Below are 114,651 nucleotides of genomic sequence, written 5' to 3' on the forward strand. Positions count from 1 at the left end.
TGCGGCATCACGTAGCGGTAGCCGAACGCGTTGTAGACGCCCTTGCGCCCGCCGATCGCCCGGTCGTCGTCGCCGTTGACCTCGAAGATCTGCCGGGTATCGAAGACCCGGAGGCCCCGGACGGTGTCGGCGACGTAGAGCAGGTGGCCGTACCAGGCGACGCCCCCGGCGTGGATGTCGATCGGGACGATGTCCCCGTCCGCGCGGGCCTCGACGAGCAGGACGTGCCGGTAGCGCAGGGTGGCGGCGTTCAGGAAGGACAGCCGCACGCCCCGCTCCCCCGCCTCCGGCCTGTAGTACCAGCTCACCACGAACACGTTCCCCGCGACGCCCGCGTCCGAGGCGCAGGTCAGCCCCTGCGGGTACCAGTCGGGGAAGGCGTTGTCGGCGGCGTCGAAGCAGTACCAGTCCACCGGCCGGGGCCGCATCGCGCCGAAGGCCCCCGCCCCGGTGGGGCCCCGCCGGGTGGCGGCCCGGTTGGCCTTGGCCAGCACGGCCTCCAGCGTCACCCGCTCCAGCTCCCGCTCCAGCACCTGGATTCCGGCGCTGAAGCGGTCGCCCTCGCGCTTCAGTTCGAACGGTCCCGCGGGCACGGCCTTCATCGCGCTCATGACAGTCCTCCCGTCCCGCCCAGTCTGGCGGATCAAGGTACGGAATTCATGAGTATGCCGGTGTGCTCCCCTCAACGATCATCCGGGCCGGACCGTCCGGGGAGGGCCGCGCGGAAGACGCGTGCGGGACGACGCGTGCGGGAAGGACCGCGCCGGTCGCGGTCAGACGGGCCAGGTGTGCACGGGTTCGCCGGTCAGCGCCAGCTCCCGGTAGCGGGTCACCATCCGGGCCCGGTCGCCGCCCAGCGCCTCCAGCGCCTCGCGCTGCCAGGCCGATCCGGTACGGCGCCGCGTGACCCGCTCCCGGATGACGTCCAGCATCCGCTCGGCCTCGCCCGGCTCGACGCCCACCCGGTCGAGCCCGGCCGCGGCCAGCGGCAGCAGGTCCAGGGCGAGCCGGGCCGCCGGAACCTCCTCCCGCCTGCCGGGCCAGGCCAGCGAGGCGTCCAGGCCCTCGATCGCCGACCGGTAGAAGTTGCGGTAGGCGGAGGCGAAGGCGGACTCCTCGACCGGCTCGACGGCCAGGGCGGAGGTGAGGCCGAGCAGGAAGGCCGTGTTGGCCGCCATGTCGGCGGGGGTCGGTCCGGCGGGCAGCGCGCGCATCTCCACCCGCAGGTGGCCGCCGTCCGCGGGGTCGTAGACCGGCCGGTTCCACTGCCAGACCGTGCCCTGGTGGAGCCGGAGCTCGGCCAGGGCCGGGGCCCCGTCCGGCCGCCGGTCCCGCTCGGGCGTGAGCATCGGCAGGATCGGCTCGTAGTCGCGCACGCACGCCTCGAACAGCTCCTCGGCGCTCGTGACCCAGCCGGAGCCGAAGGCCACCCGCCGGTCCCGGCGCCCGAGCCGCTCCAGGTCGCGGTCGTCGGCCGACTCCTCGAACAGCGCGATGCGGGTCTCCTCCCACAGCCGCCGGCCCAGGAAGCCCGGGGAGTTGCCGCTGACCGCCAGGACCGGCCCCATCGCCAGCTGGGCGGCGTTGTAGACGCGGGCGAAGTCGGCGGGCGCGGTGCGCAGGTGGACCTGCCAGGAGGTGTTGGCGCTCTCCAGGATCACGCCCTCGACCTCCAGTTCCAGCTGCTCCACGCCGTGGATGCGGACCCGGAACGGCTCGGTCCGCAGCCGCCGCATGCCCCGGCTCATCGCCCGGTAGCGGCTCTCGTCGCTCATCGCCCCGTGGGTGAAGTCGAACTCGTGCAGGGTCGGCAGGATCCCGATCGCCACCGACCGCCCGCCGTGCCGCGCCGCCGCCGAGTCCACCACCGCGATGGTCTCGTGCAGCTCCTTCTCCAGCGCGGCGAACGGCCGGCCCGCCAGCGGGAGCGGGGTCAGGTTGACCTCCAGGTTGAACCGGCCGAGCTCCAGGGTGAGCCGGTCGTCGCCGGCGGTGTCGCGCACCTCGCGGTTGCGCGGGAGCGGGCGGCCGTCCGGCGTGGTCAGGAACAGTTCCAGTTCGGCCCCGATGGTCATGGGCCCCGTCCCGAACCCCGGCCGGGCGAGCAGCTCGCGGAGCTCCGCCAGCTGCTCGGCCAGCCGCTCCCCGAAGCGGGCGAACTCCGCCTCCGAGAAGCGGTCCTTGTCGAGTTGCTGCCCCATCGCACCGTCCGATCAGTCAGGTGGTCTCCACCGCGAACCGCGATTCGCGTCGCCTCACCTCATCTGTCCCGTGCGCCGCCGTCTAATCCGCCGGTGAGGTAGATCACCAGGGGACGACGCCGTCCTCGTCCTGATGGGACCCGGTGGGGCCGCCGGCGTCCAGCAGCGCCAGCCGTACGGCGGCGGCGGCGCCCTGCGCGGGGGTGCGGACGCTCCGGCTCCAGGACGCCTGACGCTCCTCAGCCCTCGTGCTTGGGCAGGCGGCGGACCTTCAGGCCGCCGCCCCAGCGGTCGATCGCCTCGTCGTCGGCGAAGGCCAGCGCGCGCAGCATGTTGCCGCCGTCGGACGCCTCGACCGTGCGGCGGAGCCGCCGCCGCAGCGGCTCGGAGAGCTTGGTGGTGCCCGCCTCGACGGTGTCGCCGTAGAAGGGGGCGAAGGCCACCCCGGCGAACCCGGTACGGCGCAGCAGCGTCGGCATGGTCGCGGCCGAGTAGAACATCAGGTGGTTCTTGGTGAACCCGTTCCATCCGGCGCCGCGGGCCTTCAGCTGCAGCGAGGCGGCGTTGACGGTCAGGATCATCAGCACCCCGCCCGGCGCGAGCAGGCTGCGGAAGCTCCGGAAGTCGTCCAGCGGGCGCGGCAGGTGGGCCAGGACCGACCAGAGGGTGATCACGTCGAAGCCGCCCATGGCGATCTCCGGGACGTCCTCCGGGGCGCCGTGGTGGGCCCGCGCCCGGGCGAGCCGCCGGTTGGCCTCGGCCACCGAGTCCGGCGACAGGTCCACCCCGGCCGCGTCGAACCCGCGCTGCTCGGCGAGCTCCAGGAAGAGCCCGGCCCCGCAGCCGAAGTCCAGCAGCCGCCGCCCCGCCCCCTCGGCGAAGACCGGGTGGAAGGCGTCCATGGTCAGCCGGTAGCGGCGCCGCCGGTCCGCGGCGTACTTGCCGGTGAGGAAGGCGCTGTAGCCGCAGGCGTACAGGTCGCCGAGGCGTTCGGGCCGGATGTTGGGGTTGCGGTAGAGGAACCCGCACCCCGGGCAGCGCACCACCTGGTAGCCCCACCGGTCCTTGGGCCCGGTGGGGCGGAACAGCGGCTGCTGGCGGCTGTCGCCGCACAGGTGGCAGACGACGAACTCCTCGATCTCCCCCAGGTCCGTCCGCTCGCGGTACTCCTCCAGCGTGAGCACCTCGGCCCGGCGCAGCCGCAGCCGCCATCCGGCCTCCCGGGCCAGCCGCTCGCCCGGCCGGACGTAGATCCGCTGCTCCCAGGGCACGCGGTCGTAGCGGGAGCCGTACAGGGCTCGGTAGAGCGCGCGTTTCAGCGCGGCCGTGGCACGTCCGTTCACCGGCATCCATCCCCACCCGTCACGATTCGTTCGGTCGACCGACCGGTACCCGACGGATGATCCGGACAGACTCGGCACCCGGTATAGCGTTCTTCATCGGGTGATAACGTCCCAGGTCATGCGTCCAGAAGACCTCGCCCTGCTGCACGTCCCCGGCAGCGTCACCCTCCACGACGACCTCCTCCTGGCCGACGTGGCCCACCCCGACCCGGAGGCGGACGCCTACCGGGGAGGCCTGTGGCGGATCCCGCCGCAGGGCCCGCCGGTCCCCTTCACCCACGGCGACCTCGACACCGCGCCGTGCATCTCCCCGGACGGCGCCTGGGTGGCCTTCCTGCGGGCCACCGCGGGCGGCAGGCCCCAGCTGTACGTGATGCCGACCGCGGGGGGCGAGCCCCGCCCGGTCACCGACCTGCCGCTGGGCGCGGGCGAGCCGGTCTGGGCGCCCGACTCGCGGCGGATCGCGTTCGTCGCCCGGACCCCGGAGGCGGGCCGCTACGGCACCGCGGAGGGGGTGGGCGCCGCGGCCGAGGCCCCCCGCCGCATCACCGGCTTCCGCTACCGCAGCGACGACGTGGGATTCGTCCAGGACCGCCGCAAAGTCCTGTACGTGGTCAACGCGCTGGCCGACATCCCCCAGCCGGTGCCGCTGACCGGCGACCGCTACGACGTCGGCGACCCCTGCTGGCACGGCGACGAGCACCTGCTGGTCTCGGCCCCGCGCGACCTGGACCCCGAGAGCCTGCACACCGACCTGTACGCGGTGCCCGCGCTCGGCGGCGAGCCGGTCCCGGTGGTGCGCGGCCCCGGATCGGCGGTCCGCCCGGCCGTGCTCCCCGGCGGCGACGTGGTCTACCTCGGCACGGAGTTCTCCGGGATCGACGCGGTGGCCCGCAACACCGGCCTGTACCGCGCGCCCGTGCGGATCGGCGCCGCGGCCGTACCCACCGGCGCCGGGTCCGCGCCTGTACCCACCGGCGCCGGGTCCGCGGCCGTACCCACCGGCGCCGGGTCCGCGCCCGTGACCGGCGTCCGGCTGACCGAGGAGGAGTCGGTGGACTGCGAGTCCCTCACCCCGCTCCCGGTGGAGGGCGGCGTCCTGGTCGCGGTGCGGGTGCGCGGCGCGATCGAGCTGCGCCTGGTGCCGCTGGACTCCTCCTCCGGCGTCCCGCTGGGCAAGCTCCCGGTCGTGCTGGGCGAGCGGTCGGCCGTCAAGGCGTTCGCCTCCTGGCGCGGACGCACCGTGGCCGTGCTGTCCACGCCCGAGCACCCCGGCCTGGTCGCCGACGCGGACGGGACGCTCGCCGACTTCTGCGGGCCGCTGCCCGCCGCCCGCCCGCTCCGGGAGATCACCGCCGTCGCCCCCGACGGCTACCCGGTGCACGGCTGGGTGGCGCTGCCCGAGGGCGAGGGCCCGCACCCGGTCCTGCTGAACGTGCACGGCGGACCGTTCCACCAGCACGGCTGGGGATTCCTCGACGAGACCCAGGTCTACGCCGCCGCGGGCTACGCGGTCGTGCTGCCCAACCCCCGGGGCTCGGCCGGGTACGGCCAGGCGCACGGCCGGGCGGTGGTCGGCGCGCTCGGCACCGTCGACGCCGACGACGTGCTGGCCCTGCTGGACGCGGCGCTGGCCCTGCCGGAGTGCGACGCCGGCCGGGTGGGCGTGATGGGCGGCTCCTACGGCGGGTTCATGACCAGCTGGCTGGCCGCCCACCACGGGGAGCGGTTCCGCGCGGCCTGGAGCGAGCGCGCGGTCAACGCCTGGGACTCCTTCACCGGCTCCTCCGACATCGGCTGGTACTTCGCCGAGGCCTACTGCGGCCCCGACCCCGAGACCCAGCGCGCGATGAGCCCGCTCTACCACGCCGACCGGATCACCCTGCCGTTCGCCGTGGTCCACTCCGAGGAGGACTGGCGCTGCCCGGTCGAGCAGGCCCAGCGGATGTACGTCGCGCTGCGCAGGAACGGCGTGCCCGCCGAGTTCCTGCTCTTCCCCGGCGAGGGCCACGAGCTGACCCGGAGCGGACGGCCCCGGCACCGCCTCCAGCGCTTCGAGGCCGTGCTCGAGTGGTGGTCGCGCCACCTGACCGCGTAGTCCGGCCCCGCGACGGGTCCGCTCACGGGCCGGACCCCTCACAGGCCGGACCCCTCACGGGCCGGACCGCGCCCCCGGCGGGCCCGTCGCGGGCCGGACCGCACCCCGCGGCGGGCCCGTCGCGGGGTGCGGCCTCAGTCCGGGACCCGGAGCACGAGGACGGCGATGTCGTCGATCGGCAGCCCGGACTGGAAGGCCACCACCTCGTCCACGAGGTGTTCGGCCACGCCCCGCGCGTCCGCGCCGTGGACCGCCTCCAGGGACCGCAGCAGCCGCTCCTCCCCGAACATCGCGTCGCCGGGGCCCCGTCCCTCGGTGATCCCGTCGGTGTAGAAGAGCAGCACGTCCCCGGGGGAGAGCCCCACCTCGGTCTCGCGCAGCTTCGGGTCGCCGAAGACGCCCAGCAGATCCCCCGGGTCGCCCACCGGCCCGGACGGGTGCTCCCGGGAGACCCGGACGGGGGGCGGGTGCCCGCCGAGGGACAGCGTCAGGCGCGGCCGGCCCGCGTCGTCGTGCTGGATGCGGGCGTAGGCCGCGGTCAGGAAGCGGTCCGTGCGCTCACGCAGGAGCGCCTGGTTGAGCAGGGAGAGCACCTCCGCGGGCCGGGCGTCCTGGATGCCCGCGGCGCGCAGGGTGTACCGGGCCAGGCCGGTGACGACCGCCGCCCGCGCGCCCTTGCCGCACACGTCCCCGAGGGACAGCCCCCAGCCGTGCCCGGTCTCGAAGAGGTCGTAGAAGTCGCCGCCCACCTCGTCGCCGCTGCCGGCGGGCCGGTACACCCCGGCCACGTCCAGGCCCGGCACCCCGGGCAGCGCCGCCGGCACGAAGCTCGCCTGCAGGATCTGGGCGAGGTGGCGGGCCTCGGCCTCGGAGCGTTCGGCCCGCCGGCGTTCGCGCAGGAGCTCGCGCTCGTACCGTCTGCGGTCGACGGCCGCCACGGCGGACAGCCGGATGACCGCCGGCCTTCCCCCGGCGGAGGGCTTGACCACCGCGTTGACCAGGACCGGCAGCCGCGTGCCGTCGGGGCGCTTCAGCTCGACCGCGATCTCCCTGACCTCTCCCTGCATCGCGAGCAGGGGGGCGAAGTGCGTGTCGTAGAAGATGCGGTCGCCCACCGGCAGGAGGGCGGGGAAGCGGACCCGGCCGACCAGGTCCGCGGGGGTGCGCCCCACCATGGCGAGGAACGTGGCGTTGGCCCTGACGACCGTCCCGTCCATGAGGGTGGACAGGTAGCCGAACGGCGCGTGCTCGTACAGGTCGCCGAGGTCGTCCTCGACGGCCTCGGTCGGCGAAGGCTCACACATCCCCGTGGCGGTCTCGTCCGGCCGGGCCACAGGCGCCCTCCCGTCCCGTCGGTCCCGTCCCCTCTCAGCTCCGCAGGAACGCGCGGATCGCGGCCACGGTCTCCTCGGGGGCGCTCAGGTTGGGGCAGTGCCCGGTCGCCTCCATCAGGACCAGCTCGCTGCCGGGGATCATCCGGTGGACGTACTCCCCCACCTGCGTCGGGGCGATCACGTCCGCGGAGCACTGCAGGACGAGCGTGCGCGCCCGCACCCGCGGCAGGTCGGCCCGGTTGTCCGACAGGAAGGTCGCCCTGGCGAACTGCCGGGCGATCGCGGGATCGGTACGGCAGAAGCTGTTGGTCAGCTCCTCGCCCAGCTCGGGCCGGTCCGGATTTCCCATGATCACCGGAGCCATCGCGCCGGACCAGCCGAGGTAGTTGCCGTCGAGCGACTCGAGCAGCTCGTCGATGTCCGCCCGACTGAACCCGCCGACGTAGTCGGCGTCGTCGATGTAGCGGGGCGACGGGCCCACCAGCACCAGCCGCTCGAACCGCTCCGGCTCCTCGATCTCGGCCAGGACGCCGATCATCGCGGCGACCGAGTGGCCGACGAAGACGGCCCGCTCCAGATCGAGCTCCCGGCAGATCTCCAGCAGGTCGCGGGCGTAGCCGTCCAGCGTGGAGTGGCGCTCGGCGGAGAAACCCGCCAGGTCCGACCCGCCGTAGCCCACGTGGTCGAAGAGCACGACCCGGTGGTCCTCCTCGAAGGCCGGCGCGACGAACCGCCACATGTTCTGGTCGCAGCCGAATCCGTGGGCGAATATCATCGGCGTTCCCGAAGGATTCCCCGATATGTGGACGTTGTTACGGGCAATCACGTCCATTACCGTGTGACACCTTTCTCGGAGAATCAATGCTTCGGGCCGTCTTCGGATGATATCCCGCTGCGGAAAGCCCTTGACCGCGGGCCGCCACGGCGTCGGCCCCTGCCCCTGACAGACCCGGGCGAACCAACCGGTGCGATCCCGGCCAGGATCGCACCGCGGCCGGAACCGGCGAGGAGGCCATCATGATCGAGGTTGTGCTCCAGGACCTCGTGTCGACCGCGTACGGCGCCTGCACGCCGGAGGACGGGTGCCCCCGCGCCGAGATCGAGGCGGCCGAGGAGCGCCTGGGGTTCGCGCTGCCCGACGCCCTGCGCGACTACTACGCCGTGGCGGGCCGGCACCCGGAGCTGACGGGGACCGCCGGTCGTGAGCACACCCTCTGGCTGAGCGCCCCCGGACGGCTGGACGTCGAGGCCGGGTCGCTGATCTTCTGCGGGGAGAACCGGTGGCCCGCCCAGTGGAGCGTGTCCCCGGGCGACCACGGCTGGCCCGATCCCCGGGTCCTCGGTCGCTCCGGTCCGGGCGAGCGGTGGTACAGCGAGTTCAGAAGGCTCTCGGCCTTCCTGGTCAACCTCGCCTGCCGGCAGGCGGTGCGGTCGCTGCCGCACCAGGCCGCCTGCCGGCTCCGCAAGGGGGACCTGGAGGTCGTCGAGGCGCTGCTCGGCTACGTCGGCTCCCGCGACGTCTGCAAGGGCGGCGGCTGGCTGAGCTTCGCCGACCGGTCGGACCGGGTGCTGGCCGACTACTGCCGCAACACCTCGACACTGCGCGTCGGGACGGCGGTGCCGGGCGCGCTCGACTCCTTCCGCGAGCGCTCAGGCCTGCGCCTCGGCCCTGTCTGAGGAGGTCCGTCGCAAGGGATCCGGCGGAGCCCTTCCCCGGATCCCACTCCCCGATCACCCCGGACCGCCTCCGGAGCCGCCCGGCCGCCTCGCGTCCCGGGACGGCCGCGTGACCGATGCGGATCCCGGGACGGCCGCGTGACCGACGCGGATCCCGGGACGGCCGTGTGACCGATGCGGATCCTGCTCGAATCGGCCGAACGGCCGAGGAGCCCGCCGCCGTCCGGCCGATTCCGGGCGGCCGGCCCTCCGGCCATGATCGGGACATGTCGATCCGCACCGTGCTGGCCGCCGCCTGCGCCGGCTCCGCCGTACTGACCGCCCTCGTCGCCCTCCCGGCCGCCGCCTCCACCTCATCGCCCCCGTGCTCCGCCGTACGCGCCCGGTTGCAGCACGAGCTGGACGCCGCCGTCGGGCAGCAGGCCGCACCCGGCTTCGCCGCCTCGGTCACCAGTCCCCGCTGCGGCACCTGGCGGTTGGCCGCCGGCACGGCCAGGCGGGAGACCGGCGCGCGGATGCGCGGGGACGAGCGCTTCCGCATCGGCAGCGTCAGCAAGACCTTCACCGCGGTCGTGGTGCTCCAGCTCGCCGCGGAGGGCAGGCTCGACCTCGACGCGCCCCTCACCGACTACCTGCCCCGGTTCGAGCTGGAGCCGGAGATCACCCTGCGCAGGGTGCTCCGCCACGACAGCCGCCTGGGCGACTACGCCGAGACCATCGACCAGCTCGCGCTGCGCTTCACCACCGTCGAGCCGGAGAAGCTGGTCGCCGCCGGGCTCGCGATGCCCCGGACCGAGGGCTGGGCCTACTCCTCCACCGGCACCGTGCTGGCCGCCCTGGCCGCGGAGGAGGTGACCGGCCAGGACATCGGACGGCTGATCACCCGGCGGATCATCAAGCCGCTCAAGCTGACCGGCACCTACTGGCCCGGCACGGCGGTCGACGTGGCGGGCAGGCACGCCGACGGCTACGTCCTCGACGAGGGCGCCTACCACAACGCCACCCGCTTCACCCCCTCCATCGGCCACGCGGCGGGCGCCCTCATCTCCACCCCGCAGGACCTCGACCGCTTCTACGGCGCCCTGCTCGGCGGCAGACTGCTCCCGGCCGGGCGGCTGGCCGAGATGCGCGCCACGATCCCGGCCGACCCCGAGCGGATGTGGCCGGGCGCGCAGGCGGGGCTCGGCCTGTTCCGCACCGCGCTGCCCTGCGGCGGCGACTGGTGGGGCCACGGCGGCGGCTTCGTCGGCTACCGCACCCTGGCGGGCGCCACCGACGACGGCCGCCGCGTCGCCCTGGCCGCCAACCAGCATCCGGGCGACGCCAAGACCGTCCAACTGGAGGTGCTGCCCCGGCTGCTGTGCGCCTTGAAGTAGGCCCTGCGCGCCCGGGGCCGGAAACCGTCCGGCGCCTCCGGCGGGGCGGTCGCCCGCTCCGCCGGAGGTCTCGGTCCGGTGACCGCACTCATCCCGGCTCTCCCGGCCGCGACGAGCACCGGGAAACGAGCAGACGGGGCCCGGGGCGGTTCAGAGGAGCGGGTTCAGGGACAGCGTGTAGTGGATCTCCTCCACGGGCGGGAAGGGCTCGGGCAGGGACTTGGTGCGACCGGACGGGACGAAGCCGAAGCACTCGTAGAAACGCCGGGCCCGGGTGTTTCCCGACGCGACCCACAGCCCGGCCTCCTCATGCCCGTCGGCGCGGAGCCGTTCCACGGCCGCCGTCAGGAGCGCGCGGCCGAGGCCGCCGGACTGCGACTCGGGCAGCACGTAGAGGGCGAACACCTCTCCGCCGCCGATCTCCTCATCGTGGCAGCGTCCGAAGTTGGCGAACCCGGCGACCCCGCCTCCGGCCTCGCCGACCAGAAGCGGGACCCGCCCTTCGTCCAGGGCGGCGGCGAGCCCCGCCTCCATGCCCGAGACCGCATCCGGCTCGACCGCGAGCGCGTCCAGGTAGTCGTCGGGCATGATCCCGCGGTAGGCGCTCTTCCAGGTGGTCACACGCACGTGCTCCACGGCTCCGACATCTCCGGGCGCTCCCGGACGGACTTCATACGTCATGCGGACATGATGCCCGCCCGCCGGTTCACGATCATCCGGATATCGGAGCCGGAGCCTCGGGACGCAGCCCGGCCGCGGTGCCGGTGCGGATGGGGCGGGGAGGCCGGCCTGCGAGCGGTGATCACCCGGTCGTAGGCTGGGACCGGTTGCCAAGATCGGGAGGGGTCGCATGGAATACGTACGCCTGGGAGCGACCGGGTTGAAGGTCTCCAGGGTCTGCCTGGGCATGATGAGCTACGGCGATCCCGCCCGGTGGGGCGGGTGGGTGCTGGACGAGACCGCCGCCGAGCCGATCGTGCGGCGGGCCGTCGAGGCCGGCGTGACGTTCTTCGACACCGCCGACGTCTACTCCCGGGGCGCCAGCGAGGAGGTCACCGGCCGACTGCTGGCGCGGCTGTTCCCCCGCCGCGACGACTACGTCCTGGCCACCAAGGTCTTCTTCCCCGTGGGCGAGGGGGCCAACGACCGCGGCCTGTCGCGCAAGCACGTCCACGCCGCCATCGACGACTCCCTGCGCCGCCTGGGCACCGACCACGTCGACCTCTACCAGATCCACCGCTGGGACGACGAGACGCCCATCGAGGAGACCATGCAGGCCCTGCACGAGGTCGTGCAGGCGGGCAAGGCCCGCTACCTGGGCGCCTCCAGCATGGCCGCCTGGCAGTTCGCCAAGGCCCAGCACGTCGCCGAGGCCAACGGCTGGACAAAATTCGCATCAATGCAGAATCACTACAATCTTCTCTATCGTGAGGAGGAGCGGGAGATGATCCCGCTCTGCGCCGACCAGGGCGTGGGGGTCATCCCGTGGAGCCCGCTGGCCCGCGGCCTGCTCGCCCGCGCGGGTTCCGCGGAGAGCACCGTGCGCGCCGGGAGCGACCCGCGCATCGACGCCCTCTACACCGACGAGGAGGACAACCGGCCGATCCTCGACCGGGTCGCCCGGGTCGCCCGGGAGCGGGAGGTCCCCGCGGCGCAGGTGGCGCTTGCCTGGCTGCTCCACCAGCCCGCGGTGACCGCCCCGATCGTCGGCGCGACCAAGGACCGGCACGTGGACGACGCCGTCGCCGCGGTGGACCTGGCGCTGACCGACGAGGAGACCGCCTTCCTCGCCGAGCCGTACCGCCCCCGGCGCGTCGCCCTCTGAAGGGAAACGTCCTCCCGTGCGCATGTGGCCGCGGGCGTCGGCGGCGGCCGTAGCCGGCCGGCGGCATCGCGGCGTGCGGTCGCGTCGGCGTCCTGCCGCCACGATCACATGGCGGGCCGAGGCCGGACTGCGTGGCGAACACCGCCGGTTGCGCCCGGTCACCGGCTTTCAGCGTCCGAAGGGGAGCCCTCTCAGCCTCCCCGAAGACCCGGTGTGCGATGCCACGCGGCGCGGAGGGCGTGGATCTCTTCGGGAGTGCTCTCGCGGGCGATGTACGGGATGTCGAGGATGTGACGGCTGCCCGGAAGTTCGGCGCGGACCACGGCCGCGTCCCGGAGGACCTGCGCGTAGACGGAGGCGCCGTCCATGCAGAACACGTCGATGACCACCACCCGCCCGTCGAGGGCTCGGCGCAGGTTGCCGGCGTTCAGGTCGATCCCGTCCCACCAGGGCGTCCGGGCCCGGAACTCGGCGTCGATCGCGGCGGCGGCCTGCCGTACCTCGGCCAGGGCCGCATCGCCGGTGCCGTCCCGCCACCGGCGGGCGACCTCCTCGGCCCGCGCAGCCTCGAGCGGCGCCAGGAATTCCAGCACGGCCAGGGTGCCGCCGCCTTCCAGCGGCGTGTCGAAGGCGACGCCCGGCAGGTACGGGTTGCCGGATCTGCGGCGGCACAGCTCCAGGAAGGCCGCGTAGGCCGGGTCGAACGGGCACACCCTGGCCGCCCACAACCCGTCGGGAGAGCGCAGGCCGATCGCCCAGTCACCGACGCCGCAGGTCGTCCAGCCCGCCAGCACCAGCTCGGCCGTGGCCTCGCGGTGCGTCATCGAAGGCCACGGTAGATCGGGGAGCATGGGCGCAGCCTACGGGGCCCACCCGTCCGAACGCACGCGGGTTTCGGCTCGGCCCGGATCAGGCCGCCTCATGTCGCCCGGCCCCCGGCGACTCCCCCCGCCCGCCGTCGGGCTCGCCCCTGGGGCGTCCGGCGCGCGCCCGAGGCGAGCGGTGGCGGCCCCGGCTGAAGTTTTCCCCCGGAACGCCCCCGGCGCCGTGTCGTGGTGCGCGTTCCCGGTGCGGAGAAGGCCATGGTGGGGGACCCGGATCGCGGGCACGCGTCCGGACGACCGTTCACCGGAAAGGACCTGACCATGTCCCATCCCGACACCACCGCCGCGGACGCGCAGACGGGCCGCGGGTGGCCGGACCCCGCCTCGCTGGACGTCGACTCCGAGCGGCTGGACGCGCTGCTGGGCAGGGCGATCGTCGACGCCGGGGCCACGACCTCCGCGGGCCTCGTCGTGCTGGGCATGCGGCTCGGCCTCTACGAGGCGCTGGCCGGCGGTCCGCTGACGACCGCCGAGCTCGCCGCGCGCACCGGTACGGCCGAGCGCTACGTGCGGGAGTGGGCCAGGTCCCAGGCCGCCGGGGGCTATCTCACCCACGACCCGGACGGCGACCGGTACGGCATGGCGGCCGAGCACGCGCTGGCGTTCAACCCGCGGGGGCCGCTGAACCTCGCGACGATGTTCCGCTTCGCCGTGCGCGCGCTGACCGGGCTCGACCGGCTGGAGGCGGCCATGCGCAGCGGCGAGGGCATCGGCTGGCACGAGCAGGACGACGAGCTCGTCGCATCGGTCGCGGACTTCTTCCGGAGCGGGTACGCCGCGCACCTGGTGACCGAGTGGATCCCGGCCCTGGACGGCGTGCACGAGCGGCTCACCGCGGGCGCCCGGGTGGCCGACGTGGGCTGCGGGTACGGGGTCACCACGATCCTGATGGCCCAGGCCTACCCGGCGTCGGCGTTCGAGGGCTACGACTACCACGACGTCTCGATCGAGCGGGCGCGCAGGGCCGCCGAGGCCGCGGGCGTCTCCGGCCGGGCGCGGTTCACCGTCTGCGCGGCCACCGAGATCCCGGCGGGCGGGTACGACCTGGTCTGCACCTTCGACGCCCTGCACGACTACGGCGACCCGGTCGGCGCGGCCCGGCGCATACGCGAGGCGCTGGGCGGGGGCGGGACCTGGCTGCTGGTGGAGCCGGCCGCCGGAGACCGGGTCCAGGACAACCTCCACCCGGTGGGGCGCATGTTCTACGCGGCCTCGACCTACATGTGCGTGCCCAACGCCGTCTCCCAGGGCGGTTCGGCGATGGGCGCGCAGGCGGGCGGGCGGGCGGTGCGCGCGGTGCTGGAGGAGGCGGGCTTCACCGACGTGCGCCTGGTGGCCTCCACCCCGGTCAACCACGTCTACCAGGTGCGCCCCTGACGCGGAGCCGTGCGTCCCGGCCGGGGGACGGTCCGCCGCCCGCGGGGAACGGCGGCGCGGGCGGGGAATCGTCGGTGCGGTCTCCTAGGGTGGGCGCGTGACACGAGCGAATGACGATGTGGCCGCCGCCCTGGAGGAGTACGCCGAGCTGTTCGCGATGACGGGCGGTGACGCGTTCCGGGTCCGCAGCTACCAGAAGGCCGCCAAGGCCATCGCGGGCTTCCCCGAGGACATCGCGACCGTGGCCGTGCGCAGTGTGCCGGGCGTGGGCGAGGCGATCGCGAAGAAGGTCGAGGAGTACCTCGGCCGGGGCGGGTTCCGGCAGCTCGACGAGTTGCGGAGCCGGGTCCCCGAGGGGGTGCGCCGGCTGACCCGGGTGCCCTCGCTCGGGCCGAAGAAGGCGGTCTTCCTCTACCAGGAGCTCGGCGTCGACTCCCCCGAGGCGCTGGCCGAGGCGATCAGGGCGGGGCGGCTCAAGGGGGTGAAGGGGTTCGGTCCCACGACCGAGGCGAACCTCCTGCGGGGCGTCGAGCAGCTCGCGCGGACCGGCGCGCGGGTGCACGTCGGTGTGGCCATGGAGCTGGCCGAGCGGGTCGTCGCCTCGCTGCGGGACGGGGCCGAGCGCATCGCCTGCGCCGGGTCGCTGCGCCGGATGCGCGACACCGCCGGCGACGTCGACGTGCTGGCCGTCGCGCCCGAGTCGCTGATGGCCGACTTCACGGCCAAGCCGTACGTCGCGGAGGTCATCGCCTCGGGTGCGAAGAAGACCTCGATCCGCACCCACCAGGGCGTGCAGGTGGACCTGCGGCTGATCCCGGCCGGGTCGTGGGGCGCCGGCCTGCTGTACTTCACGGGGTCGCAGGCGCACAACGTGCGCCTGCGGGAGATCGCCGTGAAGAAGGGCTGGAAGCTCTCCGAGTACGGCCTCTTCGACGGCGACCGGGTGATCGCGGCGGCCGAGGAGGAGGACGTCTACCGGGCGCTCGGCATGGAGTGGATCCCGCCGGCGCTGCGCGAGGACGGCGGGGAGATCGCCGCCGCGCTGGAGGGCGGGCTGCCGCGGCTGGTCACCCTGGAGGATCTCCGGGGCGATCTGCACACCCACACCGACCTGACCGACGGCATCGCCTCGCTGGAGGACATGGCGGCCGCCGCCGCGGCGCGCGGCCACTCCTACTACGCGGTCACCGACCACGCTCCGGACCTGGCCATGCACCGGATGACGCTGGACAAGGCGCTGGCGCAGCGCGAGCGGATCACCCGCCTTCAGGGTAGGTATCCGGACATGCGGCTCCTGCACGGCACCGAGCTGAACATCGGCCCGGACGGCTCGGTCGACTGGCCGGCCGAGATCCTGGCGGGCTTCGACGTGTGCGTGGCGAGCGTGCACTCGCACTTCGGGCAGTCCCGCGAGGAGATGACCCGGCGGCTGGTCGCCGCGTGCGAGAACCCGCACGTCCACGTCATCGGCCATCCCACGACCCGGCTGATCGGCCGGAGGGAGCCGGTGGACGCCGACTGGGACGAGGTCTTCCGCGCCGCCGCCCGCACCGGCACCGCGATGGAGATCGACTCCATGCCCGACCGCTCCGACCTGCCCGCCGACCTGGTGCGGCGGGCGCGCCACCACGGCGTGGTCTTCTCCGTCGACAGCGACGCCCACGCGGTGCCCCACCTGGCGGGCCAGCGCTTCGGCGTCGGCATCGCCCAGCGCGCCTGGCTGACGCCCGAGGACGTGGTCAACGCCTGGCCGCTGGAGCGGCTGCTGGCCTTCCTGGGCCGCTGAGGATCCGCGGATCCGCACCCCCCCGCAGGATTACATGCTTTCCTAGTAGGAAATAGCTGCAATGAGGGGATGGTGCCGCATGCCGCACGAGACCGCCGCAGGGCCGACCGCCGGACCCGCTACCGGACCCGCAGGGCCGACCGCCGGACCCATCGTCAAGCCGCTGCCGCCGGAGCTGTTCGACGTGCACGGCCCCTGCGCCGAGATGCGCTGGGAGGCCATGCGCGGCGCCGGACACCGGGTGCCGACCGACCGGTTCTTCGTGCGCAACCACACCCGCACCCCGGTGATCGACGCGGCGGCCTGGCGGCTGGAGCTGCACGGCTCGGGCCTGCGCGCGCCGCGGAGCCTCGGCTACCGGGAACTGCTCGCCCTGCCCTCGGTGACCCGGGACGTACTGATCGAGTGCGCGGGCAACGGCCGGCGGTTCTTCGCCGACCAGCAGCACCAGGAGGTCTCCGGCACCCCGTGGCGGCTCGGCGCCGCCGGGGTGGCCCGCTGGCGCGGGGTGCCGCTGGCCGCGGTGCTGGAGCTCGCCGGGATCACCCCCGAGGCCGTCGACGTGATGCCCCGGGGGCTCGATCCCCGCTACGTGGCCGACGGCGTCGACCACGGCCGGGTGCGGCGGCCGATCCCGGTCGCCAAGGCCCTCGACGACGTCATCCTGGCCTACGCGATGAACGGCGGGCCGCTCCCGCCCGACCACGGGCACCCGGTCCGGCTGGTCGTGCCGTCGTGGATCGGGCTGGCCTCGATCAAGTGGGTGGGCGACATCGAGGTCTCCGCCGAGCCGCTCTCCTCACCCTGGACCACGGAGTTCTACCGGATGTCCGGCGGGGACCATCCGCCGCAGGGCGGTCCCCCGCTGACCGTCCACGGCGTCAAGAGCGTCTTCGAACTGCCCTGGGACGCCGTCCTGGCCGCCGGGCGCCCGCACGTGCTGCACGGCCGCTCCTGGTCCGGCCGCGGCCGGATCACCTCGGTCGAGGTGAGCGCCGACGGCGGCGCCACCTGGCGGCCGGCCCTGCTGCACGGTGCGCGCGCCGCCTGCGCCTGGACCCGCTGGCACATCACCTGGACCCCTCCGGCCGACGGCCCGCACACCCTCATGGCCCGCGCGACCGACGCGACCGGCGCGACCCAACCGATGGAAAGCCCTTACAACGAATTGGGATATCTCTTTAACGCGGTTGTGCGCCGTCCGGTGCGGGTCATAAACGTCTAGCGGAACCGCCAGCGGCACGGAAACATGGCCCCTACGGATAAACCGGCCGCCGCACCCCCATGACCTGCACATGCGTTGATCAGGCAGGACACGTTGCCGAAATCGGCGTTCGCCATTGCGGATTTCATCTGAAAGACTCCTCCGGTTGCTCCACGGAAACGCAGACGAAACGAACCGGGGTGATGATGACAGAATCTGTTCCGACGGTCCGTTCCCATTCTTTCCGCCGAGAGGCTCCGCCGATGCGCCAGTTGACCCCGCTCGACGCGCAGTTCCTGCACGCCGAGTCGGCGACCACCGCCGCCCACGTCGCGGGGGTGGCCGTGCTGGATCCGAGCCGCACCCCCGAGGGCAGGATCACCCGCGAGGCCCTGATCGCGCTGCTGCGCGACCGGCTGCACCTGGCCCCGGCCCTCCGGCTGCGCCTGGTGAGCGTGCCGTTCGGCCTCGACCATCCGTACTGGGCGGAGGACCCCTCCTTCGACGTCGCCCACCACGTGCACGAGACGACGCTGCCGATGCCGGGCGACGACGCCCAGCTCGCCGAGGCGGTCGCGCGGCTCCACGAGCGGCGGCTGAACCGCCGCCGCCCGCTCTGGGAGATGCACCTGATCCAGGGCCTGACCGGCGGCCGGGCCGCGCTGTACGTCAAGGTCCACCACTGCGCCATCGACGGGGTGTCGGGCGCGGAGACGCTGGCCGCGCTGCTGGACCTGACCCCCGAGCCGCGCGCGGTCGAGCCTCCCGCCGAGCGCCGGCCGACCGCCGCGCCGGGGATCGTCACGATGCTCGCCGGGGCCGTCACCCGGTCGGCGACCCACCCGCTGCGGGCGCTGCGCTCCCTCGGCCGGGCCGCGGCCGACCTCGACGCGATCCCGCTCGCCGCGACCCTGCCGGGGGCCCGCCTGGTGGCCGCCACGACCCGGATGATCCTCGGGACGACCCGGGACCTGCCCGCGCTGCCCTCGCTGGCGGCCCCGCGCACCCCGTTCAACGGCCCGATCAGCGCCCGCCGCCGCTTCTCGTACGGTTCCGTTCCGCTGGCCGACGTCCGGCGGGTGGCCAGGTCGTCCGGGATCAGCGTCAACGACGTGGTCATGGCCCTGTGCACCTCGGCGCTGCGCTCCTGGCTGCAGGAGCGCGGCACGCTCCCGGACCGGCCGCTGATCGCCGCGGTCCCGGTCTCGGTCCGTACGGCACGCGGCGGCCGGGCCGGACAGGGCGGGCAGGACGGCCGGGGCGCCGTCGGCAACCAGATCTCCGCCATGATCACGCCGATGCCGACCGACGTCGCCTGCCCCCGGGAGCGGTTGCAGGCCGTGGGGGCGGCGATGCGCACCGCCAAGCGGCGCTTCGCCGGCTCCCCGTCGACCTGGCCCAGCGAACTGACCTCGATGGTGCCCGCGCCGGTGACCGCCCTGGCGACCCCCGCGCTCTTCCGGCTGGCCTCGATGGGGGCCCCGCCGGTCAACCTGATCGTCTCCAACGTGCCGGGGCCGCAGTTCCCCCTGTACCTGTGCGGGGCCCGGGTGCTCGGCTACTACCCGATGTCGGTGCTCAGCGACGCGACCGGCGGGCTCAGCATCACCTGCTTCTCCTACGACGGCTCGCTCGACTTCGGCGTCGTCGCCTGCCCGGACCGGGTCGAGGACGTCTGGCGGCTGATGGGCCACCTCCAGGACGCGATGGACGAGCTCGTCGAGCTGGCCGGTCCCGCCCCGGTCCCGGCTCCCGCCCCGGTCCCCGTTCCCGGTACGGCTCCCACCGCGGCTCCCACCGCGGTCCCCGTCCCTGCTCCCGGCCCGGCTGCGGCTGAGGCTGCGGCTGCGGCTGCGGCTGCGGCTGCGGAGCCGAGCCCGGTCTGAGCCGCGGTCACGCCAGGGCGTGCACGATCAGCTCGGCCACCGCGTCGGGATCGATGTGGTGGCCGGTGAGCTGGCAGAGGTTCTCCTGGTGGAGCAGGACCGCGGCGAAGGTGACCGCGGCGACCTCCAGCCGGGCGGCGCCCCCGCGCGCCCCGGGCAGGGCCAGCTCCAGCGCGAACCGGGCCCGGCGGATGATCTCGCCGTTGAGGTGGCCCAGCCGGGCGCGGACCGAGCCGTGCGTGTCGGCCTCGCGGAACAGGATGCGCCGCATGGCCGGGGAGGCCCTGATCGGCAGGCGGCGGGCGAGCCGGGACAGGGCGCCCGCCGCGTCGCCGGGGACGGACTCCCCTTCCGGGGACTCCTCCACCAGCGTGCGCTCGTCGACCAGCGCGACCAGCACGTCGATCTTCCGGGGGAAGTAGTGGAAGACGAGGCCCTTGGGGACGTCCGCCAGGCGGGCGATCTCCGCCGTGGGGGTCGCCTCGTAACCGTCGCGGGCGAACAGCTCCTCGGCGGCGTCCAGGATGCGGGCGCGGGTGCCCGGCTCCCCCCTCCTGCCGGGGCCGCCGGGGCGCCGCGGTCTCCTGGCACGGTCACGGAGGCTTCCCACAGCCCGACGATAACCTCGCGGGCCGGGCGGATTCCATGTCGCCGGGGGGACAGGGCCGTACGCGCTCAGTCACCGGCCCCGACGGAGGACAGCAGCAGGGGCAGGGCCCGGCGCAGTTCCCGGTTCCAGTAGGTCATGTTGTGCCTGCCCCGGTAGAAGTGCGTCTCGACCGGGATGCCCAGCTCGCCGAGCCGGTCGGTGAAGGCGGTGGCCGCCTTGCGGGCCAGTTCCTCGGTGACGTCGCCGAACAGCTCGCCCGGCCGCGGCCGCCCGTCGCCCGCCGACACGTAGAGGCGCACGCCGCGCAGATCGGCGGCCCGGTGGTAGGGGTCGTGCTCCTCCCAGACCTCCCGGTCGCCCTGCGGGTCGCCCCAGATGCGCTTCCAGTCGGTGCCGAAGCAGCCGGCGGCGGTGCCGAGCATGACGGCGAGGTCGACGCCGGGCAGCAGCGTGTGCACGGCGCCGCTGAAGGAGGCCGCCGCCGTGAACCGGCCGGTCGCGGCGTAGAGCATCGCGCCCTGGCCGCCCATCGAGTAGCCGGCGATCGCCCGGTCGCCGCCCGCGCCGTACCGGCTCTCCAGCAGGGGCAGCAGTTCCTCCAGGTGGTGGGTGGCCCACCGGGGCGGTCCGCCGTCGCCGCCGTTGTACCAGTCGGAGTAGCTGCCGCACCGGCCGCCGTCGGGCATCACGACGATCACCGGGGCGTCGGCGGTCAACCGCTCGACGTCCGAGCGCGACCAGCCCCGGTGGTCGTCCAGGCCGCCGTGGAGCAGCCACAGGGTGGGCCAGGTCCGGCCGGAGCCGGCCGACCAGCCCTCGGGCAGCAGCAGCCGTACCGTGGTGACGTCGTCCAGCGCGGCCGAGCGCAGGGTCAGGTCCATCCGGCGCCCGCCGGACCGCCGCTCCCGGAGGACCTCGATCCCCTCCGGCGTCCGCGGGGTCCCCGTGGCCCGCGGGGTCGCGCTCGCCCGCGGCCCGCCGGTGGCCGGGGCGCCCGTCGGCCCGGCGTCCGGGCGGCGCTGGCTCGTGATCAGTGCGATCGTCGCCGCCACCACCAGGACGAACAGCCCGGTGAGGACCACGGCCCCGACGAGGAGCCCTCGTAGCCGTGAACCGGGTGCCATGCGAGCCGCCTCCGCCCGTGCGCCGACCCGGCACATGCTAACGCCGGGACGATCTCCCATGATGCTCAGGAAGTGAGTGAACGCCGGGCAATAGAGTGGCGGGCATGAGCCTTTCTGAGCTGAACCTCTTCCCGCTCTGCCTGGGCGGCAACGTTTTCGGCTGGACCGCCGACCGGGACGCCTCCTTCGCCGTCCTGGACGCCTACGCCGGGGCGGGCGGCAACTTCATCGACACCGCGGACGCCTACTCCGAGTGGGTCCCCGGTAATGTCGGCGGCGAATCGGAGACGATCATCGGCGAGTGGATGGCCTCCCGGGGCAACCGCGACCGGATGGTCGTGGCCACCAAGGTCGGCTCCCTCTCGACGCGCGACGGGCTCTCGGCGGCGAACATCCGCGCCGCCGCGGAGGACTCGCTGCGGCGGCTGCGGACCGACCACATCGACCTGTACTGGGCGCACTTCGACGACCCCAAGACCCCTCTGGAGGAGACCCTGGAGGCGTTCGACGCCCTGGTCCGCGAGGGCAAGGTCCGCAACATCGGCGCGTCCAACCACGACGCCGCCCGGCTGACCGAGGCGCTGGAGATCTCCGACCAGAAGGGCCTGGCCCGCTACGGGGTGCTCCAGCAGCACTACAACCTGATGGAGCGCGGCTACGAGGGCGCGTTGCGCGACGCGGTCGTCGAGGGGTGCCTGACCAGCACGCCGTACTACGGCCTGGCGCGGGGCTTCCTGACCGGCAAGTACCGGCCGGGGGCCGAGGTGGACAGCCCGCGGGCGGCCAAGGCGTCGGAGTACCTCGCCACCGAGCGCGGCCCGCGGGTCCTGGCCGCGCTGGACGAGGTGGCCGCCGCGCACGGCGCCGTCCCGGCGACGATCGCGCTCGCCTGGCTGGCGGCCCAGCCCACGGTCGCCGCGCCGATCGCCAGCGCCCGCGACGTCGAGCAGCTCCGGCCGCTGCTCGCGGTCGCCGAGGTGAAGCTGACCGACGAGGAGCTCGCCCTGCTGGACGAGGCCTCCCGGTAGGAGACGCCCCCGGGAGCGGGCGGGGCCCGGCCGCTGCGGGGCAGGCGGAGGGCCCGGCCGCCCCGAGGCGGCCGGGCCCTCCGGCGGGACCCGTGATCCGGGACCCGTCCGGCGGTCGCCGCGGACTGCGGGGACCGCCGGACGGCCGGTGCGCGGGACCCGCGCGCAGGGGCACTGCGCGAGGCCGGTGCGCGGGGTCAGTGCGCGAGGCCGGTGCGCGGGGTCAGTGCTCGGCGGCCTTCTCGGCGCCGACGCCGGTGAGCGCGCGGACCTCGATCTCGGCGTACTTGGCCGCGTTGTGCTCCTTGCTGAGCCTGGTGCCGATCCAGCCGGCCAGGAAGCCGATCGGGATCGAGAGCAGGCCCGGGTTGCTCAGCGGGAACCAGGAGAAGTCCGCGTCCGGGAAGAGCGCGGTGGGGCTGCCCGACACCACCGGCGAGAAGACCACCAGGACGAGTGCGGAGACCAGGCCGCCGTAGATGGCCGAGGTCGCGCCCGCGGTGTTGAAGTCCTTCCAGAACAGGCTGTAGAGGATCGCCGGCAGGTTGCCCGAGGCGGCCACCGCGAAGGCCAGGGCGACCAGGAAGGCCACGTTCTGCCCCTGCGCGAGGATGCCGAGCCCGATGGAGAACGCCCCGATGACGAAGGCGGAGATCCGGGCGACCAGGACCTCCTCCTTGTCGGTGACGTTGCCGCGCTTGAAGACGTGCGCGTACAGGTCGTGGGCGAAGGACGAGCTGGAGGCCAGCGTCAGGCCGGCGACGACCGCCAGGATGGTGGCGAACGCGACCGCGGCGATGATCGCCAGCAGGACCGTGCCGCCCACCGCGCCGAAGATCTCCTCGCCGATCTTCTTGGCGAGCAGCGGCGCCGCGGTGTTGCCCGCCTTGTCCATCGCCTTGCTGTCGACCAGCGCCGCCGCGCCGAAGCCCAGCACGAGGGTGAGCAGGTAGAAGCTGCCGATGATGCCGATGCCCCACAGCACCGACTTGCGGGCGTCCTTGGCGGTGGGCACGGTGTAGAAGCGGATCAGGATGTGCGGCAGGCCCGCGGTGCCGAGCACCAGGGCCAGGCCGAGGCTGATCAGGTCGAGCTTGCCGGCCAGGCCCTGCGCCTCGGTGGCGTACTTGCCTCCGGCGTTGAGGAAGGCGTCGCCCTTGCCGCTCTTGGCGGCGGCGTCGCCGAGCAGGGAGGAGAGGTTGAAGCCGTACTTGCCCAGGACCAGCAGGGTGACCAGGGTCGCGCCGCCCATGAGCAGCACGGCCTTGACGATCTGCACCCAGGTGGTGCCCTTCATGCCGCCGACGACCACATAGATGATCATCAGGACGCCGACGCCGACGATCGTCAGGGCCTTGCCCGTCTCCGAGGTGACGCCGAGCAGCAGGGTGACCAGCGCGCCCGCGCCGACCATCTGGGCCAGCAGGTAGAAGATCGACACGACGATGGTGGAGACGCCCGCCGCGGTGCGCACCGGGCGCGGGCTCATCCGGAAGGCCAGCACGTCGGCCATGGTGAACTTGCCGGAGTTGCGCATCAGCTCCGCGACCAGCAGCAGCGCCACCAGCCAGGCGACGAGGAAGCCGATCGAGTAGAGGAAGCCGTCGTAGCCGGACAGGGCGATGATGCCGGCGATGCCGAGGAAGCTGGCGGCCGACATGTAGTCGCCGCCGATCGCCAGGCCGTTCTGCGCGCCGCTGAAGGACCGGCCGCCGGCGTAGTAGTCGGCGGCGGTCTTGGTCTGCCGGCTGGCCCAGAAGGTGATGCCCAGCGTCGCGGCGACGAAGACCAGGAACAGGATGGTCGACAGGGTCTGGGAGCTCATTCGGTCCGCCCCTCGATCTCGTGGCGGATCTCGTCGGCGATCGGGTCGATCTTCTTGTCCATGTGCCGGGAGTAGGCCCAGGCGATGCCGAACGTGGAGACGAACTGCAGGAAACCGAAGATCAGGGCGACGTTGATGTTGCCCAGCACCTTGGTGCCCATGAAGTCGCGCGCCCAGCCGGACAACACCACGTACAGCAGGTACCACGCGAGGAAGGCCGCGGTCATGGGGAACGTCCAGGCGCGGAAGCGGCGCTTCAGGTCCTGGAACCGCTCGCTCGCCTGCGCCTGTTCGTAGACCGACGCGTCATGTTGTCTGGTGGTCAAGGGGGAGACCTCCCACGGATGTGATCTGGATCACGGCCACCGTAGGAGCGGCGGACACCCCGCGAGGAGGCCTGCGCACGCGCTCTTCGCCCAGCCGCCGCCCGGCCGCGTTCAGCTGGGGGACGCCTGCGGCGAAAGGTCCGTCCCGTGCGCCGAACGGCGCGACGGGCGCGTCACGTTCCCTTGGGGCGCCAGTCGCCGCGGTCCACCTTCAGCGTCTCGGGGGTGTGCAGGCGCACCATCGTGCGGGCCACGCCCTTGGGGATCCGGCCGGGCGTGAGCAGGGAGACGACGACCATGACGAGGAACGCGATCGGGACGGTCCAGGCCGCCGGCTGGGCCAGCAGCGCGCCGGCCAGGCCCGTGTGGGGACCGCCGGCGATCGTGGCGAGCACCGCCGCGCAGGCCAGTCCCCCGCCGGTCAGCAGTCCCGCCATCGCGCCCGCGTCGGTGAACCGCCGCCACCAGATGCCGAGGACCAGCAGGGGGCAGAACGACGAGGCGGCGACCGCGAACACCAGTCCCACCACGTCCGCCACCGGCAGCGCGCGCGCCGCGGTGGCCAGCGCCAGCGGGACGAGCACCGCCAGCACGGTCGCCACCCGGAACGAGCGCACCCCGCCGCGCAGGATGTCCTGCCCGATCACTCCGGCCACCGAGACCGTCAGCCCCGACGAGGTGGACAGGAACGCCGCGAACGCCCCCGCCGTCACCAGCGCCGAGAGCAGGTCGCCCGCCGTGCCCCCGACCAGGCGGCCCGGCAGGGTCAGCACCACCGCGTCGGTGCGGCCGGTCATCAGCAGCTCGGGGGCGTAGATCCGGCCGAGCGCGCCGTAGACCGCCGGCAGCAGGTAGAAGGCGCCGAGCAGGGTGAGCACCACCAGCGTGGTACGGCGGGCCGCCCGGCCGTCGGGGTTGGTGTAGAAGCGCACCAGCACGTGGGGCAGGCCCATGGTCCCCAGGAAGGTCGCCAGGATCAGCGAGTAGGTGGAGTACAGCGGGTAGTCCCTGCTCTCCAGCGGCAGCGCCCACTGCCGGTCGCTGAGCGCGGGCAGGTTCTCGGCGTGCGGCACGGCGGCGCCCGCCGGGAAGGCGACCGTCGTCTCGCGGGCGACGGCGTGCGGACCGGGGGCCAGCGTGATCCGCGCCCGGTCCAGGGAGCGTCCGTCCAGACGGCCGGTGACGGTCACCCCGACCGGCTCGGTCACCCGCACGGTGACGTCCACGGCGACGGTGACCGTGGTCCGCTCGGCGAACACCGGGGGCGTCCGCGCGGTCGGGGCGGGGGCGCCGTCCGCCCGCCAGGCCAGCAGCAGGAAGACCGCCGGCAGGGCGAGCGCGGTGAGTTTGAGCCAGTACTGGAAGGCCTGCACGAACGTGATGGAGCGCATCCCGCCGGAGAGCACGTTGACCGCGACGACGACGGCCACCAGCAGGCCGCCGGCCCACACCGGCGCGCCGGTGATCGTGCGCAGCACCAGCCCGGCGCTCTGGAACTGCGGCATGAGGTACAGCCAGCCGATCAGCACCACGAGCACGCTGGCGCTGCGGCGCACGGTCATCGACTCCAGGCGGGCCTCGGCGAAGTCCGGGAGCGTGTAGGCGCCCGACCGGCGCAGCGGCGCGGAGACCAGCACCAGCAGCACCAGGTAGCCTCCCGTCCAGCCGACCGGCAGCCAGAGCATGTCGGCGCCGTGGGCCAGGATCAGCCCGGCGACGCCGAGGAACGAGGCGGCCGACAGGTACTCCCCGCCGATCGCGGAGGCGTTCCACAGCGGCGAGACCGTACGGGAGGCCACGTAGAAGTCGGAGGTCGTGCGCGACAGCCGGAGGCCGAAGACGCCGATGAGGACCGCGGCCAGCACCACGACGACGACCGCCGCGACCCCGTAGGCGGCGTTCACGCCGGTCCCCCGGCCCGGCCACCGGACCCGGACCCGGCCACCATCGGTGCTCCCGTCGGCCTCACGGCCCCCGCCGCCGCTCCGGCCGGCTTCGCGGTCACTGCCGCTCCACCAGGTCGGCGAAGTGGCGCTCGTTGCGCTCGGCCTGCCGGACGTAGAGCCAGGCCCCGGCGACGAGCCCCGGATAGACCAGCCCGGCGAGCAGCGCCCAGGGCAGCGCCACGCCGAGCAGCCGCACCTCCCGCAGCTCCGGCACGAGCTGGAACAGCAGCGGCAGGCCGCCGACCACGCAGGCGAGCACGGTGCACACGAACAGGGCCAGGCGGAACTGGGTGCGCACCAGGGAGCGCATGTACACCTCGCCCAGGCGGGTCTGCTCGTCGATCTCCCGGGTGGCGGGGTACCGGGAGCGGCGGGCCGCCTGGGTCCTGGGGCTGGTCACCACCTCCCGGCGGGGCCGCTCACCGGGCCGCACCAGCCGGTCGGCCACGCGCAGCGCCCGGTCGCCGCGGCGGCGCGGCGCGCTCCCCCGGTCCCCCGTCCCCCGCTCCCCTGGGCCGCTTCCTCCGCCCCGGCCCGAGTCCCCGCCGGGGCTCCGCACCGCGTCCCGCCCGGTTCCGCCGTCGCCCGCGTCCCGCCCGGCCGTCATTCGGACCTGCCCTTGCGGGCGCGCCGCACCAGCAGGTCGCGCAGCTCACGGGTGTGGCGACGGCTGACCGGGATCTCGGTCTCGCCGATGCGGACCACGCAGCGGCCCGAGTCGATGTGCAGCTCGTCGATGTGCTTGACCGCGACCAGGTGGCTGCGGTGCACCCGGACGAACCCGGCCGAGGCCCAGCGCTCCTCCAGCGTGGCCAGCGGGATGCGGACCAGATGGCTGCCGCCGGCGGTGTGCAGACGGGCGTAGTCGCCCTGCGCCTCCACGTAGCGGACGTCGGTGCTGGAGACGAACCGGGTCACGCCGCCGAGCTCCACCGGGATCGTCTGCGGGTCGGCGCGGCCCCCGCCGCCGTCGCCGTCCGGTAGCTCCGCCGAGACGCAGACCCGCCGGATGGCCTCGGCCAGCCGTTCCGGGCGGACCGGCTTGAGCAGGTAGTCCTCCGCCTTGATCTCGAAGGCGTCCACCGCGTGCTCCTCGTAGGCGGTCACGAAGACCACCCGGGGCGGGTTCGCGAACTGCGAGAGCAGCCGGCCGAGCACCACCCCGTCCAGGCCGCGCATCCGGATGTCGAGGAAGACCGCGTCGATCGGCCGCCCGTCGGCGATGGCGCGGTCCAGGACGCGCAGCGCCGCGGCCCCGTCCCGGGCCAGGGACACCTGGTCGATACGGGGGTCGTCGCGCAGCAGGTAGGCCAGGTCCTCGAGCGCGGGAAGCTCGTCGTCCACCGCCAGAACGCGCAGGCCGGTCACGCTCGCTCCTCCGGGTCGTACGTCAGGGGAATCCCTAGAGGGTGATGAATCAGACATCACGTGTCAACCGTATCCGGCCTGCTCAGCGTGCGGAGCGGCTCTCTGTGGAGATGCGGCGTCGATCAGTCGGCGGACACTCCGGGATGGTACTTGGGCAGGCGGACGCTCACCTTCGTTCCGGCGCCCCGGCCGGTCTCCACCACCAGGCCGTACTCGTCGCCGTAGACCTGGCGCAGCCGCTCGTCCACGTTGGCCAGGCCCACCCCCCCGGTCCCCGACCGCGCGTCGGCGTCGCCGGCCAGGATGCCGCGGAGCCGGTCGGGGTCCATGCCGACCCCGTCGTCCTCGACGCTGATCCGGCACTCGGCCCCCGCGTCCTCGGCGAGGATCGAGATCCGCCCCGCCCCGGGCTTGCTCTCCAGGCCGTGCCGTACGGCGTTCTCCACCAGGGGCTGCAGGCACAGGAACGGCACCGCCACCGCGAGCACCTCGGGCGCGATCCGGAGCGTGACCCGGAGCTGGTCGCCGAAGCGGGCGCGCTCCAGGGTCAGGTAGCGGTCGATGGAGCGCAGCTCCTCGGCGAGCGTGGTGAACTCCCCGTGCCGGCGGAAGGAGTAGCGGGTGAAGTCGGCGAACTCCAGCAGCAGCTCCCGGGACCGGTCGGGGTCGGAGCGGACGAAGCTCGCGATCGTGGTCAGCGAGTTGTAGATGAAGTGCGGGGAGATCTGCGCGCGCAGCGCCCGGACCTCGGCCTCCATCAGCCGGGTCCGGGAGCGGTCGAGCTCGGCCAGCTCCAGCTGCGAGTTCACCCAGTTCGCCACCTCGTGGGCGGCGCGGACCAGGCCCGCGGAGGCGTGGCCGCCGTAGGCGGCCAGCGAGCCCACCACCCGGCCGTCGGTGGTGAGCGGCACCACGACGGCGAACCGGATCGGGCACTCGGGCAGATCGCAGGAGACGACCTCCGGGCCCAGGACCTGGGTCCGGCCGTCGGCCAGGGTCTTGCCGGCGTGCTCGAAGGCCTCGCGGGCGTGGTGGTCGCCCTCGCCGTCGTAGACCAGCAGCCGCTGCTCGTCGGCGATCGCCAGCGCCGGTGAGCCGAGCAGCGCGCGCAGGTGCCGGCAGGCCTTCTGCGCGCCCGCCTCGGTCAGCCCGGCCCGCAGCGGCGGAGCGGCGAGCGAGGCGGTGTGCAGGGTCTCGAAGGTGGCCCGCTCGGCGGGACTGCTGCCCAGCTCCCGCCGTCCGCGCAGCACCCGCCAGAGCACCAGGGCGGGCACGCCGACCAGGGCGACGACCAGCAGCACGGCCACGACGGGTTCCACGCCCCGGACCCTATCCGCCCCGGGCGTCCTCCGGCGACGCCGTACCGGTGACCCGGCGGGGCGGCCTCGGCACCACGGCGGGGCCGCGCCCCGGAGTCCGGGACGCGGCCCCGCAGGAGGGTCACTCGGTCGCGCGGGAGGGCCGTACGGCCGGCGCCGCCCGCGCGGTCCCGTCCCGGACGTCACCGGTCACGCGGTCGCGCGAGAGGGCCGTACGGCCGCGCGGGTCAGACGCCCGCGGTGACCTTCGGCGCCTCCCGGTCGAGGTGGGCGCGGAGCTGCTCGCCCTCGATGTCGACGTTGGGCAGGACGCGGTCCAGCCGGCGGGGCAGCCACCAGGCGCTGTCGCCGAGCAGGGACATCACGGCCGGCACGATCGTCATCCGGACGACGAAGGCGTCGACGGCGACGCCGAGGGCCAGGGCGAAGCCCATCGACTTGATGATCGGGTCGTCCATGAGCACGAAGCCGCCGAAGACGGCGATCATGATCAGCGCGGCGGCGGTGACCACGCGCCCGCCGTGGCCCATGCCGTTGACGGTGGCCTGCCGGGCGGTGTCGCCGTGCACGAAGTCCTCCCGCATCCGGGAGACCAGGAAGACCTGGTAGTCCATGGCGAGGCCGAACAGGATGCCGATGAGCAGGATCGGCAGGAAGCTGACCAGCGGACCGGCCCGGTCCAGGCCGACCAGGTCCGCCAGGTGGCCCTCCTGGAAGATGGCGACGGTGATGCCGAAGGTGGCGCCGACGGTGAGCAGGAAGCCGAGGGCCGCCTTGACCGGCACCAGCACCGAGCGGAAGACCAGCATCAGCAGCAGGACGGACAGGCCCACGACGAGCAGCAGGTAGACGGGGAGCGCGTCCGAGAGCTTCTCGGAGACGTCGATGCCGACCGCGGTGACGCCGGTCAGCGCGACCTTCGCGCCGGAGACGCCGGCGACCCGCTTGCGGATCTCGTGGACCATCGTCTCGGTGGCCGCGTCGGTCGGACCGGTCTTGGGGATCACGGTCAGCAGCGCGGTGGTGCCCTGGGCGCTGAACCCCTGCGGGGCGGCGGCGAGGACTCCGGGCGTGCCCTGGATCAGGGTGGCGGCCTGCACCGCGGCCTGCTGCGCGGCCGGCGCGGAGTCGGCCGTGACGACGGCGACCAGCCGGCCGTTGAAGCCGGGGCCGAAGCCCTCGCTGACCAGGTCGTAGGCCTGGCGCGCGGAGGAGCCGGCCGGCGCGGAGCCGGCGTCGGGCAGCGCCAGGCGCATGCCCGCCGCGGGGACGGTCAGCGCGCCCAGGACGACCACGCCGGCCAGGATGAACGGCAGGCGGTGGTGGGTGACGAAGTACCCCCAGCGGAAGGCGAAGGGGTGCCGCCCGCCGTCCGCGCCGCCATCCTCACCGCCGTCGCCGCCGTCCGCGCCGCCGTCCTCACCGCCGTCGCCGCCGCCGTCGCCGCCGTCGCCGCCGTCCGCGCCGCCGCCGGTCTCCGGCGCGGCGGCGCGGTGCCTGCGGGGCAGGATGCGGCGGCCGGCGAAGCCGAGCAGCGCGGGCTGCAGGGTGATCGCCACCAGTACGGCGACGGCGACGGTGCCGGCGGCGGCCAGGCCCATCACGGTCAGGAACGGGATGCCGACCACGGCCAGGCCCGCGAGCGCGATGACCACCGTGGCGCCGGCGAAGACGACGGCCGAGCCGGCGGTGCCGACGGCGCGCGCGGCGGCCTCCTCGGGCTCCAGCCCGTCCACCAGGTTCTGCCGGTGCCGGGAGGTGATGAACAGCGAGTAGTCGATGCCGACGGCCAGACCGAGCATGAGGGCCAGGACCGGGGCGGTGCTGGTCAGCTCGATCGCGCTGCTGAGGGCGAACAGCCCGGCCATGCCGGCGCCGACGCCGATGAGCGCGTTGAGCATGGTCATCCCGGCGGCCACCAGGGAGCCGAAGGTGATGATGAGGACGACGGCCGCGACGGCGACGCCGAGGGCCTCGGTCGAGCCGATCTCCGGCTCGGCGGAGGTGACCTCACCGCCGGCCTCCACCTGCAGGCCGGTGCCCCGGGCGGCGGCCCCCACCTCCGCGTACGCCTCGCGCTGGGCGTCGGTGACCTCGTCGCCGCGGGCGGCGAACTGCACCTGGATCAGGGCGTACCGGCCGTCCGGCGAGACCGCCTTGGTCTGGAACGGGTCGAGGGCGGCCAGCACGCCGGGCAGCGCCGAGGCCTCCTTGACCAGGGCCTGGACGGTCGCGCCGTCCTGTCCGGAGGTCAGCTGCCGCCCCTGGGGCGCCGCGACCACGATGGTGCCGGTCGCCCCGGAGGCCTGCGGGAACTGCTCGGCCAGGGTGTCGAGCGCGCGCTGCGACTCGGTCCCGGGCATCGTGAAGTTGCCGGCCGTCGGGCCCATGAAGGCGACCGCGGCGCCGCCGAGGGCGGCCAGTACGGCGAGCCACAGGGCGAGGACCGTCCGCCGGTGGCGGAACGAGGCTCGGCCGAGCCGGTAGAGCAGGGTGGCCATGAAGCATCCTTGTCGGAAATATCGGGAAGAACGAGAGAGTGATCGGGGTGCCGTCAGGCACCGGCGGGGTCGAAGGCGCCGCAGGACGCCGCTGGGGTCGAGGGCGCCGTCAGACGCCGCTGGGGTCGAGGGCGCGCGCCGCGCCGCGGACCAGGGCGGAGCGGAGTTCGGCGTCACCGATCCCGCACGGCTCCATGCAGACGACCGGGACGCCGCCGAGCACCATCAGCGCCGCGGCGCGGGCCGCGGGCGCCGGCGAACGGCCGGCGAGGGCGTCCAGGAGCCGGTCCTTCATCTCCTGCACCCCGGCGAAGGCCGGGCGCTGGAGCAGGTCGGGCAGGTCGCCGTACAGGACGGTGACCTCCCGCCGGAAGCGCATCACGAGGTCCACGAACCCCTCGACGGCCGCGAGCCGCACGGCCCCGTCGTCGAGGGCCGCCAGCCGCGCCTCGAGCTCCTCGAAGGCCCCGACCGCGGGCGCCAGCAGCTCGGTGAGGATCGCGTCCTTGCCGTCGAAGTGGTACAGCAGGGCGGCCTTGGAGCAGCCGACCGCCCCGGCGATGTCCTGGAGCGAGGTGCCCTTGAAGCCGGTCGCGGCGAAGAGCCGGGACGCCGCGTCCAGGATCTCCTCACGGGTGCCCGAGCGGGCGCTGCGAGACATCGGTGATCCACCTCCTCCTCAAGAATGCCTGTCCGATCGGTCAGTTCCTGACCGATCGGACAGTTTTCGGGAGTGGTTTATCTCACATTTCGTCCCGCCGGGTCCCCGCCCGGGTCACCAGCCGACCACCGCGTCCCCCGCGACGAGGGAGCGGGCGATGACCATCCGCTGGACGTCGTTGGTGCCCTCGCCGATGGCCATGAGCGGCGCGTCGCGGTAGAGGCGCTCGACGACGAACTCCTGGGAGTAGCCGTAGCCGCCGTGCACCCGCATGGCCTCCATGGTCGTGCGGAGCGCGACCTCCGAGGCGAAGTACTTGGCCATCGCGGCCTCGGCGGTCACCGCGCCGCCCTCCGAGCGGACCGCCGCCCAGTAGGTGAGCAGCCGGGCGGCCTGGATCTCGGTGGCCATGTCGGCGAGCTTGAGCTGGACGGCCTGGAAGTCGGAGATGGGCCTGCCGAAGGCGTGGCGCTCGCGGGAGTAGGCCAGCGCGGCGTCGTAGGCGCACTGGGAGACGCCGACCGCGCGGGCGGCGATGTTGATCCGGCCGAGCTCCAGCGCCGACAGGGCCTGCTGCATGCCCCGGCCCTCCACCCCGCCGAGCAGCGCCGACGCCGGGACGCGCACGTCGTCGAGGACGACCTCGCAGGTCTCGGTGCCCCGGTAGCCGAGCTTGGGCAGGTCGCGCCCGACGGTGTAGCCGGGGGTGCCGGCCTCGACGAGGATCAGGGACATGCCGCGGTGGGCGGGCTCGGTGACCGAGGTCTTGACCAGGACGGGCATCGGGTCGGCGTGCCGGGCGTTGGTGATCCACGTCTTGACGCCGTTGATCACGTAGTGGTCGCCGTCGCGGACCGCGCGGGTGCGGATGCCCTGCAGGTCCGTGCCCGCCCCCGGCTCGGTCAGCGCGATCCCGGTACGGCGGGCGCCGGCGGCCAGGTCCGGCAGGTAGGCCTTCCGCTGCTCCTCGGTCCCGTACCGGGCGATCATCCACGCGGACAGGGAGTGCGAGCCGAGCACCCCGGCCACGCCCATCCAGCCGCGGGCGATCTCCTCGAAGACCAGGGCGAACGAGACCCGGTCCAGCGCCAGCCCGCCGTACTCCTCGGGGACGGTGACGCCGAACAGCCCCAGCTCCCGGAACCGTTCGACGATCTCGGCCGGGTAGCGGCCGGTGCGCTCCCACTCCGGGGCGACCGGCGTGATCTCGGAGTCGACGAACTCCCGCAGGGTCCGCTGGAACAGCCGCTGCTCGTCGTTCAGCTCGAAGTCCACCCCTGGAAGGTCCTTTCGGTCGTGGCGCGGAAGCCGGGCGCGGTCCTCAGATCGTCATCGGACCGGTCCTGGCCTCGGGGAAGTGGTCCTTGTCGTGGGGCGCGTCGCGCTTGTAGACCATCACGCTCCGCCGCCAGGACATGATCTCCTCGCCGTCCTGGTTGAGGCCGCGGGTGCGGCAGGCGACGATCCCGGCGTAGGGCCGCGACGCCGACTCCCGCGTCTCCAGCACGATCGACTCGGCGTAGACCGTGTCGCCGACGAACACCGGGTGGGTCAGCCGGATCTCGTCCCAGCCGAGGTTCATCGACGCGTTCTGGCTGACGTCGATGACCGACAGGCCCAGCACGACGGCCACGGTCAGCCCGGAGTTGACGATGATCCGGCCGACCGGGGCCCGCTCGGCGAAGCGGACGTTGAAGTGGTTCTGGTTGGTGTTCATCGTCAGCAGGGTGAACCAGGTGTTGTCGGCCTCGCTGATCGTGCGGCCCAGCGGGTGGCGGTAGACGTCGCCGACGACGAAGTCCTCGTAGTACCGGCCGAGGCCGGGTCCGTGCACGGTCACGCGCTCTCCCTGGGTCGCGGGACCTCGACGCTAGCGGGCAGATCGTTGCACGGTCAATGGCCTGTCCGGCCGAGCCGCCGCCCGGGAGCGGCGCCGGAGGACGACCTTGATCAGTTCTTCGAGTACGACGAGACCCGCCGCCAGCCCGAGGCACGTCCCCCACTGGGCGACGCTCAGGCCGGTGGTTCCGAAGAGGCGCTGCAGCAGCCCGATCTCGGTGACCGCGACGATCAGGACCGACGCGAGGGCGTACCTGCGCAGCTGGGTCGGTCCGGGCACGGCGGCGCGGGAGAAGATCGTGTTCAACCGGTCGCGCGCCAGCAGGCCGGCCGCGACGTGGAAGAGCGAGAGGGTGGTCAGGAGCATGGTGGAGGCCGCGGTGGAGGCCGCGGTGGAGGCCGCGGTGGAGGCCGCGGTGGAGGCCGCGGTGGAGGCCGCGGTGGAGGCCGCGGCGGCGCCGTACCCGCTCTCGCCGATCCGGTAGGCGGCCAGCGACCCGGCCGTCATGACGAGCCCCTGGACGCACAGCCTGACCCAGTTCGCCCGGGACAGGACCGGCGTGCCGACCGGCCGGGGCGCGCGGCTCATCAGGCCGCGCGTCGGCTCGTCGAACCCCAGGGCGATCGCGACCGGGATGTCCACGACCATGTTCACCCACAGGATCTGCAGCGGGGTGAGCGGGATGCCGCCGGCGATCCCGAAGAGGGCGGCGCCGATGAAGATCGCGATGTAGGCGACCAGGGTCGACATCTGGAAGCGCAGGTACTTCAGCAGGTTGTCGTAGAGCGCGCGCCCGTACTCCACGGCGCCGACGATCGTCGCGAAGTTGTCGTCCGTGAGGATCATCACGGCGGCCTCCTTCGACACCTCGGTGCCGGTGATCCCCATCGCCACCCCGATGTCCGCCGCCTTCAGGGCGGGGGCGTCGTTCACCCCGTCGCCCGTCATGGCCACCACGTTGCCGGTCTGCTTGAGCAGCCGGACCAGCCGCAGCTTGTCCTCCGGCGCCACCCGCGCGATGACTCCGATGTCGTCCAGCTGCTCGCGGAGCTCGTCGTCGGTCAGCGCCGCGAACTCGGCTCCGGTGATGGCCCTGCCGGGAATGCCGAGCTCGGCGGCGATGGCGCCCGCGGTCGTCACGTGGTCGCCGGTGATCATCCGGACCCGGATGCCGGCCTCCCTGCACTCGGCGATCGCGGCCCCGGCCTCCGCCCGCGGCGGATCGACGATCCCGACCATCGCGAGCAGCGTCAGGTCCCGCACCAGGCCGATGAGGTCGCCGCGCGGGTCGAACGCCGCCGGATCGAGGTCGCGCTGGGCCACCACCATCACCCGCTCGCCCGCCCTGGCCATGCGGTCGTTCGCCTCCAGCGCGATCGGGCGGTTCCGGTCCGTCACCGGCACCAGTGATCCGTCCGGGGCGCGGTAGGAGGTTCCGCGGGCGATGAGCACGTCGGGGGCGCCCTTGACGTAGCAGCGGACGACCGGTTCCCCGTTCGCGCCGGTCATCGCGTGGAACGTCGCCATGAACTTGTAGTCGGCGTCGAAGGGGACCTCCCCGACGCGGGGGTAGGCGCCGCGCGTGTCCGCGACGTCCAGGCCGCCCTTGGCGGCCAGCACGATCAGTGCGCCCTCCGTCGGGTCCCCGACCAGGTTCTCGCCGTCCAGGACGGCGTCCGCGCACAGGATCATGGGCAGCAGGTACGGATCGAGGTCGAGGTGCTCCCCGCCGACGTGCTTGATCTCGCCGGCGGTGCCGTAGCCCTCCCCCGACACGGTGAACCGGTTGCGGCCCGGGATCACCAGTTCCCGGGCCGTCATCTTGTTGAGCGTCAGCGTCCCCGTCTTGTCCGAGCAGACCATCGAGGTGGAGCCCAGCGTCTCCACCGCCGGCAGCCGCTTCATGATCGCGTTCCGGTGCGCGATCTCCCGGGTGCCGATCGACAGCAGCGCCGTCACGACCGCCGGAAGCCCCGTCGGGATCGCGGCGACCGCCAGCGCCACGCCCGTGACGAACAGGACGTCGAACGGCTTGCCGCGGACCAGCCCGAGCACGACCACCAGCGCGAGGGCCGTTCCCGCGATCGTTGCGATGATCTTCGACAGCGCGTCCAGCTGCTTCTGCAGCGGCGTCTTCTCGGCTTCCGTGCCGGCGAGCAGGTCGGCGATGTGGCCGATCTCGGTGTCCATCCCGGTCGCGGTGACGACCAGCTCGCCCCGCCCCCGGGTGACGGAGGTGTTCATGTACCCCAGGCAGGTGCGGTCGCCGAGCGGGACGTCCCCTCCCCCCGTCGGATCGGTCCCCTTGGCGGCCGGCAGGCTCTCGCCGGTGAGGGCGGCCTCCTCGATCTCCAGCGCCGCGGCGACGCAGATCCGGCCGTCCGCCGGGATCCGGTCGCCCGCCTCGACCAGCACCACGTCGCCCGGGACGAGCTCCTCGGCGTCGATCTCGACGGCTTGGCCGTCCCTGCGGACCCGGGCGACCGTCTTCATCATCCGGGAGAGGGCCTTGACCCCCTCCTCGGCCTTCGCCTCCTGGCGGAGGCCGATCACCGCGTTGAAGACGGTGAGCCCCGCGAGGACCGCGGACGTCCCGACGTCGCCCGTGACGAGCAGGCTGATCACCGCGGCCCCGAGCAGCACGAGCTGCATGAAGTCCCGGTACTGGCGCAGCCACGCCTGCAGGAGGGACTCCTTCTTGCGGGCGGCCAGCCTGTTGGGACCGTGGGACCGGAGGCGCTCGCGGGCGGCCTCCGTGCTGAGGCCGCGGTCCGGTCGGACGCCCAGCTCCCGGACCACGGTCGCCGTGTCGGCCTGGTGCCAGGCGGGCCCGCCGTCGGTCTCCGCCGACGCGGCGGGCGTGGGCCGCTGGAACGTCGGAACATCCGTCCTGCTCATGGCCTGCGTCCTCCAGGAAAAGTGCGGTGGACCCGTACGGCGGGCGCCGTCGGACGTCCCCCTCCTCCCGACCACCTCGGAGAGGTTATGGGATAAATGCCCCTTTTGTACGATTCTGACCATGTTCCTCCGGGTGTGCGGCGACCGGCCGTCACCCCGGGGCGGTTCCGCGGCGCGCCCGGAGGTTAGCCTTGGAACAGCTGCTCCGTCCCCCCGGCGACGTGCGCCCGTCACGTCCGGAGGCGGTCGCCCGGCACACCCGGCGAACACGGAGGAACCCATGAACGGCCACCCGCAGAACGGCTACCCGCAGATCGCGGACCACGGCATGATCGGAGACCTGCAGACCGCCGCGCTCGTCTCCGGGACGGGCACCGTCGACTGGTGGTGCACGCCCCGGTTCGACGCGCCGAGCCTGTTCGCCTCCCTCCTCGACAGCGAGCGCGGCGGGCACTGCCGGCTCGCCGCCGACGTGGACCGCATCGCCGGGGCGACCGTCCGGCAGCTCTACCTGCCCGACACCGCCATCCTCGTCACCCGCTTCATGGCGCCCGGCGGCGTCGGCGAGGTCGCCGACTTCATGGTGCCCGACCCCTCCGCCACGCCCTCCGCGCGGCACCGCCTGGTGCGGGTCGCCCGGGTGGTCCGCGGCAGCCTGCCCTTCACGCTCGTCTGCCGCCCCCGCTTCGACTACGGGCGGGCGCCGCACGCCCTCGCCCTCCTCGACGACGGATCCGCCCTCTTCCACGGCCCCGGTACGGACCTCCACGTGCAGGCCACCGCGCCCGTCAGGCTGCGCCCGGACGGCGAGGACGTCATCGCCGACTTCACCCTGCGGGCCGGCGAGACGGCCGCCGTCGCCTTGACCACCGACAGCGGCGGCCACCGCCCCGCGGCCCCCCTGACCGCCGACGAGGTGCGCGACAGCATCGACGCCTGCCACGCCTTCTGGCTCGACTGGCTGCGCGCCTCCCGGTACCGCGGCCGCTGGCAGGAGATGGTCAACCGCTCGGCGATCACCCTCAAGCTGCTCACCTACGCGCCCACCGGCGCGCCGATCGCCGCCGCCACCATGGGCCTGCCGGAACAGATCGGCGGGGAGCGCAACTGGGACTACCGCTACACCTGGATCCGCGACGCCTCCCTGTCGGTCCGCGCCCTGATCGACCTCGGGTTCGCCGAGGAGGCCCAGGCCTTCCGCACCTGGCTGCGCGAGCGCGTCGAGGCCGGCGGCACCGTCTCGGGCGAGCCGCTGCAGATCATGTACCGGGTCGACGGAGACCCCTACCTGACCGAGGAGGTCCTCGGCCATCTGGAGGGCTACCGGAAGTCCGCGCCGGTCCGGGCCGGCAACGCCGCCGCCGACCAGCTCCAGCTCGACATCTACGGCGAGGCCGCCGACGCCCTGGCCCAGGCCCGGGAGATCGGGGGCATCCACGGCTGGCGCTCCTTCGCCGGCCTGCTGGACTGGCTGTCCGACGCCTGGGACCGCCCCGACGAGGGCATCTGGGAGACCCGCGGCGGACGTCAGGAGTTCACCTACAGCCGTCTGATGACCTGGGTCGCCTTCGACCGCGGCATCCGCATGGCCACCGCCTGCTCCCGCCCCGCCGACCTCGCCCGCTGGACGGGCGTCCGCGACACCGTCTTCGACCAGATCGTCGACCGCGGCTGGAATCCGCGGCGGCGGGCCTTCGTCCAGCACTACGCCACCGACGTGCTGGACGCCTCGCTCCTGCTCATGCCCCGCGTCGGGTTCATCTCCCCCCGCGACCCGGCCTGGCTGAGCACCCTCGACGCCATGGACGGCGAACTGGTCAGCGACAGCCTCGTCTACCGCTACGACCCCGCCGCCTCCCCGGACGGGCTGCGCGGCTCCGAGGGGACCTTCAACCTGTGCAGCTTCCTCTACGTCGAGGCCCTCGCCCGTGCCGGACGGCTGCGGCAGGCCCGCTACGCCTTCGACAAGATGCTCACCTACGCCAACCACGTCGGCCTGTTCGCCGAGGAGATCGGCCCGTCGGGCGAACAGCTCGGCAACTTCCCGCAGGCCTTCACCCACCTGGCGCTCATCGCCGCGGCCATCGCCCTCGACGAGCAGCTCGACCCCGCCGGAACGGGCGGACGATAGGCCGTACGGCGGCGGACCGGGAGAGCGGGTTCAGGTCGAATCGGCGGGAAGGCGGGCGGCGGCGGCGAGGCCCACCAGGGCGAAGACCGCCAGAGCGACCATGGCCAGAGCGTAGGAGCGGTTCCCCCCGGCCGGCCCGGAGACGAGGATCGTGCCGGCGATCGCCGTGCCGAACGATGAGCCGAGGTTGGAGACGCTTCGCGACAGCCCGGAGATCTCGCCCTGCAGCTCCTCCGGGAAGCTCGACTGCACGACGTTGACCGACGGGGTCAGCATCACCCCCACGCCCAGGCCGATCAGCAGCAGTCCCGGCGCGAAGGCGACGACCCGCGACGACGCCCCGACCAGGACGAGCAGCACCGCGATCCCCGTCATGGTCATGACGAAGCCCGCCGAGATCAGGGCCTTCTGCGTGTGCTTCCGGGCGAGCCGCTCCGCGGCCAGCGACGTGAGCAGGACGCCCACGGTCGCCGCGGTGAAGACGACGCCCGTTTCGATCGCGTTGTACCCGCGGACCGTCTGGAGGAAGACCGCGACGACGAACGACGTCCCCATGAGGATCAGCCACTGCATGTTCTGGGTGACCAGGCCGAGATCGGACGTGCGGTCGCGGAACAGCCCCATCGTCAGCAGCGGCTCCTTGCCCGCACGCTCCCGGGAGCGGATGTGCAGGAAGAACCAGATCAGGAAGACGGCCCCGGCGGCGAGGAGCGCCGCCGTCAGCGCGGTGTCGCTGCCCGCCTGGAGGATCCCGAACACCACGAAGAACATCCCGGCCGCCGACAGCACCGCCCCGACGCCGTCGAAAGGACGCGCGGGATCCGGCGCCACGGGATCGACGATCCGGCGGCTGAGGAAGATGATCACCGCGATGACCGCCGCCTGGAAGAGGAAGGCCGCCCGCCAACTGATCGCCGTCGCGATGAATCCCCCGATCAGCGGGCCTGCCGCCGCCCCGACGCCGCCCATCCCGCTGATCACTCCGAAGGCCCGGGCACGGGCGGGGAGATCGTCGAACGCCATCGTCGCCAGGATGTAGACGGGCGGGATCAGCAGCGCCGTCCCCACCCCCTCGAGCACCGAGTTGCCGAGGACCAGCGCCCCCAGAGTCGGGGAGAACGCACTGATCAGGGCACCGACGCCGTAAAGCATGAGACCTGCGAGGAAGCATCGCTTGCGGCCCCAGCGGTCGGTCAGCTTGCTGCCGGGGATCATCAGCACCGCCATGATCAGCAGGAACAGCGTGATCGTGCCCTGCACGCCCTTGACCGTCGTGTCCAGATCCCGGCTGATGTCATTGATCATCACGTTCATGTTCGAGCCCGCGAAGCTGCAGACGAACTGGGCGAGGGCGAGCGGCGCCAACGGCCTCCGCGAGGAGGCGGGCGCGCCTCGGGCGGCGGAGGTCCCGGTCATCGTCCGTCCTCCCCACCGGCCGCGCGCCGCGTGGCCCCCGCAGGAGGCGAGCCGTCCGCCCGCCCGCCGGGCACGCCCGGCGTTCCTCGCGATGCACGTTGAAAACGTCTTTCCGCCACGTCCGTCTCGCAGTCCGGGGAGACCGCACGCCTTTTCCGCACGAACCTTGAGGAATGCACAGTCACCCTGCCTTCGCGGTCAATGATGGAGCGCGGCCTTCAACGCCACCATGACCAGTCCGAGCAGCAGGTTGACCACGCTCGTGATCACCACCATCCGGGGCGGGGCGCCGATCTTCACTGCGGCGACGGCCGCCCAGCCGACCTGACCGGCCACGGCGACCGTGAGGGCCAGCCATCCGGTGCCCTGCGCCCCGAGGCCCAGCACCGGGCCGACGGCCACCGCGACGGCCGGCGGGACGGCCGCCTTCACGATCGGCCATTCCTCCGCGCACGCCCGGCGGACATCGGCCGTCTTCAGACCGTGGAAGGCCAGGCGGGCGCCGAACAGGCGGGCGTACACATGGGTGGCCCAGAACACGATGCCGGTGCCCACCAGAAGGACGATCATCTCCAGCCGGGGGAACCTGCCGAGCGTTCCGGCGCCGACCACCACGGAGGCGGCGAGCAGCGATCCGTAGACGGCGCCGGTGTAGTCCTTGTGGGCCTCGCCGGCCGGATCGGACGTCATTTCCATGCTGGCTCCCGTAGCGACCGGACCGGTCACCGGCGGAGGGCTTCCGGGCTCCGCGCTCCGCGGTGGTCCGGGTCGGCTCCCCCGCGGCTCGGGCCCCCTCCGAGGCGGCGGCGACGGTCGTCGCTCCGGCGTCGCCGGATACGGGGCGTGCCGGCGCCTGCCCGCGGCGTTCCCGGCTAACGGGCGCCGATCCCCTCCATCGCCTCGCGCAGGTGCGTCTCCTCCTCGCGGCTGAGCGACGTCTGGAGGACGTGCCCGCCGTACTCCCGGATCGCCGGGATGACCTTGTCCGGAGTGCTCTGCACGACCAGGACGAACAGCGCGGCCATGCCGGGCTCCAATCTGGCGGAGAGCTGCCGCATGAAGTCGTCGTTGACCCCGGCGTCGGTCATGGAACCGCCGGCCGCCCCGGCGGCGGCGCCCAGCGCCATGCCGAAGAGCGGCATGAAGAACAGCAGTCCGATCAGGCTGCCCCACAACGCACCGCTGGCCGCGCCCAGACCGGTCATGCCGACGCTCTGGTGGAGCTTGATCTTTCCGTCGGGCCGGTGCTCGACGACGGCCACGTCCTCCATGGTGATCAGGTTCTGCCGCTGCAGGTCGATCAGGCGGTCGCGGACCGCGGCGGCGGTGGCGACGTCGGGGTAGGAGATGGCGATGAGATTGCTCATTGATTTCTTCCTTCCGGTCATTACCTCGTGAGGAACCGGCCGCCCGGACGGGGCGGCCGGTTCTGATATATGGAGAAACCGCGGCCGTCCTTCCCGAAAGGGTCGCCGTCGGGACGGAGCGGCCCGGCGGTGGTCCGGAGCAGGCCGATGTCCGCCTGTCATGAGGTCGCAGGCCGTCGGCCACGACCGAGTGACGTGCGGGTGACGTGCGGGTGACGTGCGGCCCCGAATGCGGTCCATCCGCGGGGCGGTACCGGCCCTCCTTCCTCATCGCTCTCGATGGTCCCCTCTTCCCGATCAGGCGATCACCGCGGACGGGCAAAAACACTCCATGATGAAGATCCGTGCACCCTTCAGGCGATCCGGCGTTCTCCACCCTTCCCGGGCACACGTGATCCGCAGAACAAAACAATGCCCTCCCTTGTGAATCACCGGGGTTGCGGCATGACAACCGGGAAATCGTCCGATTCGTCCATCTTCAACGTGCGACATGGAAGCCGACGGGATGCCGTGGGTTGCGTGTCCGCGCCCGCGATCGGCGCCGACCGCCGCGAGCCGGATCTCCCGGCCCCCCGGTCCGCCGCGGCTCCGGCCGGGTACCCGGCGGCAGCGGACCCGACCTCAAGCCGAGGAAATTCCTTGTTTGCCTGCTTTTAGCACTGTATGTGAGGAATATGTAGATTCAGGGGTACAGGGGGAGAGAAAGAGCGGTGGCGGGCGTGCACCAGAGCCGCTCGGGCCGCTGAATCCCCGAACAGTGCACGGACGAGGCCGGAGGGCATGCGCGGGCACTGTGCCCGCGATCCCGGGACTCCCGTGCGGAGGGAGCGGAACATGGAGTATCCGCGTTACGGACAGACCAAGGAGGCGTCGCGCGATCACGTAGCGCCGTCCCAAGCGCACCAGGACGCGCAGTCGGCGCAGGTCCGGCCGGTGGCGGCGGGACCCGAACCCACCAACTGGATCGGCTGGGTCGTCTTCGCCGGCATCACGATGCTGGTCCTGGGATCCCTCCAGGCGCTCATGGGCCTGGTGGGCGTCTTCAACACCGACTTCTACCTCGTCACCGCCAATGACCTGGCGATTCCCGTCAACTACACGGCCTGGGGCTGGTTCCACCTGGCCATGGGCGTGGTCGTCGCCCTCGCCGGCGCGGCCGTCATGGCGGGCAAGACGTGGGGACGCGCGGTCGGGATCTTCCTCGCCGCCGTCCAGGCGCTCGTCAACTTCGCCTGGTTCCCCGCCTACCCGTTCTGGTCGATGATCGTCATCGCCATCGACATCCTGGTGATCTACGCTCTGGCCGTCCACGGCAGGGAGATGAAGTCGTTCAGCGATCGCGCCGTCCCGTAGACGCTCCGCGATTCGCCGCCCGTGGACACGGGTGAGAGCCGGCTCTCACCCGTGTCGCCCGCCGACGGAAGCACCGATTCCCATGATCCTTTCACCACAAAACGGACAAATGCCCCTAAAATGCATTCGGTCCAGGTGAGGTGAGGGGAGAACGCGGTGCACAAGGTCGTCCACATCCGGCCGCTCGACGACGTCTTCGGGCACGAGGAGTCAGCGGACTGCCTGTGCGGTCCCGCCGGAGAAGGCGTGTACGCACAGGCCGCAGCGGAGGCCGTCGGCATGATCTACCGTCATCACGCGCTGCGGCCCTGCCTCGACTGGGAGGCCTCCGCCGAGGGCTGAGCCGCGCCGCTTCCGCGGACGGGCCGCGTGCGGTGACGGGCCGCGTGCGGTGACGGGGCGGGTGCGGTCACGGGGCAGGTGAAGGCCGCGTCACTGCGGCGGAACCTGCCGACGCCCCTCCGCCGGCGGCGCCTGTCGGCGTTCCCCCGCCGGCGGGGCCGGTCCGGCGGCCGTGACCTCCTGCAGGTCCTGGCGGGTGACGAACGTGTCGACCAGCGAGAGCAGCATGGCGACCACGGGAATGGCCAGGAGCGCGCCCATGGCGCCGAACAGCGACGCTCCCAAGGTCACGGCCGCGAAGGACACCCCGGGATGGATGTCCACCGCCCGCGAGCTGATCTTCGGCTCCAGCGTCAGGTTCTCCACCTGCTGGTACAGCACCCCCCAGGCCAGCGCCGCCAGGCCGATCCAGGGCCGGGAGGAGACCAGCCCCACCACCACCGGCAGGGCGATGGAGATGTAGGTGCCGATGGTGGGCACGAGCTGGGCCACCAGGCCCGTCCACGCCCCGAGCGCGAGCCAGGACGGCATGCCGAGAGCCAGGAACACCAGGGCCGAGGCGGTGCCGTTGATGCCGGCCAGGATGAGCCGGGAGGAGACGTACCCGCCGGTCTTGATCGTGGACACGTCCCAGACGCTGATGAAGACCTGCTGGAACCGGCCGGGCAGCAACTGCGCGATCCACCGGCGCAGCCCCGGCCCGTCGGCCGAGAAGTAGAACGTCAGCAGCACCAGGGTGAACATGCTGAACACCGCCCCCGTCACCGTCCCCAGCAGACCCAGCACACCGCCGAGCGCGCCCTGCGCGTACTCGGCGGCCTGCTGCGGGGTCAGATTGAGGGAGTCCAGGATGTCGGAGATCTCATAGCGCGTGCCGAGCCGGGCGTTGAGCCAGTCGACGGCACCGGTGATGACCCCGGGAAGCGCCTTCAGCAACACCGCGACCTGCTGCACGAACAGGCTGCCGAACAGCAGGAGGAAGACCCCGAATCCCACGATGAACAGCGTCATCACCAGCAGTGCCGCCCTGCCCCGGGGCATCCGCCGGGACAGGCGGCGCACGGAGCGCTCCATGGCCAGGGAGATGAACCACGCCATCACCAGCGTGGCGATCAGCGAGCCCGCATCGGCGAGCAGGAAGCGCAGAAAGAGCACCATGGCGATGACGACCGCCAGGGCGAGCCCGGCGCGCCAGACATTCGCGGGCGAGAGCAGCACCTGCACCGCGGGCGTCCCGTGGTGCGACTCCGTCGGCTTCTCCATGACCCTCCAGGGACCTCGGCGTCCGTTCCTTGCGGCCTGGCGCGGCACGAGGACGTCGAAGGTCCGGTCGGACGCGCAGGAGGGGACGCCGGTCTCCCGTCCGCTCCCGCCGTCGGGCCGGCGACCTGGACCGCGGCGGGCGTGCAGGGACGACGTGCTCAACGTACAAGGACCGGCCGCCTCAGCCCGGCATCTACCGATCGGTCGGCTCGTCGCGCCCGACGGCCGCGACGAGCCGCGGGTGCGGCAGGCGCCGCAGGTACCGCAGGTACCGCGAGGCCAGCGGGCCGGCGCTGAGGCCGTGGAGGAGCAGGCTCATGAGGACGGTCACGCCGATGACGGTGACGGCCTCGTCCGCGGCGGCCCCGAGCTCTTCGACGGCGAGCAGCGCGAAGACCAGCGAGGCGAGCCCCCGGGGACCGAACCATCCGATGAACAGGACGGTGCCGCGGTCCAGCCCGGCGTGCGCGCAGGCCACGGCCACGGGCGCCATCCGTACAAGCGTCAGGCTCAAGATCGCGTAAGCCGCGGTGGCGGGACCCGCCCGCTCCACCGCGATCGGAACGGCGAGCGCGCCGAAGCCGAACCAGACGAGCAGCGATACCAGGCTGCCGACCTGCTCGACGAACACCAGTTCGGCGGGCCCGCGCCGCCCCGCCGTGGCGCCGAACGCGAGCCCTCCGCAGAAGGCCGCGACGAACCCGTTCCCGTGGACGCTCAGGGACGCCGTATAGGCGACGAGGGCCAGGGCGAGGACGGCGATGCCGGTGAAGTCCCCGGCCGCCCAGCCCCGGCGGCGCGTCCACCTCAGCGACCACCCGCCGGCCAGCCCGGCGCCGGCCCCCACGACCACCCCGATGCCCAGTTCGGCGAGCGCCGCCCCCGGACCGGGTGCGCCTCCGGCCCCTCCGGCCGCGGCGGCGCCGGCGAGCGCGAACACGACCACGGGCGTGACGATGCCGTCGTTCAGACCGCTCTCGACGGTGATCACCTGGCGGACGCTCGCCGGCACCGAGGGGTTCGTGACGATCGGAAGCCCGAGGGCGGCGTCGGTCGGCGCGAGCGCGGCCCCCACCAGCAGGGCGAGCCAGATGCCGAGATGCGGGAAACACCAGTCCGCCAGCGCCCATCCGGCGAGGACGGTCAACGGCAGCCCGACGGCCAGCAGCCGCAGATACCTGCCGAGATCGCGACGTACCCCGTCGAGGGAGACGCCGGCCGCGTCGGAGAACAGCACCCACACCAGGGTGAACTCGACCAGGGGCTTGAACGCCTCCGCCGCCGCGGGCGGCGGATCGACCAGGCCACCGAGGGCGAACGACCATCCGGTGGCGGTGAAGACGATCGGCGCGGTCAGGTCCGCGCGCCGGAGGCGGGCCGATACGGCGCCCCACAGGAAGATCACCGCAGCGATGATCGATATCGCCGTCATGTCCAAGGAACGCTCCTCCGGCCGGACGCCGACCGCCCCCGCCTCCCCGACCGCCGGGCCGTTCGCCCGGATCCTCGAAAAGGGCCACGCGCACCGGTGCCGGCGCCATGCGCCGGAGGCGCCGACCCCGCAGTGGTGCTACCCCGGCCCGATGTGCGAAAACGACATGCGGAACCCGCCGGGACGCGCGGGTGCGGCCTCGCCGGAGAGCCGCCGTCCCACCGGGGACCGGGCCGGCCGTCGATCCTTTTCAGGAAACCGGAAGCGGTCGGCCGTCCAGGGGTGGGCCCTATGAGAGCGGGTATGAAATACGCATATACCAATAAAGCTCGCAAAATAGACAGATGTCTAGGCGGGCGCAGCCATGGTCGGCGATCCGGCGAATCATCCGAAAGGTACGACTGGGAGGAATACGGCTATGGACGACTACCCTCTTCTCGACCTCTTCTGGACCATGTTCATGTTCTTCATGTGGATCCTCTGGTTCATGCTGCTCTTCCGGATCATCGGCGACCTGTTCCGCGACGACACCGTCGGCGGATGGGGCAAGACCGGCTGGACCGTCGTGCTGGTGCTCCTGCCCTTCGCCGGGGTGCTCGTCTACCTGATCGCCCGGGGCAGGGGCATGGGCGAACGCGAGATGGCGCGGCTGCGGGCGAGTCAGGAGGCCTTCCGCTCCTACGTGCGCGAGACCGCCGCCGAATCGGGGGCCGCCGGGTCGGGCACCGCCGACGAGCTGGTCAGGCTCGCCGATCTGAAGCGCCGAGGCGACATCACCGGCGACGAGTACGAGCAGGCCAAGTCCAAGGTCCTCGCCGGGGTGTGAGCGTGACCGGGCGTTCCCGTCCGGCGTGACCGGGCGGCCGGAGTCCGTTCCCCTCTTCCGCCGCCCCTCTTCCCCTCTTCCGCCGCGACTCTCCGAAGGCCCTCCTGCCGCGGCTCTCCGAAGGTCCTCCTCAAGAGGATCCGCCGAGGGGGTGCGAAATGCGTCCGGGAGGAGAGAACCACTCGAAGGAGTCTCCGTGGGGGACGCGTACGGGTGGCCGGGAGCGGAGGAGGGCGGGCGGTGACCGCGACAGGGATTCCCGCCGCGCCCGCCGCGCTGGGCCGGGCCGGGGCGGCGCTGCTGGCCGCCATGGTGGCGGCGCAGGTGGTGACCGGGCTGCAGCCGCGGCCGATCCTGCTCACCAGCGTGGTCGTGCTGCTGCTGGCGGCGTCCGCGCTCGCCTTCGCCGCGGCGGTCCACACCCTCCCCCGGGCGGCCGCGGCCTTCGCCGCCGCCGTCGCGGCCGGCTACGCCGCGGAGTGGGTCGGCACGCGGACCGGGCTGCCGTTCGGCGAGTACCACTACACCGGCCTGCTCCAGCCGCAGCCCGGCGGCGTCCCGGTGATCGTCGCGCTGGCCTGGGGCGGGATGGGCCTGGCGGCCCACGCGGCGGCCTCGGCGGCGGCACCGGGGAGCCGGGCGGCCCGCGTCGTGCTGGGCGCGGCGGCGCTCACCGCGTGGGACCTGTTCCTGGACCCGCAGATGATCCGGCTGGGCCTGTGGGTCTGGCACGAGCCCGGCCCCTACCGGGGCGTCCCGCTCGGCAACTTCGCCGGGTGGCTGGCCGTGTCGCTGCTGGTCATGGTGCTGATCGAGTCCTGCCTTCCGGACCCGGCGGCGCGCAGCGCCGGCCTGGCCGCGCTGTACACGGTGATGGCGGTCATGGAGACGATCGGCTTCGCGGCGGTCTTCGACCCGCCCGATCCGCTGGTCGCCGCCGCCGGGGGGATCGGCATGGGTGTGTTCGTCCTGCTCGCCTGGAGGCGTCGATGGCGGAAGTGATCGTGATCGGAGGCGGCGTCGGAGGGATGGTCGCCGCGCTGCTGCTGGCCCGCGAGGGGCACCGGGTCCGGCTCCACGAGCGGCTGCCCCGGCTGGGCGGCAAGCTCGCCGAGCACCGGCGCGACGGCTTCGCCTTCTCCGCCGGGCCGTCCCTGCTGACCCTGCCGGACCTGTTCACCGGCCTGGGGCTGGAGCTGGACCTGGTGGAGCCGCGCGAGCTGTGCCGCTACCGCTTCGCCGACGGCTCGGTGCTGACGGCGCCCCGCGACCCGGAGCGGATGGCCGAGGCCGTGGAGCGGCTCGCGCCGGGCCAGGGGGCCGGCTGGCGGGCGTTCCACGCCTGGGCGCGGCGGTGCTACGAGGCGTCGGCGCGCAGCTTCTTCACCGGGCCGCCGGTCTCCCTGTCGCGGTCCGCGCCGCGCGGGCGCCTGTCCGACCTGGCGGCGGTCGCGCCCGGCCGGACCCTGCACGGGCTGGCCCGGCGGTTCTTCACCGACCCGCGCCTGCTGCAGTACGCCGGCCGCTACGCCACCTACGCCGGCTCCAGCCCCTACCGGGCGCCCGCCGCGCTGGCCTGCGTGCCCGCGATCGAGCACGGCGAGGGCGGCTGGTACGTGGCGGGCGGGCTGCCCCGCCTCGCCGACGCCCTGGCCGCGACCCTGGAGAAGGCCGGGGTGGAGGTCGTCCTCGGTTCCGAGGTCGCCGAGGTGCTCACCGGCCGCGGCCGGGTGCGGGGCGTACGGCTGGCCTCCGGCGAGCGCGAGCACGCCGCGGTCGTGGTCGCCAACACCGACGCGGCGGCGCTCTACGGGCGGCTGCTGCCCGACCGGCGGCGGCTGCGGCGGATCGCCTCGCTCGGCCTGTCCTCCTCGGCGTTCCTGATGATGGCCGGGGTCGAGGGGCGGACCGAAGGACTGGCCCACCACACGGTGCTGTTCTCCGCCGACTACGAGCGGGAGTTCGCCGACCTCTTCGACCGGCGGCGCCCGCCGGAGGACCCGACCGTCTACGTCGGCTGCTCGGCGGTGGACGACCCGTCGCAGGCGCCGGAGGGCTGCGAGAACTGGACCATGCTGGTCAACGTCCCGGCCCGTGACCCGGGTCGCTGGCCGATGTCCCCGCGCGCTTACCAGGACCTGGTGCTGGAGCGCCTGGCCGACCGGGGCCTCGACCTGTCGGGCCGGCTCCGCTTCGTGGACCTGCTCACCCCCGCCGACCTGCGCGACCGCTACGGCGCCTGGGGCGGGGCGATCTACGGCGGCGCCCACGGCGGGCCGCTGGCCCCGCTGCGCCGCCCCGGCAACCGGGGACCGCTGCGCGGCCTGTACCTGGTGGGCGGCTCGGCGCACCCCGGCGGCGGGCTGCCGCTGGTGGCGATGGGCGGGCGCATCGTGGCGTCGCTGGTGGCCGAGGATTTCCCCCGGTGACCCGGCCCACCGGCCCCCGGCCCGCCGTCCCGCTCCCCGCCCTCGCCGCGGCCACCCGGTCCATCGCGCGGCCCGGCCGCCGGGGTCCGGTCCGGACCGCGCTCGCGGTGCTCACCGCGTGCCAGGCCGCCGCCGCGGCCGCCGTCGCCGTACGGCTGGCGCGCGGGCGCACGCGGCTCCCCCCGCTCTCCCCCCCGACCGCTCCCGCAACCGCTCCCGGAGACGGTCCCGCAACCGGCCCGCGCATCTCCGTGGTGGTCCCGGCCCGCGACGAGGAGCACCGCATCGGGCCGTGCCTGACGGCGGCGCTCGCCGACCCGGCCGTCGCGGAGGTCGTGGTGGTCGACGACGGTTCCTGCGACGGCACGGCGCGGCTGGCCGCCGGCCTCGGCGCGAAGGTCCTGGCCGCCCCGCCCCTGCCGGCGGGCTGGGTGGGCAAGCAGTGGGCGCTGCGGCACGGGACCGAGGCGGCCCTCGGCGACGTCGTGGTCACCCTCGACGCCGACGCGCGTCCCGCGCCCGGCCTTTTCGGGGCGGTGGCGGCGGCCCTGGACTCCTACGACCTGGTCACCGTGGGCCCCCGGTTCATCTGCGACGGGATCGCCGAGCAGGCGCTGCACTCCGCCTTCCTGGCCACGCTCGTCTACCGGTTCGGCCCGATCGGCCCGTCCTCCCCGCCGCCCCCGCACCGGGTGGTGGCCAACGGCCAGTGCACGGCCTTCCGCCGTACGGCGATGCTGGCCGCCGACGGGTTCACCCGGATCCGCGGGCACCTCACCGACGACGTGGCGCTGGCCAGGACCCTGGCGGCGGACGGCTGGGCGGTGGGCTTCCTGGACGCGGGCGGACTGCTGGAGGTCGACATGCACGAGTCCGCGGCCGAGGTGTGGCGGGAGTGGGGCCGCTCGCTCCCGCTGCGGGACGTCACCTCTCCGGGCCGGCAGGCGGCCGACCTGGCGGTGCTCTGGCTCACCGCCGCGCTGCCGGCGGTCCGGCTGGCGGCCGGTCGGCCCACCCGGCTCGATCTGGCGCTGCTGGCGGTCCGGCTGCTGCTGGCCGGGGCGCTGCGCGGCAGCTACACCCGGCCGGGGCCCGGCACGCTGCTCTCCCCCCTGCTGGACCCGCCGGCGGTCTTCCGGCTGACCGCGGCGACCCTGCGGCCCGTGCGCACCTGGCGGGGCCGGTCCTATCCGGCGTCGGCCGCGGAAGCCCTCCCCGCCCCCTCGGCCGCCTCCGGCGGCGGCCCGGCGGTCGCCGAGCCGGGGAGCGGGCGGCCCGGAACGGTCACGACGGGCGGCGGGCGGCCTGCGCGGCCTGGCCGAAGCGCAGCCCGATGAGGCACATCAGCGCGCCGGTCCCGGCCACGTACACCGCCGGCGCGAACGGCAGCTGCAGCAGCGGGAGGGCGAACACCCCGGCCCGCGCCCCGATCGCGAAGGAGCGGGTGGCCAGGGCGGTGGCGGCCAGGACGGCGAGGCCCAGCAGGAACGCGGGCGGGCAGACGACCGCGAAGCCGCCCGCGAAGGCGAGGATCGAGCGCCCGCCGCGGAACCCGGCGAACACCGGCCAGGCGTGCCCGGCCATCGCCGCCGCCACGGCGAGGTACACCGGGACGGCGCTGCCGGCGGCGACCGCGCCGAACCCCGCCGTGTGCCCGCCGCTCGCCCACAGGGCGAGCAGCCCGGCGAGGGCTCCCTTGAGCATGTCACCGGCGAAGACCGGCGCGGCGGCCCGCCCGCCGAGCTGCTCCTTCATGTTCCAGAAGCCCGGGTTGCGGTCGCCGACCGCGCGCGGGTCGAAGCCGTGCGCGCGGGCGACGAGCACCGCGACCGGCACGGACCCGAGGAGGTAGCCGCCGATGACGGCCACGCACACGGGCAGCAGCGGGGACGAGAGCAGGGACGGAGTCGGGGGCAGCGGTAGCGGCAGGAGTAGGGGCACGGGAAGCATCGCCTCGTTCCACCTCGTCAGGTACGCGGATCTGGGAGCCGCGCGGCACATGGCGTTCGACCGGCCGGTGCTGGCGCGCACCCCCGGGCTGGTGTTCCGGCGGCTGCTGGGGTCCGGCCGGGGCGCGTCCACGAGCCTGGGCGCGGACCTGCGCCGCTGGGCGCTGTTCGCGGTCTGGCGCGGTGAGCGGGACCTGGACGCCTTCCTGGCCCGCTCCCCGGTGGCGGCGCGCTGGCGCGACGAGGCCGTGGAGTCCTGGCAGGTACGGCTCGTGCCGCTGGCCTCGCGCGGGAGCTGGGGCGGGGTCGACCCGTTCGGCCCGCTCGGAACCGGCCCGGCCGGAGGCGTCCCGTCCCGGGGCGGCGCCGGCCGGGCCGGGGCGCCGGGCGCGCAGCAGGGCTCCGGCCCGGTCGCGGTGCTGACCAGGGCCTCGATCCGGCCGTCCCGGCTGGTCGCCTTCTACCGCTCGGTCCCCGCCGTCGACGCCCTGCTCCGGGAGCAGGACGGCTGCCTGGCCTCGGTCGGCGTCGGGGAGTGGCCGCTGGCCCGGCAGGCCACGTTCTCGCTGTGGCGCGACGCCGCCGCGGTCCGGGACTTCGCCCACCGGGGCCGGGCCCACCGCCGGGTGATCGCGCGGACCCGGGGCGAGGACTGGTACGCGGAGGAGATGTTCACCCGGTTCGCCCCCTACGGCAGCACGGGGACCTGGAACGGGACCGACCCCCTGGCGGGTCTCCCCGCCTCCCCGCGCCCGTAGCCGGCGCACGGGGTCCGCAGCCGCCTCGCCGGACCGGGTCACCGGGCCGCTTCCGCCGCGTGGCGGCCGGGCACCCGGACCGGGCCGGCGCCCCGGGCGAGGTCGCGCGCCACCACGCACGCCCGGGCGATCGTGCGGGCGCGCGAGGAGCCGTGCGCGACGACGACGGTACGGCTCAGCCCGAGCAGCGCGGCGCCCCCGTGCGTCTCGGGGTCGTAGCGGCCGGCCACCTCCCGCAGCTCCTCCGGCCGGGCGATCCCGGCGTGCGCGATCATCGCCAGGGTCGTCCTGACCGCCCCCTCGACGTTCTTGAGCACCACGTTGCCGGTGAAGCCGTCGGTGACGATCACGTCCACGACGCCCGCCAGCACGTCGTGGCCCTCGACGGTGCCGTGGAAGCGCAGCGGCAGCCGGCGGAGCAGCTCCTCGGTCCTGCGGGTCAGCCGGTTGCCCTTGCCCGGCTCGGAGCCGATCGAGAGCAGGCCCACCGACGGCTCGGCCGTACCGAGCACGAGCCGGGCGTAGGAGGTGCCCAGGAGCGCGAACCCGGCGACCATCTCGGGGGTGGGGTCGGCGGTCGCCCCGGCGTCGAGCAGCACGCTGGAGCCGCCGGTGACCTGGGGAAGCGCGATGGCCAGGGCGGGGCGGAGCACGGTCTCGGCCCGGCCGACGCTCCGGATCGCGCACGAGACGACCGCCCCCGTGGAGCCCGCCGAGACGAAGGCGGCCCCGGCGCCCCGGCGCAGCAGCTCGCAGCCGACCGTGATGCTGGAGCCGCCGGCGAGCGCCCCCGGGCCCCGCTCCTCCATCGGGACGACCTCCTCGGCGTGGACCACCTCGATCTCCCCGCAGGCGCCGTGCCGCACCAGTTCCCGGCGGACCTCCTCGGCCCGGCCGACGAGCAGCACCGGCACCCCGTGCTCCCGCAGGGCGCTCACGGCTCCCCTGACGGTCTCGGCGGGCCCGTGGTCCCCGCCCATCGCGTCGACGACGACCGGTTCCGGCATCGTGTCCTCCTGGCAACGGTGGTGGATGGTGGTCAGCGGCCCTCCCACCCGGGCCGCAGCGCTCCGGCCGCCCGGCGCTCCGCCCGGCCCGCCGCGGCCGCCGCGGACAGGTGCCGGGCGAAGACGGCCAGCCGGCGGCGGCGGGGCACGGTCGCCCGGCCGCCCAGCACGTCGTAGCCGACGGCCTCGATCCGGTCGAGGATGCCGCCGTACAGCTCGTGGGCCGCGCGCACGCAGGGCCGGGAGGAGGGGGTGAGCAGGGCGATCCCCTCCGCCGCCCGCCGGTAGTGCGCGCGCGCCCGTTCCGCCTCGAAGGCCAGCAGGTCGCGCAGGGCCCGGGTGGGCGCGTTCCGTCCCAGGTCGGCGACGGAGACGCCGAACCGGTCCAGGTCGGCCAGCGGCAGGTAGACCCGGCCGCGCGACAGGTCCTCGGCGACGTCGCGCAGGAAGTTGGTGAGCTGGAAGGCCAGCCCGAGCTGGCGGGCCGGTTCGCGCGCCCGCCCGGCCAGGCCGGGCAGGGGTTCGAGCACGGGCAGCATCATCGTGCCGATGACGGCGGCCGAGCCTTCCATGTAGCCGAGCAGGTCGTCGTAGGTGTCGTAGCGGGTGACGGTCAGGTCGGCCCGCATCGACGTCAGGAACGCCTCGATGTCGGCGTGGTCGATGCCGAAGCAGCGCACGGTCTGCGCGAAGGCGGGCAGCACCGGGTCGCCGGTGGCCTCCCCGGCGAGCGCGGGGGCCAGCCGCCCGGCCAGCTCGTCGAGGGCGGCCTCCCGGTCGCCGGTCATCGTGAAGGAGTCGACGATCTCGTCGGCGTGCCGGGCGAAGCCGTACAGCGCGTGCACGTGCGGGCGCTTCCAGGCGGGCAGCAGGAGGGTCGCCAGGTAGTAGGAGCGGCCGTGGCGGGCGTTCAGCCGGCGGCAGAGCTCGTAGCTGCGGGTCAGCGAGACGGGACGCGAGGAGACGGGCGGGGACGCGGACCCGCGGGAAGCAGCGGACGCGCCCGACGACGCGGACGCACGGGAAGACGCGGACGCACGGGAAGACGCGGACGCACGGGAAAGCGCGGACACGGCCCCGGACACGGCCCCGGGCGCCGGTGCGGCCCCGAGCCCGGCCGGGTGCGGGGCGCCCGGCGGGGTGGGCGGCGGTGTCATCGGCGGCCCTCCAGGATGCGTTCGGCGGCCAGCCGGCCGGAGATCAGCACCGGGGGGACCCCCACCCCCGGCGCGGTGTACATGCCGGCGAAGTGCAGGCCGGGGACCCGCCGGGCGGCGCCCGCCGGGCGGAACCAGGCCGTCTGCCGGAACCGGTGGTCCAGCGCGAACGGGGTGCCCGCCGAGTGGCCGAGCGCGGCCCAGCCGGGCGGGTCGAAGCCGAGCCGGGGAGCGCCGGACAGGTCGCCGTACCCGAGGTCGGCGAGCCTGCCCAGCAGACGCTCCTCCAGACGCGGGGTGAGCCCGCCGCCCCAGCGGGCGCGCTGCAGGTTGGGCGCGGGTTCCAGCACGGTGAGCGTGGTGTGCCCGGCGGGCGCGGCGCCGGAGTCGGACGAGGGGTGGGTGACGAGCAGGTTCGGATCCCCCTGCGGCCTGCCCCGGGCCAGGTCGGCGAAGGACGCGTGCCACTCCCGGCCGAAGTGCAGGGTGTGGTGGGCCTGGCCGGGCAGGCGCCGGTCGAGGCCGAAGTGCAGCACCAGGCAGGACGGCGAGTAGCGGGGCCGGCGCAGCCGCCAGTCGCCCGCGCCGCGCGGCAGCAGCCCGGCGTGGGCGGACGGCAGGTCGCAGGCGACCACGACGTCGCGGGCGGCCAGGCGCTCGCCGGTGTCCAGCCGGACCCCGCCGACCCCCGAGGAGTCCGCCTCGACCCGGACGGCGCGCACGCCGTACCGCAGCAGCGCCCCGGCCTTCTCCGCCACGGCCGCCATGGCCTGCGGGATGGCGTGCATGCCGCCGTGCCGGGGGAAGTAGACGCCGCCGACGGTGTCCATGTGGGCGATCACGGCGTAGATGCCGAGCGCCTGCCGGGGCGAGAGGCCGACGTACAGCGCCTGGAAGGTGTGCGCCCTGATCAGCCGGGGGTCGGTGAGGTGGCCCGCCACCAGGCGGTCCAGCCGCCGGAACCCGCCCAGCGCGGCCAGGCGGGCCATGGCGGCGGGGCGGGCCAGGTGCCGCAGCCGGGTCATGTCCCGGTCGATGAAGGCGTCCCACTCGACCGCGAACAGCTCGGCGAGGCGGGCCCGGAAGCGCCGGTAGCGGCCCGCCTCCGCCGCCCCGCACAGCCGCCGCACCTCCTCGGCCATCGCGTCCTCGCCCGCCACCACGTCCAGGTGGGAGCCGTCGTGGTAGCGCAGCCGGTAGTACGGGTCCAGCCGGCGCAGCGGCAGCCAGGTCTCCAGGTCCTCGCCCGCCGCGGCGAAGGCGTCGGCCAGGACGTCGGGCATGGTGAGCACCGACGGCCCGGTGTCGAAGCGGTACTCCCCCAGCCGGGCGGTCCCGCAGCAGCCGCCGGGCACGTCGCGGGCCTCCACCACGGTCACGTCCCGTCCTGCGGCGGCCAGCCGCATCGCCGCGGCCAGGCCACCGAGCCCGGCTCCGATCACCACGGTCGGGCCCATGCGCGCTCCTCGCTCTCCACCGGACCGCCGGCCCGGTCGGCCCGGCGGCGGTCGCTCCGTGCCCCTGCCCGCTTCCGGCTCGTTCATCTCCCGGAATCGCGCAAAGAGGCGTGCGATCACTACCCGGCTCTTCGGCCGGGGCGTGCCCGCGGATGCATCCGGTGCCTGCCCGCAGGAGCCGCCTCACGGACAGGAGCCCTCGGCGGGCAGGACGAGGCGGACCCGGGTGCCCCCGTCCGGGCGGCTGTCGATCTCCAGGGTGCCGTCGTGCAGCTCGATGATCCTCCTGGCGATGGACAGCCCGATGCCGACGCCTCCGATCGCCCGCTCCTCGGCCTCGGGAGACCGGTAGAAGTCGTCGAAGACGTGCTCGACGTCGGCGGGGGCGATGCCGATGCCGGTGTCGCACACCTCCACGGTCGGAGCCGGATCGCCCCGCACGGTCACCTCGACGCGGCCTCCCGGCGGGGTGAACTTGATCGCGTTGTCCAGCAACTGGGTCAGGGCGTGCCGGACCCGTCCGGCGTCCGCGCAGGCCACCACGGCCTCGGGAGCGTGCACGGTCATGGTGAGCCCTCCGGCGCGGGCCCGTTCGGCCAGCGCGGCCACCGTCTGGTGGGCCAGGGCGGCCAGGTCGGCCCGCTCCGGCGTCAGGACGGCGGTGCCGGCGTTGAGGCTGGCCATCAGCAGGAGCCTGTCCAGCAGCTCGCGCAGCCGGCCGCTGTTGCGCTCGATGATCCGCAGGAACCGCTGCTCGGTGGCCTCGTCCAGGTCTCCGTCCTGGAGCAGCTGCAGGTAGGAGCTGATCGAGGTCAGCGGCGTGCGCAGCTCGTGGTTGACGGTGCGCAGGAACTGGTTCTTCAGCTCCTCGACCTCCTGCACCCGGCGCAGCATCCGGTCGGACCGCAGGGCGTGGCGGTGCAGCTCCAGCAGCCCGGCGGTGTTGCCCGCCAGGGTCGTCAGCGCCTGGCGCTGGTCGTCCGAGAGCCCGCGCGGCCGGGTGTCGGCCACGCACACCGTGCCCAGGGCGTGGCCGTGGGCGCCGATCACCGGCGCTCCGGCGTAGAAGCGCACGTACGGCTCCCCGACCACGATCGAGTTGCCGCGGAAGCGGGGATCGGCCCGGGCGTCGGGGATCTCCATGATCTGGTGGCCGCAGATGGTGTACTGGCAGAACGAGTCGTGCCGGTCCATCTCGGTCCACTCGGTGCCGTGCCGGCCCTTGAGGTACTGCTTGTCGCGCCCGACCAGGTTGACCAGCCCGAGCGGAGTGCCGCACATGTGCGCGGCCAGGGACGCGATGGCGGAGAACCGCGGCTCGGGGACGGTGTCGAGGGCGTGCAGCTCCTCCAGCTCGCGCAGCCGTCCGGCCTCGTCCGCCGGCCACGGCCAGGAGGTCATCGCGGCACCTCCTACTCGGCGGGGTCCCGCGGCTCGGCGTACGGCTCGGCCGTCGGCGGATGCCCCGCGGCGATCTTCCTGGCGCGCATCAGCTCGGCGTCGAACTCGGCGCCCAGCAGGATCGCCATGTTCGACAGCCAGAGCCAGATGAGGAAGACCACCACGGCGCCGAGGGTGCCGTAGGTCTTGTTGTAGGAGCCGAAGTTGGCCACGTAGACCGCGAATCCGAGGGAGACCACGATCCACAGCAGCACCGCCAGCAGGCCGCCGGGGCTGATCCAGGGGAACCCGGGCTGGCGGACGTTGGGCGCCGCCCAGTACAGGAGCATCACCAGGGACGAGGTGATCAGCAGCAGGACGGGCCACTTGGCGTAGCCCCAGACCGCGACCGCCGTCTCGCCGAAGCCGAGGGCCTCACCCGCGATCCGGGCGAGCTCGCCGGTGAAGGTGACGATCACCGCGCCGGCGGCCATCAGCACGACGAAGACCAGGGTCAGGCCGACCCGCAGCGGGGTCAGCTTCCAGAACGGCCGGCCCTCCTCGATGTCGTAGATGGCGTTCCCGGCCCGGACGAAGGCCGCGATGTAGCCGGACGCCGACCAGAGCGCCACCAGCAGACCCACGATCGCGACCAGGCCGGTCCCGCCGCTCCGCCGCAGGTTCCCCACCTGCTGTGCGACCAGCTTCGTGACGTCCTCGGGGGCGACCGCCGCGACCTGGCTCAGGATCGTGGAGATCACGTCCTGCCCGACCAGGCCGGACAGCGAGACCAGCACGATCAGGGCGGGGAAGACCGACAGCACCGCGTAGTAGGTGAGGGCGGCGGCCCAGTCCGCCACGTTGTCCCGCTGGAACTCTCCGACCGTCCGCTTGAGGACCCCCCACCAGGCCCTCGGCGGCAGCTGCGCGGGCGTCTCGGGGGCGCCGGGGCCCGCGGGGGCCCCGGCTGCTCGCGCCGTGCTCATCTACCGGCGCTTCCCCGGCCGCAGGAGGCGCGCCGCCACGCCCCCCGTGTCCTTCCCGCTCCTGCCGACCCACGGGAACCGCGCCGTCGCGGTCCCGGAGCCCTTCCTCAGCCACGGGACGCGCGCCGTCCGCACGGTCCGGCCCCTCCTGACCCACGGGACGCGCGCCGTGTTCACCCGGGTGCCCCGTCCCAGCCGCGGGACGCGGACCGCCTCGGCCCGTCCGCCGCGCCGGCGCCGCAGGACGCGGACGACGGCCAGCGCGACGGCGGCGGCCACCGCCAGGGTCGCGGCGGGCCGCCGGCCGGCCTCCGTCGAGACCTTCTCCGCGGCGTGCCTGACCTCGGCGGGCGTGGCCTGGCGGGCCTTGTCCAGCATCTCGGGCGCCGCGTCCTTGACCCGGTCCAGCATGCCGGTGGCCGTACCGGCCGTGGCGGCGCCCATGCGCTTGAGGTCGTCGCCCACGTGGGCGGCCTTCTCCTGGACGCGCGCCTGGACCCGGCCCTTCACGTCGGCCTTGTGCACCAGTGCCTCCACGCTGTCTCCCAGTTCGCGGCGGGTCTCCTCGATCTCCCGCCGCACGGCCTCCTCCGGGGTCTCCGGCCCGCGCGCGGAACCCCTGTCGCGTCTGACCAGGTCGGGGGTCCCGTCGCTCTCCCAGGGCGGGAGGCCGAGGTCGTCGGTGGGCGTCCCCCCGGCCCGGGAGCCCGCGGCCCCGCTCGGGCCGGGCTCGTTCGGCGGGATGTTCAGCGACCCGCGCTCGTCCGGGGGCACCGGGGTGCCGATCTCCTGTCTGCGGGAACCGGTCGTCCCCGCGGGCGCGACGTCCTGGCCGCGGCCCGGGTCGGTCTCACTCATCGGTGTGCCCTCTCCTTCACGGCGTCGATGTCGTTCCTGACACTGCGGATGGTCCGCTGCGGGGCGGGCGAGCCCGCCTCGGACACCTGGCGCTTGCCGCGGAGCCCGAGGACCGCGGCCGCGAGCAGCAGCACCGCGCCGACGACCGCCGCGGCCGCCCACGCGGGCATCACCTGGGCGAGGAGCAGGATGACCGCGGCCACCAGGGCGCCGCCTCCGAACAGGGCGATGACTCCCGCCCCGCCGACCATTCCCGCGCCCCGTCCCGCGTGCCGGCCCTTCTCCGCGAGCTCGATCCTGGCCAGCTTGAGCTCGTCCCTGATCAGCAGGGAGACCTCCTCCGAGATCTGCTTGATCAGCTCGCCGGTGGAAAGGCCCTCTTTCGTACCGTTCGCCATGTGACTCGCCATGTGACGCGCCTCCTCCCTACAGAGGTAGGCGCTACCCTCTCCTGCCACGGCAAACATGCGGCCGGCCGCGCCGCCCGGCGGTCAGCGCTCCGAACGGAAGATCAGCACCAGGACCCGCAGGCCCAGCATGGCGCTGATCGCCAGCAGGTTGTACCCGAAGAGCTGCAGCAGGCCGACCCCCGGCGTGACGGACGGCCCGCCCTCGGTGCCGAGCAGGAGGACGGCCATGATCCCGGTGGTGGCCGCCAGGACGGTCAGCAGCACCTGGTGGAGCACCCCGGTCACGTAGCGCCGGTCGCGCTCGTCGGCGAACAACCGGACGTTCACCCCGAACCGGCCGTGCTCGGCGGCTCCGACGATCCGCTCCACCCGGCGGGGCAGGCGGCGCAGCATGGGCATCAGGTGCAGCGCCTCCTGCGTCACGGTCTGCCGGATCCGCTCCGGGCCGCCCCGCTCGGTGAGGTGGCGGGCGGAGAAGGCCCGCGCCTCGGCGACGACGTCGAATCCGGGGGCGAGCCGCGCCAGCGTGCCCTCGGCGGTGCCCAGCGCCCGGAACACCGCCGCGACCTCGGGCGGCACCGCCAGCCCGTGCGCGGAGACGACGCGGAACAGGTGCGAGAACATCCGCATGTCGGGGGCGGTCCCGGTGACCAGGTGCCGCGCCATGAACCGGCCGAGGTCGCGCTCCAGCTCGCGCTCGTCGATCTCGTCGGGGCGCGCCACGACCTCCAGCAGCGCGTCGCTCACGCCCAGCGGGTCGCCCCGGTCCAGGGCGGTCAGCAGGCGCTGCAGCGCGCCGCGCAACGCGGCGTCGAGCCGTCCCACCGAGCCGAAGTCCAGCAGCCCCAGCCGGCCGTCCTCCAGCAGCATGATGTTGCCGGGGTGCGGGTCGGCGTGGAAGACGCCGTGCACCATGATCTGGCGGAGCAGCGTCTCCAGCAGGGTCCTGGCGAGCGCCTGCCGGTCCGTCCCCTCCGGTACGGCACCGCCGAACGGCACGCCCCGCAGGCGCTCCATCACCAGCACCCGCCGCGAGGACAGCTCCGGCCGGGGCACGGGGACGCGGACCGGTTCGCCCGCGGAGGCGGCGGCCACGGCGGCCATGTTGGCGCTCTCCACCCGGAAGTCGAGCTCCTCCCGCAGCGCCTCGGCGAAGCCCCGGGCCAGTTCGCCCACACCGAACGAGCGGCCCCAGCCGGTCCGCCGCTCCAGTGACCGGGCCAGGCGCGCCACGATGTCGAGGTCCTGCTCCACCACGGCCGCGATCCCCGGGCGCTGGACCTTGACCACCACTTCCTCGCCGCCGGTCAGCCGCGCCCGGTGGACCTGCGCGATCGAGGCCGCGGCCAGGGGCTCGCGCTCGAACTCCGCGAACGCCTCCTCCACCGGTCCCCCGAGCTCGGCGGCGAGCACCCGCTCGATCTCCGCCCACGGCGCCGGGGCCGCCCGGTCCTGGAGCAGCCGCAGCTCCCCGACGAACTCCGGGGGCAGCAGGTCGCCGCGGGTGGACATGATCTGGCCGAGCTTGACGAAGGTGACCCCGGCCTCGTCGAGGGCCAGGCGCAGCGCCTCGGCCGTCCGGGCCCGGCCGGCGGGGGCGCTCGGGCCGGGGTCGCGCCCGCGCAGGTAGGGGCCGAGGCCGTGCCGGATGAGGATCCGGGTGATCTGCAGGTAGCGCCGCGACCTGACCGCCCGGCGGCGCGCCGCCCGGAGGAGCTCCAGCGGTCCCGGCAGCGAGCCGGGCGGCACCAGCGCCTCCGCGACGACCAGGAACACCAGCCCGGCGAGCAGCGCGCACAGCGTCGCCAGGATGAAGAACCACAGCGGGGTGACGCCCGCGTCGGCGGGGTCCACGATCCCGGCGAACGCCTGCATGGTCGGCCCGAGGATGACGATCACCAGCGCCCCGGCCAGCAGCGTGCGGACCGCGCCGAAACGCAGGCCGAGCACGCGCCGCGCCGCCACGGCGAATCCGGCCAGCATCACCGCGACCGTGGCCGCCAGGCCCGCCACCACCAGGAGGTCCACCGTTCCCCGTCCCATCGTGATCATTGTTCCCGGCGGCCACCCTAGCGAGTGGCGGAAATGCAGGTATACAAGCAAGGATGGGAACCTTGTTCCATTCGGGACGCGGGGTTCCCCGGGGCGCGGCGTCCGGTCCGGACCGCGGCGAGGAAGGCGGCACGCGCGACATGGCACAGATCGTCGGTGGCGGACGCCCGGTCAACGACGCCGAGCGGCGGGTCATCGCGCACCTGCGGGACAACGCGCCCGGCGACTGGCTGCTGCTGCACAACATCGAGGTGCCGCGCGGGGACGACTCCTTCGAGGTCGACCTGGTCGTGCTGACCGGCCACTCCCTGTGCCTCGTCGACGTCAAGGGCACCCGGGGCCGGATCGAGGTGGCCGGGACCCGGTGGTTCCCGGAGCGGCGCGGCGCGTTCGGCTCGCCGGTGAGCAAGCTGCGGGGCAACGGGCGGGCGCTCAAGGGCCTGCTGATGCGGGCGCGCCGGGAGCTGGAGCGGGTCTACGTCGACAGCGTCGTCGTGCTGACCGGGGCCGACGCCGAGCTGGTCGACCCGGCCGGCCGCGACTCCCGGCACGTCACGGACCTGCCGGGGCTGATCGCGGTGCTGGGCGACGCCTCCCGGGTCCGGCGCGGCTACAGCACCGACACCGGACCGTACCGGACGGCGATCATCGAGGCGCTCAACGGGAGCGTCCGGCGCTCCACCGCGCCCCCGAGGTTCGGCAACTGGGAGGTGGAGGAGGAGCTCGGCGGGGACAACCGGGTCACCGAGTACCGGGCGGTCAACGCGACGGTGCGCGGCGGCGAGACGGTCCTGCTGCGGGTGTACCGGGCCGACCCGCTGGCCGAGGAGGGGCCGCGGGAGGCCGAGCGGCACCTGATCACCAACGCCTACCAGGCCCTCACCCGGATCCCGCCGCACCCGTGCGTCGTCCGCTCCCGCGACTTCTTCGCCGTCGACGACGAGAGCCGGTTCGTGCTGGTCCTCGACGACGTGCACGGCCGCGCGCTCCACCTGTACCTGGGCGCCTCCGGTCGGCACGCGCCGTCCGCCGGGCAGCGGCCCGGCATGCGGGAGGGCATCGTGGAGGACCTGCTGGACGGCCTGGCCCACGTGCACGCCAACAACGTGGTCCACCGGGCGCTCAGCCCCGCCTGCGTGCTCGTCACCGAGGACGGGCGCGCGATGCTGACCGGGTTCGACTACGCCAAGCCCGGTCCCCGCGCGCACACCGTGGCCAACGAGCTGCCCAACGTGCTGGACATCCACTACACGGCCCCCGAGTGCCGGGCCCGGCCGGAGCTGATGACGGCGGCCTCCGACGTCTACGCGGCCGGGGTGATCGCCTTCCGGCTGCTCACCGGCGCGCTGCCGCCCGCGAGCCCGGACGCCGGGCCCGCGCCGGGAGGCTCCGCTCCCGGGGCCGCGCCCGGGGTCGCGCCGGAGGTGATGGACCTGCTGCGCCGGATGCGCGACCACTCGCCGGACAAACGCCCCTCCGCCGCCGAGGCCCTCGCCGACCTGCTGCGGGCCCGCGACGGGCTGCCCCCCGCGCCCCGCGTACGGCCGGAGCCCGCCCGGCCGGGCCGGTTCCGGGAGGCGCTCCGCCGCGTCGCGGGCCGGCGGGACTGAGCGGGCTCAGCGCAGGAAGGCCGCCGCCACCCCCGAGTCGACCGGGACGTGCAGTCCCGTCGTGCGGCCCAGGTCGCCGCCGGTCAGCGCGAAGACGGCCGCCGCGACGTGCTCGGGCAGGACCTCGCGCTTGAGCAGGGTGCGCCGGGCGTAGAACTCACCCAGTTCCTCCTCCTCCACCCCGTAGACCGCGGCCCGGTTGGCGCCCCAGCCGGAGGCGAAGATGCCCGAGCCGCGCACCACCCCGTCGGGGTTGATCCCGTTGACCCGGATGCCGTGCCCGCCCAGCTCGGCGGCGAGCAGCCGCACCTGGTGCGCCTGGTCGGCCTTGGCCGCGCCGTACGCCAGGTTGTTCGGGCCGGCGAAGACGGCGTTCTTGGAGGAGATGTAGACGATGTCGCCGCCCATCGCCTGGTCGATCATCACCCGGGCGGTCTCCCGCGCGACCAGGAAGGAGCCGCGGGCCATCACGTCGTGCTGCAGGTCCCAGTCGGCGACCGTGGTCTCCAGCAGCGACCGCGACAGCGAGAGGCCGGCGTTGTTGACCACCAGGTCCACGCCACCGAAGGCCAGGACGGCCTGCCGTACCGCGGCGGCGACCTGCTCCTCGGAGGTGACGTCCATCTCCACGGCGACCGCGACGTCGCCCGGCCGGTGGGCCTTCGCGCCGAGCTCGGCGGCGACCTTCTCCGCGGCGGCCGCGTCGCGGTCGGCCACCACCACGCACGCGCCCTCGGCGGCCAGCCGGCGGGCGGTGGCCGCGCCGATGCCCGAGCCGCCGCCGGTGACCAGCGCCACCCGGGCGGCCAGCGGCCGGGGCGCGGGCATCCGGCGGAGCTTGGCCTCCTCCAGCTCCCAGTACTCGATGCGGAACTTCTCCGACTCCTCGATCGGCGCGTACGACGACAGCGCCTCGGCGCCGCGCATCACGTTGATCGCGTTGACGTAGAACGCGCCGGCCACCCGGGCGGTCTGCTTGTCCCTGCCGAAGGAGAACATGCCGACCCCGGGCACCAGCACGATCGCCGGGTCGGCGCCGCGCATCGGCGGGGAGGCGGGGGTGGCGTACCGCTCGTAGTAGGCGGCGTAGTCGGCCCGGTAGGCGGCGTGCAGCTCGCGCAGGCGTGCGACCGCCTCGTCGAAGGGCGCGTCGGCGGGCAGGTCGAGCACCAGAGGGCGGACCTTGGTGCGCAGGAAGTGGTCCGGGCAGGAGGTGCCCAGCGCGGCCAGCCGGGGGTGCTCGGCACGCGCCAGGAAGTCCAGCACCTCGGGGGTGTCGGTGTAGTGGCCGACCTGCGGCGCGTCGGTCGAGGCCAGGCCGCGCACCAGCGGGAGCAGCGCGGCGGCGCGCTCGTGCCGGGCGGGCGCGGGCAGCGGCTCGCGGCCGGGCAGCACCGCGCCGAACGGGTCGGGGCGGCCGTGCTCGGCGATGTACGCCTCGGCGGTACGGATGATCTCCAGCGAGTTCGCCTCGCACGCGGCGGAGGTCTCCCCCCAGGCGGTGATGCCGTGGCCGCCCAGGACGCAGCCGATCGCCGCCGGGTTGCCGGCCTTGATCGCGGCGATGTCGAGACCGAGCTGGAAGCCGGGCCGCCGCCAGGGCACCCAGACCACCCGGTCGCCGAAGATCCGCCGGGTCAGCTCGGGGCCGTCGGCGGCGGTGGCGATCGCGATGCCCGCGTCGGGGTGCAGGTGGTCGACGTGGGCGGCGTCGACCAGGCCGTGCATGGCGGTGTCGATCGACGGGGCCGCGCCCCCCTTGCCGAAGGCGCAGTGGTCGAAGGCGGCGACCATCTCGTCCTCGCGTCCGACCCCGGGGTAGACCCCGGCCAGGGCGCGCAGCCGGTCCAGGCGCAGGACGGCCAGGCCCGCCTCGCGCAGCGTGCCCAGGTCGCCGCCGGAGCCCTTGACCCACATCAGCTCCGCCTCGGTCCCGGTGACCGGGTCGGTGGCGGTGCCCTTGGCGGAGGTGTTGCCGCCCGCGTAGTTGGTGTTGCGCGGGTCGGCGCCGAGCGCGTGCGAGCGCCGCAGCAGTTCTTCAACGGGTGACGTCATGTCCGTGTCCCAACCAGTCCTTCAGCGAATCGTCCGTGTCCCCGGGGACCCCGGGATGGAGGCGCCCCGGCCGGGCCCCGCGGACGGGCTCCCGGCCGGGGCGCCCGGCGCTCACGCGCCCCAGCCGGCCTGCGTGCCGCCGACCCGCTCGGCGCAGACCTTCTCGAAGTAGCCCGACCGGGCGTAGGCGGCCATCGGGTCGCCGTCCAGGCCCGCCTCCCCGCGCACCTCCGCCAGGAGCGGCCGCACGTCGGTGTTGTAGGCGTCCATCAGCACCGCGTTGGCGCCCAGCACGTCCCCCGCCGCCTGCGCGGCGGCCAGCGCGCCGGCGTCCACCAGCAGCGCCTTGGCGGTGGCCTCCTGGACGTTCATCACCGAGCGGATCTGGCCGGCGATCTTCGGCTCGATGTTGTGGCACTGGTCGAGCATGAACGCCACGCCCGACTCGGGCCCGTAACCACCGCCGCGGACCACCTCGAACATGATCCGGAAGAGCTGGAACGGGTCGGCCGAGCCGACCATCAGGTCGTCGTCGGCGTAGAAGCGGGAGTTGAAGTCGAAGCCGCCGAGCCTGCCCTCGCGCAGCAGGAACGCCACGATGAACTCGATGTTGGTGCCCGGCGCGTGGTGCCCGGTGTCCACCACGACCTGCGCCCTGTCCCCGAGCCGGACGCAGTGCGCGTAGGCGGTGCCCCAGTCGGGCACGTCGGTGGCGTAGAACGCCGGCTCGAACAGCTTGTACTCCAGCAGGAACCGCTGGCCCTCGCCGAGCCGGTCGTAGACCTCCGACAGGGCCTCGGCCAGCCGGTCCTGGCGGGCCCGCAGGTCGTCCTGGCCGGGGTAGTTGATCCCGTCGGAGAACCAGAGCTTGAGCGTGTCGGAGCCGGTGGCGTCCATGACGTCCACGCACGCCAGCAGGTGGTCGGTCGCCTTGCGCCGGATCCGCGGGTCGGGGTTGGTGACGCTGCCCAGCCGGTAGTCGTCGTCCTGGAACACGTTGGAGTTGATCGCGCCGATCCGCACGCCCAGGGCCGCGGCGTGCGCGGACAGCGCCGCGTAGTCGTCCACCGCGTCCCACGGGATGTGCAGCGCCACGCTGGGCGCGACGCCGGTGAAGGCGTGCACCTGGGCGGCGTCGGCCAGCTTCTCGAACGGGTCGCGCGGCACTCCGGGCTGGGCGAACACCTTGAACCGGGTGCCGGAGTTGCCGTACGCCCAGGAGGGGGTCTCGATGGCCTGCGCCCGCAGCGCGGCCTTGATGTCGGTGGTCATGTCTTCCCGATCAGTCCAGGTGGAACACTTCGTCGAGCGGGCTCATGCCCTCGTCCGGACGCCCGTCGAGGGCTTCGAAGAACGGCGCCATCTCGGCCTGCCAGCGGGCGTTGACCTCGGTCGCGGCCATCGCCGCGCGGGCGGCGGCGAAGTCCTCCGTCTCCAGGTAGCCCACCAGCAGCCCGTCGGGGCGCAGGAACAGCGAGTAGTTGCGCCACCCCGCCCGCCGCAGGGCGTCGAGCATCTCCGGCCACACCTGCCGGTGCCGCTCTCGGTACTCCTCCAGCCGCTCGGGCCGGACCTTCAGCAGGAAGCAGACGCGCTGCACACGGGCTCCAGTCTCCTCAAAACGTTTTAAGAACTTCCAGGAAGGTACGGCGTGCACACCTGCCTGTCAATGTGGATAAATCGGAAATATAGGTCGAATATTCACGGAATCGGACGGTGATCCGGAGTAACACGTTTTAACTCGCGTCCCCCGGAAGATCATCGGGATCGTCGGGCAGGTGCTCGCGGACGAGCGCCAGGTTCTGGATCGCCGCCAGGCCGTACTGGGCGGCGTCGTTGGTGGAGACGAAGGGCGCCTCGGTGACCGGCATGAGCACGGCCGGGCCGCGGACGCCGGTCAGCCGCCAGTCGCGCTCGCGCTGCAGCGGGTTGACGTTGAGCCGGTCGCCCTCGTCGCGGAAGAACGCCCGCCAGGCGAGCCGGGCGAGTTCCGCGTCGCCGGTGCGGGCCGCGGCGTAGGCGGCGAGCCTGCTGTGCGCCTGGATCAGCGAGACGCCCTCCAGCGCGCGGCCCAGCTCGGCGGCCTGCCGCTCGGGCCCGGCCAGGTAGAGCCGGCAGTAGTCCAGCCAGGCCTCCTCGAAGCCCGGCACGCCCAGGTCCAGGTCGATCAGCTCCGCGCAGACCTCCGGCAGCCCGAACACCGCCGACAGGTGGGAGACCTCGACGGCCTCCCGGGCGGTGTCGAACCGCCCGGCCGCCAGGTCCAGGCGGGCCTCGCCGGTGAGGAAGCCGTGCCGCAGCGCCGCGATGTCCGCCATCGTGCCCAGCAGCCGGTCCCGGGCCCGCTCGTCGCCGTGCCGCTCCCAGCGGGTCAGCCAGGCGGCGGCCAGCGCCCCCCAGTCCACGCCGAGCCCCACCGACAGGGCGGCGGGGTCGGGGGCGTAGGCGTCGCGGCGGACCTTGCGCAGCGGGTCGACGGCCAGGAACGTCTCCTCGGGCGCGGCGAGCTCGTCGAGCAGGTCCCCGGTGCGCTCGTCGGCGGTCAGGTAGAAGAAGAAGCGCCGGTAGACGGCGCTGGAGACGCGCAGCTGCTTGCAGCTGCACCCCCAGTGCTGCACGTTGTGCCGGGAGCCCAGCCCCTTCCACCGGCCCAGGTGGTGGACGTCCACCTCGCCGGTGTGCCGGGTCATCGCCTCGGCGAACCGGAAGACGTCGGCGCGGCCGGTGCGCAGGTACTGGTACCACAGCCACAGGTCCGGCGAGAGCTCGGAGTTGTCCCAGGCGTAGCCGCCCACGTCGTAGCGCCAGGTGTGCCGGTCGGGGTCGTAGGCGTGCATGACGTCGCCGTAGTCCCAGAACCCGTACCACCGGCGCTCCTCGCGCTGGCGCGCGTAGAAGTCGAACAGGAAGTCCAGCCGGTCCTCGATCGCCGCGGCGGCCGGGTCCGACCGGTCGGGCGGCGACCAGACGCCGAACACGCCCGCCGCGCGCAGCCGCTCGGGCGCGGCGGTGAGCAGGCCGGGCGCCTCCAGCAGCGCGGCGTGCTCGGCCAGCTCCGCGTTCGGCGGGGTGGCCGGATGGAGCCGCAGGACCAGCTCGTGGGTGCGGGCGACGCCGTACGGGTCGCCGAAGCCCGGCTCGTGGTCCTCGTAGGTGATCTCCAGTCCTTCGAGCTGCCCGGCGTGGGTGTCCTGGCCCATCCCGTCGTGCCAGAAGCGCAGGTCCATCGGGGGCGCGCCGGGCGACCAGAGCCAGACGGTCGCCTCGGCCGTCTCGGTGGCGGCGCCGCGCACGTCCAGCCGGGTGGGGTGCAGCCGCCAGAAGTCGCGCAGGCCGAAGCCCAGGCCGCCGCTCACCCCGCCGACGTAGCCGTACCCCTTCGACCGGGTGCCCGCCGGGACGGTGACCCAGGCGTGGCCGGGCGCGGTGCGCTTGCGCAGGGTGAAGCCGTCGGCGCTGCTCTGCTCCAGGGTGTGGTCGTTCCAGACCGGGATCAGGTGCAGCCGGCCCGCCACCTCCGGGTTCCCGATCTCCCCGACCGGCCGGCCCTCGGTCTGCGCCCGCCGTACGGCCTCGCCCGGGTCGCGGCGCAGGCCGGTCAGGCCCCGCACGGCCTCGGTGAGGAAGCCCTCCGCCCCGGCCAGCCGGACGTGCCGGTCGTGCGGCGCGTCGCGCATGACCACCTCGGCGCGCAGGCCCAGTCCGGCGAGGAAGTCGGCGGCGGCGTCGCCGTCCCAGACGAAGCTGTGCACGACGCGCACGTCCGGCGCCCCGGCGTAGAAGTACAGCCGCACGGTGAAGGGCAGCCAGGAGCGCCCGCCCGCCGCGACGTGCCGGCCCTCCAGCCGCACCACCGCGCGCACCGGACCGTCCTGCTCCACGGCGACCGCCGAGACGACGCCGGCGGCGGGTTCGCGGACGCGCGAGCCGTCCTCGTCGGGGGTGTCCTGGCGGAGGCTGACCAGGCGCACGCCGCGCACGATCTCGGTGCCGCCGTGCGCGGCGGACGCGATCAGCTCCGTCGCGCCCGCCCCGGGCAGGGTCCAGGAGAGCGGCCCGGTGGCGACCCGCAGCCCGCCGCCGGCCGGGGTGACGGTCACCGGATCCTCCGGCGCGGCGGGCTCGGCGCCGGGGACCAGCGCGTAGGAGCCGGCGGGTACGGCCTGCGGCCCGATGACGTGGGCCGACCACTTGACCGAGCCGTCGGGCCAGGTCGCGGTGGTCCAGCTCTGCACGGGGGTGCCGTCGGCGAGCGCGAAGGGGGTGCCGGGCCGCAGCGCGCCGCGCGGCCAGGGCACGCCCCAGGTCACGCCCTGCCGGCACGGCCGCTCCAGCCAGCGCAGCGCCGTCGCTCCTCCGGCCGGCTCCCCGCCGGCCGTCGCCTCTCCGGCCGCCGTCCCAGCCGCCGCTCCTCCGGCCGCGGTCCCTCCGGCGACCGCCTCCCGGGCCGTCACTCCTTCACCGAGCCGATCAGCACGCCCTTGGCGAAGTGCTTCTGCAGGAAGGGGTAGAAGAGCAGGATCGGCAGCGTCGCGATGACGACGACCGCGAACTTCAGGCCCTCGGCCGGGAAGAAGACCGAGTCCAGCTGGGCGAGCGCGTTCTCGGCGTCGGCGCTGGTGAACTGCCGGACCAGCACCTGCAGCGTCCACTTGCTGGAGTCGTCGATGTACAGCAGCGGCGACATGTAGTCGTTCCAGATGCCCACCGCGTAGAACAGCGAGAACGTCGCGATGACCGGCTTGGAGAGCGGAAGGACGATCTTGAAGAAGACGCCCATCTCGCTGCAGCCGTCGATGCGCGCCGACTCCTCCAGGGCCTGCGGCAGCTCCTGGAAGAAGCTCTTGACGATGATCAGGTAGAACGGGTTGATCGCCAGCGGGAGGATGAGCGCCCAGTAGCTGTCGAGCAGCCCCAGGTCGCGGACGACCAGGTAGGTGGGGATCATGCCGCCGCCGAAGACCACCGTGAAGATGACCAGGTTCAGCACCAGCGTGCGGCCCGGCAGGTACCGCTTGGCCAGCGGGTAGGCCATGGTGAGCGTCAGCATGACCTGGACCGCCGTGCCGACCGCCGTCACGCAGATCGTGGTGACCAGGGCGCGCACGAAGGTGTCGGTGCCGAAGATGTAGGCGTAGGTGTCGGTGACGAACTTCTCCGGCCAGAGGAAGAACGGCCGGGTGGCGATCTCCGACTCGGTGGCGAACGACCCGGCCAGGACGTACAGCAGCGGCAGGATCATGACCAGGGCCAGGCCCGTGAGCAGCAGGATGTTGAGCGCGTCGAACACCCGGCTGCCGAACGACTTGTAGTGGTTGACGGACATCGCCGGCCCTCCCTAGAACAGTCCGCGCTGGCCCAGGCGCTTGGCCAGCCAGTTGGAGCCGAAGATCAGCAAGGCGCCGGCCACGCCCTTGAACAGGCCGACGGCGGTGGAGTAGCTGAAGGCGCCCTGGGTGATGCCGATGTAGTAGACGTAGGTGTCGAACACGTCGGCCACGGAGCGGTTCAGCGAGTTGGTCATCAGCCAGATCTGCTCGAAGCTGGCGTCGAGCAGGTTGCCCGAGGTGAGGATGGCCATGACCACGATCGTGGGGCGGATGGTCGGCAGCGTGATGTGCCAGAACTGCCGCCACCGTCCCGCGCCGTCCATGCGGGCCGCCTCGTAGAGGTTCGGGTTCACCCCGGCCAGCGCGGCCAGGTAGATGATCGTGCCCCAGCCGGTGGCCTTCCACAGCGTCTGCACGATGATGATCGGCCGGAACCAGTCCGGCTGCGCCACGTAGTCGACCTTGGGGCCGCCGACCAGGTCGTGGACGAACCGGGCGATCACCCCGAAATCCACCGCGAGCAGCAGGTACGTCAGGGACGCGACGATCGCCCAGGACAGGAAGTGCGGGATGTAGATGAGCGACTGGATCGAGCGCTTGAGCACGCTGACCCGCAGCTCGTTGAGCATCAGCGCGACGACGATCGGGGCCGGGAAGACGAAGAGCACCGTCAGCACCGCGAGGAAGAGCGTGTTGAACATCAGGCGGCCGAAGTCGGGCCCGGTGAACAGCGCCTCGAAGTGCTTGAAGCCGACCCACTCGCTGCCCGAGTAGCCGAGGAAGGGCACGAAGTCCTGGAAGGCGATCGTCAGGCCGTACATCGGCAGGTACTTGAAGACCGCGAAGTAGACCAGGCCCGGGACGAGCATCAGGTACAGCCAGCGGTAGCGCCGCAGCGCGGTGCGGAACGGCACCCTGCCGGAAGCGCGTCCCGGCTCGGAAGGCGCCGCCTGCACGGGAGGCTTCGCCAGGTCGGTGGCCAAAGCGGCCTCCTTTCTCTCAGGAGGGGCCCGGCGGTCGCGCCGGGCCCCCTGCGGATCGGCTCTGGATCGGCTCTGGATCGGCTCTGGATCGGCTCTGGATCGGCTCTGGATCGGCTCTGGATCGGCTCTGGACCGGCTGTCGGCCCCGGATCGGCCCCGGATCGGCCCAGCCGGCCCGGACCGGTCCGGCTCAGTCGCCGCCGAGCTCGGCGTGCAGGTCGTTGATCTCCGTGACGACCTGGTCGCCGCCGCTCTCGTGCCAGCGCTTGACCTCGGCCCGCAGCTGCTCCTCGGTGATCTCGCCGGCCAGGTACTTCACCCGGGCGTCGGAGACGATCGGGTCGAGGACCGCGCCCTTGCTGACGTAGGTGGGCGAGACGATCGGCAGCGCCGGGTTGTGCACGGCCGTCTGCAGGTCGAGCTCCACCAGCTCCTTGCGGATCCTGAGGTTCTCCCGCTCGGCCTCGTTGGTGGGCATCTGCTCGTAGACGCCCATGCCGATGGTCGCCCAGGTGCCGAGCTGGATGAAGGCGAAGTCGACGTCGTTGTTGATGGTCTTGACGGCCGGGTCGTCGTCGTTGACCGGCACGTCGAAGCCGTTCTCCAGTTTGAAGTTGCGCCCCTCGATGCCGTTGGCCAGCAGGGTCTGGCCCTCCTTGGTGGCCAGCCGGTCCAGGGCCTTCAGCACGTCGTCGAGCTCGGCCTCGGTGCGCACGCTCTGCTTGGAGACGGCCAGGAAGCCGTTGTAGCCGTCGAAGGGCTGGGAGAACTTCTGGCCGTCGGAGCGCTTGAGGTTGCCTCCCATGGCCAGCTTGTCGCCGTAGTTCTCCGGGTCCTGCTCCTTGAGCAGGCCGTACATCTGGGAGGCGCGGACGTTGACGTCGATGATGATGCCGCCCTTGCCCTGGTAGAACGGGTCGTTCCACTTGGCCGAGTCGAGGGTGGCGAAGTCGGGGTTGACCAGGCCCTCGTCGACCATCTTCTTCAGCCACCGGTTGGCGGTGTAGAACTCCTCGGTGTCGAAGGTCGGCGTGAGCCTGCCGCCGCGGTCGCCGTAGCAGTTCGGGGCGCCGAACCAGGTCTCGATCACGTTGTACGGGCTGGAGCTGCAGAAGACCGGGGTGGGCCACTTGGGGATGATCAGTCCGTAGGTGTCCTTCTTGCCGTTGCCGTCCGGGTCCTTCTCGGTGAACGCCTTGGCGACCTCGTAGAGCTCGTCGACGGTCTCGGGCACCTTCAGGTCGAGCTTGTCCAGCCAGTCCTTGCGGTAGAGCACGGCCGAGCGGAGCAGCGGGCGGACCCGGTAGATGCCGAAGACCTTGCCGTTGATCGAGGCGTTGAGCTCGGCCTGCTCGGACTTGGCCTTCAGGTTCGGGTACTTGTCCAGCCTGTCGGTGAGCTCCCAGAACGCTCCGGCCTGCGCGGCCTGCACGAACGCGGCGGTCTTGCCCTGGACGACCATGACCTGCGGGATCTCGTCCGAGGCGAGCACCACGTTGGTCTTGTCGCCGTACTCGGCGTTCGGCACCCAGGTGATCTTGAGCTTCTTGCCGACGACCTTCTCGACCGCCTGGTGCACCTCGCCCTTGGGGTCGGGGGCGGTGCCGAACAGCGGGACCATCATGGTCAGCTCGTTGCTCGCGGCCTGCCGTCCCGCGTCGTCGCCGCCGCAGGCGGCGGCGAGCAGGGCCGTGGTGAGTGCGACCGTTCCGGCGAGGAGCCGGCGGGGGGTGGTTTTCATCGGTTGCCTTTCGGGTGCAGGTACGCCTCGTTCTCGTCGAAGAAGCGCAGGCAGAGCCAGGTGTTCAGCTGGATCCAGGCGCCGGCGCCGAGCACGGGCGCCAGGATCGGCAGGGCCGCGGCCGCGGACACCACCGCCGAGAGGGTGAACAGCAGCAGGATCGAGGACGCGGGACGGGCCAGCGCCATTCGCGACGCCCGGGGCAGGCAGGCGAGCGGCGGCAGGTCGTAGTGGACGTACATCGGCAGCAGGTAGGCGGTGACGGCGGCCAGCGCGACCAGCGCCGCGAGGGTCGCCGTCCGGGCCGGCTGCGCCCCCGGCCCGAGGGCCGAGAAGTACAGGTGGTTGGCCGCCAGCACGCCGGCCACCGCGACCGGCGGGAGCACCAGCAGCGACCCGCGGAGGAACTCCCGCCGGTAGACGGCCGCGAACTCCCTCCACAGCGGGAACGACTCGTACCGGGCGTGCCGCCGGGCCAGCGCGTACGCCGCGACGGTCGCCGGGCCGACGCCCAGGACCACCCCGCCCGCGAGCGTGAAGGCGAGCCAGGCGAGGTTGAGCCGGGCCGCCCACAGCAGCTCGTCGCAGGCCGTGTAGAGCCTGATCGACCAGGCGGTCATCGTGCACCGCCGGACGCGTCGCGCGGAGTGAGGTATCGCACCGGATTTCCCATTCTGATAAAGAAATGATTATTTTCTTAGCAAAAAAGAGAACAATCGGGACGAGAGGTGTGAAAAGTACCGGCGTGTTTACCGAGGTGTCAATGAGAGGAGACCCGCAGATTCGCGTACTCCCCGATCATCGGGGCCATCTGCCGGAAGCCGATCTTCCCTCCGCGCAGCGGGTCCTCGTCCCGCCAGCGGAACGAGACCACCTCGCCGATCGAGAAGGCGATCTCCCCTCGGCGCACGGTCAGGCGCACGGGGTAGGGGCCCTGGGCGTCCAGCACCGCCGGGAGCGGGTCGGCGCCCTGCGCGACGAGGTGGAAGCCGTGGCTCTTGCGCAGGTTGCAGGTGTGCAGCCGGCGCTCGGAAGGCCACCTGCGGCGGAAGTAGGACACGTGGTAGGCGTCCAGGTCGCCGTGGTGGTACTGCTCGTAGGGGCCGGTCCGCGGTGCGAGGTCGAACAGGTCCTCGCCCCGCCTGCCCCTGGCGTGGAAGAACAGGATGCACAGGCCCGGCTCGTGGACGGGCCAGAAGTCCCACTCGACCGTGACGTCCGCCGGGAAGTCCTCGGGACACCACAGGACGATGTTGGCGTCCTGCCCGTCCTCGGGAGGGCGGAGGCTCTCCAGGCGCATCCTGCCCCGGGGGAAGGTGATCGCCCCCTCCCCTTCCAGGCGGAACCCGTCAAGGTCCGCGGGCGAGGCGAGGGGGTTGCGGTACGGCATGCCGTCGTCTCTCCTGTCTGCGGTCGTCCGTCACGGCCTCCATCCTGTGCCCGGCCCGCCCTCGCGGACCGCACCCGTGCCCGGCCCGCCCTCGCGGACCACGCGGACCTCCCCCGCGGGGACCGCCAGCGCGCCGTCCACCGGTTCGCCGCCCGGCAGGGCGGTGCCCGTGGCCGCGACGACCGCCTCGGCGCCGGTGTGGTTGACCGCGAACAGGTAGGACCGGCCGTCGGGGTGCGAGCGCCGGACGACCTCGACCCCGGGCGGGGCCGCGGCGACCGGCTCCACTCCCGCCTCGGCGCGGGCCGCGGCCAGCACGGCGGCCAGGGCGGCGTCGTCGAGCCGGGTGGTCAGGTAGTGGGCCGCCCCCGCGCCCCACGCGTTGCGCGTCCAGGCGGGCGTGCCGGCCAGCGGCCCCTCGGCGTAGGCGTCGAGCGTCTCGGCGGTCGTGGCGCGGGCCGCCTCGCTCCAGATCCGGCCGGTCCCGCCGCCGGTCAGCCGGAGGGTGCGCTCCGGCGGGAGCGGGAAGAACTCCTCGGTCGTCACCCCGAGCAGCTCCCGCCACGCCCCGGGGTAGCCGCCGAGCCGGACCCGGTCGCAGTCGTCGACGATCCCGCTGTACGGTCCCACGACCACGGTCCCGCCCCGCCGCGCGACGTCCGCCACGTTCGCCGCCCCGGCGTCGCTCACCAGGTAGAGCGCGGGGACCAGCACCAGGCGGTAGCCGGACAGGTCCGCCTCGGGACGGGCCAGGTCGCAGGTGACCCCGGCCCGCCAGAGCGCCGCGTGCCAGCGCTTGGCCTCCTCGACCGGGTCCAGGTCGGCGGTGGGCTGGGCGGGGTGGTCCTGGGCCCAGACGCCGGCGTGGTCCACCAGGATCGCGGCATCGGCGCGGACCGTGCTCCCGGCCACCTCGGCCAGGCCCGCCAGTTCGGCGCCGAGCGCGGCCGTCTCCCGCCAGATCTTGGTCGCGGTGCCCGCGTGCGGCAGCATCGCCGAGTGCCACTTCTCGGCCCCGGCCCGCGAGGCCCGCCACTGGAAGAACATGATCGCGTCGGCGCCCCTGGCCAGGTGCGCCAGGGAGTTGCGGCGCAGCTCGCCGGGGGTCTTGGCCAGGTTGCGGCCCTGCCAGTTGACCGCGCTGGTGGAGTGCTCCATCAGCAGCCACGGGCGGCCCCCGCCCAGGGAGCGGGCGAAGTCCGCGGCGAAGGCCAGGTCGACGTGCGGCTCGGCCCGCTCGCCGGCCAGGTAGTGGTCGGTGGCGACCACGTCCAGTTCGGCGGCGAGGTCCCAGCAGTCCATGTCCCAGTGGGTGCCCGCCATCAGGTTGGTGGTCGCGGGCACCTCGGGGGTGATCTTCCGGAGCAGGTCGCGCTCGGCGGTGTAGAGCCCGACCAGGGTGTCGGAGCTGAACCGGCGGAAGTCGAGCTGCTGGCCGGGGTTGGTGAAGCTCGGGGTGGCGCGGGGGGTCAGGATCTCGTCCCAGTCCCCGTAGCGCTGGGACCAGAACGCCGTCCCCCAGGCGTCGTTGAGCGCCTCCAGCGTGCCGTACCGCTCGCGCAGCCAGCCGCGGAACGCCGCGGCGGAGACGTCGCAGTGGCAGCGGGCGTTGTGGCAGCCGTACTCGTTGTGCACGTGCCACAGGGCCAGCGCCGGGTGGCCGGCGTAGCGCAGGGCGACCCGCTCGGCGATCTCCAGGGCCTTGGCCCGGTAGACGGGCGAGCTGGGGCAGAAGCCCTGGCGGCTCCCGTGGTGCAGCCGGCGCCCGTCGGCGTCCACCGGCAGGGCCTCGGGGTGGGCGCGGCCGAACCACGGCGGCGGGGAGGCGGTCGGGGTGGCCAGGCAGGCCTCGATGCCCGCACCGGCCAGCAGGTCCATGACCCGGTCGAACCAGTCGAACGTGAAGACGCCCTCGGCGGGCTCCAGCATCGACCAGGCGAAGATCCCGACGCTCACCCGGGTGACCCCGGCCTCGCGCATCAGCGCGACGTCCTGCGCCCAGGTCTCCTCGGGCCACTGCTCGGGGTTCCAGTCCCCGCCGTAGGCGATCCCGCCGCGCACGCCGCCCACCGCCCTTCACATCACAGCCGTTGCCTGGGTGTCACCGCTCACACGAACGTGTCACGTCCGCTTAACCGGGGATTAAAACGTTCCCCTATCGGGCGCACAAGACCCCTTTCCGCCCGCGCTCCCCGCCGCCCGTACGGCACGGCCGCAGGACGGGATCACCCGGGAAAGCCTTTTCCCAGGCAGTGGGCGTGATCGGCGGTCCGGCCGCCCTCCGCGCTTCCCGCCCGGGTTACCCGAACGTTACAGATCCGCGGGAAGCCGGGACCCCGGTCCGATCTCCGGCGAGGAAGAACGTTTCAATCGCCGCGTCCCGTTCACAGGCCGCGACCGCCGTCGAGCCGGTGGTAGAAGGGGCTGTCCGGGGTGATCTCCCCCCGGTGCACGGGGCGGCCGGTCAGCGCCGAGGCGTACAGCGCGGTGACGAACTCCATCGCCCGGCGGCCGTCGGCCCCGCTCGCGGGCGGCCGCTCCCCCCGCTCGAAGGCGTCGAGGACCGTGGCGAGCTGCGCCGCGTGCCCGCTCGGCACGTCCCGGGGCGGGTTCCACAGCGGCGAGGTCGACGTCCAGTCCGCGTTGCGGTAGCCGTACAGGTGGCGCAGCTCGACCGTGCCCCCGGCGAAGTCGAAGCGCAGGTGGCTCTCCTGGCGGGGCGAGAGCACGCTGGTGACCACGCTCGCCATCGCGCCGCTCTCGAACCGCACCGCCGCCATCGAGACGTCCTCGGTCTCGACGGGCCGGTCCAGCCGCCCGGCCATCGCGCGGATCTCCGCCCAGTCACCGAACACCGAGAGCATCAGGTCCATCTGGTGGATGCCGTGCAGCACGGTGGTGCCGCCGCCCTCGGTCTCCCACCGGCCGCGGTACGGCACGGCGTAGTAGTCCGCGCCGCGGTGCCAGGCGGTGGTGCACAGGCCCACCAGCGGGCGGCCGAGCGCCCCGGACGCGGCCAGCTCGCGCAGGTGCTCGGCCCCGGAGCCGAAGCGCTGCTGGTAGACGACCGTCAGGTAGGGGCCGGCCGCGCCCCCGTGGCCGCCGGGACCCCCGGGGGCCGCGGGGCCCTCGGCCGCCTGGATCCGGTCGTACTCGGCCAGCGAGCGGCAGAGCGGCTTCTCGCACCACACCCAGGCCCCGGCGGCCAGGCACGCGGTCGCCTGGTCGGCGTGCAGGTGCGGCGGGGTGCAGACGAGCACCAGGTCGGGCCGCTCGGCCGCCAGCATGCCGGTCAGATCGGTGTGGACTGCCGGGATCCCGTGCTCGGCGGCGAACGCCCGCGCCCTGGCCGCGTCGACGTCGACCACCGCCACCGGCGCGACGCGGTCCCGATGGGCGTGGAGGGCGGGGACGTGCCCGTGCGCGGCGACGGCCCCCGCACCCACGATGGCGGCTCGGATCATGAGATGACCTCGTATGTAGAACGTTTTACCGACGAGCGGGGACGCTAGGGCGGCCTTTCCCGGGATGTCAACGCCGTTCGCCCCTTCCACGGGACCGGTGACTGGCGCCAGGGTCGTTGGTACGTTTTAATCAGGGCCCATGACCACGGTCAGCATCAAGGAGGTCGCCGCTCGCGCGGGCGTCTCCCCCGGCACGGTGTCCAACGTGCTCAACCGGCCCGCCAAGGTCGCCGCCGCCACCCGGGAGCGGGTCGAGGAGGCGATCCGCGAGCTCGGCTTCGTCCGCCACGGCTCGGCCTCCACGCTGCGCGCCGGGCACAGCCGGACCCTCGGCCTGAGCGTCATCGACATCGGCAACCCCTTCTTCACCGACGTGGCGGCCGGCATCGAGGACGCGGCCAGCGAGCGCGGCTACGCCGTGATCCTCGGCAACTCCGCCGGGTCGCGCGCCAAGGAGGAGCGCAACCTGCGCGTGCTCGCCGAGCAGCGGGTCCGGGGGGTGCTGATCATCCCCACCGACGAGGACCTCAGCCGGCTGGACCGGCTGCGCGAGCACGGCATCAGCGTCGTCCTGGTCGACCACCCGGCGCACCGGCCCGACCAGTGCGCGGTGGCCGTCGACGACGTGGCCGGCGGCCGGACCGCGGTGGCCCACCTGCTGGCCCGCGGCGCCTCCGGCGTCGCCTACGTGACCGGCCCGCTGACGATCCGCCAGTGCCTGGAGCGGCGGCAGGGCGCGCTGGCCGCGCTGGAGGCCGCCGGGCTGGGCCCGGACCGGCTGCGGGTCGCCGAGATGGCCGCGATGAACGCGCGCGCCGGGGAGAAGGCCGCGGGCGACCTGCTCGCCGCCGGGCTGCCGGACGCCGTCTTCTGCGCCAACGACCTGCTCGCGCTCGGCGTGCTGCGCGCCCTGCTGCAGGCCGGGGTGCGGGTTCCCGACGACGTGATGCTGATGGGCTACGACGACATCGAGTTCGCCGCCGCCTCGGCCGTCTCGCTCAGCTCGATGCGCCAGCCCACCCACCAGCTCGGCCGCATCGCCACCGAGCTGGTGCTCGACGAGTGCGAGAACCCCGAGACCCACGCCCACCAGCACATCATGTTCCAGCCCGAGCTCGTGGCCAGGGAGTCCACCCGATGAGCCGCTTCGCCGCCGTCGACCTCGGCGCCTCCAGCGGGCGGGTCATGGTCTGGGACGGCCGGGCCCTGACCGAGGCGCACCGCTTCCCCAACGGCCCGGTCCGCACGCCCGCCGGGCTCCGCTGGGACCTGGACGGCCTCTACCGGGAGGTCCTGCACGGCCTGCGCCGGGCCGGGCCGGTCGACTCGATCGGCGTGGACTCCTGGGCGGTCGACTACGGCCTGCTCGACTCCGCCGGGGCCCTGCTGGGCGACCCGGTGCACTACCGCGACGAGCGGACCGAGGGCGTCGCCGAGCGGGTCGCGGCCGAGGTCGGCGCGCGGGCCCTCTACGACGTGGCCGGGCTGCAGGTGCTGCCGTTCAACACCGTCTACCAGCTGCTGGCCGACGACCTCGGCCGCGCCGCGACGATGCTGCTCGTCCCCGACCTGATCGCCCACCGGCTCACCGGCGAGATCGGCGCGGAGGTGACCAACGCCTCGACCACCGGGCTGCTGGACGTGCGCACCCGGTCCTGGGCGACCGGCCTGATCGACCGGCTGGGCCTGCCGTCCCGGATCTTCCCCCCGCTGCGGCGGCCCGGCGACCCGATCGGCCCGCTGCTGCCCGAGGCGGCGGCCGAGATCGGCCACGCCGCCCGGGTGGTCGCCGTCGCCTCGCACGACACGGCCTCGGCGGTCGCCGCGGTGCCCGCCGCGGGTCCGCGCTTCGCCTACGTCTCCTGCGGGACCTGGTCGCTGGCCGGGGTGGAGCTGCCCGCCCCGGTGCTGACCGAGGCCGGGCGGGCGGCGAACTTCACCAACGAGGCCGGGATCGACGGCACCGTCCGCTACCTGCGCAACGTCATGGGCCTGTGGCTGCTGTCGGAGTCGCTGCGGGCCTGGCCCGGAGCCGACCTCGCCGGCCTGCTGCAGGCCGCGGAGCGCGAGCGCCCGTTCGCCGCGCTGGTCGACCCCGACGCCCCCGTCTTCCTGCCCCCGGGCGACATGCCGTCCCGGATCGCGGCCGAGTGCCGCCGCACCGGCCAGGAGCCGCCCTCCTCCCCCCCGGCGCTCGTCCGCTGCATCATGGAGAGCCTGGCCCTGGGCCACCGCCGCGCGATCCGCCAGGCGGTCGCCCTGTCCGGCCGCGAGGTGGAGGCCGTCCACCTGGTCGGCGGCGGCTCCCGCAACGCGCTGCTGTGCCGGCTCACCGCCGACGCCTGCGGCCTGCCGGTGGTGGCCGGTCCCGCCGAGGCGACCGCGCTGGGCAACGTGCTGGTCCAGGCGCGGGCGGCCGGCGAGGTCGCCGGCCTCGCCGAGATGCGCGCCCTGGCGGCGCGCGTCGAACCGCTGCGCCGCTACGAGCCCTCCGGCGACGCCGCGGCCTGGGACGAGGCGGAGGCCCGGGTCACAGGGCGCGGAGGCAGATCTTTCCCGGGTAGTGCGTGTCACCGGTGACCTCACGCGTGGCGCGTGCGGGGCAGGGCTGCTCACTCACGGTGCCGAGGACCTCCGCCCAGGCCTCCTCGTCACCGCAGGAGACCTGGTCGAGCCCTCCGAAGACCATGTCGCCGAGGGGCAGGTCGAGGACGGCCGGCTCGGCGACGCACGTGCCGTCCTCGAACTCCGGTCCGGGCTCGCGGACGCCGGCACCGTCCCCGTGGCAGATCACCCGGCGCGACGAGTAATCGCGCCTGGTGGTGTTGTACTCGGTGACGGAGCCCTCCCGGTCACGGCACTGCGACTTCTTCTTCAGGAAGCTCCTGATCTTCCCCGGCCCGTGGGGGTCGTAGCAGGGCCGTTCCGCCGGCTCCAGGGACTCGTCGTCGCCGTCGGCGTAGAGGCAGTCGCCCACCCGCAGGATGCCGCTGCCGCCGCCGGGGTCACCCGGGTGCGGCGCGGTCAGGTTGCGGGCGCAGATCCAGCCGCCGTCAGGCGCCGGCCGGATCTTGTCGGTCGCGATCGGGCACGACGCGAGCGCCGCGTCCTCGTCGCCGCCGACGGCCTTGAGGATCCGGGCGGCGGCCTGGCCCGACGAGCAGGGCACGGCGTCGACTCCGATGGCCGACGCGGTGCTGTCGAGGTCGTGTCCGTGGACGTCCCAGCGTGCGTCGATGCACTGACCCGCGACCCACTGCGCCGTCGGCGCGGCCGTGGTGGGCGGCGCCGATGCGACGGTGGTGGGCGGCGTGGCGGCACGACCGGGCTCAGGCCCCTGCGAACACGCCGCGCCCGCCGTCACGACCGCAAGGGCCACGAACGCGCGGATGATCGTACGCACCTCATCGAATCCCTCAGTGGACCACCATTACGCACATACTGATCGATGCCAGACCTCCTGACAACGACTCCGTCTCTCGCGGAAGAACGAGTCCGGTGACGCTCCCAACGTCGGCGACCCGGTCCCCAACATGATCGACTGGCCAGAGCTGCGATTCCAAGCCGGAACGACCGGCTGACGGCTCGGTCCGCCGACTTCCCGGTAGGTGACGGCGTACCGCCTCTTCCCTCGACTCGCCGTCTTCAGAACGCATTCTGACTTACGATGGCGAGGTGAGCACCAGCAATGCCGACGCCGTCACCTTTTCGGACCTGTCGAGAAATCCCCGAGCCGTCGCGGAACGCGCCGCCCGCCTCGGCCGGGTGCGCATCACCCACCGTGACGCCCCCGATTTCTACCTGACCGCCGCCGACCGCGAAGATCAGCGAGGGCAGACGCTGGCCACCGCGTCCCGGCTCTTCCTGGCCCTCCTCAAGCACGACCCGACCGCCCGAACGCTGGTCGTCGCCATGCCCGAGGTCTTCCCCTGGGTCCGCCACCTCACCTCCGACGAGCTCCGCTCCTTCACCCTGGAGCTGGTCGAGGCGCTTTCCGACGCCGCGGAGCTGGATGTCGACGTCACCGCACAGGAGGTCATCGCGGGCTGGAGGGCCACCGCTCGGATCAAGGCCGACCCCGCACACCACGCCCAAGCACGTCAGGCCACCAGCGGCGACTTCGGTCCGGTCGAGGTCTCAGCGTGAGCCCGAAGCGCGGGGACCGGGTCACGGTCCCACCTCCGGATGACGAATGGGATCTCCGATTCGGCAGCAGCGATGCGGTCAAAGGATGGGAGGAGTTGTGCCGCCACGCGCTGGCCAACACCCGCCGGTGTTTTGAGACGCTGCGTGCCGATCCACGCTCACGGGTCGATCACGAGCGCCAGCATCGCCTACGCGGCGACCTCGCGACCCATCGCCATAATGGCCATGAGATGGAGCAGTGGGAATTCGAGGTCACCAGCGGCGGACGCGTCCGCTACGCCATCGATGACACCGCCCGTACCGTCTGGATCATTTACGCCTCACCCCGTCACCCCAAGGACACCGACGGCTGAGTGCGCACGATCTCGTCGCCCGAGCCGAACCCGCGCACGCCGTACACCAGCAGGACCGCGACCGCGTAGCAGGCGGCGAGCAGCCATTACCGGGAAAGGTCGGTTCTTCTTTCCGGTCGGCAGGCCAGGCCGTAAGCTCGGCCCGTCGAGCGGACAGTGACGGGGAGGTGCCGGATGACGGCGTTGCCGGACGACAGCTGGCTTCTCGGCATCCGTCCTCAGCCCGCCCGCGTCACCGCCGAGGAGTACGAGGCGCTTCCCGAGGAGATCGCCAAGGCCATCGAGATCGTCGACGGCTACGTGGTCTACTGCGCGGCGCCCACACCCGATCACCGGACGGCCGGCAGGCGACTGGCCGACCTGCTGGAGAGTCATGCCCGCGCCGCGATGAGCAAGGGGCATGAGTGCCTCACCGTGAACAACGACGTCGACCTGCGGCTGAGGGACCTGCCGCTGCTCACCCGGCGGCCCGACGTCGCGCTCCACCGGTGCCTGGATCGAGGGCGGGGCGAACGGCTCCGCGCCGAGCACGCCCTGCCCGTCGTGGAGATCGTGTCACCGGGGCGGTTACGGGATCATCCCTCGTCCTGCGACGCGCCGGCGGGCCTGCGGCGGCGCACGAGCCCGGCCGCTCCCAGCCCCGCCCAGACCAGCGCGGCCAGCACGCCGACGAGCAGGTACTCGATGACCGGGATGCGGACGATCTCGTCGAGCGAGCCGAAGCCGCGCACGCCGTACACCGCCGCCACCGCGACCGCGTAGCAGCCGGCGAGCAGCCACCGGGCGGTCGCCGACAGGCCGAGCCCGTGCATCTGGGTGACGACGAAGACGCCCAGGAAGCCGAAGAGGAACATCGGCCAGGCGCCGCCGGGACCGGAGGCCATGACGGCCACCAGGGTGCCGTGCACCGCCACCATGGCCTCCAGGGTGAAGGTCCACCAGCGGCCGGTGTGCGCCCGGGTCAAGAAGAGGCTGCCCTGCAGCAGGAGCAGGAACATGTAGAAGAAGCCGATCAGGTGCCCGCTGGTGGCCTCCATCGGGTGGTACCAGAAGGTGTAGACGGCCGCCCAGCTGAACAGGTAGCCGTGGTAGCGGCGGACGAAGGCCGTCACCCGCTCGCCGATCGGCGCGGGCCTGCCGAGGAACAGGCCCCGGCGCCGGTTCTCCATCAGCAGGACCGCGACCAGCAGCAGGACCACCGACCCCTGCGAGCTGAAGATCGACACGTCCTGGGCCAGGCCGTCGTAGAACAGGTGGGTCTGCACGGTGTGCAGCAGGATGAAGCCGAGGTTCACCGCCAGGGCCGCGACGTTGACCGGGTGCAGGCCGGAGGTGTAGCGGCGGACCCGGGTCTGGGCGTGGTGGATCAGCCCCCACAGCGCCGCCTGGTGGGCCGCGTAGCCGAGCCAGGCCGAGGCGCGGGTCCACACCGTCGGCTCGGGCAGCTTCCAGTAGTACCAGGACGCGCCCTGGTCGGGCAGCAGGCGGATGCCCTGCAGCCGCTGGCCGAGCAGCCACACCATCCCGGTGAGCAGCGCGCTGGCCGCGACGCCGAGGAGGAGGGCGCGGCGGGCGTTGCGCTCGTCCGAAATGTTCAGCATGCTGACCATTATTCAGATCATCAGCGGGCTGAACAACGGCGGAGGCCGAGAACGTGCGTCTGGGACAATGGGCCGGTGGCCGACGGGGACGAGCAGTACATCGCACAGGATCCGGACGCGGTGCGCGCCGACATCCGCTCCTGGCCCACCGGCCGGCTGCTCTCGGTGGCGGCCCGCGTGGTGGAGGGGCGCTTCCACGCCTTCCTGGCGGCGCACGGCCTCACCCACGCGGGGCTGATCGTCCTGCACCACGTCGCGGAGGGCCGGCTGCCCCAGCGCGAGCTCGCCGCGCTGTGCCGGGTCACCGACCAGACCATGAGCCGGACCGTCGACCACCTGCGGCGCTGCGGTCACGTGGTCACGGAGACGGACCCGCGGGACCGCCGCCGCGCCCTGGTCGGCATCACCCCCCCGGGGCTGCGGGTGCTGGCCGCGGCGCGCGAGGAGGAGCGCGGCTCCGACACCCTCTTCGGCGCGCTGGAGGACTACTCCGGGTTCCGCGAGCAGCTGATCACCCTGATCACCTCGGTCTGAGCCGCCCGTACGGCCCCGCGCCGCACCGCCCGCCGACGGAACGGCCTGCGGAACGGCCTGCGGAACGGCCTACGGAACGCAGGAGGGGAACGCGATGAGCACGATCGTGGTGACCGGCGGATCGCGAGGCCTCGGCCTCGGCCTGGTCCGGTGCCTGGCGGCGCGCGGCCACCGGGTGGCCCTGTGCGGCAGCCGGGCCGAGACGGTGCGCGAGGCCGCGGCCGGGCTCGACGTCCTGGCGATGGTCGCCGACGTCACCGACCGCGCCCGGCTCCAGGAGCTGTGGGACGCCGCGGTGGAGCGCCACGGCCGGGTCGACGTCTGGATCAACAACGCCGGCGTCTCCCACGCCCGCACCCCGCTGTGGCGGCTCCCGGAGGAGGAGGCCCGCGCCGTCGTCGAGGTGAACCTCCTGGGCGCCCTCAACGGCTCCGCGGTCGCCGTGGCGGGCATGGCCGCCCAGGGCGGCGGCCACGTGTGGAACATGGAGGGCCTGGGCAGCGACGGCCGCACGGTGCCCGGCCTGGGGGTCTACGGCGCCACCAAGCGCGCGCTCACCTACCTCACCCGCGCGCTGGCGCAGGAGGCGCCCCCCGGCGTCTCGGCGGGCCTGCTCAGCCCCGGCATGGTGGTCACCGACCTGCTGACCCACGGGTACGGCCCGGCGGAGCTGGAACGGGCGAAGAAGATCTTCTCGATCCTGGCCGACCCGGTCGACGTCGTCGCCCCCTGGCTGGCCGAGCGGGTGGTCGCCCGCGCCCGCAACGGCGCGCACGTCCGCCGGCTCACCCCGGCCAGGGTCGCGGCCCGCTTCGCCCTCGCCCCCTTCCGCAGGCGCGACCCGTTCGCCGGCTGAGCGGCCGGCCGGGGACCGGGGCCTACCAGCGGTTCGCCGGGGGGCGGTGGCTCCGGCCGCCGCGCAGGCGGGCCAGCAGCCCGCGCGCCTTCTGCTGGTTGCGCGGGTCGCGCGCCATCGCCTTGGCCTTCTCCACGTTCCGCCGCCCCTGCGGGCTGCTCAGGTAGCCGCGGATGCGGGATATCAGGGATGCCATGTCTCCTCCATCTGTCGAGGACGTACGGCTACCCCGGACGGCGCCTCCCAATCAGCCCGCCGCGCGCCGGCCGTCCGCCGGCGACGTCCTCCGGGACCGCACGGCGGGCCGCTCGGCCGTACGGCGGGCCGCTCGGCCGTACGGCGGGCCGCTTCAGGAGTCGACGAAGTCCTGCGGGACCATCACCCGCAGGCCGTTGGGCACGGTCCTGATCGTCAGGGGGGTCATCAGGCGGACCTCGCCGTCGACGTCGGCGGCCATCGGGGGGTCGGTCTCCAGGTACATCTCGGTGCCGATCACGAAGGGGCCGCCGGCCAGGCTGCGCCAGCGCCCGGTGGCGGCCCGGACCAGGGTCTCCACCAGCAGCCGGAACCGCTTGCCGGAGCCGAGCTGGTAGGCGACCAGGAGGCCGTCGTCGATGCTGATGTCGCGGGCGACCTGCCAGCCGCCGTGGAAGCGGCCGTTGGCGATGTTGAGCTGGTGGGTGAGCAGCTCGTGGCGGCGGCCCTTGACCGTGATGAACGCGCGGAACGGCCGGTGCCCGGGCAGGATCGTCAGGGCGGTCAGCGGGTAGGCGGCCCGGCCGAGCAGCCGCTTCAGCCACGGCCGGACCGTCCCGGCGACCTCGACCGAGACGCCGAAGCTGGCCAGGTTGGCGAACTCCCGGTCCCCGGCGACGCCCAGGTCGATGTCGGCGACCTTGCCGGTGCGCAGCACCCGGATCGCGCCGGCCAGGTCCAGCGGGAGGCCGAGGCTGCGGGCGAAGTTGTTGGTGGTGCCCAGCGGCAGCACGCCGAGGGCGACGTCGCGGTGGGCGACGTGCTTGACGGCGGCGCTGAGCGTGCCGTCCCCGCCGCCGACGACGAGCACGTCGGGGCCGGCCTCCAGGGCGGCGTCGAGGATCTCGCGCAGCCGCCCGGGGTCGTCCACCGGGAAGACGCCGAGGAGGTCGAAGCCCCCGGCCCGGAGCATGCGGAGCACCTGGGGGTAGCGGCGGCGGCCCCGGCGCGAGCGCGTGTTGACCACCACGCAGGCCCTGCGCCCGGCCCGAACGGCCTCGGTGTGCTCGGCCTTGCTGCGAAGCTCTCCCACGCTGCCCCTCTTCGTCCTGGTCCTCCCTGCAAATCGTAGGGCCACGCCGTCGCACCGACGGCGTGGCCCTGATCCCGCGGCGGGCCCTGCGGGCCGGTCTATCCGCCCGGTGTCACCACCGGGTTCCCTTCTCCGTTCACTTCTTGGCCGGGGTCACCTGGACGACGACGCCCAGGTTCGCCGGGAGCGGGGAGATCAGCTTGAGCTGCACGCCCAGCGCCTTGCCCTCGTCGCCGGGGTTGCCGGTGCCCAGGACGTGGCCGCCGCCGATGTCGGTGCCGTACAGCTCCGTGGCCGGGGTGCCGTCGGGGTTGACGACCCGGGTGGAGTACGGCTGGTCGCCCTTGGAGGGGACGACGGCCGAGGCGTCGCGGTGGCGGTAGAACAGGTTGCCGTCGCGGACCTCCAGACCCGGGTACCAGGTCGTGGCGTCGGTGAAGGTCTTCACCGCCGGCAGGGCCGGGAACTTCGTGCAGTACTCGGTGAACGGCTCGCCCTCGATGCACTCGGTGAACGGGTAGGTCCTGCCGAAGGTGAAGGCCGCGTTGGAGGACTGCGGGCGCGAGGGGATGTTCTTCAGCGCCGACGGGTCCTTCTCGGCCGCCTCACCGCTGCGGCGCAGCGGCTCGTAGTGCGAGTCGACGACGAGGATCTCGCCCTTGGGGCCGACCGACGGGAGCGCGAAGGTGTGCGCGTCGCCGTTGTTGGCCGGGTAGGCCGCGTCGCGGTACCAGACCAGCAGGCCGGGCGCGTTGTACTTGACCCGCTCGACCTTCCAGGCGTTCTCGTGCGACCAGGTGGTGTCGTAGGTGTACTGCAGGCCCTTGTCGAAGCCGTCGAAGTTGCGCCACTCGGCCAGGTAGTACTGGGCGGTCTGCAGGCTGCCGCTGTGGGTGTGCCAGCCGGTGCCGGAGGTGTCGGTGAAGGTGCCCTTGACGGCGGTCCAGCCGTTGTCGCCGCCCTCGACGTCGTCGCTCCACACCGTGGCGCCGCCGGCGGTCACCGCGAAGTCGTCGGCGAACCAGCCGGTGTCCTCGAAGCCGGCGTCGGTGACGTAGCGCAGGCGGATCTGGACCGTCTTGCCGGCGAACGGCGCCAGGCTGACGTAGTCGTGCCGCCAGCCGTCGGTCGCGCCGGTGAGGCCGTACTTCTTGTCGCCGAAGTCGTGCATGCGGCTGTTGGGGTCGTCGTAGCCGTCGTCGGTGGTGACCAGCGTCCCGGCCTCGTCGTAGACCTTCTGCTCGGCCCAGGTGGCGCCGCCGTCGGCGGAGACCTCGACGAAGCCGTAGTCCCAGTCGGCCTCGATGGCGTACTGGTTCCACATCCAGAAGCGCGGGTCGCCCTCGGCGGGGACGTCGATCGTGCGGGTCAGCTTGACGTCGGCCCAGCTCTGGTCGTTGCCGGACCACCACAGCTTGGCGCCGCTGTGCGGCACGGCCATCGTGACGTTCTTGTCGGGCAGGTTGACGCGCAGGCCGTCCGCGGTGTGCTTGGGCGTGCGCGAGGACTGGCCGACGGTCACCAGCTGCTTGCGGTCACCCGGGTCGACGATCTTCGGGTCGGCCCAGCCGAGCACCCACTTGGCGTACAGGCCCATGTGGGTCGGCATCGCCTGCATGATCGGGCCGGCGTGCGAGCCGGAGGACATCAGGTCCCAGAAGTCCACGCTGGTGTCGCCGCCGCCGGAGGCGTCGTAGAAGTCCGGCAGGCCCAGGTCGTGGCCGTACTCGTGGGCGAAGACGCCGACGCCGGAGTCCTCGGGCTGCACGATGTAGTTGGAGATCTTCATGTTCGTGCCGGGGATCGTGTAGCCGCCGGCGATGGCGCTGGAGTGCGCCCAGATGGCGTAGGGGCCCTCGGCGCCGCCGCCGCCCGACTTGTCGGCGCCCGCGTGGACCAGGACGAGGTGGTCGACCACGCCGTCCGGCTCCAGGGTGTTGCCGTCGCCGTCGGCGTCGCCGGTGTCCTCGACGTCGTAGTCGGCCCAGGGGAAGTCGGGGTTCTGCTGCGCCAGGACGTTGACCGCGTCGACGCCGAGCGCGGCGGGGCCGGCCGGGTTGTCGGGGTGGCCGGACATGTCCTGCGGGATGGTGCCGCAGCGGCCGGCGCCGTACCAGGCCTCCGAGTGCGGGACCTTGATCCAGCCGATCGCCTCACCGGTGACGGTGTAGGCGCCCTTGGACATCTCCTCGTACATCTTCTTCATGGTGTGGCCGGAGATGTCGATGCCCTTCTTACCGTCCCGGGGGTCGGTGAGGTCGGTCCGGACGCGCTGGGTGATCCCCTTGTCCGAGTAGAGCATCTTGTTGTAGTGCTCCGGGCTGAAGTCCGGAACCCACATGGTGTTGTTGTCCCGGCCCGCGCCGGAGGCGGCGGGGTCGGGGATCCGGTTGTGCAGCGGGCCGTTGAGCTTGGTGCCCGGCGGCTCGGTCACGCAGTCGTTGACGTCGTCGATCGACTTGGGCCGGCTGAAGCCGGAGAAGTCGTCGCCTGCGTTCTCGTCGAACTCGATGAGGAGGGTGAGCAGCTTCGCCTGCTGGGTCTGGCCCGCCTTCTTGAAGATGAAGTCGAAGGGGTTCTTGCCCGTCCTGATCGCCCGGGTCTCCCGCGAGGCGAGCGTCTTGGCGGCGACCGGGTTGCCCTCGGCGAACTTCCGGTCGACCTCCTGCGCGTGGGCCAGACCCGACCGCTTGGCTGCGCCGCGCTGGAAGCGCTCGTCGATGGCCGTGCTGTCGCTCTGGACCCGCGGCGGCGCGTAGTTGATGTAGTAGTCGCTCGATGACGGGACATATCGCGCGGCCGAGGTGTCGGCCTGGGCCGACACGCCGCTGACGGACAGTCCCGCGGCGGCGAGCCCGAGAACGGGCACGATCGCGAGAAGGCGCCTGCGCGCGCCTCTGCCTCTGCTGGACAACGGATACCCTCCCTGCCCGGGTTCGCCGGGCGCGGACGCTCCCCGGCGCGCGTATTTGCGCACCGTGCGGGACGTTAGAGGACGGGATAAAGCAGAGGTAAACCGTCCGACTGATGTTGTAAAAATGTGATCAATCGGTTTGTTGGAAGATATCTCACAACTAGGACATAAAGGACGAGCATTAATTAACGGGATCATGTTGGGCGATCGCGTGATGCCGGGGCGCACGCCTGCGGCGGGCCCGCAACCGGGCTTACGGGCGGTACGGGGGCGGGTTCCGCGGGCCGTACAGTCCGGAGGGTGACCGCTATCGCTGAACTCACCGCCGTGCTCGGTTCGCCGAAGGTGCTGACCGACCCCGACGTCACCGACTCCTACGCCCGCGACCGGACGTTCCTGGAGCCGGGCGGCCCGCTGGCCGTCGTGCTCGCCGAGCGCACCGCCGACGTCGTCGCCGTCATGGAGTGGGCCACCCGCCACCGGGTCCCGGTGGTGCCCCGCGGGGCCGGGACGGGACTGGCCGGCGGCGCGACGGCCGTGCAGGGGTGCGTCGTGCTGGCGCTGCAGAAGATGACCGCGATCACCGAGCTCTCCCCCGCCGACGAGATCGCCGTGGTGGAGCCCGGCGTCATCACCGCCGACCTGGACCGCGCGGCCCGCGGGCACGGCCTGATGTACGCCCCCGACCCCTCCTCCTACGAGATCTCCACCATCGGCGGCAACCTGGCCACCAACGCCGGCGGCCTGCGCTGCGTGAAGTACGGCGTGACCCGCGACTCGGCCCTGGGCCTGGAGGTCGTGCTGGCCGACGGGCGGATCCTCACCACCGGCAGGCGGACGGTCAAGGGGGTGACGGGCTACGACCTGACCGGCCTGTTCGTCGGGTCCGAGGGCACCCTCGGCGTGATCACCTCCGCCACCGTACGGCTGCGCCGCGCCCCCCTGGCCCCGCCGGCCACGATCGCCGCGGAGTTCGGCTCCCTGCGCGACGCGGCGGCGGCCGTGGCGGCGATCATCGCGGCCGGCTGCCAGCCGTCGCTGCTGGAGATGCTCGACCGGGCCACCCTCCAGGCCATCGACGACTGGCGGAACATCGGCCTGGAGCCCGCCGTCCAGGCGATGCTGATCGCGCAGTCCGACGCGGTGGACGGGCCCGCGGTGGCCGGGCGGATGCGCGAGCTGTGCGAGGAGAACGGGGCCTCGTTCGTCGCGGTGGCGGCCGATCCCCGGGAGTCCGAGGAGCTGATCGCCCTGCGGCGGATGGCCTACCAGGCCAAGGAGCGGCTCGGCGCCTGCCTGGTCGAGGACGTGTGCGTGCCGCGCTCGGCGCTGCCGGACATGATCTCCGCCATCGAGGCGATCGCGGCCCGGCACGGCGTGCCGATCTGCACGGTGGCGCACGCCGGGGACGGCAACCTGCACCCGGTGTTCGTCTTCGACCGCGGACTGCCCGAGCCGCCGCCCGAGGTCTGGGCCGCCGCCGACGAGGTCTTCCGGGAGGCCCTGAGCCGCGGCGGCACCCTCACCGGCGAGCACGGGGTGGGACTGCTCAAGCGGCGCTGGCTGGCGCTGGAGGCGGGGCCGGTCACCGAGGAGGTCCACCTCGGCATCAAGCGGGTCTTCGACCCGCTCGGCATCCTCAACCCGGGCAAGGCCATCTGAGACCGGGATTCCGATAGATCATCCGTCCCGCCTCCCGCACTGGTAGCGTTCTGCACCACTTAACCGAATTATTGGGTTTTGCCGGGGGGTCATCGTGGTGCAGCCGCTCACGGCGGAGGATCCTCGACGGCTGGGACCGTTCGAGCTCACCGGGCGGCTCGGGGAGGGCGGTCAGGGCGTCGTCTACCTGGGGCGGGGGCCCCAAGGGGAGCAGGTGGCCGTCAAGCTCCTCCACCAGGGGCTGACGACGGACCCCGACGCCCGGACGCGATTCCTGCGGGAGGTCGCGGTCGCCCGGCGGGTGGCGCGGTTCTGCACCGCGCCGGTCCTGCACGCCGACCTGGCGGGCAGCCGGCCGTACATCGTCAGCGAGTACGTGCCCGGCCCGTCGCTGCGGCGGCTCGTCGACACCGAGGGCCCGCGCCGCGGCGCCTCGCTGGAGCGCCTGGCCGTCAGCACGGCCACCGCCCTGTCGGCCATCCACCGCGCGGGCATCCTGCACCGCGACTTCAAGCCCGCCAACGTGCTGATGGGTCCCGAGGGCCCGGTCGTCATCGACTTCGGCATCGCCAGGGCCCTGGACTCCCCCGGCACCACCGCCACCGGGACGTCCGTGGGAACGCCGTCCTACCTGGCCCCCGAGCAGCTCAGCGGCGGCGAGGCCACGCCCGCCGTCGACGTGTTCGCCTGGGGGGTGACCATGGTCTTCGCCGCCACCGGGACGCCCGCGTTCGGCCAGGACTCCATCCCCGTGGTGATGAACCGGATCCTGACCGTCGAGCCGGACCTGAGCCGGCTGGACCCCGGACCGCTGCGCGACCTGATCGCCGCCGCCCTGGCCAAGGACCCGGCGCTGCGGCCCACCGCCGAGCAGCTCGTCGGCCACCTCATGTCGGGCACCGCCCCGCCCGGAAGGCACGACCTCCGGGCCCCGCACCCCGGGTCCGCCGCGCCCACCGGGCAGACCGGGGCCCTCGGATCGGGCGGGCCTCCAGCGGTTCCCGGATCCGCCGCGCCCTCCGGAGGGCCCGCTGGATCCGCCGGAGGGCCCGCCGCGCCCACCGGGCCTTCCGGAGCGGTCGCGCCGCGGACCGCGCCTCCCGGAGGGGCCGGCCCCCGGGCCGTCGCCGCGGAGCGGCCGTCCCGGCCGCGGCGCCCGACGGGCCTGCTGCTGGCCGGGGTGGCGGCCGTGGCCGTCCTCGGCGTGGCCACCGGGACCGTGGTCGTCCTGCGCAACGGCGAGGAGGCCGCCGCCTCCCGGGCCACCGGTCCGGCGGCCTCCTCCGCGGCGGCGCGGCAGGAGGCCGCCGGGGAACCGGCCGGCGATCCGGCCGGGGAACCCGTCGGCGACCCGGCCGGAACCTCTACCGGAGCCCCGATCGGAGAGCCGGTCCCCGAGCTCGTCCCCGGCGAGCCGTCCGCGGCCGCGGAGTCCTCCGAACCGGCTCCGGAGAGGAGCTCCGCACCGGAGTCCGCGGGCGACCCGGAGGAGTCCGCGGCGCCGGCGGACGACTCCCGGACCCGTCCGGACGACGGCGGGCGATCGGCGAAACCGACGCCGCGCCCGACGCGGAAGGCCACCTCCCGCCCGGACGACGGGATGCTGCAGCCGGGCGACGAGGCCGCGCAGCCGACGGAGGTCGGCGGCTCCTCCGCGCCCTCCCCCTCCCCGGCCAGGAGCGGCGCCAAGTCCGCCGCGAAACCGACGACCAGGCCCACGGCCACCGCGAAGGCCACGCCCAGGCCCACCGCCACCGCGAAGGCCACGCCCAAACCCACCGCCAAGCCGGCGTTGAAGCCGAACCCCTACACCGCCGCCCAGGTGTGCGGGACGGGCTTCAAGCAGATCGACTCCCACGCGCTCGGCGGCAGCGCGACGATCCACCTGCTCTACAACGCCACCAGCAAGCAGAACTGCGTCGTCACCCTGTCCCGGTACGTCCACCCCGGCAAGGTCAGGATGAACGCGATCCTCCAGGTGAAGGGCGGCTCGTCGGGAAGCAACCCCGGCGGCTTCACCGCCTACGCGGGCCCGGTACGGCTCGCCGCCGCCAAGAAGTGCGTCATCTGGGGCGGTTCGCACGGCTCGCTGTCCTGGAAGAGCGGATGGAGCCACTGCGGCTGACCGGCCGGTCCCGCGCGCCTGCGGCCCGGTGCGGAGCGCCCCGACCGGCGGGGCGGAAGGCCCGGTGCCGGTCACGGCGCCACGACCGGGATCGTGCTCACGGTGTCTCATGAGGCAGGCGTGTGCGCTCGCCCGCTCAGCGACGACGGGGCCGCCGCGACGGGCATGACGCTGCCGATCCCCGGGAACGAGACCACCGACTGCGGGCCGGCGGTCCTGGACGGCGAGGACCGGCGGTGCGTGCAATTGCTGATCGAGCTGAGGCGGCTGGTCACCGGCCTGGCTCCCGGCACCGTCGTGCATCTGATCACGGCCGACCCGGCCGCGCCGATCGACCTGCCCGCCTGGTGCCATCTGACCGGCCACGCCTACCTCGGCCCCACCGGCGCCTACGCTCCCCACGCGGCCTACGCCCTGGCGGTGGCCGCCGACGCCCGCTCCACCGCGGCCGACCGGCCGTGGCATTCCGGCGAGCGCTGAGGAGGCCGCGGCCGCAGAGCCGGGGCCGGATCAGTCCCAGCGCAGCCGCTCTTCCAGCAGGGCCTGCTGGGCGGGGTTGGCGGTCAGCTCCAGCGCCCGCGCGTCGGCCTGACGCGCCTCGGCGTGGCGGCCCAGGTCCCGCAGCAGTTCGGCACGGGTGGCGTGGAGGAGCGGGTAGCGCTCCAGCGCCCCACCCAGCTGCTCCAGCTCGGCCAGTGCCGCCTCGGGTCCGGCGGTGTAGCGCAGTGCGACGGCTCGGTGCAGCCGGGTCACCGGGGACGGTGCCAGAGCCAGCAGCAGGTCGTACAGCACCGTGATCTGCCGCCAGTCGGTGGCGGCGAAGGACGCCGCCTCGGCGTGGCAGGCGACGATCGCGGCCTGCAGCTGGTACGGCCCCGGCCGCCGGTGCGTGCGGGCGGTGCGGATGAGCAGCGCGACCGCGTCCTCTATCGCCTTGCGGTCCCACAGGGTGCGGTCCTGGTCGGCCAGCAGCACCAGGCGGCCGGCCGCGTCGAAGCGGGCGGCGGCGCGCGCCCGGTGCAGCCGGATCAGCGCCAGCAGCCCGGAGGCCTCGGGCTCTTTGGGCAGCAGGTTCACCAGCAGCGCGGCCAGCCACTCGGCGTCGGCGACCAGGGCGCGCGCCTGGGCGCGCTCGGTGGTGCTGGACAGATATCCCTCGTTGAACAGCAGGTAGACGACCGCCAGCACCTGCTCCAGCCGCGTCGGCAGCTCGTGCGCGGCCGGGATCCTGTAGGGGATCCCGGCCTCGGTGATCTTCTTCTTGGCGCGGGTGATCCGCTGGGCCACCGTGGCCTCGGGCACCAGGAACGCCGCGGCGATCTGCGCGGTGCTCAACCCGCACACCACGCGCAACGTCAGCGCGATCTGCGCGCTCCGGGACAGCGCCGGGTGGCAGCAGGTGAACACCAGCCGCAGCCGGTCATCCGGCTGCGCGGGGACCGGCCAGGTCAACTGAACCAGTTTGGCCCGGTAGGTCGACTCGCGGCGCAGCACGTCCAGGCCGCGCCGCCGAGCCACGACCAGCAACCAGGCGTCCGGCCGCTCGGGCACGCCCTCGACCGGCCAGCGCTCGAGCGCGGTCTCGATGGCGTCCTGCACCAGGTCCTCGGCAGCGGAGAAGTCGCCCAGCAGCGACGTCAGGGACGCGGCCAGCCGGCCCGCGTGCTCGCGCACCACGCGGGCCAGCGCCTCGTGCGCTTCCTGCTCACCCACGCCCCGGCCTCCCGCTCGCCGCACCGGCTGCGATTCCGGTCATGAGGCGGGGCGGATCTCCACCACCGGACACGCCGGCCAGGATCTCGCCAGGGCCAGCGCCTCGTCCAGGTCGGCCACCTCGATCTCGGCGAACCCGCTGACCACCTCCTTGCCCTCCACGAACGGCCCGTCGGTGACGATCGGCTCCGCGCCGCCGTCCAGCCGGACCGTGGTGGCGGTGTGCACCGGGTGCAGACGGGTATGGTGGGTGATCTTGTCGGCGTGCTCGGCGAACCAGCGGCCCACCGCCTCGTACGCCGCCTCCCGCCCGGCCTCGTCCGTCGCCTCCAGATCTCCGGCGAACTGCTCGGTCTCGACGAACATCAGCACGTACTTCATGCGCGTTATCCTCACGGGTCGAAGGGCCGGGGTCAGGTGGCGGGCAGGGCGGCGTACAGGTCGATACCGGTGCCGTCCGGGTCCGCCACGGTGGCGTACCGCATCCCCCGGAACGCGTCGAACGGCTCGGCGGTGTTCGGATCGAGCGTGAACTCCGGCCCGAGCCGGGCGTAGAAGGCGATGGCCGCCTGCCTGCCGGACACCACGATGTCGACGGTGTTCATCGTCGGGTTCATGACCTGCTCCGTTTCGAGGAATCGTTGATCTGTTCCGGCTCGGTGACGGCCGCCGCTCCGGCGGGGTGATCGGATGGTGGTCCCCTCGTCCGTCCCCCTGCCGGGCGGTCTGCTCACCTGTCTCATCAGTAAGACGATTCGCGGCCAGGCCGGTACGACACTTCCGGTGAAGATCGGGGATCGCCGCGTCGCGGCGGGCGATTTCTCCGGGGCCGTGTCGATCCGCGGGCTGCTCGTTCGACCTGGAGGTGGGAGGGTCGAGAGGCGGCCCCACCGGATGAGGAGAACACGATGCCGAAGTACCTGCTGATCATGCGGGGCACCGACGAGTCGAACGCGGCCATGATGGCCGACATCGACGCGATGATGACCGCGACCCACCAGTTCGTCGAGGAGACGGCCAAGGCCGGCGTCCTCCTCGCGGCGGAGGGGCTGGACGACCCGGGCCAGGGCGTCGTGGTCGACTTCAGCGGCGAGGTCCCGGTGGTCACGGACGGGCCGTACGGCGAGACCAAGGAACTGTTCGGGGGCTTCTTCCTGCTCGACGTCGCCTCGAAGCAGGAGGCGGTCGAGTGGACCAAGCGGGTCCCGGCGGCCCCCGGGTCCAAGATCGAGGTCCGGCGGGTGCCCGGGAGCGACGAGGTCCCGCAGGCCGACGGGTGATCGTGCGGGGCCGGGCGCCGGGGCAGCGGCCGGATCCGATGGGTGCGGCCGCGGCCGTCCGGGGGATCGGGTCACCGCCGGGCGGGTGATCGTGGTATGAGAGGCGAGGAGGGTGGAACGCCGGATCGCCGCGCCCGCCGCGGGCGCGGTGATCCGGCCGGAGGCGCCGATCGGGCCGCCGGGCCGAGACGGGAGCCGTGCCGGCCGCGATCGGGGGAGCCGGAGCCGAGGACTCCGGACCGAGAGCCGGGGCCTTCACGCTGGAAGCGATTGTGAACGCGCCGGGCGGGACGGGAGACGCGTCCGCGGCGCGCCGACGAGGGAAGTGGGCGGAATGAACACCGACGGAGGTTGGCCGGTGGAGCGGCTGGTGCGCAAGGAGGTGTCCGGCGGGGTCGCCACCATCACGCTCGACTCGCCGCGCAACCGCAACGCGCTGTCCGTGCGGCTGCTCGGCGACCTGGAGGACCGGCTCAACTGGGCGCTGGCCGACGAGAGCGTGCGGGTGATCGTCCTGACCGGGACCGGGCCGGTGTTCTGCGCCGGAGCGGACCTGAAGGAGCAGCGGTCCGAGCCGGGCGGCGCGCACGAGGCGCCGGTGACGGCGTCGTTCCCGGAGATCATGAGCATGATCTGGGAGAGTCCCAAGCCGGTCGTCTGCCGGTTGAACGGCACCGCGCGCGCCGGAGGGCTCGGTCTGGTCGCGGCGTGCGACTTCGCGATCGCCCCGGACTCGGCCTCGTTCGCGTTCACCGAGGTCCGGCTGGGCGTGGTCCCCGCCATGATCGCGGTGACCGTGCTGCGGCGGCTCGACCCGCGGGCCGCGGCCGAGTACCTCCTCACCGGCGAGGTCTTCGACGCCGCCCGCGCCCAGGAGATCGGCCTGCTCACCCGGGCCGTCCCGGAGGAGGAGCTGGACGCCACCGTCGCCCGCTACACCGACATGCTGCTGCGCGGCGGCCCCGAGGCGCTGGCGATCACCAAGCAGCTGGTGCGGACCGTGCCGGCCCTGCCGGTGGAGGAGGGCATGCGCCGGATGGCCGAGCTGTCGGCCCAGCGCTTCACCTCCGCCGAGGGGCAGGAGGGCATCGCCGCCTTCATGGAGAAGCGCCTGCCGTCCTGGGTCCCGCGCCCGGAGCCGTCGGCGGAGGCCGAAAAGCCCGTCCGGGGCGTCTGACCTCCCCGCGTTCCCGAAAGTTCATCGATTCACCCCGTTCTCCCCCTGTGATCCATTTAGGATTGCGCGCAATTGCGTTGCGATGCCGTGCGGGGAAGGACCCATCATGCGTTTGCGGTTTCTCGGCTCCACCTCCGAGGCGGGCGCCTGCCCCTCCCTCTACGAGACCGACCGCGGCACCGTCGTCGTCCAGGGCCTCCTGGTGACCGACCCCGAGGCCCTGTCCGGACTCCGGCACGTCCTGGAGGGGGAGACCGCCGTCGAGGTCCCCCGCGAGCTCCTCGTGGACATCGCCCGGCGGGTGCTCCCCTGAACCGGCCCCGGGCCGCCCCGGACCGCGGCCGGGCCGCCCGCGGACCGCCCGCGGGTCGCCGCGATCCCGCGGGGGCCGGCCGCGGAGCACGCCCGCCGCACATGTCGATCACGATTGCGACAGCCCTATGGCATGATCCTCACCTGGCGTCTACCCTCGTGCAGGCCGCCCACCAGGAGGACGACGGATGAGCGAGTTCCAGCAGGCCCGCACCGAGATGGGCGTGCGGCTCAGGCAGTTGCGGGAGGACTCCCGCCTGTCGGGCAAGGAACTCGCCGAGCGGCTGGGCTGGCAGGCCTCCAAGGTCTCCCGCATCGAGAACGCCCGCCAGACCGCCACCGTCGACGACATCCGCGCGTGGGGACGGGCCGTGGAGGCCGCTCCCGAGATCGTCGAGGAGCTCACCGAGGAGCTCACCGGGTTGCTGGAGCGCCAGGACTCCTGGCGGCAGCGGCACCGCAGCGGCCTGGCCGCGCTCCAGGAGGACATCCGCGACCTGGAGGCGCGGACCACACTGCTGCGGGCGTTCGAGCCGGGCCTGGTCATCGGCCTGCTGCAGACGACCGAGTACGCCCGGAGCGTCTTCAACCGGCTCAAACGCCTCTACAAGGCCCCCGACGAGGTCGACGCGGCCATCCGGGTCCGCATGCAGCGCCAGGAGATCCTCTACGACCAGCGCAAGCGGTTCCGCTTCGTCCTGCCCGAGGCGGCACTGCGCTACCGGCTGGCGCCGCTGGACGTGATGTGCGGCCAGCTCGACCGGCTGCTCGCCGTGACCGCGCTGCCGAACGTGGAGTTCGGCGTCGTCCCCTTCGAGGCGCCCCTGCCCTCCGCGCTGCTCAACGGTTTCTGGATCTACGACCGGGAGCAGGTCGCGGTGCCCACCCGTACCCGGAACCTGGTCCTGCGCGACTCGGAGGACGTCACCTTCTACGAACAGGCCTTCGAGGAGTTCTGCGAGGTGGCGGCCTTCCGCGAGGACGCGCGGGCGGTGATCGTCCGGGTTCTGGAGGATCTCACCAGGCAATCGACGGAATGATCTCCGCAATTGCTTGATTAAGTTCCGAAGATCGTGCAATCCTCGGGGGGACGGAGGTGAGGCACGATGCTCGACACGCTGTCCTGTCTGGAGAGGTTCGCCACGGCGACCCGTTCGCACGCCGACCTGTCCCTGTCAGGGGTCTCGTTCGGGGATCCGGCCTACGTCCGCGTCCGCAACCGGTTCAGCGAGACCCTGGCGGAGACCGTCACCTGCTCGCCGGACGGCGGGTTCATCACCTCGTGGGGATACCGGCTCGGCAGCACCGACGACGTCGAGGCCGCCGCGGCCCGCCTGGCCTACCTCCTGGCGGCCATGCCCGCCTGAGCGCGGCGCTCCGCCCCGATCCCGCTCGGATCCCGCTCGGATCCCGTCCGGAGGGGTTCCCGCCGCGTTCTCCCGCGCGCCTGCGGAGGATCCGGACCCGCCCGCGGGCGGCGGGGAAGGGCCCCGCCTCAGGAGACGGGGAAGACCGAGGGGTCCAGGCCGACCTCGCGGGCGGCGGCGACGCGGGCGTGGTGCAGCAGCCGGCTCCTCGACATGTTCCCCGCGTCCAGGGTGTAGCGGATGGCCAGGCCGTCGAGCATGCCGTCCAGGCGCTCGGCCGCGCCCTGCGGGTCGTCGCACGCGAACTCCCCCAGCGTCACGCCCTGGGTGATGACCTCGCGGAGGATCTCGATCCAGGCGCCCTCGAACTCCAGCAGGATGGTCCGGACGTGCTCCTCGCGCACTCCGACCGCCCAGGCGTCCAGCCAGAGGATCCAGCCCTGGTCGTCCCTGGAGGCGGGGATGCACAGGCGCAGGACGCTGTCCAGCCGCTGCACCGCCGTCCCCGGGCCGTCGACGATCTCCCTGAGCCGCTGGATCTCCGACTCGGTCGTGCTGCGGAGCATCTCGGTGATGAGATCGTCCTTGGTGGCGAAGTGGTAGTGGATCAGTCCGCCGCTCACGTTCGTCGCCCGGGCGATGTCGGCGACGCGGGTGCCGGCCAGTCCTCGCTCCAGCACGACCCTCCGGGCGGCGTCGAGCAGTTCCGCCCGCCGCTGGTCCGCCTGGTCCGCGCGGCTGCCGCGCGCCCCTTCTCCGCTCTGCACGGCGCAAGACTACAACAGCGCGCCTCCCCCGCCCCGCCCCGCGACGACCGCCGGGGCCGCCGGTACGGCCGGGGCCGGCGGTCCGCCGGGGACGGGGAGGCACGCCTGTTCAGCGGCGGGGCGCGCCGGTTCAACCGCAGCGGTAGAGGGACCGGTCGGCGGCGCTCTCCTGGGTGCCGCCGTACTCGGCGGCGCTCTCCTGGGTGCCGCCGTACTCGGCGGCGGCGACGACGGTGCAGTTGGCCTGCACCCAGGCGCTCACCTCCGAGGAGCCCCCGCCGTCGGGGCCGCCCCGCCCTCCGCCCCGCCCTCCGCCGGGCACCACGTACCGCAGCCGCCCGGAGGCGACGAGCTCCTGGAGGCGGTCCGCGGTCATGGCGGGGTCGCTTCCGGTGAATCCGCCCATCGCGATGACGGGCAGGCCCGTCGAGAGGATGGCCGACGAGGCGCTCTGCGCGCTGCCCACCGCCACCAGCCAGGTCGCCCCGCCCCGGTTCTCCTTCAGGTAGGCGATCATCTCCGCGCTCAGGGACCCGCCGGGACCGCCTCGCATCCCGCCGTCTCCGGGCGGGCCCTCCGGCGGGACCGGCCGCGTCCCGTCGCCGGGGAAGCCCTCCCGCGCGCCGCCCGGCATCCCCCCGAAACCGCGCATGCCTCCGAGACCACCGCTTCCGGCGGGGCCCGCGGTCGGGTTCGTCCCGTTGACGGGAGCACCGAGCGGGGTCAGCGCGTAGGCGGCGGGACCGGCCAGGGCGCCGAGAACCCCCGTCAGCAGCGCGACCGCGGCGATCCGCTGCCGGACCCGCCGCCCGAGGCGGGCCGCGGCCAGCCCGAGCACCGCCGCCGCGCTCGCCCCCGCCACGGCCCAGGCCAGCCAGGGCACGAAGTCCGCGGTGCGGCGCAGCACGGTGAACGACCACGCCCCGGTGACCGCGATCCCGAGCGGGAGCGCCCACGCCCAGGCCGGGGACTCGCGGTAGGCCCGCCACATCAGCACCCCGCCGATCCCGGTGAGCGCGGCGACGGCCGGGGCCATCGCGGTGGTGTAGTACGGGTGGAAGGTGCCGCTGGAGAAGCTGAAGACCGCGTAGTGCACGACCAGCCAGCCGCCCCACAGCAGCAGGGCCGCGCGGGCGCCGGTCAGGGACCGGCGGGTGGCCAGGACCAGGCCGCAGACCAGCGCCAGGGCCGCGAAGGGCAGCAGCCAGGAGATCTGACCGGCCATGACGTCGTTGAACAGGCGTCCCGCGCCCGCCTCCCCGCCGAACCCGCCGCCGCCTCCGCCGCCTCCCCCGCCGCTCCCGCCGAAGATCCGGCCGAGCCCGTTGTACCCGATGACCAGGTCCCGGACGGAGTTGTCGGTGCTGCCGCCGACGTAGGGACGGCTCCCGGCCGGCCACAGGTCGACCGCGAGCATCCACCACCCGCTGGAGACGGCCAGGGCCGCGCCCGCGGCCAGCAGGCGGCCGAACCGCCGCGGTACCGTGCCCGGCGCCAGCGCCAGATAGGTCAGGGCGAAGGCCGGGACCACCAGGTAGGCCTGGAGCATCTTGGTGTTGAAGGCGAAGCCGACGAGGACGGCCGAGACGACCAGCGTGCGCGTCCGGCCGTCGCGCACCGCCTCCAGGCAGAACCAGGCGGCCAGCACCAGGAGCAGCACCAGGACCGTGTCGGGGTTGTTGTCCCGGTTGATCGCGACCGTGATCGGGGTCAGCGTCATCACCAGGGCCGCGGCCAGCCCGGCGGCCCACGGCAGGCGGCCCGGCAGTTCCGCCAGGGAGCGCCGCACCGCCGCGTGCACGGCCCAGACGGAGGCGACGCCCGCGGCCGCCTGGGGCAGGAGCATGCTCCACGTGCCGTAGCCGAAGATCCTCGCCGACAGGCCCATCACCCACAGGGCGACCGGCGGCTTGTCCACGGTGATGAACGACCCGGCGTCCAGCGCGCCGAAGAAGAACGCCTTCCAGCTCTGCGTGCCCGACAGGATCGCGGCGGCGTAGTAGTCGTTGGCGTCGCCGTTCCGGCCGAGCGCCCAGGTGTACAGGAAGGCCGCCAGCGCCAGCACCGCCCACAGGCCGGGACGCGCCCACCGGGGCGCGCCGGCGGCCGCTCCGGGACCGGTGGAGGCGACGGGCGCGGGACCGGTGGAGGCGACGGGCGCGGGGCCGTTCATCGGGAGGTCTCCTTCGTGCGGCGGGGGTGGAAGACCCAGGCGCGCAGCAGCAGGAAGCGCACCAGGGTGGCGAGGGCGTTGGCGGCGATGACCGCGGCGGCCTCGGCGGCGGTGGACGCGTCCGGCACGATCAGGTCCAGCAGGGCGAGGCCGCCGGTGCTCAGCGCGAGGCCGACGGCCAGGGCCAGGCCGCCTTCGAGCTGGTGACGCAGCGCCCCGGCGCGTCCGGTGACGCCGAAGGTGAAGCGGCGGTTGGCCGCGGTGTTCGCGACGGCGGTGACGACCAGGGCGAGGCCGTTGGCGAGCACCGCGGGCATCAGCAGCCGCATCGCGACGAAGAGCAGGAGGTGCGCCAGGGTGCTGACCAGGCCGATGGCGACGAAGCTGGGCAGCTGGCGGGCCATGCCGCTGGGCAGCCGGGCGTTCCCGACCCGCGGCGGGACCGGGATGCGGGCCGGGCCCGACAGGGTCCTGCGGGCCACGCGCGCCATGCCCTTCAGGTCGTCCATGACGGTCCTGACGATGTCCACCCGGCTGTCGGGGTCGTCCACCCAGTCCACCGGCACCTCGTGGATGCGCAGCCCGTGCCGCTCGGCGAGCAGCAGCAGTTCGGTGTCGAAGAACCACTCCTCGTCCTCGACCGCCGGCAGCAGCGCCTGGGCGATCTCGGTGCGGACCGCCTTGAACCCGCACTGGGCGTCGGAGAAGCCCGCGCCCATCGCCCCGCGGAGCATCAGGTTGTAGGTCCGCGAGATGAACTCCCGCTTGGGCCCGCGCACCACGTTCGCGCCCCGGGACAGGCGGGTGCCGATGGCCAGGTCGCTGTGGCCCGACAGCAGCGGGGCCACCAGCGGCAGGAACGCGTCCAGGTCGGTGGACAGGTCCACGTCCATGTAGGCGACCACGTCCGCGGCGCTCTCCGACCAGACCCTGCGCAGCGCCCGGCCCCGGCCCTTGGCGTCCAGGTGGACGGCGTGCACGTGCGGCAGCTCCCGGCTCAGGTCCAGGGCGATCCGCCAGGTCGCGTCGGTGCTGGCGTTGTCGGCGACGGTGATGCGGAAGCCGTACGGGAAGGTGCCGGTCAGGTAGGCGTGCAGGCGGCGGACGCTCTCGGCCAGCACCCGCTGCTCGTTGTGCACGGGCACGACGACCTCGACCAGCCGGATGCGCACCGGCGCCGGAACCGTCAGCTGATCCATGCTTCCCCCCGCGGATGGCGACTCTGCTCTCTCATGGCCCCAGATTCGGCACGCGGTCTGGGGCGATCCTGAGGCGAGCGTTAACGCGAGGTGAGAAAAGCGGACCCGCCGGGGCTCAGGACCCGCCGCCCGCCGCCGGGGTGCCGGGAAGGCGCAGCCGGGCGACGGCCCCGCCGCCGGCGGCGTTCTCCAGGGCGACCTCTCCCCCGGCCTCCCGTACGGCCTGCGCCACGATCGCCAGGCCCAGGCCCGAGCCCGGCATGCTCCGCGCCGAGGGCGAGCGCCAGAACCGGTCGAAGACGTAGGGCAGTTCCTCCCGGTCGATGCCGGGACCGTGGTCGCGCACGGTCAGCTCGCCGTCGCGGAGCCGTACCACCACCGGCTCCCGCGCCGCGCCGCCCGCCGCGCCGCCGCCGGAGTCGGGGCCGGAGTCGGGGCCGGGACCGGAGTCGGGGCCGGAGTCGGAGTCGGGGTCCGCGGAGAACTTCACCGCGTTGTCGAGCAGGTTGACCACCGCGCGCTCCAGCGCGGCCGGGTCCGCGTGGACGTACCAGGGCCCGAGGTCGGTCTCGATCGGCAGGTCGCGGGCGCGCAGCCGGGCCCGCTGCACGGCCGCCCCGACCACCTCGTGGAAGGCCACCTCGACGCGCGGCGCGTGCTCGCTGTCACCCCGGGAGAGCTGGAGCAGCGCCCCGACCAGCGCGGACATCTCCTCGAACTGGGCCTTGAGGCTGGCCAGCAGCCTGCGCTTGGGGGCGGGCTGCAGCGGGCGGCCGGAGCCCTCGCTGCGCAGCAGCAGGTCGATGTTGGTGCGCAGGCTGGTCAGCGGGGTGCGCAGCTCGTGCCCGGCGTCGGCGACCAGCCGCCGCTGGCGCTCCCGGGACCCGGCCAGCGCGGCGGTCATCGCGTTGAAGGAGGCGCCGAGGCGGGCGAGCTCGTCGGTGCCCTCGACCGGGATGCGGGTGCCGAGGTCCTCGGTCCTGGCGATGTGCTCCACCGCCCCGGTCAGCCGCTCCACCGGCCGCAGCGCCGTACGGGCGATGAGCCGGCCCGCGGTCGCCGCGCCCACCACGCCGAGCGCGGCGACCCCGGCCAGGATCCCGGCGAGCGTGGTCAGCGTGGACTGGAACTCCCCCAGCGGCCGGGACTCCATCATCACCAGGCCGCCGCCGACGCTCTCGGCCAGCACCCGGACCTCGTCGCCGTCCGCGGTCACCCCGTCGCGGATCGCCTCCGTGCCCCGGGGCGCCCCCGCCAGTTCCCGGTCGGCGGGGACGACCTCGACCTCGGTGCCGATCGCGCACGTCCGTCCCGCCGCGTCGACCAGCTGGAGGAGGGCCAGCCGGGGCGGCGGCGGGCGGTCCGGCCCCGCCCCGGAGCAGTACCGCTCGATCCACTCGACGCCCTGCGGCCCCTTCGGGCTCCGCAGGGAGCGGTCCACCTGGTCCAGCAGCTCGGAGCGGACGAGGAACCAGCAGGCGCCCGCGCACACCGCGATCGCCACCGCGACGGCCGTCGCGACCAGCAGGGTCAGCCGCGAGCGCAGGGAGCGGGGGGCCGTCCTCACGGCGTGCTCACGGCGTGCTCACGGCGACGTCCGCAGCACGTAGCCGACGCCGCGGACGGTGTGGATCAGCCGGGGCAGCCCGCCCGTCTCGGTCTTGCGCCGCAGGTACATCACGTAGACGTCGAGGGAGTTGGACGACGGCTCGAAGTCGAAACCCCACACCTCGCTGAGGATCTGCTCGCGGGTGAGCACCTGCCGGGGGTGCACCATGAACAGCTCCAGCAGCAGGTACTCGGTCCGGGTCAGCTCCAGCGGGACGCCCGCCCGGACGACCTCCCGGCCGGCGGTGTCCATCCGCAGGTCGCCGCAGACGAGCACGCCGGGCTCCTCCTCCGCCGCCGGGGCGGCCAGCGCCCCGCGCCGCAGCAGGGCCCGGACCCGGGCCAGCAGCTCGTCCAGCTCGAACGGCTTGACCAGGTAGTCGTCGGCCCCGGCGTCCAACCCGGACACGCGGTCGCCCACGGCGTCGCGCGCGGTCAGCATGAGCACCGGCACGTGGTTCCCGGCCGCGCGGAGCCTGCGGCAGGCGGTCAGCCCGTCCAGGCGGGGCATCATCACGTCCAGCAGCACCACCTCGTACGGCTCCCGCTCCAGGACCTCCAGCGCGGCCTGCCCGTCGCCGGCCAGGCCCACCCGGTAGCCCTCGTACTCCAGGCTGCTCTGCAGCGCCTCCCTGAGCGCGGGCTCGTCGTCCACGACCAGCACCCGCGCCGCCTCACCGTCGCCCATGCCTGCAACGCTAGAGACCCTTCATGAGAGGCTCATGAAGGGACCCCGAGGTTCGCGCACGAAGGCCCGCGGCCGTCACGGCGGCGGCACCGTCGGCCCGCGGCCGTCACGACAGTCGAGGCGAGGGTCGCGCGCACCGCCTCCTCCCGCGCCCCGGCGGGGTCGGCACGGAACAGCCGTGCGGGCATGTGCAGGCCGAACAGGGTCATCGTCCGGGCTCCGGCCGCGCGCAGTTCCGGGCCGAGGATGGAGGGGTCGGTCAGCGAGTGGCAGTACACCTCGGCCGGCGGCCGGCGCGGGCGAGGTAGGCCGCGGCGACCAGGCCGTTGTGGCCGCCTCCGGCGACGGCGACGTCGTAGCGGGAAGCCCGGGGGACCGGACCGGGTGCGCCACCTCGGCAGCTGCCATGCCGGGCACCCTACCTCGAAAAGGACAAACAGGTCCATAGTTCCCGCATGTCCGGTCCGCCCCGACTCCGCACCCGCCTCTCGACCCGACTCCGCACCCGCCTCTCGACCCGACTCCGCACCCGCCTCTCGGCCGGACCCCGCACCCGCCTCTCGGCCGGACCGCGTGCGGTCGCGCACAGGGCCGCGCACTCAGCCCCTGGCCGCGCCGAGGGCGATCGCGAGCAGGACCGCGGCGGGACCGGTGGGCGGGCGCCCCCGGCGCCAGACCGCCCGCAGGCGGCGCTCCAGGTCGATGCCGGCGGTCGCCACCTCGGCCAGTCGCCCGGTGGCCAGCTCCCCCTCGACCGCGTACCCGCTCAGCGCCGCCGGGGCCGAGCCCTGGCGGGCGGCGCCCTTGACCGCGGCGTTCGAGCCGAGCTCCAGCCGGGGGGCCGCGACGGCGTGCCCGGCCAGCGCCCGGTCGAGGGTCTCCCGGGTGCCGGAGCCGCGCTCGCGGACCACCAGGGGGGTCGCGGCCAGCTCCGCGGCGAGCAGCGGCGTACGGCGGCGCGCCCACGGATGGCCCGGCGCGACCACGACCACCAGCCGGTCGGCGGCCACCACCCGGGAGGCCAGCCCCTGCGGCACCGAGGGCCCCTCCACGAACCCGAGCTCGATCCCGCCCGCCTCGCCGCCGACCAGCCTGGCCACCTCCGCCGAGTTCTGCACCTCCAGCCCGACCTGGACCTGCGGCTCCCGGCTCTGCAACTCCCCCAGCCAGCGCGGCAGGAGGTACTCGGCCACGGTCATGCTCGCCGCGATGTGCAGGTGCGCCGCCCGCGCGTGCCGTACGGCCTCCGCCCCGCGCATCAGCTCCTCGGCCGCCGCGAGCACCTGCGCCGCCCAGGCCGCGACCATCGTCCCCTGGGAGGTGAGCGTGGAGCCCCGGGGGGTGCGCTCCAGCAGGGTCAGGCCCAGGCGGCGCTCCAGGAGCGCGATCCGCTTGCTCGCCGAGGGCTGGGCGATGCCCGCCGCCCGCGCCGCCTGCCCCAGGCTGCCCAGCCTCTCGACGTCGACGAGCAACCGCAGGGACTCCAGGTCGGGCAGGGTGCTCATAGCCCCAGGCTATGGCCTGGCGCCGGATGCCCGCGGTTCCCCCCGAGGCCGCGCCCGGATCCCTCCTTTACGATGTAGATTATTTTTCTTCCGGAGAGGTCCCGGCCCGACCTCCGGGCGGACGCCGCCGCGCCATGCCGTAACGTGCTTGTTCGAAGCGGAAAACAACCGTTCGCACTGTTCCGGCCGGGTGATCCCCGGCCCCGGACCCGGGAGGCAGAACCCGCCCATGCGTACCACCCAGCAGCCGCCCGACAACGTCCTCCGCCCCTCCGAGGAGGTGGCCGAGGCGCTGGCGCAGGGCTCCCCCGTCGTGGCGCTCGAGTCCACGATCATCTCGCACGGCCTCCCCCAGCCCCGCAACCTGGAGGTCGCGGCCGAGCTGGAGGAGATCGTCCGCGAGGAGGGGGCCGTCCCCGCGACCATCGCGGTGCTGGACGGGGTCGCGCACATCGGCCTGGACGCCGCCGGGCTCCAGCGGATCGCCTCCGAGTCCGGCCTGCGCAAGCTGGGCCTGCGCGACCTGCCCCTGGCCGCGGCGCTGAAGGCGAGCGGCGCGACCACGGTCTCGGCGACCTCGTTCCTCGCCGCCCGGGCCGGCATCCGGGTCTTCGCCACCGGCGGGCTCGGCGGCGTGCACCGCGAGTGGACCGCCGACCAGGACGAGTCGGCCGACCTCGACGCGCTCAGCCGTACCCGCATCACCGTCGTGTGCGCGGGCGTGAAGTCGATCCTGGACGTCCCGGCCACCCTGCAGCGGCTGGAGACCCGGGGCGTCACCGTCGCGGGGTTCCGCACCGACGAGTTCCCCGGCTTCTACCTGCACACCTCCGGCCGGCCGGTCGAGTGGCGGATCGAGACCCCGCAGGAGGCCGCCGCCGCCATGCGGGCCCAGGACGCCCTCGGCGGCCCGGAGACCGCCCTGATCGTGGCCAACCCGGTCCCCCGCGACCAGCAGCTCGATCCCGGCCTGCACGACCGCGTGCTCGCCGAGGCCCTCGCCGCGGCGGAGCGGGAGGAGGTCACCGGCCAGGCGATCACCCCGTTCCTCCTCGGCTACCTGGTGCGCGGCACCGGCGGCGCCTCCCTGGAGGCGAACCTGGCCGCCGTGCGCGGGAACGTCCGCCTGGCCGCCGGGATCGCCCGGTCCTGGAGCCGGGGGGACTGAGATCCCGTGAAGGACCCCGTGGAAGGCCCCGCGGACAGCCCCGCGGAAGGCCCCGTGGAGGACGCAGGGAGCACCGAGGACACCGGAGGCACCCGGAGCACCGGGACGGCCGCGCCCGGTGAGGCCGCCGGGCGTGCGGCGGGCGCCGGAGGGACCGCCGCCGGAGACGGGACCGCGGGCCGCGGGGGCCTGCTGGTGGTCGGCGACGTGGTCACCGACGTCGTGGCGCTGCACGGCCAGGCCGGGTTCTCGGGTCTGGCCGCCGGAACGGACACCGCCGCCGACATCGAGCTGCGTCCGGGCGGCTCGGGGGCCAACACCGCCGCCTGGGCCGCCCGCCTGGGCGCGGACGTGTGCTTCCTGTCCCGGGTCGGCGCCGACACCGGCGGCTGGCACGAGGCCGAGCTGCGGCGCGCCGGGGTCCGGCCGCACCTGCGCCCGGACCCGGACCGTCCGACCGCCGTGGTGATCGCCGTGGTCGACGGGACCGGGGAGCGCTCCATGCTCACCAACCGGGGCGCGGGCGGCCGTCTCGGCCCCGCCGACTGGGACCCGGCCCTGCTCGACGGGGTGGCCCACGTCCACCTGTCCGGCTACCTCCTCTTCGCCGAGCCCGGCCTGCTCCTGGCCCGCCTGCTCCTGGCCGAGGCCGGCCGGCGCGGCCTGTCCAGCAGTGTGGACCCCGCCTCGACGGGTTTCCTGCGCGACTTCGGGATCGAGCGGTTCGTCCGCGAGACCGAGCCGGCCGGGCTGCTGATCCCCAACCGGGACGAGGCGCTGCTGCTGACCGGCGAGACCGCGCCCGAGCGGGCCGCCGAGCGGCTCAGCCTCCGGTACGGCGCGGCGGCGGTGAAACTCGGCTCCCGGGGAGCCGTGATGGCCAGGCGCGGACGCCTGACCGCCCGGGTTCCCGGTCTCGCCGTCCAGGCCGTGGACTCCACCGGGGCGGGGGACGCGTTCGCCGCCGGGCTGCTCACGGCTCTGCTGGCGGGGGCCGACGACGAGGCCGCACTGGAAGCCGGGAGCCGGGCGGGCGCCGAAGCTGTTACGGTCATCGGTGGTCGTCCGCGTATCCTACGGTCTGATCTGGGTTCCAACCAGCTTTACCCTCTTAAGACCAATTGATAGCTTGCGGCGTAGGCTGCACCATTAGCCACATGTGTCACTTTGGGGAGGTTGCGGTCAACCGATGGACGCCGAGTCATCGATCTGCCTGAGTGATCTGGTCCCGGCCCTGCGCTGGAGCCGGCAGCAGCAGGTCGCCGAAGCCCTGGCCGACCCGCGCCTGCCCGCGGGCTGGTGGTCCTCCGTCACCCTCCCCAAAGCCCTCGGCGCCGCCGGGCTCGACTGGGTCTGCGACCGGCTGGCCCGGCTCTCGGTCGCCCGGTGGGAGCACCTGCCGCTGAGCGACGTGCTGCCCGCCCTGCACGTGCACACCGTCGACCCCACCCTCCCCGACTGGCCGGAGCCCGCGCGCTCGGCCATCGCCGGCCTGGGCGGCTGGTCCCGGCTGCGCCGCCTGACCGCCGGCGACCTCACCGGGTCCGCCGTGCCCGCCTCCCCCGAGGTCGTGGTCACCGCGATGTTCCGCGAGGTGCTCGGCCGGATCCCGGGCCTCACCGAGCAGGTCGCCCCGGCCGCGCCCGCCGCCGCGCAGGCCGCTCCTCCCGCGCCCGCCGGGGCTCCCGTCTCCGCTCCGCAGGCCGCCCCGGCCCAGGCTCCTCCCACCGTCCCGGTGCCCGCGCAGGCCCCGCCGACCGTCCCGGTGCCCGCGCAGGCCCCGCCTCCGGCGCCGGCCGCCCCGGCCCCCGCTCCGGCGGCTCAGGCCCCGCTGCCCCAGCGGCCCGCCGCGCCCCGGGTCGACATCAGCGACTACCCGCTGGTCCGCCTGGTGGACAACATGTTCCGCGACTGGAGCCCGCTGGAGCGGGCCGTCGCCGTGGACCGCCTCTTCGCCGTCGACCCGATCAGCCTGCGCGCGCTGGCGCACAAGCTCAACGCCGACCTCGGTGCCCTGTCGGCGGCCCAGCGCGCCGCCGAGGAGCGCATCCTGCTCTGGCTGCGCTCCTCGGAGTCGGCCCCGCTGACCGGTCACATGTTCGGCCTCACCGAGTGGCTGGGCGCCGCCGCCACCGAGGACCAGCTCATCGGCGCCGATCCCGCGCACCCCGTCGAGGTCCCCACGCTCGGCACCCCGCTCTGGCGGGTGCTGGTCACCCTCATGCCCGACCGGAGGCTCCAGGACGGCTGGCTCGTCGTCGGCGACCTGGGCGGCCTGCGGGAGCGGACCACCCGGCTGCTGGCGAGCAAACCGGCCGACGCCGACCTCTTCGCGCTCATGGAGCACCAGCTCGGCATCCGCACCCACTCCGCGCAGGCGTGGCTGGACGCGCTCGCCGCGGTCGCGGCGCCCGGGGAGTCCTCCGCCTCGTCCGACGGCGCGGGCGCCAAGCAGCTGCCCCGCCGTACGCCGGGGGCCAACGGCCACCACCGCGGCGGTCAGCCGATCCCGCAGGTCGACGCCGGCTCGATCGACCCCCGTGCGGCCCTGGCCGCGCTCTCGGCGCTGTCCGGCAGCAGCCGGCCGCACCTGATCACCAGCCACCGGGAACGCGCGCCGATGCCCCCGCCGCCCAACCCGGCCACCGACCCCGGCCGCTGGCAGCGGATCGAGGTCACCAGCGAGCACCTGCGCGGGGCGCCGGTGGCCGTGCCCGAGGGGTACGCCACCCGTCTCGGCATGCGTCCCGGCACGCTGCTGTCGGTGACCGGCCCCGGTGACAACGCGGTGGTCCTCGTCTGGCGGGACCACCCGGTCTTCGACTCGCTCCAGCCCGTGCTGATGCGCCTCAACGCCCGGCCGGGCGACCAGGTCTACGTGACCGTGGACGGCTACCGGCTGGAGGCCCAGCTGCCCAGCTGACCGCCGCGCCCTCCGCTCGCCGACCGCCGCGCTCCCCGGTCCGGTACGGCCCGCGGGGATGCGCGTCGGACGCGGGCCGTACCGGGTCGCGGGCTCCGCCCGGTCAGGTGGCGGAGCAGCTCACGGAGGACGGCGCGCCGCCGCTCCCGGTTCCGGTGAACCCGAAGGACGCCGAGGCGCCGGAGGGGAGGCCGCCGTTGTGGTCGGCGTTGCGCACCGAGACCTCGGCGCCGCTCTGGGCGTACCGGCCGTTCCAGAGCTGGCCGACGGTCTGGCCGTTCGGGAAGGACCAGGTCACGGTCCAGCCGGAGAGCGCCGCGCTACCGCTGCTCTTGACGGTCACCTCGGCCTGGAAGCCGCCCTGCCAGGAGGTGACCGTCTTGTAGGCCGCCGTGCAGGCCCGGCCGGCGATGGGCGTGGAGCTGGGGGTCACCGTGGGAGTCACCGTAGGGGTCGCCGTGGGGGTCGCCGTGGGGGTCGCCGTCGGCGTCGCCGTGGGCGTGTGCGGGGCCGCCATCGCCAGATCGTAGGCCCGTTGCGGGACGAACTGCCCGGCTCCGGCGATGCAGCCGTCCGCCTCGCCCGGCAGCTTGATCCAGAGGAACGCGTCGATCATCGGGTCGCCGGTGTCCGTCGTGCTCGGCGTGCCGATCGCCCGGCCGGCCGGGTCGCACCACTCGCTGCCCGCCGGGCCGTTGCCGTTGCGGCTGGTGTCGATGACCGCGCGGAGCCGGGAGACCCCCGTGGCGGAGATGACGCTCTTGGCGTACGCCGTCTCGGTGGAGGTCCACCGGTAGTTGGAGACGTTGAGCGCGATGCCGTCCGCGCTGTCGGCCACGCCGGCGGCCCGCAGCCGGGCCGCGGCCTCACCCGCGCCCAGCCAGCCCGAGTGGCCGATGTCGAAGTAGACCCTCGCCTGGCCGGAGGCGGCCTTCAGCTTCTTGCCCGCGTACGCCAGGGAGGCGTTGACCTCCTGCTGCCGGGAGGAGCTCATGCAGTTGGTCATGATCGGGAGCACGTCGGGTTCGAGGATGATCGAGGCCGGGCGTCCCTGTAGACCGGCGGCCAGCTCGTCGATCCACTGCCGGTAGGCCGTGTGGTCGGGCGCCCCGCCGGTGCTGGCCCCGCTGCAGTCGCGGTTGGGGATGTTGTAGACGACCATGATGGGCGTCTTGCCCGCGGCCGCGGCCGCGCCGACGAACGCCGACACCTGCGAGCGGACCGTCGAGGTGTTCGTCGTGGTGAACCAGCGCGCCTGGGGCACGGAGGCGATCCGGTCGCGGATCACGGCCGCCCTGGGGTCGCCGGGGTTGGCGGCGGCCCACGTGGCCGCGCCGGTCTCCGGGTCGACGTAGAAGGAGGAATCGGCCGCCGACGCTCCGGCGGCCAGGGAGACCGCGGCGCCGGAGGCCACGACCAGCGCCGCGCACACCGTGGCCAGGATGGACTTTCTCGACATGGGAGAGGCTCCTTAGGGGGTGGATGGGAGCGCTCCCAAGTTAGCCGCACGCCTTTCCCCCACCTAGCCGCGCACGGCCCCCGTCCGGACGTCGGGTTCCTGAACTGCACGGACGCCGTAACCGACAGGTGAAAGTTTCAGCCCCGGCGGGAGCGCATCGCCCGGCGGACCACGACGTCCGGAACGGAGCCGTCGACGATCCGGCGGTAGTCCTCCGACTCCATCGGGCACAGCGTGATACGGCCCCGCGCGTCGAACAGCAGGCCCCAGCCGTACCTCTTCGGCAGGGGCGAGGCCCGCAGGCACGCCTGCGGCTTGACGAAGAGACGCGCCCGCAGCTCCGCGCGCTCATCCTCCGTCACCGCACCGAGCCCTTCCTGCCGCCGCACCCAGGTCTCGAACAGCACGTCCTCCTGGGTGAGCCCGCCCGGGTCGCCGGAGAGCATCTCGAACTGCACGGCGGCGATCGTCTTCTTCCCGTCCCGGCCCGCAGGCGGCACCGCGCTCTCGTCGACCGGGCAGTCCTCGGCGACCGCGATGAGCGTGTCGTAGTAGTTGAGATCCACCTCCCCATCATGCCGGAACGCCCCGGACGGGACAGCCGTCGCCAATCGTCAACCTGGAGTTGACGTTTCGGGATCGTCAACCTATGGTTGACGCATGACGAAACCTGTCCAGCTCACCAATCCCGTCCGCCTCGACGACCTCATCGAGGCCATCAAGAAGGTCCACCCCGACGTCCTCGACCAGCTCTCCGACGCGGTCATCGCCGCCGACGCCCTCGGCGACGTGGCCGACCACCTGATCGGCCACTTCGTGGACCAGGCGCGGCGCTCGGGCGCGTCCTGGACGGACATCGGCCGGAGCATGGGCGTCAGCAAGCAGGCGGCCCAGAAGCGCTTCGTCCCCAAGGACCCCGGCGACCCCTCCGACCTCGACCCCGGCCAGGGGTTCCAGCGGTTCACCCCCCGGGCGAGGAACGTCGTGATGGCGGCGACGAACGCGGCCACGGCGGCGGGCAACGCCGAGATCGGCCCCGCGCACCTGGTGCTGGGGCTGCTGAGCGAGCCGGAGGCGATCGCCGCCCGGCTGTTCGTCGCCCAGGGCGTGCCGCTGGAGACCGTGCGGCAGGCCGCCACCGAGGCGCTGCCCCCGGCGTCCGAGCAGGTGCCCGACCTCGTCCCGTACGGCCCGCAGGCCCGCAAGGCCCTGGAGCTCACCTTCCGGGAGGCCCTGCGGCTGGGCCACAACTACATCGGGACCGAGCACATCCTGCTCGCGCTGCTGGAGCTCGAGGACGGCACGGGCGTGCTCTCCGGCCTCGGCGTCACCAAGGCCGCCGCCGAGGCCTACATCGGCGAGGCCCTCGCCGCCGCGGTCGCGGCGGCGGCCCGCGAACAGGAGTGACCCCGGCGGGACCGGTCTCCTGCTCGCCCGGGCGGACGGCGCCTCGGAGGCGGTCCGGGTCCCCGGCGGGCGGGAAACCCTGCGCCCGCCGGGGACCCGGACCGCAAGAGCGTCCCAAGCGTCCTCCAAGCGCGACCTCCTAACGTCGTCCGCAATGGCCGTACGTGAGGAAGGGCGGGTCGCATGGGTGAGGTAGTGATCGTCGGGGGCACCGGCGGAATCGGGTTGGAGCTGGCGCGGCACTTCGTGCGGCGGGGCCGGGCGGTCGTGGTGACCGGCCGCCGGGCCGACCGGGCCGCCCGGGTCGCCGCCGGGCTCGACGGCCCCGGCACGGCCCGCGGGATCGCCCTGGACCTGACCGAGCCCGGCGCCACGGCCGCCGCGCTCGCCGACGTGGGCGAGGTGGACCGGCTGGCCCTGGTGGCCGTGGACCGCGATCAGAACACCCTCGCCGACTACGACCACGGGCGGGCGACCGGGCTGACGATCCTGAAGCTGGTCGGTTACACCGAGGTGGTGCACACGCTGGCGCCACGCCTGTCCCGGGACGCCTCGATCCTGCTGTTCGGCGGGATCGCCCGGGAGCGGCCGTACCCCGGCTCCACGACCGTGTCCATCGTCAACGGCGGGATCACCGGCATGGTGGCCACGCTGGCGGCGGAGATGGCGCCGGTGCGGGTCAACGCGATCCATCCGGGCGTCGTGGCCGACACCCCGTCCTGGACGGGCAGGGCCGCGCTGCTGGAGGTCGTCGCCGAGCGGACCCTCACCGGCCGCGTCCCGACCATGGCCGAGGTGGTCGACGCATCGGTCTTCCTGCTGGAGAACCGCGCCGTCAACGCG

At 73.8% G+C, this 114,651-nt stretch carries 98 protein-coding genes and 1 pseudogene (2 of these 99 running past the window's edge); 38 read left to right on the forward strand and 61 right to left on the reverse strand.

Annotation, left to right across the window (positions count from 1 at the left end):
• The 3 genes from HS045_RS23575 to HS045_RS35575 form a co-directional block, all read right to left on the reverse strand.
• On the reverse strand, positions 1 to 611 hold the 5' portion of the coding sequence (locus HS045_RS23575; RefSeq protein WP_196453566.1) for a hypothetical protein. It extends 433 nt beyond the left edge of the window; only the first 611 of its 1,044 coding nucleotides appear in the window; it begins with the start codon at positions 609 to 611; its stop codon lies beyond the left edge, outside the window.
• Between the two features lie 162 nt (positions 612 to 773).
• Positions 774 to 2,201 carry a glutamate--cysteine ligase gene (locus HS045_RS23580; protein WP_196453567.1) on the reverse strand — a complete coding sequence of 476 codons (1,428 nt, stop codon included), beginning with the start codon at positions 2,199 to 2,201 and terminating at the stop codon, positions 774 to 776.
• 239 nt (positions 2,202 to 2,440) lie between these two features.
• Complete coding sequence (locus tag HS045_RS35575) at positions 2,441 to 3,544, reverse strand: class I SAM-dependent methyltransferase (protein WP_196453568.1); 1,104 nt, start codon at positions 3,542 to 3,544, stop codon at positions 2,441 to 2,443.
• Positions 3,545 to 3,662: 118 nt separating this feature from the next.
• Here HS045_RS35575 and HS045_RS23590 point away from each other — a divergent pair, with 118 nt between their 5' ends.
• A complete protein-coding gene (locus HS045_RS23590) occupies positions 3,663 to 5,642 on the forward strand; it encodes a S9 family peptidase (protein WP_196453569.1) in 1,980 nt (659 codons plus the stop codon).
• Positions 5,643 to 5,776: 134 nt separating this feature from the next.
• On the opposite strand, the gene HS045_RS23595 is transcribed toward HS045_RS23590, so the two are convergent.
• The gene (locus HS045_RS23595) at positions 5,777 to 6,946 is read right to left on the reverse strand and encodes a PP2C family protein-serine/threonine phosphatase (RefSeq protein ID WP_196453570.1); all 1,170 of its coding nucleotides are present in this window, start codon (positions 6,944 to 6,946) and stop codon (positions 5,777 to 5,779) included.
• 64 nt (positions 6,947 to 7,010) lie between these two features.
• Positions 7,011 to 7,751: an alpha/beta hydrolase gene (locus HS045_RS23600; RefSeq protein WP_307827666.1), complete on the reverse strand. Its 741-nt coding sequence runs from the start codon at positions 7,749 to 7,751 to the stop codon at positions 7,011 to 7,013.
• Between the two features lie 242 nt (positions 7,752 to 7,993).
• Between HS045_RS23600 and HS045_RS23605 the strand changes: the two genes are divergently transcribed.
• Together HS045_RS23605 and HS045_RS23610 are read left to right on the forward strand one after the other, a co-directional pair.
• Positions 7,994 to 8,653, forward strand: a complete 660-nt coding sequence (locus tag HS045_RS23605) for an SMI1/KNR4 family protein (RefSeq protein ID WP_196453572.1) — start codon at positions 7,994 to 7,996, stop codon at positions 8,651 to 8,653.
• A 266-nt stretch (positions 8,654 to 8,919) separates the two neighbouring features.
• Positions 8,920 to 10,029, forward strand: coding sequence for a serine hydrolase (locus tag HS045_RS23610; protein WP_196453573.1), 1,110 nt, complete (start codon positions 8,920 to 8,922; stop codon positions 10,027 to 10,029).
• A gap of 150 nt (positions 10,030 to 10,179) precedes the next feature.
• Here HS045_RS23610 and HS045_RS23615 read toward each other — a convergent pair whose 3' ends face one another.
• Complete coding sequence (locus HS045_RS23615) at positions 10,180 to 10,710, reverse strand: N-acetyltransferase (RefSeq protein WP_196453574.1); 531 nt, start codon at positions 10,708 to 10,710, stop codon at positions 10,180 to 10,182.
• Positions 10,711 to 10,879: 169 nt separating this feature from the next.
• On the opposite strand from HS045_RS23615, the gene HS045_RS23620 reads away from it, so the two are divergent.
• Entirely contained in the window at positions 10,880 to 11,854 is a 975-nt protein-coding gene (locus HS045_RS23620; protein WP_196453575.1) for an aldo/keto reductase, read from the forward strand.
• Between the two features lie 191 nt (positions 11,855 to 12,045).
• Here HS045_RS23620 and HS045_RS23625 read toward each other — a convergent pair whose 3' ends face one another.
• On the reverse strand, positions 12,046 to 12,678 hold the full coding sequence (locus HS045_RS23625; protein ID WP_196453576.1) for a hypothetical protein: 633 nt from the start codon (positions 12,676 to 12,678) through the stop codon (positions 12,046 to 12,048).
• A 321-nt stretch (positions 12,679 to 12,999) separates the two neighbouring features.
• On the opposite strand from HS045_RS23625, the gene HS045_RS23630 reads away from it, so the two are divergent.
• The 4 genes from HS045_RS23630 to HS045_RS23645 all read left to right on the forward strand — a co-directional run bounded on the left by HS045_RS23630 (position 13,000) and on the right by HS045_RS23645 (position 18,991).
• Positions 13,000 to 14,115, forward strand: a complete 1,116-nt coding sequence (locus HS045_RS23630) for a class I SAM-dependent methyltransferase (RefSeq protein ID WP_196453577.1) — start codon at positions 13,000 to 13,002, stop codon at positions 14,113 to 14,115.
• 97 nt (positions 14,116 to 14,212) lie between these two features.
• Positions 14,213 to 15,901 (forward strand): DNA polymerase/3'-5' exonuclease PolX, encoded by a 1,689-nt coding sequence (polX, locus tag HS045_RS23635; protein WP_196453578.1) that lies wholly within the window; start codon positions 14,213 to 14,215, stop codon positions 15,899 to 15,901.
• Between the two features lie 79 nt (positions 15,902 to 15,980).
• Positions 15,981 to 17,126: a sulfite oxidase gene (locus HS045_RS23640; RefSeq protein ID WP_230884552.1), complete on the forward strand. Its 1,146-nt coding sequence runs from the start codon at positions 15,981 to 15,983 to the stop codon at positions 17,124 to 17,126.
• Between the two features lie 242 nt (positions 17,127 to 17,368).
• Positions 17,369 to 18,991 carry a wax ester/triacylglycerol synthase family O-acyltransferase gene (locus tag HS045_RS23645; protein WP_196453580.1) on the forward strand — a complete coding sequence of 541 codons (1,623 nt, stop codon included), beginning with the start codon at positions 17,369 to 17,371 and terminating at the stop codon, positions 18,989 to 18,991.
• Between the two features lie 7 nt (positions 18,992 to 18,998).
• Here HS045_RS23645 and HS045_RS23650 read toward each other — a convergent pair whose 3' ends face one another.
• Together HS045_RS23650 and HS045_RS23655 are read right to left on the reverse strand one after the other, a co-directional pair.
• Entirely contained in the window at positions 18,999 to 19,601 is a 603-nt protein-coding gene (locus HS045_RS23650; protein WP_307827667.1) for a helix-turn-helix domain-containing protein, read from the reverse strand.
• 65 nt (positions 19,602 to 19,666) lie between these two features.
• Positions 19,667 to 20,725: an alpha/beta hydrolase family protein gene (locus HS045_RS23655; protein ID WP_196453581.1), complete on the reverse strand. Its 1,059-nt coding sequence runs from the start codon at positions 20,723 to 20,725 to the stop codon at positions 19,667 to 19,669.
• Positions 20,726 to 20,829: 104 nt separating this feature from the next.
• On the opposite strand from HS045_RS23655, the gene HS045_RS23660 reads away from it, so the two are divergent.
• On the forward strand, positions 20,830 to 21,753 hold the full coding sequence (locus HS045_RS23660) for an aldo/keto reductase (protein WP_196453582.1): 924 nt from the start codon (positions 20,830 to 20,832) through the stop codon (positions 21,751 to 21,753).
• A 223-nt stretch (positions 21,754 to 21,976) separates the two neighbouring features.
• Here the strand turns inward: HS045_RS23660 and HS045_RS23665 are convergent, their stop codons facing one another.
• The 11 genes from HS045_RS23665 to HS045_RS23715 form a co-directional block, all read right to left on the reverse strand.
• Positions 21,977 to 23,578: a cation acetate symporter gene (locus HS045_RS23665; protein WP_196453583.1), complete on the reverse strand. Its 1,602-nt coding sequence runs from the start codon at positions 23,576 to 23,578 to the stop codon at positions 21,977 to 21,979.
• Positions 23,575 to 23,904, reverse strand: coding sequence for a DUF485 domain-containing protein (locus tag HS045_RS23670; RefSeq protein ID WP_196453584.1), 330 nt, complete (start codon positions 23,902 to 23,904; stop codon positions 23,575 to 23,577). The genes HS045_RS23665 and HS045_RS23670 overlap by 4 nt, the downstream gene beginning before the upstream one ends.
• A gap of 173 nt (positions 23,905 to 24,077) precedes the next feature.
• Positions 24,078 to 25,808, reverse strand: coding sequence for a cation acetate symporter (locus HS045_RS23675; RefSeq protein WP_196453585.1), 1,731 nt, complete (start codon positions 25,806 to 25,808; stop codon positions 24,078 to 24,080).
• Positions 25,809 to 25,905: 97 nt separating this feature from the next.
• Entirely contained in the window at positions 25,906 to 26,457 is a 552-nt protein-coding gene (locus tag HS045_RS23680; protein ID WP_196453586.1) for a hypothetical protein, read from the reverse strand.
• Positions 26,454 to 27,218 carry a LytTR family DNA-binding domain-containing protein gene (locus tag HS045_RS23685; RefSeq protein ID WP_196453587.1) on the reverse strand — a complete coding sequence of 255 codons (765 nt, stop codon included), beginning with the start codon at positions 27,216 to 27,218 and terminating at the stop codon, positions 26,454 to 26,456. The genes HS045_RS23680 and HS045_RS23685 overlap by 4 nt, the downstream gene beginning before the upstream one ends.
• A gap of 122 nt (positions 27,219 to 27,340) precedes the next feature.
• Entirely contained in the window at positions 27,341 to 28,537 is a 1,197-nt protein-coding gene (locus tag HS045_RS23690) for a sensor histidine kinase (RefSeq protein WP_196453588.1), read from the reverse strand.
• A gap of 227 nt (positions 28,538 to 28,764) precedes the next feature.
• Positions 28,765 to 31,038 (reverse strand): MMPL family transporter, encoded by a 2,274-nt coding sequence (locus HS045_RS23695; protein WP_196453589.1) that lies wholly within the window; start codon positions 31,036 to 31,038, stop codon positions 28,765 to 28,767.
• Between the two features lie 109 nt (positions 31,039 to 31,147).
• On the reverse strand, positions 31,148 to 31,699 hold the full coding sequence (locus HS045_RS23700) for a TetR/AcrR family transcriptional regulator (protein ID WP_196453590.1): 552 nt from the start codon (positions 31,697 to 31,699) through the stop codon (positions 31,148 to 31,150).
• Between the two features lie 114 nt (positions 31,700 to 31,813).
• Positions 31,814 to 32,974 (reverse strand): acyl-CoA dehydrogenase family protein, encoded by a 1,161-nt coding sequence (locus HS045_RS23705; protein WP_196453591.1) that lies wholly within the window; start codon positions 32,972 to 32,974, stop codon positions 31,814 to 31,816.
• A 46-nt stretch (positions 32,975 to 33,020) separates the two neighbouring features.
• On the reverse strand, positions 33,021 to 33,539 hold the full coding sequence (locus tag HS045_RS23710) for a MaoC family dehydratase (protein WP_196453592.1): 519 nt from the start codon (positions 33,537 to 33,539) through the stop codon (positions 33,021 to 33,023).
• Between the two features lie 30 nt (positions 33,540 to 33,569).
• Positions 33,570 to 36,437, reverse strand: coding sequence for a cation-transporting P-type ATPase (locus HS045_RS23715; RefSeq protein WP_196453593.1), 2,868 nt, complete (start codon positions 36,435 to 36,437; stop codon positions 33,570 to 33,572).
• A 280-nt stretch (positions 36,438 to 36,717) separates the two neighbouring features.
• Between HS045_RS23715 and HS045_RS23720 the strand changes: the two genes are divergently transcribed.
• Positions 36,718 to 38,568 (forward strand): glycoside hydrolase family 15 protein, encoded by a 1,851-nt coding sequence (locus HS045_RS23720; RefSeq protein WP_196453594.1) that lies wholly within the window; start codon positions 36,718 to 36,720, stop codon positions 38,566 to 38,568.
• A gap of 30 nt (positions 38,569 to 38,598) precedes the next feature.
• On the opposite strand, the gene HS045_RS23725 is transcribed toward HS045_RS23720, so the two are convergent.
• The 3 genes from HS045_RS23725 to HS045_RS23735 all read right to left on the reverse strand — a co-directional run bounded on the left by HS045_RS23725 (position 38,599) and on the right by HS045_RS23735 (position 41,351).
• A complete protein-coding gene (locus HS045_RS23725) occupies positions 38,599 to 39,984 on the reverse strand; it encodes an MFS transporter (RefSeq protein ID WP_196453595.1) in 1,386 nt (461 codons plus the stop codon).
• A 198-nt stretch (positions 39,985 to 40,182) separates the two neighbouring features.
• A complete protein-coding gene (locus HS045_RS23730; protein ID WP_196453596.1) occupies positions 40,183 to 40,680 on the reverse strand; it encodes a hypothetical protein in 498 nt (165 codons plus the stop codon).
• Between the two features lie 176 nt (positions 40,681 to 40,856).
• Complete coding sequence (locus tag HS045_RS23735) at positions 40,857 to 41,351, reverse strand: DUF1269 domain-containing protein (protein ID WP_196453597.1); 495 nt, start codon at positions 41,349 to 41,351, stop codon at positions 40,857 to 40,859.
• Between the two features lie 834 nt (positions 41,352 to 42,185).
• On the opposite strand from HS045_RS23735, the gene HS045_RS23740 reads away from it, so the two are divergent.
• Together HS045_RS23740 and HS045_RS23745 are read left to right on the forward strand one after the other, a co-directional pair.
• Positions 42,186 to 42,704, forward strand: a complete 519-nt coding sequence (locus HS045_RS23740; protein ID WP_196453598.1) for a hypothetical protein — start codon at positions 42,186 to 42,188, stop codon at positions 42,702 to 42,704.
• 156 nt (positions 42,705 to 42,860) lie between these two features.
• Positions 42,861 to 43,046: a hypothetical protein gene (locus HS045_RS23745; protein ID WP_196453599.1), complete on the forward strand. Its 186-nt coding sequence runs from the start codon at positions 42,861 to 42,863 to the stop codon at positions 43,044 to 43,046.
• A 90-nt stretch (positions 43,047 to 43,136) separates the two neighbouring features.
• On the opposite strand, the gene HS045_RS23750 is transcribed toward HS045_RS23745, so the two are convergent.
• Both HS045_RS23750 and HS045_RS23755 read right to left on the reverse strand, forming a co-directional pair.
• Positions 43,137 to 44,309, reverse strand: coding sequence for an AI-2E family transporter (locus tag HS045_RS23750; RefSeq protein ID WP_230884553.1), 1,173 nt, complete (start codon positions 44,307 to 44,309; stop codon positions 43,137 to 43,139).
• Positions 44,310 to 44,502: 193 nt separating this feature from the next.
• A complete protein-coding gene (locus tag HS045_RS23755; RefSeq protein ID WP_196453600.1) occupies positions 44,503 to 45,741 on the reverse strand; it encodes a cation:proton antiporter in 1,239 nt (412 codons plus the stop codon).
• Between the two features lie 418 nt (positions 45,742 to 46,159).
• Here HS045_RS23755 and HS045_RS23760 point away from each other — a divergent pair, with 418 nt between their 5' ends.
• The 4 genes from HS045_RS23760 (at position 46,160) to HS045_RS23775 (ending at position 50,333) form a co-directional block, all read left to right on the forward strand.
• On the forward strand, positions 46,160 to 46,567 hold the full coding sequence (locus HS045_RS23760) for an SHOCT domain-containing protein (RefSeq protein WP_196453601.1): 408 nt from the start codon (positions 46,160 to 46,162) through the stop codon (positions 46,565 to 46,567).
• Between the two features lie 240 nt (positions 46,568 to 46,807).
• The gene (locus HS045_RS23765) at positions 46,808 to 47,569 is read left to right on the forward strand and encodes a carotenoid biosynthesis protein (protein ID WP_307827668.1); all 762 of its coding nucleotides are present in this window, start codon (positions 46,808 to 46,810) and stop codon (positions 47,567 to 47,569) included.
• Complete coding sequence (locus tag HS045_RS23770) at positions 47,557 to 48,996, forward strand: NAD(P)/FAD-dependent oxidoreductase (protein WP_230884554.1); 1,440 nt, start codon at positions 47,557 to 47,559, stop codon at positions 48,994 to 48,996. Before HS045_RS23765 ends, HS045_RS23770 begins: the two co-directional genes overlap by 13 nt.
• Complete coding sequence (locus tag HS045_RS23775; RefSeq protein WP_307827669.1) at positions 48,993 to 50,333, forward strand: glycosyltransferase family 2 protein; 1,341 nt, start codon at positions 48,993 to 48,995, stop codon at positions 50,331 to 50,333. The genes HS045_RS23770 and HS045_RS23775 overlap by 4 nt, the downstream gene beginning before the upstream one ends.
• Here HS045_RS23775 and HS045_RS23780 read toward each other — a convergent pair.
• Positions 50,281 to 50,946 (reverse strand): glycerol-3-phosphate acyltransferase, encoded by a 666-nt coding sequence (locus HS045_RS23780; protein ID WP_230884555.1) that lies wholly within the window; start codon positions 50,944 to 50,946, stop codon positions 50,281 to 50,283. The genes HS045_RS23775 and HS045_RS23780 overlap by 53 nt on opposite strands.
• Positions 50,947 to 50,995: 49 nt before the next feature.
• On the opposite strand from HS045_RS23780, the gene HS045_RS23785 reads away from it, so the two are divergent.
• Positions 50,996 to 51,703 (forward strand): spheroidene monooxygenase, encoded by a 708-nt coding sequence (locus tag HS045_RS23785; RefSeq protein ID WP_230884556.1) that lies wholly within the window; start codon positions 50,996 to 50,998, stop codon positions 51,701 to 51,703.
• Positions 51,704 to 51,741: 38 nt separating this feature from the next.
• Here the strand turns inward: HS045_RS23785 and plsX are convergent, their stop codons facing one another.
• From plsX to HS045_RS23825, 8 genes are all read right to left on the reverse strand, one after another.
• Complete coding sequence (gene plsX, locus HS045_RS23790) at positions 51,742 to 52,710, reverse strand: phosphate acyltransferase PlsX (RefSeq protein WP_196453602.1); 969 nt, start codon at positions 52,708 to 52,710, stop codon at positions 51,742 to 51,744.
• A 32-nt stretch (positions 52,711 to 52,742) separates the two neighbouring features.
• A complete protein-coding gene (locus tag HS045_RS23795) occupies positions 52,743 to 53,867 on the reverse strand; it encodes a phytoene/squalene synthase family protein (RefSeq protein WP_230884557.1) in 1,125 nt (374 codons plus the stop codon).
• A complete protein-coding gene (gene crtI, locus HS045_RS23800; protein ID WP_196453603.1) occupies positions 53,864 to 55,324 on the reverse strand; it encodes a phytoene desaturase family protein in 1,461 nt (486 codons plus the stop codon). Before crtI ends, HS045_RS23795 begins: the two co-directional genes overlap by 4 nt.
• Before the next feature lie 183 nt (positions 55,325 to 55,507).
• Complete coding sequence (locus HS045_RS23805) at positions 55,508 to 56,725, reverse strand: GAF domain-containing sensor histidine kinase (protein ID WP_196453604.1); 1,218 nt, start codon at positions 56,723 to 56,725, stop codon at positions 55,508 to 55,510.
• An 11-nt stretch (positions 56,726 to 56,736) separates the two neighbouring features.
• Positions 56,737 to 57,690, reverse strand: coding sequence for a YihY/virulence factor BrkB family protein (locus HS045_RS23810; RefSeq protein WP_196453605.1), 954 nt, complete (start codon positions 57,688 to 57,690; stop codon positions 56,737 to 56,739).
• Complete coding sequence (locus tag HS045_RS23815) at positions 57,691 to 58,548, reverse strand: DUF3618 domain-containing protein (RefSeq protein ID WP_196453606.1); 858 nt, start codon at positions 58,546 to 58,548, stop codon at positions 57,691 to 57,693.
• Positions 58,545 to 58,958: a phage holin family protein gene (locus tag HS045_RS23820; protein WP_230884558.1), complete on the reverse strand. Its 414-nt coding sequence runs from the start codon at positions 58,956 to 58,958 to the stop codon at positions 58,545 to 58,547. Before HS045_RS23820 ends, HS045_RS23815 begins: the two co-directional genes overlap by 4 nt.
• An 81-nt stretch (positions 58,959 to 59,039) precedes the next feature.
• Positions 59,040 to 61,001, reverse strand: coding sequence for an AarF/ABC1/UbiB kinase family protein (locus tag HS045_RS23825; protein ID WP_230884559.1), 1,962 nt, complete (start codon positions 60,999 to 61,001; stop codon positions 59,040 to 59,042).
• 149 nt (positions 61,002 to 61,150) lie between these two features.
• Between HS045_RS23825 and HS045_RS23830 the strand changes: the two genes are divergently transcribed.
• Positions 61,151 to 62,620: an NERD domain-containing protein kinase family protein gene (locus tag HS045_RS23830; protein ID WP_196453607.1), complete on the forward strand. Its 1,470-nt coding sequence runs from the start codon at positions 61,151 to 61,153 to the stop codon at positions 62,618 to 62,620.
• 6 nt (positions 62,621 to 62,626) lie between these two features.
• On the opposite strand, the gene HS045_RS23835 is transcribed toward HS045_RS23830, so the two are convergent.
• From HS045_RS23835 to HS045_RS23885, 11 genes are all read right to left on the reverse strand, one after another.
• Positions 62,627 to 64,675 carry a bifunctional aldolase/short-chain dehydrogenase gene (locus HS045_RS23835; protein WP_196453608.1) on the reverse strand — a complete coding sequence of 683 codons (2,049 nt, stop codon included), beginning with the start codon at positions 64,673 to 64,675 and terminating at the stop codon, positions 62,627 to 62,629.
• A gap of 111 nt (positions 64,676 to 64,786) precedes the next feature.
• The gene (gene rhaI, locus HS045_RS23840) at positions 64,787 to 65,947 is read right to left on the reverse strand and encodes an L-rhamnose isomerase (protein WP_196453609.1); all 1,161 of its coding nucleotides are present in this window, start codon (positions 65,945 to 65,947) and stop codon (positions 64,787 to 64,789) included.
• 10 nt (positions 65,948 to 65,957) lie between these two features.
• Positions 65,958 to 66,275, reverse strand: coding sequence for an L-rhamnose mutarotase (locus HS045_RS23845; protein ID WP_196453610.1), 318 nt, complete (start codon positions 66,273 to 66,275; stop codon positions 65,958 to 65,960).
• A gap of 136 nt (positions 66,276 to 66,411) precedes the next feature.
• Positions 66,412 to 69,129, reverse strand: coding sequence for a Tat pathway signal sequence domain protein (locus HS045_RS23850; protein WP_307827670.1), 2,718 nt, complete (start codon positions 69,127 to 69,129; stop codon positions 66,412 to 66,414).
• A complete protein-coding gene (locus tag HS045_RS23855; protein ID WP_196453611.1) occupies positions 69,126 to 70,001 on the reverse strand; it encodes a carbohydrate ABC transporter permease in 876 nt (291 codons plus the stop codon). Before HS045_RS23855 ends, HS045_RS23850 begins: the two co-directional genes overlap by 4 nt.
• A 12-nt stretch (positions 70,002 to 70,013) precedes the next feature.
• On the reverse strand, positions 70,014 to 70,988 hold the full coding sequence (locus HS045_RS23860) for a sugar ABC transporter permease (RefSeq protein ID WP_196453612.1): 975 nt from the start codon (positions 70,986 to 70,988) through the stop codon (positions 70,014 to 70,016).
• Between the two features lie 190 nt (positions 70,989 to 71,178).
• Positions 71,179 to 72,729 carry an extracellular solute-binding protein gene (locus tag HS045_RS23865; protein WP_230884560.1) on the reverse strand — a complete coding sequence of 517 codons (1,551 nt, stop codon included), beginning with the start codon at positions 72,727 to 72,729 and terminating at the stop codon, positions 71,179 to 71,181.
• Complete coding sequence (locus HS045_RS23870) at positions 72,726 to 73,349, reverse strand: YesL family protein (RefSeq protein WP_196453613.1); 624 nt, start codon at positions 73,347 to 73,349, stop codon at positions 72,726 to 72,728. Before HS045_RS23870 ends, HS045_RS23865 begins: the two co-directional genes overlap by 4 nt.
• Before the next feature lie 140 nt (positions 73,350 to 73,489).
• A complete protein-coding gene (locus HS045_RS23875; protein WP_196453614.1) occupies positions 73,490 to 74,119 on the reverse strand; it encodes a DUF1961 family protein in 630 nt (209 codons plus the stop codon).
• 30 nt (positions 74,120 to 74,149) lie between these two features.
• A complete protein-coding gene (locus tag HS045_RS36250; protein ID WP_307827671.1) occupies positions 74,150 to 76,189 on the reverse strand; it encodes a beta-galactosidase in 2,040 nt (679 codons plus the stop codon).
• A 314-nt stretch (positions 76,190 to 76,503) separates the two neighbouring features.
• Entirely contained in the window at positions 76,504 to 77,583 is a 1,080-nt protein-coding gene (locus HS045_RS23885; RefSeq protein ID WP_196453615.1) for a Gfo/Idh/MocA family protein, read from the reverse strand.
• Between the two features lie 139 nt (positions 77,584 to 77,722).
• Between HS045_RS23885 and HS045_RS23890 the strand changes: the two genes are divergently transcribed.
• Together HS045_RS23890 and HS045_RS23895 are read left to right on the forward strand one after the other, a co-directional pair.
• Positions 77,723 to 78,724, forward strand: a complete 1,002-nt coding sequence (locus tag HS045_RS23890; protein WP_196453616.1) for a LacI family DNA-binding transcriptional regulator — start codon at positions 77,723 to 77,725, stop codon at positions 78,722 to 78,724.
• Entirely contained in the window at positions 78,721 to 80,163 is a 1,443-nt protein-coding gene (locus tag HS045_RS23895; protein WP_196453617.1) for a rhamnulokinase family protein, read from the forward strand. Before HS045_RS23890 ends, HS045_RS23895 begins: the two co-directional genes overlap by 4 nt.
• Here the strand turns inward: HS045_RS23895 and HS045_RS23900 are convergent.
• Positions 80,114 to 80,986 (reverse strand): hypothetical protein, encoded by an 873-nt coding sequence (locus tag HS045_RS23900; protein WP_196453618.1) that lies wholly within the window; start codon positions 80,984 to 80,986, stop codon positions 80,114 to 80,116. The two genes, HS045_RS23895 and HS045_RS23900, sit on opposite strands and share 50 nt — an antisense overlap.
• A gap of 272 nt (positions 80,987 to 81,258) precedes the next feature.
• Here HS045_RS23900 and HS045_RS23905 point away from each other — a divergent pair, with 272 nt between their 5' ends.
• The 3 genes and pseudogenes from HS045_RS23905 to HS045_RS34875 form a co-directional block, all read left to right on the forward strand.
• Positions 81,259 to 81,729, forward strand: a complete 471-nt coding sequence (locus HS045_RS23905) for a hypothetical protein (RefSeq protein ID WP_196453619.1) — start codon at positions 81,259 to 81,261, stop codon at positions 81,727 to 81,729.
• Positions 81,726 to 82,082: a hypothetical protein gene (locus HS045_RS23910; RefSeq protein WP_196453620.1), complete on the forward strand. Its 357-nt coding sequence runs from the start codon at positions 81,726 to 81,728 to the stop codon at positions 82,080 to 82,082. The genes HS045_RS23905 and HS045_RS23910 overlap by 4 nt, the downstream gene beginning before the upstream one ends.
• 174 nt (positions 82,083 to 82,256) lie before the next feature.
• Positions 82,257 to 82,637, forward strand: a pseudogene (locus tag HS045_RS34875) (Uma2 family endonuclease); the annotation flags it as partial.
• A gap of 20 nt (positions 82,638 to 82,657) precedes the next feature.
• Here the strand turns inward: HS045_RS34875 and HS045_RS23915 are convergent.
• A complete protein-coding gene (locus HS045_RS23915) occupies positions 82,658 to 83,683 on the reverse strand; it encodes a hypothetical protein (protein WP_196453621.1) in 1,026 nt (341 codons plus the stop codon).
• Between the two features lie 75 nt (positions 83,684 to 83,758).
• Between HS045_RS23915 and HS045_RS34880 the strand changes: the two genes are divergently transcribed.
• Complete coding sequence (locus HS045_RS34880) at positions 83,759 to 84,217, forward strand: MarR family winged helix-turn-helix transcriptional regulator (protein ID WP_307827672.1); 459 nt, start codon at positions 83,759 to 83,761, stop codon at positions 84,215 to 84,217.
• Between the two features lie 94 nt (positions 84,218 to 84,311).
• Positions 84,312 to 85,073, forward strand: coding sequence for an SDR family oxidoreductase (locus HS045_RS23925; RefSeq protein WP_196453622.1), 762 nt, complete (start codon positions 84,312 to 84,314; stop codon positions 85,071 to 85,073).
• A gap of 22 nt (positions 85,074 to 85,095) precedes the next feature.
• Here HS045_RS23925 and HS045_RS23930 read toward each other — a convergent pair whose 3' ends face one another.
• The 3 genes from HS045_RS23930 to HS045_RS23940 form a co-directional block, all read right to left on the reverse strand.
• The gene (locus HS045_RS23930; RefSeq protein WP_196453623.1) at positions 85,096 to 85,269 is read right to left on the reverse strand and encodes a hypothetical protein; all 174 of its coding nucleotides are present in this window, start codon (positions 85,267 to 85,269) and stop codon (positions 85,096 to 85,098) included.
• Between the two features lie 153 nt (positions 85,270 to 85,422).
• Positions 85,423 to 86,361: a diacylglycerol kinase family protein gene (locus tag HS045_RS23935; RefSeq protein ID WP_196453624.1), complete on the reverse strand. Its 939-nt coding sequence runs from the start codon at positions 86,359 to 86,361 to the stop codon at positions 85,423 to 85,425.
• 136 nt (positions 86,362 to 86,497) lie between these two features.
• Positions 86,498 to 89,230: an immune inhibitor A domain-containing protein gene (locus HS045_RS23940; RefSeq protein ID WP_307827673.1), complete on the reverse strand. Its 2,733-nt coding sequence runs from the start codon at positions 89,228 to 89,230 to the stop codon at positions 86,498 to 86,500.
• A gap of 345 nt (positions 89,231 to 89,575) precedes the next feature.
• Between HS045_RS23940 and HS045_RS23945 the strand changes: the two genes are divergently transcribed.
• The 3 genes from HS045_RS23945 (at position 89,576) to HS045_RS23955 (ending at position 93,542) form a co-directional block, all read left to right on the forward strand.
• Complete coding sequence (locus HS045_RS23945) at positions 89,576 to 90,937, forward strand: FAD-binding oxidoreductase (RefSeq protein WP_196453626.1); 1,362 nt, start codon at positions 89,576 to 89,578, stop codon at positions 90,935 to 90,937.
• A 94-nt stretch (positions 90,938 to 91,031) separates the two neighbouring features.
• Positions 91,032 to 93,062 (forward strand): protein kinase, encoded by a 2,031-nt coding sequence (locus HS045_RS23950; RefSeq protein ID WP_307827674.1) that lies wholly within the window; start codon positions 91,032 to 91,034, stop codon positions 93,060 to 93,062.
• A gap of 102 nt (positions 93,063 to 93,164) precedes the next feature.
• Positions 93,165 to 93,542, forward strand: coding sequence for a sulfurtransferase TusA family protein (locus tag HS045_RS23955; protein ID WP_307827675.1), 378 nt, complete (start codon positions 93,165 to 93,167; stop codon positions 93,540 to 93,542).
• A 30-nt stretch (positions 93,543 to 93,572) separates the two neighbouring features.
• Here the strand turns inward: HS045_RS23955 and HS045_RS23960 are convergent, their stop codons facing one another.
• Genes HS045_RS23960 through HS045_RS23970 form a run of 3 tightly spaced genes read right to left on the reverse strand, consistent with a single transcriptional unit; the run spans position 93,573 to position 95,392 of the window.
• Positions 93,573 to 94,775 carry an RNA polymerase sigma factor gene (locus HS045_RS23960; protein ID WP_196453627.1) on the reverse strand — a complete coding sequence of 401 codons (1,203 nt, stop codon included), beginning with the start codon at positions 94,773 to 94,775 and terminating at the stop codon, positions 93,573 to 93,575.
• 39 nt (positions 94,776 to 94,814) lie between these two features.
• A complete protein-coding gene (locus HS045_RS23965; protein ID WP_230884561.1) occupies positions 94,815 to 95,156 on the reverse strand; it encodes a YciI family protein in 342 nt (113 codons plus the stop codon).
• A 32-nt stretch (positions 95,157 to 95,188) separates the two neighbouring features.
• Positions 95,189 to 95,392: a hypothetical protein gene (locus tag HS045_RS23970; RefSeq protein WP_196453628.1), complete on the reverse strand. Its 204-nt coding sequence runs from the start codon at positions 95,390 to 95,392 to the stop codon at positions 95,189 to 95,191.
• Between the two features lie 291 nt (positions 95,393 to 95,683).
• Here HS045_RS23970 and HS045_RS23975 point away from each other — a divergent pair, with 291 nt between their 5' ends.
• From HS045_RS23975 to HS045_RS23995, 5 genes are all read left to right on the forward strand, one after another.
• The gene (locus tag HS045_RS23975) at positions 95,684 to 96,055 is read left to right on the forward strand and encodes a YciI family protein (RefSeq protein ID WP_196453629.1); all 372 of its coding nucleotides are present in this window, start codon (positions 95,684 to 95,686) and stop codon (positions 96,053 to 96,055) included.
• 334 nt (positions 96,056 to 96,389) lie between these two features.
• On the forward strand, positions 96,390 to 97,232 hold the full coding sequence (locus HS045_RS23980) for an enoyl-CoA hydratase-related protein (protein WP_196453630.1): 843 nt from the start codon (positions 96,390 to 96,392) through the stop codon (positions 97,230 to 97,232).
• A 106-nt stretch (positions 97,233 to 97,338) separates the two neighbouring features.
• The gene (locus HS045_RS23985) at positions 97,339 to 97,545 is read left to right on the forward strand and encodes a hypothetical protein (protein ID WP_196453631.1); all 207 of its coding nucleotides are present in this window, start codon (positions 97,339 to 97,341) and stop codon (positions 97,543 to 97,545) included.
• 187 nt (positions 97,546 to 97,732) lie between these two features.
• Positions 97,733 to 98,584: a helix-turn-helix transcriptional regulator gene (locus HS045_RS23990; RefSeq protein WP_196453632.1), complete on the forward strand. Its 852-nt coding sequence runs from the start codon at positions 97,733 to 97,735 to the stop codon at positions 98,582 to 98,584.
• 66 nt (positions 98,585 to 98,650) lie between these two features.
• Positions 98,651 to 98,911 carry a hypothetical protein gene (locus HS045_RS23995; RefSeq protein ID WP_196453633.1) on the forward strand — a complete coding sequence of 87 codons (261 nt, stop codon included), beginning with the start codon at positions 98,651 to 98,653 and terminating at the stop codon, positions 98,909 to 98,911.
• 128 nt (positions 98,912 to 99,039) lie between these two features.
• Here HS045_RS23995 and HS045_RS24000 read toward each other — a convergent pair whose 3' ends face one another.
• From HS045_RS24000 to HS045_RS24025, 6 genes are all read right to left on the reverse strand, one after another.
• A complete protein-coding gene (locus HS045_RS24000; protein WP_196453634.1) occupies positions 99,040 to 99,678 on the reverse strand; it encodes a TetR/AcrR family transcriptional regulator in 639 nt (212 codons plus the stop codon).
• A 130-nt stretch (positions 99,679 to 99,808) separates the two neighbouring features.
• Positions 99,809 to 101,851, reverse strand: a complete 2,043-nt coding sequence (locus HS045_RS24005; RefSeq protein ID WP_196453635.1) for a glycosyltransferase family 39 protein — start codon at positions 101,849 to 101,851, stop codon at positions 99,809 to 99,811.
• Entirely contained in the window at positions 101,848 to 103,050 is a 1,203-nt protein-coding gene (locus HS045_RS24010; protein ID WP_196453636.1) for a bifunctional glycosyltransferase family 2/GtrA family protein, read from the reverse strand. The genes HS045_RS24005 and HS045_RS24010 overlap by 4 nt, the downstream gene beginning before the upstream one ends.
• Positions 103,051 to 103,165: 115 nt before the next feature.
• Entirely contained in the window at positions 103,166 to 104,617 is a 1,452-nt protein-coding gene (locus HS045_RS35915; RefSeq protein ID WP_196453637.1) for a HAMP domain-containing sensor histidine kinase, read from the reverse strand.
• Positions 104,618 to 104,635: 18 nt separating this feature from the next.
• Positions 104,636 to 105,346 carry a response regulator transcription factor gene (locus HS045_RS24020; protein WP_196453638.1) on the reverse strand — a complete coding sequence of 237 codons (711 nt, stop codon included), beginning with the start codon at positions 105,344 to 105,346 and terminating at the stop codon, positions 104,636 to 104,638.
• Between the two features lie 599 nt (positions 105,347 to 105,945).
• The gene (locus HS045_RS24025; RefSeq protein WP_196453639.1) at positions 105,946 to 106,851 is read right to left on the reverse strand and encodes a LysR family transcriptional regulator; all 906 of its coding nucleotides are present in this window, start codon (positions 106,849 to 106,851) and stop codon (positions 105,946 to 105,948) included.
• A 229-nt stretch (positions 106,852 to 107,080) separates the two neighbouring features.
• On the opposite strand from HS045_RS24025, the gene HS045_RS24030 reads away from it, so the two are divergent.
• The 3 genes from HS045_RS24030 (at position 107,081) to HS045_RS24040 (ending at position 110,942) form a co-directional block, all read left to right on the forward strand.
• Positions 107,081 to 108,019 carry a pseudouridine-5'-phosphate glycosidase gene (locus HS045_RS24030; protein WP_196453640.1) on the forward strand — a complete coding sequence of 313 codons (939 nt, stop codon included), beginning with the start codon at positions 107,081 to 107,083 and terminating at the stop codon, positions 108,017 to 108,019.
• A gap of 54 nt (positions 108,020 to 108,073) precedes the next feature.
• Positions 108,074 to 109,144: a PfkB family carbohydrate kinase gene (locus HS045_RS24035; RefSeq protein ID WP_307827676.1), complete on the forward strand. Its 1,071-nt coding sequence runs from the start codon at positions 108,074 to 108,076 to the stop codon at positions 109,142 to 109,144.
• A gap of 64 nt (positions 109,145 to 109,208) precedes the next feature.
• Complete coding sequence (locus HS045_RS24040) at positions 109,209 to 110,942, forward strand: hypothetical protein (RefSeq protein WP_196453641.1); 1,734 nt, start codon at positions 109,209 to 109,211, stop codon at positions 110,940 to 110,942.
• Between the two features lie 103 nt (positions 110,943 to 111,045).
• Here the strand turns inward: HS045_RS24040 and HS045_RS24045 are convergent, their stop codons facing one another.
• Together HS045_RS24045 and HS045_RS24050 are read right to left on the reverse strand one after the other, a co-directional pair.
• Positions 111,046 to 112,401, reverse strand: coding sequence for a glycoside hydrolase family 6 protein (locus HS045_RS24045; protein WP_196453642.1), 1,356 nt, complete (start codon positions 112,399 to 112,401; stop codon positions 111,046 to 111,048).
• A 137-nt stretch (positions 112,402 to 112,538) separates the two neighbouring features.
• Positions 112,539 to 112,967, reverse strand: coding sequence for a DUF6157 family protein (locus HS045_RS24050; RefSeq protein ID WP_196453643.1), 429 nt, complete (start codon positions 112,965 to 112,967; stop codon positions 112,539 to 112,541).
• A 94-nt stretch (positions 112,968 to 113,061) separates the two neighbouring features.
• Here HS045_RS24050 and HS045_RS24055 point away from each other — a divergent pair, with 94 nt between their 5' ends.
• Both HS045_RS24055 and HS045_RS24060 read left to right on the forward strand, forming a co-directional pair.
• Entirely contained in the window at positions 113,062 to 113,808 is a 747-nt protein-coding gene (locus HS045_RS24055; protein ID WP_196453644.1) for a Clp protease N-terminal domain-containing protein, read from the forward strand.
• 183 nt (positions 113,809 to 113,991) lie between these two features.
• On the forward strand, positions 113,992 to 114,651 hold the 5' portion of the coding sequence (locus HS045_RS24060) for an SDR family oxidoreductase (RefSeq protein WP_196453645.1). It continues 36 nt past the right edge of the window; the window shows 660 of its 696 coding nt (coding positions 1–660); it begins with the start codon at positions 113,992 to 113,994; its stop codon lies off the right edge, out of view.

The organism is Planomonospora sp. ID82291 (assembly GCF_015711645.1).
In the GTDB taxonomy this organism is placed as follows: Bacteria; Actinomycetota; Actinomycetes; order Streptosporangiales; family Streptosporangiaceae; genus Planomonospora.

Coding starts and splice junctions, on each gene's coding strand:
- HS045_RS23715 (WP_196453593.1), bottom strand. CDS start 36,437: ATGAGCAGGACGGATGTTCCGACGTTCCAGCGGCCCACGCCCGCCGCG.
- HS045_RS23580 (WP_196453567.1), bottom strand. CDS start 2,201: ATGGGGCAGCAACTCGACAAGGACCGCTTCTCGGAGGCGGAGTTCGCC.
- HS045_RS23660 (WP_196453582.1), top strand. CDS start 20,830: ATGAGCCTTTCTGAGCTGAACCTCTTCCCGCTCTGCCTGGGCGGCAAC.
- HS045_RS23830 (WP_196453607.1), top strand. CDS start 61,151: ATGGCACAGATCGTCGGTGGCGGACGCCCGGTCAACGACGCCGAGCGG.
- HS045_RS23990 (WP_196453632.1), top strand. CDS start 97,733: ATGAGCGAGTTCCAGCAGGCCCGCACCGAGATGGGCGTGCGGCTCAGG.
- HS045_RS23645 (WP_196453580.1), top strand. CDS start 17,369: ATGCGCCAGTTGACCCCGCTCGACGCGCAGTTCCTGCACGCCGAGTCG.
- HS045_RS23720 (WP_196453594.1), top strand. CDS start 36,718: ATGAACGGCCACCCGCAGAACGGCTACCCGCAGATCGCGGACCACGGC.
- HS045_RS23600 (WP_307827666.1), bottom strand. CDS start 7,751: ATGATATTCGCCCACGGATTCGGCTGCGACCAGAACATGTGGCGGTTC.
- HS045_RS23930 (WP_196453623.1), bottom strand. CDS start 85,269: ATGGCATCCCTGATATCCCGCATCCGCGGCTACCTGAGCAGCCCGCAG.
- HS045_RS23810 (WP_196453605.1), bottom strand. CDS start 57,690: ATGAGCACGGCGCGAGCAGCCGGGGCCCCCGCGGGCCCCGGCGCCCCC.
- HS045_RS23925 (WP_196453622.1), top strand. CDS start 84,312: ATGAGCACGATCGTGGTGACCGGCGGATCGCGAGGCCTCGGCCTCGGC.
- HS045_RS23680 (WP_196453586.1), bottom strand. CDS start 26,457: ATGACGGCCGGGCGGGACGCGGGCGACGGCGGAACCGGGCGGGACGCG.
- HS045_RS23915 (WP_196453621.1), bottom strand. CDS start 83,683: ATGCTGAACATTTCGGACGAGCGCAACGCCCGCCGCGCCCTCCTCCTC.
- HS045_RS23855 (WP_196453611.1), bottom strand. CDS start 70,001: ATGTCCGTCAACCACTACAAGTCGTTCGGCAGCCGGGTGTTCGACGCG.
- HS045_RS24020 (WP_196453638.1), bottom strand. CDS start 105,346: ATGGGCGACGGTGAGGCGGCGCGGGTGCTGGTCGTGGACGACGAGCCC.
- plsX (WP_196453602.1), bottom strand. CDS start 52,710: ATGCCGGAACCGGTCGTCGTCGACGCGATGGGCGGGGACCACGGGCCC.
- HS045_RS23820 (WP_230884558.1), bottom strand. CDS start 58,958: ATGGCGAGTCACATGGCGAACGGTACGAAAGAGGGCCTTTCCACCGGC.
- HS045_RS23615 (WP_196453574.1), bottom strand. CDS start 10,710: ATGACGTATGAAGTCCGTCCGGGAGCGCCCGGAGATGTCGGAGCCGTG.
- HS045_RS24055 (WP_196453644.1), top strand. CDS start 113,062: ATGACGAAACCTGTCCAGCTCACCAATCCCGTCCGCCTCGACGACCTC.
- HS045_RS23885 (WP_196453615.1), bottom strand. CDS start 77,583: ATGATCCGAGCCGCCATCGTGGGTGCGGGGGCCGTCGCCGCGCACGGG.
- HS045_RS23980 (WP_196453630.1), top strand. CDS start 96,390: ATGAACACCGACGGAGGTTGGCCGGTGGAGCGGCTGGTGCGCAAGGAG.
- HS045_RS23740 (WP_196453598.1), top strand. CDS start 42,186: ATGGAGTATCCGCGTTACGGACAGACCAAGGAGGCGTCGCGCGATCAC.
- HS045_RS23590 (WP_196453569.1), top strand. CDS start 3,663: ATGCGTCCAGAAGACCTCGCCCTGCTGCACGTCCCCGGCAGCGTCACC.
- HS045_RS23695 (WP_196453589.1), bottom strand. CDS start 31,038: ATGGCCACCCTGCTCTACCGGCTCGGCCGAGCCTCGTTCCGCCACCGG.
- HS045_RS23700 (WP_196453590.1), bottom strand. CDS start 31,699: ATGTCTCGCAGCGCCCGCTCGGGCACCCGTGAGGAGATCCTGGACGCG.
- HS045_RS24025 (WP_196453639.1), bottom strand. CDS start 106,851: ATGAGCACCCTGCCCGACCTGGAGTCCCTGCGGTTGCTCGTCGACGTC.
- crtI (WP_196453603.1), bottom strand. CDS start 55,324: ATGGGCCCGACCGTGGTGATCGGAGCCGGGCTCGGTGGCCTGGCCGCG.
- HS045_RS24030 (WP_196453640.1), top strand. CDS start 107,081: ATGCGTACCACCCAGCAGCCGCCCGACAACGTCCTCCGCCCCTCCGAG.
- HS045_RS23805 (WP_196453604.1), bottom strand. CDS start 56,725: ATGACCTCCTGGCCGTGGCCGGCGGACGAGGCCGGACGGCTGCGCGAG.
- HS045_RS23785 (WP_230884556.1), top strand. CDS start 50,996: ATGGCGTTCGACCGGCCGGTGCTGGCGCGCACCCCCGGGCTGGTGTTC.
- HS045_RS23985 (WP_196453631.1), top strand. CDS start 97,339: ATGCGTTTGCGGTTTCTCGGCTCCACCTCCGAGGCGGGCGCCTGCCCC.
- HS045_RS23865 (WP_230884560.1), bottom strand. CDS start 72,729: ATGAAAACCACCCCCCGCCGGCTCCTCGCCGGAACGGTCGCACTCACC.
- HS045_RS23975 (WP_196453629.1), top strand. CDS start 95,684: ATGCCGAAGTACCTGCTGATCATGCGGGGCACCGACGAGTCGAACGCG.
- HS045_RS23870 (WP_196453613.1), bottom strand. CDS start 73,349: ATGACCGCCTGGTCGATCAGGCTCTACACGGCCTGCGACGAGCTGCTG.
- HS045_RS23795 (WP_230884557.1), bottom strand. CDS start 53,867: ATGACACCGCCGCCCACCCCGCCGGGCGCCCCGCACCCGGCCGGGCTC.
- HS045_RS23970 (WP_196453628.1), bottom strand. CDS start 95,392: ATGAACCCGACGATGAACACCGTCGACATCGTGGTGTCCGGCAGGCAG.
- HS045_RS23735 (WP_196453597.1), bottom strand. CDS start 41,351: ATGAGCAATCTCATCGCCATCTCCTACCCCGACGTCGCCACCGCCGCC.
- HS045_RS23755 (WP_196453600.1), bottom strand. CDS start 45,741: ATGACGGCGATATCGATCATCGCTGCGGTGATCTTCCTGTGGGGCGCC.
- HS045_RS23965 (WP_230884561.1), bottom strand. CDS start 95,156: ATGAAGTACGTGCTGATGTTCGTCGAGACCGAGCAGTTCGCCGGAGAT.
- HS045_RS23760 (WP_196453601.1), top strand. CDS start 46,160: ATGGACGACTACCCTCTTCTCGACCTCTTCTGGACCATGTTCATGTTC.
- HS045_RS23620 (WP_196453575.1), top strand. CDS start 10,880: ATGGAATACGTACGCCTGGGAGCGACCGGGTTGAAGGTCTCCAGGGTC.
- HS045_RS23655 (WP_196453581.1), bottom strand. CDS start 20,725: ATGGCACCCGGTTCACGGCTACGAGGGCTCCTCGTCGGGGCCGTGGTC.
- rhaI (WP_196453609.1), bottom strand. CDS start 65,947: ATGACCACCGACATCAAGGCCGCGCTGCGGGCGCAGGCCATCGAGACC.
- HS045_RS24010 (WP_196453636.1), bottom strand. CDS start 103,050: ATGGATCAGCTGACGGTTCCGGCGCCGGTGCGCATCCGGCTGGTCGAG.
- HS045_RS23595 (WP_196453570.1), bottom strand. CDS start 6,946: ATGTGTGAGCCTTCGCCGACCGAGGCCGTCGAGGACGACCTCGGCGAC.
- HS045_RS23995 (WP_196453633.1), top strand. CDS start 98,651: ATGCTCGACACGCTGTCCTGTCTGGAGAGGTTCGCCACGGCGACCCGT.
- HS045_RS23750 (WP_230884553.1), bottom strand. CDS start 44,309: ATGGAGAAGCCGACGGAGTCGCACCACGGGACGCCCGCGGTGCAGGTG.
- HS045_RS23625 (WP_196453576.1), bottom strand. CDS start 12,678: ATGACGCACCGCGAGGCCACGGCCGAGCTGGTGCTGGCGGGCTGGACG.
- HS045_RS23630 (WP_196453577.1), top strand. CDS start 13,000: ATGTCCCATCCCGACACCACCGCCGCGGACGCGCAGACGGGCCGCGGG.
- HS045_RS23610 (WP_196453573.1), top strand. CDS start 8,920: ATGTCGATCCGCACCGTGCTGGCCGCCGCCTGCGCCGGCTCCGCCGTA.
- HS045_RS23835 (WP_196453608.1), bottom strand. CDS start 64,675: ATGACGTCACCCGTTGAAGAACTGCTGCGGCGCTCGCACGCGCTCGGC.
- HS045_RS23875 (WP_196453614.1), bottom strand. CDS start 74,119: ATGCCGTACCGCAACCCCCTCGCCTCGCCCGCGGACCTTGACGGGTTC.
- HS045_RS24045 (WP_196453642.1), bottom strand. CDS start 112,401: ATGTCGAGAAAGTCCATCCTGGCCACGGTGTGCGCGGCGCTGGTCGTG.
- HS045_RS23640 (WP_230884552.1), top strand. CDS start 15,981: ATGCCGCACGAGACCGCCGCAGGGCCGACCGCCGGACCCGCTACCGGA.
- HS045_RS23825 (WP_230884559.1), bottom strand. CDS start 61,001: ATGGGACGGGGAACGGTGGACCTCCTGGTGGTGGCGGGCCTGGCGGCC.
- HS045_RS23780 (WP_230884555.1), bottom strand. CDS start 50,946: ATGCTTCCCGTGCCCCTACTCCTGCCGCTACCGCTGCCCCCGACTCCG.
- HS045_RS23665 (WP_196453583.1), bottom strand. CDS start 23,578: ATGAGCTCCCAGACCCTGTCGACCATCCTGTTCCTGGTCTTCGTCGCC.
- HS045_RS23730 (WP_196453596.1), bottom strand. CDS start 40,680: ATGGAAATGACGTCCGATCCGGCCGGCGAGGCCCACAAGGACTACACC.
- HS045_RS23770 (WP_230884554.1), top strand. CDS start 47,557: ATGGCGGAAGTGATCGTGATCGGAGGCGGCGTCGGAGGGATGGTCGCC.
- HS045_RS23890 (WP_196453616.1), top strand. CDS start 77,723: ATGACCACGGTCAGCATCAAGGAGGTCGCCGCTCGCGCGGGCGTCTCC.
- HS045_RS23815 (WP_196453606.1), bottom strand. CDS start 58,548: ATGAGTGAGACCGACCCGGGCCGCGGCCAGGACGTCGCGCCCGCGGGG.
- HS045_RS23895 (WP_196453617.1), top strand. CDS start 78,721: ATGAGCCGCTTCGCCGCCGTCGACCTCGGCGCCTCCAGCGGGCGGGTC.
- HS045_RS24040 (WP_196453641.1), top strand. CDS start 109,209: ATGGACGCCGAGTCATCGATCTGCCTGAGTGATCTGGTCCCGGCCCTG.
- HS045_RS23605 (WP_196453572.1), top strand. CDS start 7,994: ATGATCGAGGTTGTGCTCCAGGACCTCGTGTCGACCGCGTACGGCGCC.
- HS045_RS24005 (WP_196453635.1), bottom strand. CDS start 101,851: ATGAACGGCCCCGCGCCCGTCGCCTCCACCGGTCCCGCGCCCGTCGCC.
- HS045_RS23725 (WP_196453595.1), bottom strand. CDS start 39,984: ATGACCGGGACCTCCGCCGCCCGAGGCGCGCCCGCCTCCTCGCGGAGG.